Annotated in this window: 102 protein-coding genes (2 of these 102 cut by a window edge); 31 read left to right on the top strand and 71 right to left on the bottom strand. The window is 37.2% G+C overall.

Annotation, left to right across the window (positions count from 1 at the left end):
- A protein-coding gene (locus AC23ME_RS14120) for a cation:proton antiporter (RefSeq protein ID WP_487728420.1) crosses the window boundary here: on the bottom strand, positions 1 to 340 show its 5' end (the start). The gene continues 908 nt to the left of window position 1, outside the view; the window shows 340 of its 1,248 coding nt (coding positions 1-340); it begins with the start codon at positions 338 to 340; its stop codon lies beyond the left edge, outside the window.
- A 329-nt stretch (positions 341 to 669) separates the two neighbouring features.
- Between AC23ME_RS14120 and AC23ME_RS14125 the strand changes: the two genes are divergently transcribed.
- From AC23ME_RS14125 to AC23ME_RS14150, 6 genes are all read left to right on the top strand, one after another.
- Positions 670 to 918, top strand: a complete 249-nt coding sequence (locus AC23ME_RS14125) for a type B 50S ribosomal protein L31 (RefSeq protein WP_097127424.1) — start codon at positions 670 to 672, stop codon at positions 916 to 918.
- A gap of 71 nt (positions 919 to 989) precedes the next feature.
- Positions 990 to 2,156 (top strand): GlmU family protein, encoded by a 1,167-nt coding sequence (locus AC23ME_RS14130; RefSeq protein ID WP_487728421.1) that lies wholly within the window; start codon positions 990 to 992, stop codon positions 2,154 to 2,156.
- Between the two features lie 76 nt (positions 2,157 to 2,232).
- Positions 2,233 to 2,994 (top strand): triose-phosphate isomerase, encoded by a 762-nt coding sequence (tpiA, locus tag AC23ME_RS14135; protein WP_487728422.1) that lies wholly within the window; start codon positions 2,233 to 2,235, stop codon positions 2,992 to 2,994.
- A 74-nt stretch (positions 2,995 to 3,068) separates the two neighbouring features.
- Complete coding sequence (prmA, locus tag AC23ME_RS14140) at positions 3,069 to 3,902, top strand: 50S ribosomal protein L11 methyltransferase (protein ID WP_487728423.1); 834 nt, start codon at positions 3,069 to 3,071, stop codon at positions 3,900 to 3,902.
- Between the two features lie 83 nt (positions 3,903 to 3,985).
- A complete protein-coding gene (locus AC23ME_RS14145; protein WP_487728424.1) occupies positions 3,986 to 5,341 on the top strand; it encodes a UDP-N-acetylmuramate--L-alanine ligase in 1,356 nt (451 codons plus the stop codon).
- Positions 5,342 to 5,347: 6 nt separating this feature from the next.
- The gene (locus AC23ME_RS14150; RefSeq protein WP_487728425.1) at positions 5,348 to 5,695 is read left to right on the top strand and encodes a helix-turn-helix domain-containing protein; all 348 of its coding nucleotides are present in this window, start codon (positions 5,348 to 5,350) and stop codon (positions 5,693 to 5,695) included.
- Positions 5,696 to 5,795: 100 nt separating this feature from the next.
- Here AC23ME_RS14150 and AC23ME_RS14155 read toward each other — a convergent pair whose 3' ends face one another.
- The 8 genes from AC23ME_RS14155 to AC23ME_RS14190 form a co-directional block, all read right to left on the bottom strand.
- Entirely contained in the window at positions 5,796 to 6,914 is a 1,119-nt protein-coding gene (locus AC23ME_RS14155) for a GNAT family N-acetyltransferase (RefSeq protein WP_487728426.1), read from the bottom strand.
- Positions 6,915 to 6,995: 81 nt separating this feature from the next.
- Positions 6,996 to 7,190: a hypothetical protein gene (locus AC23ME_RS14160; RefSeq protein WP_487728427.1), complete on the bottom strand. Its 195-nt coding sequence runs from the start codon at positions 7,188 to 7,190 to the stop codon at positions 6,996 to 6,998.
- A gap of 424 nt (positions 7,191 to 7,614) precedes the next feature.
- Positions 7,615 to 10,545 carry a sensor histidine kinase gene (locus tag AC23ME_RS14165; protein WP_487728428.1) on the bottom strand — a complete coding sequence of 977 codons (2,931 nt, stop codon included), beginning with the start codon at positions 10,543 to 10,545 and terminating at the stop codon, positions 7,615 to 7,617.
- On the bottom strand, positions 10,535 to 11,317 hold the full coding sequence (locus AC23ME_RS14170) for a LytR/AlgR family response regulator transcription factor (RefSeq protein ID WP_487728429.1): 783 nt from the start codon (positions 11,315 to 11,317) through the stop codon (positions 10,535 to 10,537). The genes AC23ME_RS14165 and AC23ME_RS14170 overlap by 11 nt, the downstream gene beginning before the upstream one ends.
- Positions 11,318 to 11,365: 48 nt before the next feature.
- Complete coding sequence (locus AC23ME_RS14175) at positions 11,366 to 14,182, bottom strand: carboxypeptidase regulatory-like domain-containing protein (RefSeq protein WP_487728430.1); 2,817 nt, start codon at positions 14,180 to 14,182, stop codon at positions 11,366 to 11,368.
- Between the two features lie 3 nt (positions 14,183 to 14,185).
- Positions 14,186 to 15,442, bottom strand: a complete 1,257-nt coding sequence (locus AC23ME_RS14180; RefSeq protein WP_487728431.1) for a DUF4934 domain-containing protein — start codon at positions 15,440 to 15,442, stop codon at positions 14,186 to 14,188.
- A gap of 119 nt (positions 15,443 to 15,561) precedes the next feature.
- Positions 15,562 to 16,065, bottom strand: a complete 504-nt coding sequence (locus tag AC23ME_RS14185; RefSeq protein ID WP_487728432.1) for a hypothetical protein — start codon at positions 16,063 to 16,065, stop codon at positions 15,562 to 15,564.
- Positions 16,066 to 16,104: 39 nt separating this feature from the next.
- Positions 16,105 to 17,229 (bottom strand): CofH family radical SAM protein, encoded by a 1,125-nt coding sequence (locus AC23ME_RS14190; RefSeq protein ID WP_487728433.1) that lies wholly within the window; start codon positions 17,227 to 17,229, stop codon positions 16,105 to 16,107.
- Positions 17,230 to 17,898: 669 nt separating this feature from the next.
- On the opposite strand from AC23ME_RS14190, the gene AC23ME_RS14195 reads away from it, so the two are divergent.
- Positions 17,899 to 19,137 (top strand): M16 family metallopeptidase, encoded by a 1,239-nt coding sequence (locus tag AC23ME_RS14195; RefSeq protein ID WP_487728434.1) that lies wholly within the window; start codon positions 17,899 to 17,901, stop codon positions 19,135 to 19,137.
- Positions 19,130 to 20,404 carry a M16 family metallopeptidase gene (locus AC23ME_RS14200; protein WP_487728435.1) on the top strand — a complete coding sequence of 425 codons (1,275 nt, stop codon included), beginning with the start codon at positions 19,130 to 19,132 and terminating at the stop codon, positions 20,402 to 20,404. Before AC23ME_RS14195 ends, AC23ME_RS14200 begins: the two co-directional genes overlap by 8 nt.
- A gap of 40 nt (positions 20,405 to 20,444) precedes the next feature.
- On the opposite strand, the gene AC23ME_RS14205 is transcribed toward AC23ME_RS14200, so the two are convergent.
- The 4 genes from AC23ME_RS14205 to AC23ME_RS14220 form a co-directional block, all read right to left on the bottom strand.
- Positions 20,445 to 22,340, bottom strand: coding sequence for a DUF3857 domain-containing protein (locus tag AC23ME_RS14205; protein WP_487728436.1), 1,896 nt, complete (start codon positions 22,338 to 22,340; stop codon positions 20,445 to 20,447).
- A 1-nt stretch (position 22,341) separates the two neighbouring features.
- The gene (locus AC23ME_RS14210; RefSeq protein ID WP_487728437.1) at positions 22,342 to 24,330 is read right to left on the bottom strand and encodes a DUF3858 domain-containing protein; all 1,989 of its coding nucleotides are present in this window, start codon (positions 24,328 to 24,330) and stop codon (positions 22,342 to 22,344) included.
- Positions 24,331 to 24,415: 85 nt separating this feature from the next.
- On the bottom strand, positions 24,416 to 26,239 hold the full coding sequence (locus AC23ME_RS14215; protein ID WP_487728438.1) for an outer membrane protein assembly factor BamB family protein: 1,824 nt from the start codon (positions 26,237 to 26,239) through the stop codon (positions 24,416 to 24,418).
- A 119-nt stretch (positions 26,240 to 26,358) separates the two neighbouring features.
- Positions 26,359 to 26,769 carry a hypothetical protein gene (locus tag AC23ME_RS14220; RefSeq protein WP_487728439.1) on the bottom strand — a complete coding sequence of 137 codons (411 nt, stop codon included), beginning with the start codon at positions 26,767 to 26,769 and terminating at the stop codon, positions 26,359 to 26,361.
- A 349-nt stretch (positions 26,770 to 27,118) separates the two neighbouring features.
- On the opposite strand from AC23ME_RS14220, the gene guaB reads away from it, so the two are divergent.
- The gene (gene guaB, locus AC23ME_RS14225; RefSeq protein WP_487728440.1) at positions 27,119 to 28,591 is read left to right on the top strand and encodes an IMP dehydrogenase; all 1,473 of its coding nucleotides are present in this window, start codon (positions 27,119 to 27,121) and stop codon (positions 28,589 to 28,591) included.
- A gap of 127 nt (positions 28,592 to 28,718) precedes the next feature.
- Here the strand turns inward: guaB and AC23ME_RS14230 are convergent, their stop codons facing one another.
- The 4 genes from AC23ME_RS14230 to AC23ME_RS14245 form a co-directional block, all read right to left on the bottom strand.
- Entirely contained in the window at positions 28,719 to 30,335 is a 1,617-nt protein-coding gene (locus AC23ME_RS14230; protein WP_487728441.1) for a RagB/SusD family nutrient uptake outer membrane protein, read from the bottom strand.
- 10 nt (positions 30,336 to 30,345) lie between these two features.
- Positions 30,346 to 33,822 (bottom strand): SusC/RagA family TonB-linked outer membrane protein, encoded by a 3,477-nt coding sequence (locus AC23ME_RS14235; protein ID WP_487728442.1) that lies wholly within the window; start codon positions 33,820 to 33,822, stop codon positions 30,346 to 30,348.
- 124 nt (positions 33,823 to 33,946) lie between these two features.
- On the bottom strand, positions 33,947 to 35,161 hold the full coding sequence (locus AC23ME_RS14240; RefSeq protein ID WP_487728443.1) for a FecR family protein: 1,215 nt from the start codon (positions 35,159 to 35,161) through the stop codon (positions 33,947 to 33,949).
- Between the two features lie 78 nt (positions 35,162 to 35,239).
- A complete protein-coding gene (locus AC23ME_RS14245) occupies positions 35,240 to 35,821 on the bottom strand; it encodes an RNA polymerase sigma factor (RefSeq protein WP_487728444.1) in 582 nt (193 codons plus the stop codon).
- 251 nt (positions 35,822 to 36,072) lie between these two features.
- Here AC23ME_RS14245 and AC23ME_RS14250 point away from each other — a divergent pair, with 251 nt between their 5' ends.
- The 3 genes from AC23ME_RS14250 (at position 36,073) to AC23ME_RS14260 (ending at position 39,302) form a co-directional block, all read left to right on the top strand.
- A complete protein-coding gene (locus AC23ME_RS14250) occupies positions 36,073 to 37,623 on the top strand; it encodes a phosphodiester glycosidase family protein (protein ID WP_487728445.1) in 1,551 nt (516 codons plus the stop codon).
- 4 nt (positions 37,624 to 37,627) lie between these two features.
- Entirely contained in the window at positions 37,628 to 38,398 is a 771-nt protein-coding gene (locus AC23ME_RS14255) for a hypothetical protein (RefSeq protein WP_487728446.1), read from the top strand.
- A 136-nt stretch (positions 38,399 to 38,534) separates the two neighbouring features.
- Positions 38,535 to 39,302: a hypothetical protein gene (locus AC23ME_RS14260; RefSeq protein WP_487728447.1), complete on the top strand. Its 768-nt coding sequence runs from the start codon at positions 38,535 to 38,537 to the stop codon at positions 39,300 to 39,302.
- Here AC23ME_RS14260 and AC23ME_RS14265 read toward each other — a convergent pair.
- The 5 genes from AC23ME_RS14265 to AC23ME_RS14285 form a co-directional block, all read right to left on the bottom strand.
- Positions 39,284 to 39,823, bottom strand: coding sequence for a YfiT family bacillithiol transferase (locus tag AC23ME_RS14265; RefSeq protein ID WP_487728448.1), 540 nt, complete (start codon positions 39,821 to 39,823; stop codon positions 39,284 to 39,286). The genes AC23ME_RS14260 and AC23ME_RS14265 overlap by 19 nt on opposite strands.
- A gap of 5 nt (positions 39,824 to 39,828) precedes the next feature.
- A complete protein-coding gene (locus tag AC23ME_RS14270; protein ID WP_487728449.1) occupies positions 39,829 to 41,085 on the bottom strand; it encodes a type IX secretion system plug protein in 1,257 nt (418 codons plus the stop codon).
- A gap of 139 nt (positions 41,086 to 41,224) precedes the next feature.
- Positions 41,225 to 42,205 (bottom strand): Gfo/Idh/MocA family protein, encoded by a 981-nt coding sequence (locus tag AC23ME_RS14275; protein ID WP_487728450.1) that lies wholly within the window; start codon positions 42,203 to 42,205, stop codon positions 41,225 to 41,227.
- A 148-nt stretch (positions 42,206 to 42,353) separates the two neighbouring features.
- A complete protein-coding gene (locus tag AC23ME_RS14280; RefSeq protein ID WP_487728451.1) occupies positions 42,354 to 44,261 on the bottom strand; it encodes an ABC-F family ATP-binding cassette domain-containing protein in 1,908 nt (635 codons plus the stop codon).
- A gap of 458 nt (positions 44,262 to 44,719) precedes the next feature.
- The gene (locus tag AC23ME_RS14285) at positions 44,720 to 47,812 is read right to left on the bottom strand and encodes an AsmA family protein (protein WP_487728452.1); all 3,093 of its coding nucleotides are present in this window, start codon (positions 47,810 to 47,812) and stop codon (positions 44,720 to 44,722) included.
- Between the two features lie 269 nt (positions 47,813 to 48,081).
- Between AC23ME_RS14285 and AC23ME_RS14290 the strand changes: the two genes are divergently transcribed.
- The 4 genes from AC23ME_RS14290 to AC23ME_RS14305 are packed head-to-tail and all read left to right on the top strand — an operon-like array spanning position 48,082 to position 53,149.
- Positions 48,082 to 48,756, top strand: coding sequence for a TetR/AcrR family transcriptional regulator (locus AC23ME_RS14290; RefSeq protein ID WP_487728453.1), 675 nt, complete (start codon positions 48,082 to 48,084; stop codon positions 48,754 to 48,756).
- 1 nt (position 48,757) lies between these two features.
- On the top strand, positions 48,758 to 50,425 hold the full coding sequence (locus AC23ME_RS14295; RefSeq protein WP_487728454.1) for a peptidase domain-containing ABC transporter: 1,668 nt from the start codon (positions 48,758 to 48,760) through the stop codon (positions 50,423 to 50,425).
- A gap of 17 nt (positions 50,426 to 50,442) precedes the next feature.
- Positions 50,443 to 51,741 carry an HlyD family secretion protein gene (locus tag AC23ME_RS14300; protein WP_487728455.1) on the top strand — a complete coding sequence of 433 codons (1,299 nt, stop codon included), beginning with the start codon at positions 50,443 to 50,445 and terminating at the stop codon, positions 51,739 to 51,741.
- A 7-nt stretch (positions 51,742 to 51,748) separates the two neighbouring features.
- Entirely contained in the window at positions 51,749 to 53,149 is a 1,401-nt protein-coding gene (locus AC23ME_RS14305; protein ID WP_487728456.1) for a TolC family protein, read from the top strand.
- Positions 53,150 to 53,177: 28 nt separating this feature from the next.
- Here AC23ME_RS14305 and AC23ME_RS14310 read toward each other — a convergent pair whose 3' ends face one another.
- The 14 genes from AC23ME_RS14310 to AC23ME_RS14375 form a co-directional block, all read right to left on the bottom strand.
- A complete protein-coding gene (locus AC23ME_RS14310) occupies positions 53,178 to 53,789 on the bottom strand; it encodes a YdeI/OmpD-associated family protein (protein WP_487728457.1) in 612 nt (203 codons plus the stop codon).
- Between the two features lie 206 nt (positions 53,790 to 53,995).
- Positions 53,996 to 54,640, bottom strand: coding sequence for an NAD-dependent epimerase/dehydratase family protein (locus AC23ME_RS14315; protein WP_487728458.1), 645 nt, complete (start codon positions 54,638 to 54,640; stop codon positions 53,996 to 53,998).
- 135 nt (positions 54,641 to 54,775) lie between these two features.
- On the bottom strand, positions 54,776 to 55,417 hold the full coding sequence (locus AC23ME_RS14320; RefSeq protein WP_487728459.1) for a DNA alkylation repair protein: 642 nt from the start codon (positions 55,415 to 55,417) through the stop codon (positions 54,776 to 54,778).
- Positions 55,418 to 55,427: 10 nt separating this feature from the next.
- On the bottom strand, positions 55,428 to 56,501 hold the full coding sequence (locus tag AC23ME_RS14325; protein WP_487728460.1) for a fatty acid desaturase family protein: 1,074 nt from the start codon (positions 56,499 to 56,501) through the stop codon (positions 55,428 to 55,430).
- A 252-nt stretch (positions 56,502 to 56,753) separates the two neighbouring features.
- Positions 56,754 to 57,251: a DinB family protein gene (locus AC23ME_RS14330; RefSeq protein WP_487728461.1), complete on the bottom strand. Its 498-nt coding sequence runs from the start codon at positions 57,249 to 57,251 to the stop codon at positions 56,754 to 56,756.
- A 64-nt stretch (positions 57,252 to 57,315) separates the two neighbouring features.
- The gene (locus AC23ME_RS14335; protein ID WP_487728462.1) at positions 57,316 to 57,744 is read right to left on the bottom strand and encodes a VOC family protein; all 429 of its coding nucleotides are present in this window, start codon (positions 57,742 to 57,744) and stop codon (positions 57,316 to 57,318) included.
- A gap of 337 nt (positions 57,745 to 58,081) precedes the next feature.
- The gene (locus tag AC23ME_RS14340) at positions 58,082 to 58,657 is read right to left on the bottom strand and encodes a hypothetical protein (RefSeq protein ID WP_487728463.1); all 576 of its coding nucleotides are present in this window, start codon (positions 58,655 to 58,657) and stop codon (positions 58,082 to 58,084) included.
- Between the two features lie 94 nt (positions 58,658 to 58,751).
- Positions 58,752 to 59,192: a DinB family protein gene (locus AC23ME_RS14345; RefSeq protein ID WP_487728464.1), complete on the bottom strand. Its 441-nt coding sequence runs from the start codon at positions 59,190 to 59,192 to the stop codon at positions 58,752 to 58,754.
- A gap of 128 nt (positions 59,193 to 59,320) precedes the next feature.
- Positions 59,321 to 59,758, bottom strand: coding sequence for an SRPBCC family protein (locus AC23ME_RS14350; protein ID WP_487728465.1), 438 nt, complete (start codon positions 59,756 to 59,758; stop codon positions 59,321 to 59,323).
- A 125-nt stretch (positions 59,759 to 59,883) separates the two neighbouring features.
- Positions 59,884 to 60,564 (bottom strand): HEAT repeat domain-containing protein, encoded by a 681-nt coding sequence (locus tag AC23ME_RS14355; RefSeq protein WP_487728466.1) that lies wholly within the window; start codon positions 60,562 to 60,564, stop codon positions 59,884 to 59,886.
- Positions 60,565 to 60,721: 157 nt separating this feature from the next.
- Positions 60,722 to 61,186, bottom strand: a complete 465-nt coding sequence (locus AC23ME_RS14360) for a DUF6843 domain-containing protein (protein WP_487728467.1) — start codon at positions 61,184 to 61,186, stop codon at positions 60,722 to 60,724.
- Positions 61,187 to 61,910: 724 nt separating this feature from the next.
- Complete coding sequence (murA, locus tag AC23ME_RS14365) at positions 61,911 to 63,236, bottom strand: UDP-N-acetylglucosamine 1-carboxyvinyltransferase (RefSeq protein WP_487728468.1); 1,326 nt, start codon at positions 63,234 to 63,236, stop codon at positions 61,911 to 61,913.
- 27 nt (positions 63,237 to 63,263) lie between these two features.
- Positions 63,264 to 63,932: a DUF4290 domain-containing protein gene (locus AC23ME_RS14370; protein WP_487728469.1), complete on the bottom strand. Its 669-nt coding sequence runs from the start codon at positions 63,930 to 63,932 to the stop codon at positions 63,264 to 63,266.
- A 459-nt stretch (positions 63,933 to 64,391) separates the two neighbouring features.
- Positions 64,392 to 66,680, bottom strand: coding sequence for an ATP-dependent helicase (locus AC23ME_RS14375; RefSeq protein ID WP_487728470.1), 2,289 nt, complete (start codon positions 66,678 to 66,680; stop codon positions 64,392 to 64,394).
- A 209-nt stretch (positions 66,681 to 66,889) separates the two neighbouring features.
- Here AC23ME_RS14375 and AC23ME_RS14380 point away from each other — a divergent pair, with 209 nt between their 5' ends.
- Positions 66,890 to 67,216, top strand: a complete 327-nt coding sequence (locus tag AC23ME_RS14380) for a DUF493 domain-containing protein (protein WP_487728471.1) — start codon at positions 66,890 to 66,892, stop codon at positions 67,214 to 67,216.
- 154 nt (positions 67,217 to 67,370) lie between these two features.
- Here AC23ME_RS14380 and AC23ME_RS14385 read toward each other — a convergent pair whose 3' ends face one another.
- The 4 genes from AC23ME_RS14385 to AC23ME_RS14400 form a co-directional block, all read right to left on the bottom strand.
- Positions 67,371 to 68,009 (bottom strand): alpha/beta fold hydrolase, encoded by a 639-nt coding sequence (locus tag AC23ME_RS14385; protein ID WP_487728472.1) that lies wholly within the window; start codon positions 68,007 to 68,009, stop codon positions 67,371 to 67,373.
- A 110-nt stretch (positions 68,010 to 68,119) separates the two neighbouring features.
- Positions 68,120 to 68,533 (bottom strand): SRPBCC family protein, encoded by a 414-nt coding sequence (locus AC23ME_RS14390; RefSeq protein ID WP_487728473.1) that lies wholly within the window; start codon positions 68,531 to 68,533, stop codon positions 68,120 to 68,122.
- A 73-nt stretch (positions 68,534 to 68,606) separates the two neighbouring features.
- Complete coding sequence (locus tag AC23ME_RS14395; protein ID WP_487728474.1) at positions 68,607 to 70,124, bottom strand: PH domain-containing protein; 1,518 nt, start codon at positions 70,122 to 70,124, stop codon at positions 68,607 to 68,609.
- Complete coding sequence (locus AC23ME_RS14400) at positions 70,124 to 70,654, bottom strand: PH domain-containing protein (RefSeq protein ID WP_487728475.1); 531 nt, start codon at positions 70,652 to 70,654, stop codon at positions 70,124 to 70,126. Before AC23ME_RS14400 ends, AC23ME_RS14395 begins: the two co-directional genes overlap by 1 nt.
- Positions 70,655 to 70,737: 83 nt before the next feature.
- Between AC23ME_RS14400 and AC23ME_RS14405 the strand changes: the two genes are divergently transcribed.
- A complete protein-coding gene (locus AC23ME_RS14405; RefSeq protein WP_487728476.1) occupies positions 70,738 to 71,184 on the top strand; it encodes a DUF2059 domain-containing protein in 447 nt (148 codons plus the stop codon).
- 33 nt (positions 71,185 to 71,217) lie between these two features.
- Here AC23ME_RS14405 and hscA read toward each other — a convergent pair whose 3' ends face one another.
- The 4 genes from hscA to AC23ME_RS14425 all read right to left on the bottom strand — a co-directional run bounded on the left by hscA (position 71,218) and on the right by AC23ME_RS14425 (position 75,505).
- The gene (gene hscA / locus AC23ME_RS14410) at positions 71,218 to 73,077 is read right to left on the bottom strand and encodes a Fe-S protein assembly chaperone HscA (protein WP_487728477.1); all 1,860 of its coding nucleotides are present in this window, start codon (positions 73,075 to 73,077) and stop codon (positions 71,218 to 71,220) included.
- Positions 73,078 to 73,145: 68 nt separating this feature from the next.
- Positions 73,146 to 73,991, bottom strand: a complete 846-nt coding sequence (locus tag AC23ME_RS14415) for a hypothetical protein (RefSeq protein WP_487728478.1) — start codon at positions 73,989 to 73,991, stop codon at positions 73,146 to 73,148.
- A gap of 33 nt (positions 73,992 to 74,024) precedes the next feature.
- On the bottom strand, positions 74,025 to 74,273 hold the full coding sequence (locus AC23ME_RS14420; protein ID WP_487728479.1) for a hypothetical protein: 249 nt from the start codon (positions 74,271 to 74,273) through the stop codon (positions 74,025 to 74,027).
- A 14-nt stretch (positions 74,274 to 74,287) separates the two neighbouring features.
- Positions 74,288 to 75,505 carry a glycosyltransferase gene (locus AC23ME_RS14425; protein ID WP_487728480.1) on the bottom strand — a complete coding sequence of 406 codons (1,218 nt, stop codon included), beginning with the start codon at positions 75,503 to 75,505 and terminating at the stop codon, positions 74,288 to 74,290.
- A gap of 166 nt (positions 75,506 to 75,671) precedes the next feature.
- Between AC23ME_RS14425 and AC23ME_RS14430 the strand changes: the two genes are divergently transcribed.
- A complete protein-coding gene (locus tag AC23ME_RS14430) occupies positions 75,672 to 76,253 on the top strand; it encodes a MiaE family protein (RefSeq protein WP_487728481.1) in 582 nt (193 codons plus the stop codon).
- Positions 76,254 to 76,307: 54 nt separating this feature from the next.
- On the opposite strand, the gene AC23ME_RS14435 is transcribed toward AC23ME_RS14430, so the two are convergent.
- On the bottom strand, positions 76,308 to 77,384 hold the full coding sequence (locus AC23ME_RS14435; protein ID WP_487728482.1) for a DUF3810 domain-containing protein: 1,077 nt from the start codon (positions 77,382 to 77,384) through the stop codon (positions 76,308 to 76,310).
- Positions 77,384 to 78,718 carry a dihydroorotase gene (locus AC23ME_RS14440; protein ID WP_487728483.1) on the bottom strand — a complete coding sequence of 445 codons (1,335 nt, stop codon included), beginning with the start codon at positions 78,716 to 78,718 and terminating at the stop codon, positions 77,384 to 77,386. The genes AC23ME_RS14435 and AC23ME_RS14440 overlap by 1 nt, the downstream gene beginning before the upstream one ends.
- 296 nt (positions 78,719 to 79,014) lie before the next feature.
- Here AC23ME_RS14440 and AC23ME_RS14445 point away from each other — a divergent pair, with 296 nt between their 5' ends.
- The 5 genes from AC23ME_RS14445 to AC23ME_RS14465 are packed head-to-tail and all read left to right on the top strand — an operon-like array spanning position 79,015 to position 83,267.
- Positions 79,015 to 80,328, top strand: coding sequence for a DEAD/DEAH box helicase (locus AC23ME_RS14445; protein WP_487728484.1), 1,314 nt, complete (start codon positions 79,015 to 79,017; stop codon positions 80,326 to 80,328).
- Positions 80,329 to 80,610, top strand: a complete 282-nt coding sequence (locus AC23ME_RS14450) for a hypothetical protein (protein ID WP_487728485.1) — start codon at positions 80,329 to 80,331, stop codon at positions 80,608 to 80,610. It abuts the gene before it with no gap.
- 34 nt (positions 80,611 to 80,644) lie between these two features.
- A complete protein-coding gene (gene gldC / locus AC23ME_RS14455; protein WP_308848134.1) occupies positions 80,645 to 80,980 on the top strand; it encodes a gliding motility protein GldC in 336 nt (111 codons plus the stop codon).
- Between the two features lie 32 nt (positions 80,981 to 81,012).
- Positions 81,013 to 82,845, top strand: coding sequence for an ATP-binding protein (locus AC23ME_RS14460; protein WP_487728486.1), 1,833 nt, complete (start codon positions 81,013 to 81,015; stop codon positions 82,843 to 82,845).
- Positions 82,846 to 82,862: 17 nt separating this feature from the next.
- On the top strand, positions 82,863 to 83,267 hold the full coding sequence (locus tag AC23ME_RS14465) for a hypothetical protein (protein ID WP_487728487.1): 405 nt from the start codon (positions 82,863 to 82,865) through the stop codon (positions 83,265 to 83,267).
- 201 nt (positions 83,268 to 83,468) lie between these two features.
- Here AC23ME_RS14465 and AC23ME_RS14470 read toward each other — a convergent pair whose 3' ends face one another.
- The 15 genes from AC23ME_RS14470 to AC23ME_RS14540 all read right to left on the bottom strand — a co-directional run bounded on the left by AC23ME_RS14470 (position 83,469) and on the right by AC23ME_RS14540 (position 95,363).
- Entirely contained in the window at positions 83,469 to 84,035 is a 567-nt protein-coding gene (locus AC23ME_RS14470) for a Maf family nucleotide pyrophosphatase (protein ID WP_487728488.1), read from the bottom strand.
- 71 nt (positions 84,036 to 84,106) lie between these two features.
- Positions 84,107 to 84,517, bottom strand: a complete 411-nt coding sequence (locus AC23ME_RS14475) for a DUF4890 domain-containing protein (protein ID WP_487728489.1) — start codon at positions 84,515 to 84,517, stop codon at positions 84,107 to 84,109.
- Positions 84,518 to 84,748: 231 nt separating this feature from the next.
- Positions 84,749 to 85,273, bottom strand: a complete 525-nt coding sequence (locus tag AC23ME_RS14480; protein ID WP_487728490.1) for a KdsC family phosphatase — start codon at positions 85,271 to 85,273, stop codon at positions 84,749 to 84,751.
- Positions 85,274 to 85,446: 173 nt separating this feature from the next.
- Positions 85,447 to 85,689, bottom strand: coding sequence for a Fe-S cluster assembly protein IscX (gene iscX, locus AC23ME_RS14485; protein WP_138724117.1), 243 nt, complete (start codon positions 85,687 to 85,689; stop codon positions 85,447 to 85,449).
- A gap of 100 nt (positions 85,690 to 85,789) precedes the next feature.
- Complete coding sequence (locus AC23ME_RS14490; RefSeq protein ID WP_487728491.1) at positions 85,790 to 86,122, bottom strand: 2Fe-2S iron-sulfur cluster-binding protein; 333 nt, start codon at positions 86,120 to 86,122, stop codon at positions 85,790 to 85,792.
- Between the two features lie 35 nt (positions 86,123 to 86,157).
- Positions 86,158 to 86,922, bottom strand: a complete 765-nt coding sequence (locus AC23ME_RS14495) for a Rossmann-like and DUF2520 domain-containing protein (protein WP_487728492.1) — start codon at positions 86,920 to 86,922, stop codon at positions 86,158 to 86,160.
- Positions 86,922 to 89,390 (bottom strand): heme lyase CcmF/NrfE family subunit, encoded by a 2,469-nt coding sequence (locus AC23ME_RS14500; protein ID WP_487728493.1) that lies wholly within the window; start codon positions 89,388 to 89,390, stop codon positions 86,922 to 86,924. The genes AC23ME_RS14495 and AC23ME_RS14500 overlap by 1 nt, the downstream gene beginning before the upstream one ends.
- On the bottom strand, positions 89,390 to 89,824 hold the full coding sequence (locus AC23ME_RS14505) for a cytochrome c maturation protein CcmE domain-containing protein (protein ID WP_487728494.1): 435 nt from the start codon (positions 89,822 to 89,824) through the stop codon (positions 89,390 to 89,392). The genes AC23ME_RS14500 and AC23ME_RS14505 overlap by 1 nt, the downstream gene beginning before the upstream one ends.
- A 154-nt stretch (positions 89,825 to 89,978) precedes the next feature.
- Positions 89,979 to 91,400: a Glu/Leu/Phe/Val family dehydrogenase gene (locus AC23ME_RS14510; RefSeq protein ID WP_487728495.1), complete on the bottom strand. Its 1,422-nt coding sequence runs from the start codon at positions 91,398 to 91,400 to the stop codon at positions 89,979 to 89,981.
- Between the two features lie 139 nt (positions 91,401 to 91,539).
- Positions 91,540 to 91,758 (bottom strand): CcmD family protein, encoded by a 219-nt coding sequence (locus AC23ME_RS14515; protein WP_487728496.1) that lies wholly within the window; start codon positions 91,756 to 91,758, stop codon positions 91,540 to 91,542.
- Complete coding sequence (gene ccsA / locus AC23ME_RS14520) at positions 91,758 to 92,420, bottom strand: cytochrome c biogenesis protein CcsA (protein ID WP_487728497.1); 663 nt, start codon at positions 92,418 to 92,420, stop codon at positions 91,758 to 91,760. Before ccsA ends, AC23ME_RS14515 begins: the two co-directional genes overlap by 1 nt.
- 89 nt (positions 92,421 to 92,509) lie before the next feature.
- Positions 92,510 to 93,172 carry a heme exporter protein CcmB gene (locus tag AC23ME_RS14525; protein ID WP_487728498.1) on the bottom strand — a complete coding sequence of 221 codons (663 nt, stop codon included), beginning with the start codon at positions 93,170 to 93,172 and terminating at the stop codon, positions 92,510 to 92,512.
- Between the two features lie 117 nt (positions 93,173 to 93,289).
- Positions 93,290 to 94,018 carry a ZIP family metal transporter gene (locus tag AC23ME_RS14530; protein WP_487728499.1) on the bottom strand — a complete coding sequence of 243 codons (729 nt, stop codon included), beginning with the start codon at positions 94,016 to 94,018 and terminating at the stop codon, positions 93,290 to 93,292.
- Between the two features lie 11 nt (positions 94,019 to 94,029).
- The gene (locus tag AC23ME_RS14535) at positions 94,030 to 94,635 is read right to left on the bottom strand and encodes a phosphatase PAP2 family protein (RefSeq protein ID WP_487728500.1); all 606 of its coding nucleotides are present in this window, start codon (positions 94,633 to 94,635) and stop codon (positions 94,030 to 94,032) included.
- Positions 94,632 to 95,363, bottom strand: a complete 732-nt coding sequence (locus AC23ME_RS14540; protein ID WP_487728501.1) for a class I SAM-dependent methyltransferase — start codon at positions 95,361 to 95,363, stop codon at positions 94,632 to 94,634. Before AC23ME_RS14540 ends, AC23ME_RS14535 begins: the two co-directional genes overlap by 4 nt.
- A gap of 231 nt (positions 95,364 to 95,594) precedes the next feature.
- Between AC23ME_RS14540 and glmM the strand changes: the two genes are divergently transcribed.
- The 4 genes from glmM (at position 95,595) to AC23ME_RS14560 (ending at position 101,009) form a co-directional block, all read left to right on the top strand.
- Entirely contained in the window at positions 95,595 to 96,980 is a 1,386-nt protein-coding gene (gene glmM, locus AC23ME_RS14545; protein WP_487728502.1) for a phosphoglucosamine mutase, read from the top strand.
- 80 nt (positions 96,981 to 97,060) lie between these two features.
- A complete protein-coding gene (locus AC23ME_RS14550) occupies positions 97,061 to 98,209 on the top strand; it encodes a cysteine desulfurase family protein (protein ID WP_487728503.1) in 1,149 nt (382 codons plus the stop codon).
- A 530-nt stretch (positions 98,210 to 98,739) separates the two neighbouring features.
- Positions 98,740 to 99,093, top strand: coding sequence for a DUF485 domain-containing protein (locus AC23ME_RS14555; protein ID WP_487728504.1), 354 nt, complete (start codon positions 98,740 to 98,742; stop codon positions 99,091 to 99,093).
- Positions 99,090 to 101,009 (top strand): solute symporter family protein, encoded by a 1,920-nt coding sequence (locus tag AC23ME_RS14560; protein WP_487728505.1) that lies wholly within the window; start codon positions 99,090 to 99,092, stop codon positions 101,007 to 101,009. Before AC23ME_RS14555 ends, AC23ME_RS14560 begins: the two co-directional genes overlap by 4 nt.
- Before the next feature lie 115 nt (positions 101,010 to 101,124).
- On the opposite strand, the gene AC23ME_RS14565 is transcribed toward AC23ME_RS14560, so the two are convergent.
- Positions 101,125 to 101,673 carry a DNA-3-methyladenine glycosylase I gene (locus AC23ME_RS14565; protein ID WP_487728506.1) on the bottom strand — a complete coding sequence of 183 codons (549 nt, stop codon included), beginning with the start codon at positions 101,671 to 101,673 and terminating at the stop codon, positions 101,125 to 101,127.
- A 65-nt stretch (positions 101,674 to 101,738) separates the two neighbouring features.
- Positions 101,739 to 102,395 (bottom strand): NAD(P)H-binding protein, encoded by a 657-nt coding sequence (locus AC23ME_RS14570; protein ID WP_487728507.1) that lies wholly within the window; start codon positions 102,393 to 102,395, stop codon positions 101,739 to 101,741.
- A 137-nt stretch (positions 102,396 to 102,532) separates the two neighbouring features.
- Between AC23ME_RS14570 and AC23ME_RS14575 the strand changes: the two genes are divergently transcribed.
- A complete protein-coding gene (locus AC23ME_RS14575) occupies positions 102,533 to 102,754 on the top strand; it encodes a hypothetical protein (RefSeq protein ID WP_487728508.1) in 222 nt (73 codons plus the stop codon).
- 140 nt (positions 102,755 to 102,894) lie between these two features.
- On the opposite strand, the gene AC23ME_RS14580 is transcribed toward AC23ME_RS14575, so the two are convergent.
- The 8 genes from AC23ME_RS14580 to tgt all read right to left on the bottom strand — a co-directional run bounded on the left by AC23ME_RS14580 (position 102,895) and on the right by tgt (position 113,024).
- Complete coding sequence (locus AC23ME_RS14580; RefSeq protein WP_487728509.1) at positions 102,895 to 104,442, bottom strand: M20/M25/M40 family metallo-hydrolase; 1,548 nt, start codon at positions 104,440 to 104,442, stop codon at positions 102,895 to 102,897.
- Positions 104,443 to 104,524: 82 nt separating this feature from the next.
- Positions 104,525 to 104,980, bottom strand: a complete 456-nt coding sequence (locus AC23ME_RS14585) for a YciI family protein (protein ID WP_487728510.1) — start codon at positions 104,978 to 104,980, stop codon at positions 104,525 to 104,527.
- A 203-nt stretch (positions 104,981 to 105,183) separates the two neighbouring features.
- On the bottom strand, positions 105,184 to 105,465 hold the full coding sequence (locus AC23ME_RS14590) for a LapA family protein (protein ID WP_487728511.1): 282 nt from the start codon (positions 105,463 to 105,465) through the stop codon (positions 105,184 to 105,186).
- 4 nt (positions 105,466 to 105,469) lie between these two features.
- Positions 105,470 to 108,247 carry a TolB family protein gene (locus AC23ME_RS14595; RefSeq protein WP_487728512.1) on the bottom strand — a complete coding sequence of 926 codons (2,778 nt, stop codon included), beginning with the start codon at positions 108,245 to 108,247 and terminating at the stop codon, positions 105,470 to 105,472.
- 838 nt (positions 108,248 to 109,085) lie between these two features.
- On the bottom strand, positions 109,086 to 109,592 hold the full coding sequence (locus tag AC23ME_RS14600; protein WP_487728513.1) for an SRPBCC family protein: 507 nt from the start codon (positions 109,590 to 109,592) through the stop codon (positions 109,086 to 109,088).
- Positions 109,593 to 109,624: 32 nt separating this feature from the next.
- A complete protein-coding gene (locus AC23ME_RS14605; protein ID WP_487728514.1) occupies positions 109,625 to 110,614 on the bottom strand; it encodes an acyltransferase family protein in 990 nt (329 codons plus the stop codon).
- A gap of 175 nt (positions 110,615 to 110,789) precedes the next feature.
- Positions 110,790 to 111,893, bottom strand: coding sequence for an LptF/LptG family permease (locus AC23ME_RS14610; protein WP_487728515.1), 1,104 nt, complete (start codon positions 111,891 to 111,893; stop codon positions 110,790 to 110,792).
- Positions 111,894 to 113,024, bottom strand: a complete 1,131-nt coding sequence (gene tgt / locus AC23ME_RS14615) for a tRNA guanosine(34) transglycosylase Tgt (RefSeq protein WP_487728516.1) — start codon at positions 113,022 to 113,024, stop codon at positions 111,894 to 111,896. It lies immediately after the preceding gene.
- Between the two features lie 468 nt (positions 113,025 to 113,492).
- Here tgt and AC23ME_RS14620 point away from each other — a divergent pair, with 468 nt between their 5' ends.
- The gene (locus tag AC23ME_RS14620) at positions 113,493 to 114,614 is read left to right on the top strand and encodes a glycosyltransferase (RefSeq protein ID WP_487728517.1); all 1,122 of its coding nucleotides are present in this window, start codon (positions 113,493 to 113,495) and stop codon (positions 114,612 to 114,614) included.
- 114 nt (positions 114,615 to 114,728) lie between these two features.
- A protein-coding gene (gene rsmG / locus AC23ME_RS14625) for a 16S rRNA (guanine(527)-N(7))-methyltransferase RsmG (protein ID WP_487728518.1) crosses the window boundary here: on the top strand, positions 114,729 to 115,343 show its 5' portion. It continues 15 nt past the right edge of the window; the window shows 615 of its 630 coding nt (coding positions 1-615); it begins with the start codon at positions 114,729 to 114,731; the stop codon falls past the right edge of the window.

Raw genomic sequence — 115,343 nt, forward strand, 5'->3', positions numbered from 1 at the left:
CTACAAACGTAGATATAACTACACTTACTGTAGAAAATATCACAATAGGACCTCGCTGCTCCTTTAAATCTTTTAGGTTAATATGTATAGCTCCTGCAAAAAGTAGGAAGTTTAACATTGCTCCCATCAAGACTTCCGTAAAATCTACGTCTCGTAAAAGATTGGAGAAATGAGTAAAAGTATCTGGAAACAAATGTCCCGTAATTACCAAAATGATAGAAGATATCATGGCAATAATCATAATGCCGATGGTAGAAGGTAATTTTAAATATCTAAGATTGATGTACGAAAAAAAAGAGGCGAGAACGATGAGAACGGAAAAAGAATAGTATAACTCCATGAATAAAATTTAAGGATTTTTGAAATAGGTAAGTTCGCAAGGTATTGAAAAAAGCCCTTTTTTGCAAGCTTTGAAGGGATAAAGGCTTTTGTATAGCTCTAGAAAATGGGGAGTCAACTTCAAAACTTCTGAAAATGTAAAAGATATTTGAATGTTTGTTAGCGAATATTTGAAAATATCTTTTTTGTGTTATTGTAGATGTCAAAAATTATCATGATATTTGCACCTCTAAAATTAGAAATAAAAAGATAAGAGATACTCATCAGCATCGTTTGCCAGCAAATTGCAAAGCTTGCGCTGAGGTTTCAAAATAAATTAAATAAATAAAGATGAAAAAAGATTTGCATCCATCAAGCTACAGATTCGTTGTTTTTAAAGATATGTCTAACGAATATTCTTTCTTAACTAAATCTTGTGTTGAAACTAAAGAAACAATTAAATGGGAAGATGGTAACGAGTATCCTCTTTACAAATTAGAGATTTCTCACACTTCACACCCGTTCTATACTGGTAAAATGAAGTTGGTAGATACAGCTGGTCGTATCGATAAATTCAAAAACCGTTACGCTAAGAAATAATTTTAGCTTAAATGATATTTTTTTGAAAGTCCCAAGCGTAAGCTTCGGGACTTTTTTTATTTTTGTTGCTTATGGCAATCAACCTTTTTGATGACAAATCTTGGCTTTCGCTAAGACCTCTAACTTTTACACGCCCTGTAGCAGATTTACGGATAGGCATTTTGACAATCGCCGAAAAATGGGCAAAATATCTTGAAACAGATTTTGGCTATCTTACACAAGATTACCTTAATGTGAAGTACGCTCTGGCTAATACTAACCTTTTTATAAATGGCTCTATTTGTCCGGATGAAGAATTGGTAGAGGCGGTAAGTAATTTGAAAGAGGGTGAAGTTCTGCATGCTGCCGATGTAATTATTGCTTATTATGCTAGTTCATTTAATTACCAGGATGCTTTAAATAGCCTAGAACGGGTTGCATACCTTTCGAGTTTTGTTAAAATAGATTATCCAGAACAAATTTTCGGCTTTAATGATATCGAACTACAAAAGGATTTTGCCTTGCTTACCAAAGGGAGAACTTCTGGAAGGTTAAGTGGCACAAATACCATTTTAGGCGATAATATTTTTGTTGAAGATGGTGCGGTAGCCGAATGTTCTACTTTTAATACTTTGCAGGGACCGATTTACTTAGGTAAAAATAGTCAGGTTTGGGAAGGCTGCCATATAAGAGGCTCGTTTGCTTTGTGCCATAATTCGCAGGTTAAAATGGGTGCTAAAATCTATGGGAAAACAACCATTGGACCTTTTAGTAGAGTAGGTGGCGAAATTAACAATGCTGTAATTTGGGGTTATTCGTCAAAAGGGCATGAGGGGTATTTAGGTAACTCTGTAATGGGACAGTGGTGCAACATCGGCGCAGATAGCAATAACTCAAACTTAAAAAATAACTACGGAGAAGTGCGTTTGTGGGATTATGAAAAAGAGAACTTCAGAAAAACTGGTTTGCAGTTCTGCGGTTTAATTATGGCAGACCACGCTAAATGTGCCATTAATACCATGTTTAATACAGGTACGGTAGCTGGTGTGAGTGCTAACATTTTCGGTAGCGGTTTCCCTCGCAACTTTATTCCAGATTTTGCTTGGGGTGGCGCACATGGATTTGATATTTATGCGTTAGATAAGATGTTGGAGACGGCTGCATTGGTTTATGATCGAAGAGATTTAACTTTGGACGAAACTGAAAAGAACATTATATCTCACATTTTTGAGATGACAAAAGAATATAGACACTTTTAACGGAGGTTGAAAAGTTTGAAAGTTCTACTACAACCTTCAAACTTTATAGCATTCCAACATAAAAACCAAAATAGAAATGAGAAAACAAATTGTTGCAGGAAACTGGAAAATGAATAATGATTACAATGAAGGTGTTTCATTGTTCTCTGAAATTGTAAACATGGTTAGAGACGAGAAAAAAGGCGATCAAATTGCTGTAATCTGTTCTCCAGCTATTCATTTAAACAGCTTAGCGCAGTTGTCATCTGGTATTGTTAAAATTGGTGCACAAAACTGCCACCAAAATGAAAACGGTGCTTACACTGGCGAAACTTCTGCAAAAATGATTAAATCTACAGGTGCAGAATATGTGATTATCGGTCACTCAGAGCGTAGACAATATTTCGCTGAAAGCAATCAATTATTAGCTGAAAAAACAGTTACTGCTTTGGCAAACGGCCTAATTCCAATTTTCTGTATTGGCGAAACTTTAGATGAGAGAAACAATGGAAGTTATTTTCAAGTGATTGAGAAACAACTGGAAGAAGGTGTTTTTGGACTAAGTCAAGCAGATTTTGAGAAAGTGGTATTGGCTTACGAGCCTGTTTGGGCTATCGGTACAGGTTTAACTGCAACTCCAGAGCAAGCACAAGATATCCACGCTTTCATTAGATCTAAAGTAGATGCTAAATACGGAATGAATGTAGCTGATGATACTACAATTTTATACGGTGGAAGTTGTAACGCTAAAAATGCTCCTGATTTGTTCTCACAGCCAGATATTGACGGTGGTTTAATTGGCGGTGCTTCTTTGAAATCTCGTGATTTTACAGATATTGTTAAAGCATTAAATTCTTAATATAAAATTTCGACCATATAAGGCGTATAGGCAAATCTTATATGTGCTTATATGCCTTAAATGGTTTTTAAAATATGGACTACCTAAAAGTAAGTTTTGCCTTTGGTGAAATTGAAGAATATCAGAAAGACTTGCTAATTGCAGATTTAGCTGACATCGATTTTGAAACTTTTGAAGATACAACTAATGGCTTTGATGCTTTTGTGCAAAAAAGTTTATTTGAGGATGTTAAACTTCAAGCTGTTTTGGCTGAGCATCAATCGATAAATGCAAATTATGAAGTAGAGGAAGTTGTTTCTGAGAATTGGAATAAAGAGTGGGAGAGTAATTTCAGTCCGTTAATTATTAGCGACGAATGTTACGTTAGGGCTACTTTTCACGAAGCGCAGCCTCAATATCAATATGAAATTGTAATTGACCCAAAAATGTCTTTTGGTACTGGTCATCATCAAACTACAACCATGATGATGCAATATATTTTAGAAACTGATTTTGCTGGAACTTCGGTTTTAGACATGGGTGCTGGTACAGCAATCTTAGGGATTTTGGCAGCAAAAAGAGGAGCAAAAGATGTAATAGCGATTGATTATGACGAAGTTTGCTACGAGAGTGCTATCGAAAACGCAAAACTAAATCATATCGATAACTTGGTTTCATTGCATGGAAGTAAAGAAGCTATTCCACAACAAACTTTTGATATCATTTTAGCTAACATCAATAGAAACATCCTTTTAGACCAAATTGAAACTTATGTTTCTGTGTTAGAAGAAGGCGGTTTAATTTTCTTCAGTGGTTTTTACGAAACGCCAGATTTGGATATCATAAAATCACATTGTGAGCAGTTTGGTTTAACTTATCAAAACCATAAAAAAATAGATAACTGGGTTTCGGCCAAGTTTATAAAATAATTGAATGATAGGATGAGTGGATTTTGAATAAACATAATGTAAATTCAATCATTCAAAATTCAGTCATTCAATAATTGATAGGTATGAAAATTCATTTAATAGCCATCGGTGGTGCGGCAATGCACAATTTAGCCATCGCTTTACACAAAAAAGGTTTTGAAGTTACGGGTTCTGATGATGTAGTTTACGAACCTTCTAAAAGCCGACTGGATAAATATGGTTTATTGCCAGCTGAAATGGGTTGGGATGAAAGTCGTATTACTCGAGATATTGATGCTATTATTTTGGGGATGCACGCTCGTGTAGATAATCCTGAGTTGTTGAAGGCGCAGGAATTAGGCTTGAAAATCTATTCTTACCCTGCCTACATCTACGAGCAATCTAAAGAAAAAATTAGAGTAGTTATTGGAGGAAGTCATGGTAAAACGACTATCACTTCGATGATTTTACATGTGTTGAATTATCACCAAAAAGAGTTCGATTATTTAGTTGGTGCTCAATTGGCTGGTTTTGACACGATGGTAAAAATAACTGATACCGCACCTATTATGGTAATAGAAGGAGATGAATATTTAGCGTCACCGATTGATAGAAGACCTAAATTCCATTTATATCATGCTAATATTGCTGTAATTAGCGGCATTGCTTGGGACCATATCAACGTGTTTCCAACTTTTGCAGATTACGTAGAACAGTTTGCAAAGTTTATCGATACTATTACGGCAAAAGGAAAGCTAATTTATTGTGAGTTGGATGAGGAATTAAAGAACACCGTAGCGCAGTCAGCTGCTGATGTGATTAAAATACCTTACGGAATTCCTGCGCATGAAGTTAAAGATGGTGTGAGCTATTTATTGCCGCAACAAACGCCTTTGAATGTATTTGGCGATCATAACTTGATGAACCTAAATGCGGCTAAACAAGTATGTGCGCAATTGGGAATTGATGAGGAAGGTTTCAATGCTGCGATTAGCTCTTTTGCTGGTGCTGCAAAACGTTTAGAGTTAATTAGTGCTGTAAATCAAACCAATGTTTATAAAGATTTTGCGCATTCGCCATCGAAGTTAAAAGCGACTATTCATGCGGTAAAATCTCAGTTTACCAATAGAAAATTGGTGGCTTTTATGGAACTGCATACGTTCAGTAGCTTAAACAAAGAGTTCTTGAAGGAATATAAAGGCGCTATGAGCGATGCTGATTTGGCCATTGTTTATATCGATGCCAAAACCTTTGAACAAAAGAAAATGCAGCCCTTAACTGAGCAAGATATTAAGTTAGCTTTCGAGGATGATAATTTGCTATATTTCGACGATGCTGCTAAGTTAGAAGCTTACCTAAAAAGCTTAAATTATCAAAATACTAACTTGTTGATGATGAGTTCTGGTACTTATGCGGGCTTAGATTTACCAAAATTTGCAACTGAATTAAAAACAAAGTAATTCGTTTTGGCTAATCAGAAGTTGATATCGGAAATAGCGGCAAACATCAAGCAGCTTCGATTAGCAAAAGCTAAAGGTCAAACCGAAGTGGCTACTGCATTGAAAATTTCGGTTGCGGCTTTGTCTAAAATAGAAAATGGACAAACTGATATCAATGTTTCTAGGTTGGCGCAAATTGCCAAATATTTCGGAGTTTCTGTGGGTTCAATTATTTCAAAGGAAGTAAAGACGTCAATTTCTCAAGATGTCGTAGAGGAAATTGCTGAACTAAAAAAGCAACTTTTAGAGAAGGAAGCTGAAGTAGTAAAGTTGCAGAAAAAAGTAATTGATTTGTACGATAAGTTGGGACTTTGATATTTCGTCATTGCGAGGTACGAAGCAATCTTACAACGTCAAACTATGGCTTTAAGATTGCTTCGTACCTCGCAATGACGACCCGGATAAAAAAAATATCTTAAAACGTCTTCCTCAAGGTCAAATGTTTCTTGCCGAATTTAGCACCAGTAGCTTCATGTAATGACAACATCTTGTCATTAAAATCGCCAACCCAAGAAAGCTCCAATTCAGTATACTGATTTTTAGGCAATACATGTTCTCCTAATTTGATGAACAATGCAGACTCTAAACCGTGTTTTTGGAATTTCTGTTTAGTACCCATCACAACGGCCCTCATTCTACTTACACCAACCCAACGTCTGTAAGCAAATTTCAGTTTCTCCCACAACCCTAACTTTCCATTTAGGTCTTTAATCATTTGGTTAGCGTCTGGAATCAGCACAGTGAATGATGCTGGTTCTCCATCTACGTAAGAAAACCAAATCAATTTTTCGTCCATTATTACTTCCATTTGCTTAAAACTTTCTTGCAAAGTTTCTTTTTTGATGGGAACAAAATTCTCAAAATCTTGCCATCCATCATTGTAAATTTCCATCAAATCGTTAATGTACTTTTCGGCATTTTTCTTTCTAAAATATTCAAAAGAATAACCAGGTTTAGCTGCTACCCAATTTGCAATTTTTGTAAAACGGGCAGGAAAGGGGATGGTTAAATCTATGATGTTTGTGATTTGTTCATAAGCAGTAGTAAAGCCGTAGTTGCTAAATAACTGAAGATAATAGGGCAAATGATAATTCATACCATAGGAAGCCGACGTAAAGCCTTCTACCAATAACCCCCAAAAGCTATCATTCTCGCCAAAGTTGATAGGACCTTCCATCGCTTTCATTCCTTTTTCTTCCAACCAGCTTTTTGCGGTGTCAAATAGAAAATTAGCTGCGGCTTGGTCATCAATACATTCAAAAAAGCCAATTCCGCCAGTTGGCACTTCGTAGCCGTAAGCTTTTTTCTCATTCACAAAAGCGGCAATTCTACCAATTATTTTATTCTGGTCGTCAATAAAAATCCATCTAACGCACTGTCCGTGTTTGAAGAATGGATTTTGTTCAGTATCGAATACTTTCTCTACGTCTTGATCTAAAGGTCTGATATAGGCTTTATCATTACTGTAAAGCTTTTCAACTATATTAAGAAAATGTTGCTGGATTTTACTATTGCTAACTATTACTGCTTTCATACACTCACTGTGAGGGGCTAAAATAACAAAAGCCTCGGAATTTCGGGGCTTTTGTTGAGGTAATCTTTATAGAATTACTATCTAGTAGTCGTCATCATCGTCGTCGTCAAAACTATCGAACGTATCAATGTCATCAAGAGGCATGTCTAAAACATCTTCATCCTCATCTACATTTCTTTCATCTTGGATGTCATCTAATTCTTCATCCGTTTCTTCTTTCTTAGAATTTGGCTTGCCACTTGGCTTGTTTTGGATAGGTTTTTTTGGCGATTTCATTACACAAAAAATGTTTAATAGTTCGAAAGTTAAATGCGCTACTTAAAGTTACAAAAATCTTTTTTAAAATAGAAGATAGCTCTGTTTGTTTATTTTAATGGTGCCAAAAATAGAATAAAAACCACTTTTGAAGAACTTTTTTTCAAAATTTTATCAGCCTTGTTTTCAGTGTTATAAAATGGTTTGAAAACAAAAAAGCGTCCTAATTATGAAAATCGGGACGCTTTTAACACACAAATGAAACCTGAATTGAGATATACTTTTAGGTTAGGTTAAAATAATATCTTTTGTCAATCCTATATGAACGTTCTCAGAACAAACAATTAATGTTTGCTTAATTTCTTATAACAAGTTTAATACAAAAAATACGAATGCAGACACCTATTTAGTGAATGGTATAAATATTTGAGTAAACGGTAAATTGTTACGTAAACGGTACTGTTATCGATACAATTGTGCCTGATTTACCGTTCTGTTTTATGTCCAGATGTATAGCTTTTGCTTCAATTTTATTCAATAGGTTGATACGTTCTTTTGTTAACATCATTCCTTTGCTTTGATGACCATCCTTTTTACTTGCTAAAGAATTGTCTATGCCTATGCCATCATCTATAATGGTAATCAACAAGTTTTCGTCTTCCTTACCAATTTTTATCGCAACCTTGCCACCTTCTTCTTTGGGCATAATGCCATGCCAAATCGCATTTTCTATAAATGGTTGCAACAACATTGAGGGTATGCGTGTTTCATCGCTGTCTATTGTCCGATCCATATTAATCTCATACTGGAACTTCTCTCCAAATCGGTTTTTTTCGAGGCTTAAATATAGATTAAGGTAATTGATTTCTTCTTCCAGAGAAATATAGCTCTGTGTACATATCTCCAAATTTTTCCTGATTAGCCTAGCAAACCCCGTGAGCACTTTATTTGCCGAATTTGTATTTTTAGTATTGATAAAATGCTGTATAGAATTCATCACATTAAATACAAAATGCGGATTCATCATAGCTTGCAGCGCTTGCTGTTCCAACATCAATATCCTATTTTTTAGCAGTAATTGCTCTTGTTCTTTATTTTTTTGCCTTTTGGTGATGCTTACACCAATTAAATAGATGAGATAACCACCAATACCCAAAGCAATTGCAATAAACCACCAGGTTTGATAAAAGCGTTTTTGTAAATTGAGTTTCACTTTGGCAGGCTCGCTCCAATCACTGTTCTGACTTTTTGCACTAATCTCGAACACGTATTCTCCAGGTTCCAGAGAGGATAATTCTAATTTTCGGTTTTTAGTTTCTATCCAATTTCCGGTACTTTTTAAACGATATTTATAAGTGATATTTCTATTTTTAAAGTCGATGGCACTGTAAGTAATCGTTAAATTTTGTTCATGTGGCGCTAAGTTGAAGCTACGTTTATTGAGATCTAACGTGGTTTTATTTTTTAAAATAGAATTGATGTAGATTTTAGGTGGGTTGCTGTGCTGTAAAGATTGGTTGTAGGCGAAGTAAACCAATCCATTATTAGTTGCAAAGTATGCGGTATCCTTATCTATGTAAAGATCGTTCAAATCATCAGAAAGCATCCCGCTTACGTCATCGAAACTGCTGATGTTCACTTTTCCATTTTTTATAGCAATTCTGTTAATACCGGTGTTGCTAATAGCCCATAGATAATCGCCGCGTACAAATAGTTTATTGATAATGTTATTGTTCAACCCTTTTTGGTGATTAAGAATGTGCTTAATTTTTCCATCCCTTAAAATTACGATCCCATAACCGTCGGTTGCCATGGCCATACTACCATCCGCCAGTTGGCGTATATCGTTTATCCTTTTAGTTAATATTGGATATTTCTGATAATGCTTGTTGAGTTTATTGTGGTTAAATTCTGATAGTCCGCTGACGTTAGAGAACCAAAGATTTTGCTCTTTGTCGTAAAACACACGGTAGGAACGATCTTTGAAAAAGTCTTCTAGTTCCTTATACTTTAGGGAAGAAAATGCCAATTCATTTCTGTCGTTAATAATTACTACGCCCGACGACAAAGAGAGCGTGAGTTTAGAGGTACTATCTATCGCGAAGTTTTTTACCACAAACATGTGGTTGTTAACTTCTCGAAGAAATTTAAAATCAGTTGTGCTCGGATAATTGCTGCTCACCGAACCCAAGCCATAATCTGAAGCAAAGAATATGCGTTTATCCTTTTTATCTACAACTAACTGCTTAATAGTATTGTATTTATTTGGATCTGGGAGTGTAATTTTTTTGGTTGCTTTTGTTTTTAAATCTAAGATGTTGATGATACCATTATTGCTGCCCAGCCATAAGCGATTGTTTTTATCTTTTGCAATACTTTTAATTACAGCGTCGGACAGACCGTTTTCTTTGCTAATGGTATAGAGTTGATCTTTTATTTTAGGCAATTTGTAAACCCCACTTTTAGTGGTAAACCATAAATTACCTTCGTTGTCTCTTATGGTTTGGTTCACACTTACACCACGTAGAAATTCTTTTTCTCCAGTGCCATCAAGGTTTATTCCTTTAACGCCATTATTGTTCGTAAACCACAATTTCTTTTCACCAAGCAAAATATAGCCAATATCAGACTGAAGTAATTCGGGACTTATTTTTAATACCTGTTTTGTAGTTTTCTTGCTAAAGATATTTAGCCCCTGCTGGTTTAAGAAATAAATTTCGCCATTTGCGTAGTTAATTGCTTTATAAGATATAGGGTTGATACTAACTTTTGTTGGAACAAAATAGCCATTAGAAAAGATGAAGTTAGCCGTGTTGTTTACCGCTCGGATGTTTTGTTGTTCATCTTCATAAAGAAATGCATTTTGATATCTGGAAGCGATGCTGTTTGAAATTATTTTCGTGGTTTTTTGTCCATCCCAAATGCCTATGACATTGTTGTTCGTGCCAAACCACAATTTGCCCTTGCTGTCTTCTAAAAATGAAACTACTACGCCATTAAAATTCAGTTCTTTTAACGCAGTATTGTTTTTCTCATTATGGATTTTTCCATCCAAAAAATAACTTAACTGACCGTTAAGCGCCATAAACCAAATTCTACCTTTACTATCTTGTCTCATCTGTAAAATTTGATTGTCGGGCAAACCGTCATCTACTGAGAAATTTTCAAATACAGAGCCGTCAAATCTACTAACTCCGGCATCGGTTGCAATCCAAATGAAACCTTTTTGGTCTTGTAAAGTGTAGTAGCAGTTGTTGCTAGGCAAGCCATCTTTTGTAGTATAGTGCGGCAGGTAAACGCTTTGAGCATAGCTTGTCTCCTGGCAAAATATCACCAAAAAACAAAAACTCACTATGGTTAATAAGCTATTTTTCACTTTGTAGTTGACCGTAGTGTTTCATCTTCTCAAAAAAATCGCTAGCTCTACGCCTTGAAACTATGATATTTTCTCCATTCGAAAGCGATAATACCAGTCCGTTTTTATTATTGTATTCTTTTACATATTTTAGGTTAACAATACTCGATTTGTGTATCCTCATAAAACGTTCTTCGGGCAAAATTTCCTCGTAATCCTTAAGCACTTTAGAAACTGTGATTTTTTCGGTGTTCTTTAAATGGAAGATAGAGTAGTTACTGTCTGCTTCTATGTGAATAATGTCGTCTACATCAACTAACCGATAACCCTGTCCGTTGGGTAAGGTTATCCTGTTAACACCTTTTTGCTCTTTTAAATCATCCTCCAAGTTTTTAAGGCTCGAATTTCTGGCAAAAGCATTGTTTAATTGCTGATGCTTCACAGCTTTTTCTACGGCGGCAATTAATTCATCGATATCTATAGGTTTCAGTAAGTAATCTAAAGCATTTGCTTTAATTGCTTTTAAGGCGTATTGATCGTAAGCTGTGGTAAAAACAACGGTTGCGTTAGCTTCCTGTGCCTGTGGAATTAGAGAAAAGCCATTCTCTCCCGGCATGGCAATATCCAAGAAAATCAAATCAATTTCATGGCTTTGTAGTAAGGTTCTGGCTTCGTTAACAGACTTGGCTATACCGCAAATGTTTACATCAGGACAGTTTTCCTGTAGTAAAAAATATAATGAAGAACGTGCAAATTCCTCATCATCAACAATAATGGTATTTAGTGCTGCCATGTTTTAGTTTGGCTCAATTTATTAAAAATAACACTAAAAGGGAAATGCTTACTTCTTCGCTTTGTCGTTAAAGCCAAATTTACGTGGGTAATAGGAAAGGGTAGCCATAAAATATTGCTGCAATACATTTCTGGTAGAGGTAGAGAAGCCATTTGTTTGGGCAAAATTCATTACGCTCTGGTTTTGACGTAAAATATCTAAAGCCGAAAGTTTGATTTCTGCATTGTTACCTTTTGTAAAACGATAGGTTACATTGGCGTTCCAGATGGTAAAATTAATGGTTTCTCCCACCGATGGATTATTGTTGTTATAGCTAATATTTGAATTTACAGAGAATTTTTTAGTGAAATTATAATTGGTACTTAAGCTAGAAGTAAGCGTTACGTTACTAAATTGGCTGTTGAGGCTACGCTGTTTAGATGAACTGTTTTGTATGCTCTGCTTGGCTTCTAAACCCAATTTGTCTTTATAACTGAAGAAGGTTGAAATTGAATTGTCAATGTTCAGATTATCTGAAAAGTTGAAAATATTATTGGTGTAGGTAGGTCTTTTGCTAATATTGCCCGAAGTAAAGTAGGCCAGTTGCAATTCGCTACTTTTAAATTTGATCGATTTACGGATGTTTCCATTGAAGCGGGCATATTTGCTGCCATCTGCGTTGGTTAAAAACACATCTCTACGATTTTGTTGATTAATTAAAATACTGTCTACAATTGCATCGCTAATTTGACCAATGGCACCAGACAAATAGAAATTTAAGGTGTTTTTGTTCTTCATGTCGTTATGACTAAAGGACAAATTCAAAGTACGATCAACCTCTTCTTTTAAGTTAACATTGCCTCTTTGTATATAATATTGATTGTTATTGTCTATTAAAGGAGCAAGCTGTTGCAACGTTGGTATGCGAATGTTTGTGCCAAAACTTAGGTTGATACTTTGAAAGTAGTTTCCTGTTTGCTGATTGTAAGCATTGACCGCGAAACCTGGCAAAAAGTTGCTGTAATTCCTTTTAATATTTTGAAATGCTTTGTCGGAATTATTGTTTTGGTTGATGAACTGTTGTGCAGCAAATAGTTTTAAAGTTAAATTCTTGTAGTATCTATTGCTCAGGTTTTTGGTAAACTGCTTGCTAAGTATCATACCTGGCATAAAATCTACCTGGTTGGTTTGTGTTTGATTGGTTAGGTCACTGTTTTGCTGATAGGCATTGTTGTTAAAATCTTCTACTACGTTATTGTCTGTATTGTTACTCAAATTTAGTCTTCCGTTTATTTCTAGGTCGAAGTTGGAAAGTTTTGCATCCTTAAATAACAAAGATCTAAGATTGGGTAAACCAAAACTGAACTCTTGTCTGAGCCTTTTTGATTGCGTTTGGTAGCGCCTGTTAATATCTAAGTTGTTCGCATTGTTTAGCAAGTCCCGGTACTGGGTAATTTCAGTTCTATCGTTAGCATTATCTGCTGCAGAAAGATTATAGCCCGCATTGAGGCTTTTGAAACGGCTTTTCCAGTTGTTATAATTGTTGTAGCTATAGTCGGCGTTAAATGAGAAGCTTTTGTTGTCGAAATTGCCGCTGGTAGTGGCATTGTTGGTACTAGTCAACTGACCTGCGTTGTTTCTGGCGTTTCGCAAATTTACACTTTCGTTTTCTCCATTGTCTAAATTCATGGTTTGCTTAATATCTAAACGATGGTTTTTCCTGTAATAGTTGTAGCCAGAATTAAAACGGTGGCTATTGTTAGTGTTGTCACTATTACTGGTACTGTTAGAGAAGAGCTGATTATTGGCAGCTAATACTGTTGTGGTTTGTGTTTCTCGCTCGTTAATACTGTTTAAATTTTTGAAATAGTAGCTGGCATTTACGACATTTTTATTGTTCCACTCTTTGCTGTCGGGTTTAAAGTTATAGGTCATTTGGGTACCAATAACATTGCCTTTATTTAGCCCTTCTTGCCTAAAATCCGATTGATATTCTACGCTTGTGCCTACGCCTTTGTAAGTGCTATTTCGTATCAGCGTGTTTATGTCATTTGGAATTTTATTGACATCGTTACTGGCACCAATAATGGCTAATTGCAGTTTTGGCGTGTTTAAATTAATATTTCCATCAAATTGGTAATGATTATCAGTTCCGTAACCTATACCAATTTTACCAAAATAGTTTCTGTCTTTACCTTTCTTCAGTTTTAAATTGGCCACCAAATTACTGTCAAGCGGTTTGTCCCTATCTGCAGTATTAAAAATCTGTATTTTTTCTAAAGCATTTTTAGGGATGTTTTGCAGAGCGATTTTGTTATCTCCACCAAAAAAGTCTTTTCCATTTACCAACAAACGTTTAATTTCTTTACCATTTACGGTGATTAATCCATCGCCCCAAACAGTAATATTGGGCACTTTTTTAAGCAAATCTTCTACTGTGGCATTAGTGTCTAATTTAAAAGCAATGGCATTAATTTCTAAAGTGTCGTTATTGTAGGTAATTGGCGGTACAGAAATAGTTACCTCCTTTAAAGTTACATCTTGCGGATTTAAAATAAGTGTCTTTAAGTCAAGTAAAGTTTGTCCTTTAGGTATGGTAATGTTTTTTCTCAAAGTTTGATAACCTACATTGCTAATATCTATGCGTAGTTGTTGGTCAATAGGTACATTCACAAATTTAAACTCGCCGTAATTGTTGCTCAGCTGATAATTTATGATAGTATTGTCAGGCTTGTAGATTGATACTGTAGCCGATTTTAACACATAATTATGAACGGTATCTCTAACAACTCCTTTAATTACACCTTGGTGAGGCGTAGTGGTTTGGGCATTAAGAGATAATGTTAAGCAGAAAAGGCTAAACAGAGAGAGCAAGCGTTTAAACATAAATTAGTGTTTCTTAGGTTTAAGAATGATAAGAACTGGGTTAGCCTTTCTGTCCGCTGTCTTAAAATAATTTTCTAACAGAGGTGGATATTTGCTTGCTTTGCCGGCGCTACGGTTTTTAAACTCGAACATGGTTAATGATGAGTAGCTAGTGTAAAAGCGCTCGTTCTCGTAGGCTAAAAATCCTCTATTTTCAAAATCATAACTAAAGCCAGAGTCAGTAATAGGTAAAAAATGCGAAAGGCTGTCTGGTTCTATATCTTGAAAGGAGGTAAGCTCGCTAGTGTTGAGGTTATATATCAGGTTACTTTTGCGGTCTTTATCCCAATAAAAACTATGTGTTCTTAAAAATAAATTATTTCCGAAGAGATAAGGCATGCCTAAACCATAAATCACTTTTTTGTTGTCTTCAAAATAGGTGCGTCTCTTTTTAATATAAATAGGATTGGTTAAAAAATCTGCAGGTAAAGAATTTTGGGCAGGGAATATCAGTTTGTAAGCTAATGCAACTGCTTTTGGTGTAATTCGGTAAATGTTGTAGTTGTAGTGGTTGATAAAGAAGGCCTCATTTGCGGCATATTTGCTTACACCAGCGTTGCCATACCATTCATCTTTTTCGTATTTCTTAATGTCATCTTTGAAAAACGCAATGCTATCTAATGGTTTTTGGTGCTTTAGACCCAGTTGAAAATAGGTGCTGTCTTTTCCATTCTTTACAAAGTGACCTTGTTTAATACTCGTGTTTCCGTCATCAAACTTAGTATCGTTATTAAATTTAAATTTTTCGTTTGATGTTTTCTTTACAAACTTCCCCTTTAAGTCATATAATTGAACATTTTTGGGTGTATAAATTGCAATCAGTTGCTGGTTATTGTCCTTTATAGTTGTAAAACCATAAAACTGCATTTTCTCATTGTTGTCTTTATTGCTCTCTAGCTTTGTTGCATCAATTTTGGTAATGTATTTTCCAGTCAAGTCAAAAATAAGTACCGCTTTGGTGTCGTAATCAAAAATAAGATAAAGGTTATCTATAGTTTTAAATTGAGAGATATTTCCGAACAGGCTTTCTTTGGTTGTTTCTAACGGTACAAATTTTACCTCTTCAAAAATCTGTGAAACTGCTGCTCCTCTTGCACTTTGAGGGTCTAATCGTAGCGTTACGATACTGCTACTGTCAATTTTTCCAATTTGCGCATAAAGAGTTGCGCAAGCCAGTTGGCAAACCAATGCCAAAAATAGTTTGAACCTAAAAAGTTTCATTAAAGCGTTAATTAGAGTTATTTGTTGATCAGGTGGTTTATAATATCAAACTTAATGAATATTGCGATATAAAAACCTGAGCACTAAAAACTTTAACACTTTTTAAGAAATGGTATTTGCTACTTTGTAAGCTGAAAGCTACTCAGAAAAATATCTTTGTTCTGCAGATTCTGCCCATCTGGAAGTACGCAAGATAAGCTATAGTAAATGCCATCTACGAAAATGATATTCAAGAAAATGGATTTATGTTCTTCTTCGTTTTTGCCTTCTGTAGTATAGCTTACGTAGTTTTTATGCTGCTTTATTTTTATCTCCTGCAAATTATAACCAGCGAGGGTTGTTTGTAAGCCACTTAAAAATTCGCTAGCAAACTCGTTAGTGGTTACCAATTTGCTAAATGCTCTTTGGTCAATTTTTAAATTTTGGGCAATGAAACTGTAAGTCGCGGTATAAACAACGCCAGCAGTATCTTTAAGTGCGAATGTAGTACCAGCCGTTTTGCTAGCAGCAGCAGGAAAAGCTACTGTTAATCTATTAGTCAATTTTTGTTTTACCCAATTCTTTTGAGCAAAGGCAAAAATTGAAGTTAATAACAAGAAACAGATTAAGGTCGCTCTTTTCATCGGCTATTAAAAGTCGTCCCCTTTAGAGGATTTAGGGGTTTAGTAAGAAATCACTTGCTCTTCCAATTCGGCAGGCAACTCTCTGTAATTATATTTTTGTCCACGTAATTGAGGCTCAAAACCAGCTTCTTTAATAGCCGTTTGAATGCCATTTGCTGTAAAACGATGCGGCGCTCCAGCAGCAGAAACCACGTTTTCTTCAATCATGATAGAACCGAAATCATTAGCGCCAGCATGTAAGCACAGTTGTGCCACAGCTTTACCCACCGTTAACCAACTTGCTTGAATATTTTTCACGTTAGGCAGCATGATACGGCTTAACGCAATCATACGCACATATTCATCGCCAGTTACATTGTTGCTAATTCCACGTAAACGTTTCAATAAAGTACCATCATCTTGGAAAGGCCAAGGAATAAATGCTAAGAAACCGTTGGCATCCGCAGGTTTTTCACTTTGCACCTCACGTATCCAAACCAAATGCTCAAAACGCTCTTCAATAGTTTCTACATGGCCAAACATCATCGTTGCAGAGGTTGTAATATCTAATTGGTGACAAGCACGCATCACGTCCAACCATTCTTGTCCACCACATTTACCTTTAGAAATTAATCTTCTTACACGGTCGTTCAGTATTTCTGCACCAGCACCAGGAAGTGAGTCCATGCCAGCCTCTTTCATAGCTTTTAAAACTTCAGTATGAGATAAACCTTCCAATTTTGCTACGTGAGCAATTTCTGGCGGGCCTAAAGCATGTAATTTTAAATCTGGATAAAGCTCTTTCAGTTGCTTAAAAAGGTTGGTGTAAAACTCCAAACCTAAATCTGGATGGTGTCCACCTTGCAACAACAATTGGTCGCCACCTAAACGAAAAGTCTCTTCAATTTTAACTTTATAAGTTTCAATATCGGTAATGTAACTTTCATCGTGCCCTGGGCGGCGGAAGAAATTACAGAATTTACAATTGGCAATACAAACGTTCGTAGTGTTCACGTTACGGTCAATTTGCCAAGTCACTTTACCACTCGGAACCTGTATTTTTCTCAACTCATTTGCCGTGTAAGCCAACTCGGCAGTACTCGCATTGTGATATAAAAAAATACCTTCTTCTTTGGTTAAAAAGTCAAAGTTTAAAGCTCTTTGCAGTAATTCTCCTGTATTCATGGCGTAAAGGTAAGTATTTAAAGGATTACACCGATTAAGCGATTGTACAGATTAACTAATTTTAACTTCTAAATTATATTGTGACTTATTTGAAAAACATTTATTCGGTTTCATCGTTGCGATAGTCCCGCTGTACGCTGCTATCTTTTTGTCATGTTGTTCCGTCATTTCGAACGTAGAGAGAAATCTAAAAGTTCAATGCTGTTAGGTAACAGATTTCTCCTCGTTCCTCGTCGAAATGACGCAACAAAAAGTATATCCGCTGCCATCGGGTTTAATTAACAAAAAACAGTGCTAATGAAATTCATTTTGCTTCCTCCCCCTTAATCCCCCTCCAAAGGGGGACACATGGCGCTTAGGCATTTCGCATGTCCCCCTCTTTGAGGGGGTAGGGGGAGGAAATTAACTCCTTTTCTAAGCGCCACTTATTGGTTATGCGCTTTGTCGGTATTTTGTTGCACAAGCTGAAGTTAAATAAACCCAATAGCAGCGACAGCTCCCGAAGTGCAACGAGGGACTACAGCGGATAGTGGGGCTTGAGAAGCTATGAAAAACGGGCGAACATTTTTTGAAAAAAATAATCAACCACACGCAAAGGTTTTTCAACTTTACACTCACTCAACAATAAAAGAATTTAACAATAAAGCAATTAATCTATCTTTGCAGCCTATGGTAAATTTTAATCGTTTTACACTAGCCAATGGTTTAAAAGTTTTGGTTCACGAAGACCCAACAACGCCAATGGCAGTTTTAAATATATTGTACGATGTGGGCGCTAGAGATGAAGAGGAGGGACGTACGGGTTTTGCGCATCTATTTGAGCATCTGATGTTTGGTGGTTCTATCAACATCCCAAGTTATGATGAGCCTTTGCAACGCGTAGGCGGCGAAAACAACGCTTTTACAAGTAACGACATCACGAATTATTACATCACTTTGCCAGCAGCGAATATAGAAACTGCTTTTTGGTTAGAGAGTGACAGAATGTTGAGTTTAGCATTTTCTGAAAAGAGTTTGGAAACACAACGTAACGTGGTTTGCGAAGAGTTTAAACAACGTTATTTGAACCAACCTTATGGTGATGTTTGGTTAAAGTTGCGTCCATTGGCTTACGAAAAACACCCGTACCGTTGGGCAACTATTGGGCAAGATTTAGCACAAATAGAAAATGCTAAAATGGAAGATGTGAAAGCGTTTTTCAAGAAGCATTACAATCCGCAGAATGCCATTTTGGTAGTTGGTGGAAACGTAAATACGGAGGAAGTTAAGAAGCTTGCCGAAAAATGGTTTGAACCAATTCCGGCAGGCGAGAAATATTTAAGGAACTTGCCTTCGGAGCCTGAGCAAACAGCAGCGAGAAGCTTAACCGTAAATGCTGATGTGCCTTTAAATGCGATTTATATGTCGTTTAAAATGCCTGCAAGATTAGATGCTAACTATCAAGTTTTCGATTTATTGTCGGATATTTTATCGCAAGGACAATCGTCTCGTTTGTTTAACAGCTTGTTGAAAGAGCAAAAACTGTTTAGCGATATCAACGCTTACATTACCAGTAGTTTAGACGAAGGTTTGTTTATTGTTGAGGGTAAATTGGTAGAAGGTGTAACCATGGAGCAAGCTGAAACTGCAATTTGGCAAGAGCTAGATAAAATCGCATCTGAATTGGTTACTGAAAACGAGTTGACAAAAGTGAAAAATAAATCGGAATCGATTATGGTATTTGCTGAAATGAGCTTGTTGGACAAAGCAATGAACTTGGCTTATTACGAACTTTTGGGTGATGCTGCTTTATTGAATGTAGAAATCAACAAGTATTTGAGCATTACAGCCGAGCAAATCCAACAAGTGGCACAAGAAACGTTTAAGAAAGAAAAATCATCAACCTTATATTATTTAGCCAATGCTTAACAGAACAGTTGCTCCTGCCTTTAAGCAGGTAAATGATATCAATTTTATTAAACCAACGGCAAAGCAGTTGAAAAACGGTTTGCCTGTTTATATTGTAAACGCTGGCGAACAAGAGTTGGTGCGTATCGAATTTATTTTCGAGAATGTAAACTGGGATGCACAAAAACCTTTACAAGCAATAGCTGTGAACGGTTTAATTAATAACGGAACGAAAAACTTAACTGCTAAAGAAATTGCAGAAAAAGTGGATTACTATGGTGCATTTTTGCAAACCGAATACGGCGCAGATTTAACTACCATTACGCTTTATTCGCTAACTAAGCACTTGCCATCGGTATTGCCAATTTTGTGGTCGGTACTAAATGAGAGTATTTTCCCACAGCACGAGCTGGATATTTACAAGCAAAACCAAAAGCAGAAATTGCAGGTAAGCTTGCAAAAGAACGATTTCTTAGCTCGTAAGACCTTTGCCCATGCAATTTTTGGTCAAACACCTTACGGGTCAGATATCAGTTTAACTGATTATGACCAATTGCAACAAAGCGATTTGCTTGATTATTTTAAAGCTGCTTTTCAAGCTAAGAATTGTACCATCGTTATTGCTGGTAAGTTTATAGATAAAGATTTTGAGGTATTGGATGGCGTTTTCGGTGGTAACTGGGAAAACACAGGAACTGCAATTAAAAATAGTTTCGAGTTTGTAGCGCAACAGGATAAAGATTTGTACATCGAAAAGCCAGAAGCACTACAATCTGCAATTAGAATGGGGAATTTGAGTATTAGTCGTACTCACGAAGATTTTCCATCATTGCAAATTCTAAACTGTGTTTTTGGTGGATATTTTGGTTCGCGTTTAATGGCGAATATTCGTGAAGACAAAGGCTATACTTACGGCATTGGTTCAGGAGTTGCTTCGTTAAAGCATGCGGGTTATTTCTTTTTAGCTACAGAAGTTGGCGCCGATGTTTGCGCAAGTGCGTTAACAGAAATTGAAAAGGAAATCAATATTTTAAGAAGTGAATTAATTACTGATGAAGAGCTTGATTTGGTTCGTAATTTTATGCTGGGTTCACTTTTGGGAAGCTTAGAAAATGCTTTCTCTCACGCAGATAAATTCAAGAACATTCATTTCGCTGGCTTAGATTATGGCTATTATGATAACTACATCCACACAGTTAAAAATATTACTGCCGAACGCTTGAAAGTTATTGCTAATCAATATTTAGATTGGAATGCGATGACTAGGGTAGTAGTTGGGAAGAAATAAATAAAAAAGCCTCGACATTTCGTCGAGGCTTTTTTATGTTCTATATTTTCGTTAGCACAGCTTTCAACTTATCGGCTTGATAAATTTTCTTGTAAAAATCTACATAAGCATTGTATTTCTCTGCAGGGAAAACTTTAGATGTCATTATTTGAGTGCGTTTATAAGTGATTGTACTACCAGATACCGAGAACGAAGCGCTATACTCTCCAAATTCAGAACTTAGTTTAACGTCTTTTGGAAGAAATTCTACATTAAATCCTTTTGGTAAAGTGTATATAATTTCATCTTCGTCTGAATAATCAAAGGGTATAGCAAAATTTGTTTTTCTATTAGTAATTTTCTCAGGGACACTTTCTTTTCTATTAATTTGATTTACAGTTAGAAATAGCTTGTCAGCACCTTTGCTCAATAATTGTCTAGTCTGGTAAGCTATTTCTTCGTTAATAATAGGTAACTTTTTATCTGCCTGCTCAAATTTAATTTGTTTAAGTTCTGCATCAGCAAAACCTAAGCTTTGCACTGCTTTCTTTCTAACTTCACTAGGTTCAGATAATAAATTAGAGATATTATCTTCATATTGAGCACTACCGTAGTTAGATTTTATCACAATTGTGGCCAATCCATCTTCGGCTAATTGAATATTTGTTTTTCTAACTTGGTAATTATCGATACTGCGATATTTCGGAGTTCTTACCAATTGGCCACCATTTTCTGTCACCATTAATACATTTCTATCTGCATTATCATAACCAATATATCCCATCGGATAATTTTGGCTAGTGCATTCTAAAAAAGTAGTATCTTTTGCCGAAGGAACTGCTAAAATCATATGGTTAGCTTGCCCAATGCTCGAAAAAGATCTATTTAGCTCTGGGATACCACTACCAATTACAATAAGGTTAGATTTTATTCCGGCCTCCTTGAGTAAGGCCTTCATGTAGTTAGATAAAGCCTTACAATCTCCATAATTTACCTGAGCAACTTTTTCTGCCAAGATAGGCTTAAAACCGCCAATGCCCAATTGCACACTTACATAGCGAGTGTTCTGTTGCAAATGATGATAAAGAATTTGCATTTTTTCTTTATCTGTTTTAGCATCTCTAATTAATTCTTGTACCAAGGATTTTTTAACTGGAGGTAACATGTCTCCATTTTCGTTCAACTTCGAAATCCATGCACCAAGGCTGTTCCATGTACTCAAATCTCCTTTAGAACTGTCAAATTCAAATTGATTCGGGGCAATTTTAACCCAAGTAGACAGTTGATCGAACCCAGTGCTTAATGGCTCCTTAATTACTGCAGGCACATTGTTCGCAGACCAAGAATATGTCGTTTTTCCATTATTGGAAACAGAATCCGTTTTTAAATCTTTACTGCTCAAAAAACGAACGTTTAAGCCCGCATTTTTTTGAAAAGAATAGCTTGATTTTTCAGTAGAAATATGATATCCTTTTAATGATCTCCAAGATGGTAACATTAAAATTCCATTGAAGTCTTGAGCGTAACTATATTCTATTGTATATGGATAAGTAGTACTTGAAAATTCCAATGTTTTAATCCTATCGTCTTGAAAAATAGTGTAGCTAGAAATTAGACTTTGATCCTTAAAATCTGAAGATTTGTAATCTCTAATCTTTTTGCCATTAGCGTCATATACTGCTGCTTTAATTGCATAAAGATTGGAGAATTTGTCGTACGTTTCGGCAAACTCTGCATAACCGTCTCCAGCCTTGCTTAAAATAGTGATGGCCGTTTTATATTTAATGGTGCCCGAGCCAGCATTTTTATATTCGTAAAACTGTTCTTCATTTCTAACTACAGCTACTGCATCTTGCTTAAGCTCATCGGGTATTTTACTTGCATCATAATTGTTTTGCGCCCATGTAAATGAATAAATTGAGGCAAGCAAGAATGTTAAAAAGATGTTTTTTTTCATGTTAAGACTTTTTCTTGAATACAATTTGCTCAGCTTGTTTTTCTACAATGAGTTTGAAAAGTTCTTTAATATCGAAATACTCTTCAGGTGAGAAAACACTTTTATTTATTTCGATTACGCTTTTTACCACAACTGTTTTTTCTTGAGACAAAAAGCTAATGCTAAATGTCCCTTTATTATCAGGTAATTTATAGATACCACCTTTAGGAAGTTTATCTATTTCGTAATCAGTAGGGAAGTTTATTGAAGCCCTAATTGTTTCTTTCATTGGGTAGGCAAAATCTACTGGAAAAATCCTGGTTTCGTGTTTAAAGAAGTTTTCCTTAGTGCGTTCGTATAAAAGTGGGTTTAAATACACCAAATTTCCAGCTTCTTCTACATTATCTTCAATAGTTACAGTAAGTTCTTCGTTTAAAATCTCATCAAAGTTGTTTAAATTATGGATTTTGTAGCTCTCTATTTCCAAACCTTGTTTATCTTTTTTTAGATTTTTAATAAACTCTGTTTCAGATGCGTTAGAACGATATTTATTTCTTAAAGAAAGTGCTCCATAGCCTTTATAATACTGGATCATAGTGCCTTTTAACTTGTTTTCCTTATCAAGCGTTAGACTATAATTGTATATTTTTTCATCGCTATAAGTGGGCTCAGTAGCTATCCAAGCTCCGGCAAATGATTTTAAATCGATAGCAAAACCTTGATGATTTAAATTTTCATAAGAAACCATTCCTAGAAAGTGATCTTTACTTGTTGCATCTAAAATGATGTTTTTGCCACCAATGTTTGCTTTAACAAGAATGTTGTTGAACTTGGAAATCATAGGGTTGCCGGGGTGAGCCCCATTGCTGCGGGTACTTACTAATACCGGATTTGCATTTATTTTGGCCTCTTTAAGAAAGATTAAAAGTAAGAGGTTAATATCTGCAGAAGATCCTGTCTTTTTATCAAGAATTATTTTAGGATTTGTTTCGCTAGCATACATACGATAACTATCATTCCATTTCACGTTGCTCTTAATGTAATCGTATATTAAGCTAGTAATTTTTAGGCTATCTTTTTCTGTTTTAATAATGGTAGGGAGTAGGTTTTTTGCCACCGAATTTTTCTTAACAAATAAGCCAAAGTTTTCATCGTCAGCTAAACCTTTTATAATTTTTGGCCACGTACCGGTATAGTCTCTATAAATGTCGTTAGGATAACGAGTTGCCATCAATTCAAAATCAATAGACGTGATATAATCATCCATTGTGGTAACAAAAGGCTCTTTTTTTAGGGCGGGAATATTTTCTAGGACGTATTGCGTATGTCTGGCATTTGAAGTAAGACCTGGAACATAATTTGCATGAATGTCAGTGTTTTTTGTTTGATTAATTCTATAGAAACCATTAAAAGATGGCTTATAAACTAAATATTCTGGTATCTGTACATTGTATTCAGAATATATGGTCGGTACCTCGGATTGAAATGACCATCCTTTTAGATTAAAGGTAAAAGGAGATTTTATAGAATATTTATACTCTATAACTGAACCTTCTTTAATGTTTCCTAAGGTGTATTTTTTGATCTGGTAATTCTTGTTGAATTCTTCAGTAAATTTAGAATCCCTGTTCAGCTTGGTAATTACCATTTTGCCAGCTTCCATGTTGTAGGTAGCGGCTTCCATTTTTGACAAGTCTTCTCTAGAGTTGTTATTGCTGCCCTTGTAAAGAGGAATTTGAAAATCAGCTAAGTCGTAACCATTTTTATTGATGATTTTGTAACGTACATGTCTTTCAAAAACAAAGACGAAGCCATTAGTTTCGTTATATTGGAAATAGCAGTCGCCAATATCGAATAATTTTACCGCTGCAGCGGCAGAATCTTGCCCAAATGGCTTTGCTGCGAAATCTTCAGTCGTTACTTTTCCGAACTTAAATTCTTTTTTTTGCGCATAGGCAGTTATAGATAGGCATATCATGCCCATGAGGGAGAGTAGGCGTTTAATTTTCATGGCTTTTCTTTATAACACAATGATAATAAAGAAAAACCGCAGAAAAAATAAAAAAAAATCAAAAAGTTTTGATTGTGGAAAAAGCCTAGTTTTCTTTCAGTAAAGTCACTTTCCCATCCATGGTACTTACTAATAAAGTCTTTTCGTCAATTACTTTAAAAGTGTTTACCATAGAATGATCTATCTTGTGTGCCCATAATGTTTGCTTTGCTTTGGGATCGATACAATAAACCGTTCCATTTTTAGTGCCAAAGAATAGCTTGCCATTTTTCTCAATCAAATCTGATGGCGTGTGCTCGTAGCCGTAACCTGCATTGTATTTCCAAGCCAAACCTTCATCAGTTCGGGTGGTTTTGTAAGCCACTATTTCATCTTGCATCGTTTTGCCATAAACTAGCGTACTATCGGCAGAGATACCAATAGATTCACGAACTTTTGCTTCACTGTTGCGCCATAAAGTTTGACCAGTAGTTACATCAATTGCAGTTAAAACTCTGTCGGGTGCGGCAATGTAAATGGTGTTGTTTGTAGCAACTGGTGTAACCATGGCAGGTGAAAACATCCTGTTAGCATGTCCATTGTTCCATTTCCAAATTAACGAACCCATGTTTATGTCTAGTGCGTATAAATGCCTTCCCCAGGAACCGAAAATAATTTTACCTTGATAAATTAGAGGTTTGCCAACAATGGTCCCCTCTACTTCGCTGAACTGCCATTTTAACTTCCCTGTTTTCACATCAAGTGCTTTGAAAGTATTATCGCTTGCACCAATAAATACTGTATTGCCATCTACAATTGGCACTCCGAGAACTGATTTGTTTGCAGCTACTTTCCAAGCCAATTTGCCTTTTAAAGTAAGCGCATAAATATTTCCATCGCCAGAACCCAAAATAACCAAGCCATTGCTAATTACGGGCGAAGAATAGATAGCTCCTTGAGTATGATATGTCCAAACGGGTTTGCCAGTTTTTATGCTTAAGGCTTCAACTGAACCTAAGCTGTTGCCGAATATAGCCACTTCGTTAGTGTAAGCTGGCGTGTTTACTACGTTTGCGTTAGAATGGTAAGTCCAAACTGCTTTTACGTTATTGTATTTATTATTGATAGAAAAATCTGGTCTTTCGTAAGTTTTATTATCGTTAACGAAAGTTTTTAGAGCAATTTTTCTCCAAGTTGGCAGCATTTCTCCGTTTGGTTTTCTAGTAGTGAAGAAAACAGAATCCTTGGTCATGTTAACAATATTGTAACCACCAATGCTGTCTTTAGCTCTTAAGTTAGAACGACCCATAGTTGCTTCCACACCTTCGAAATTGTAAGCTTTGTTTTGGTGGCCGTGACCGCAAATAGCGTATTGAATATTTTTGGTTTTAATGCGATCGGTAACTTCGTACCAGTTGTCTAAGCTATTGTCGATAGGGTAGTGGTTAACAAAAACCACAGGCATGGCTTTTGGTGTTTTCTTTAATAAACTGTCTAACCAAACAGTGGCATCACGGGGAATATGTCCATCGCTCATACGCACATAAGGGCCAGAAGCGCAAGCTATAAAACGGAAACCATTATGGTCGAAAGTGAATTTATCATAACCAAACTCTTTGATGAAAGAAACACCGCCAGACTCCGACCAACCTGTATCGTGGTTACCTGGAATAACGTAGAATTTTTTGTTTAAGCCCGATAGAATTTCTTTGGCGAGTTTTAGCTCTTCGTTGGTGCCCATTTCGGTGATGTCGCCAGTAACTATGACGAAATCTAAATCTGTTTGTTTGTTGATGTCGGCAACAGTTCTTCGTAAATCTTCTTCTCCGGTGGCAGTGCCAATGTGCGTGTCGGTTACAAAAGCGTACTTGAAATTCTGTGCATAGCTAAAATTGGCAATCAACAAAAAGACTGCAAACAAATTTTTCATCTAAATATTCCTAATAGTTCTACTAGTTGAAATTAGGATAAATATCTGTTGTAAAAGAATTCAATTGAAATTTTAACGTATATGATTAGGTTTTCCATTTTGACTGTTAGCTAAAATTTTTAATTATAAGTTGCATAAACTAAGACAGGTTTGCCATTCTCGCACTTGGTAGAAGAAGGAGCAATTCTAATCTCACATGTTGATACGACTTCCCATTTTTTGTTATAAGCTGCTTGAAGAACCGTATATTTTTTTACTAGGTCTTCAAATTCTTTTACGTTAATGCTTGAACTATAAGCGATGTAACCAGTAGGACCGCCACAAGCTTGCGAGCCTATTTCCGTAAATTTGAGCTCATAATTTGTCGTTCCCCCACAAGTACTGCTTTCGGCTAAGCTTTTGATCTTAGTGTAGAGCTGTTCGAGCTGTTGCTCGTCCCTATTTTTGCTTTTTTCTTTGTCACAACTGCTAATTGAAAAAGTAATGAAGAGGAGGATTAGGGAGTATAAGAATGTATTCGGTCTGTTCATTGATTTAGGTTTTGTAGCCCATACGCGGTGATTTTGATAAACGCTACAAATTGGCGTAAAATAGTAGTAGTATTTTTTGTTAAATAAACCTGATGGTAATGGATATACTTTTTGTTGCGTCATTTCGAACGCAGAGAGAAATCTGTTACATAGAAGCATTTTACTTTGAGATTTCTCTCTGCGTTCGAAATGACGATGGAAGGAATGCAAAAAGATAGTAATGTACAGCAGGACTTCCAATACCTATGAAAAACAACAATAGCTTTACTTAAATATAACAATCTGTATTTCATTTTACGGCAAAATATTGTATCTTTGCCCCGCAAATAAGAAAACTAATTTATTTGCTATGCAACTCGATCCCCAAAAATTTATTGCTTTAGGTTTAACATACGATGACGTTTTGTTAGTGCCTGCATACTCAGAAATTTTACCTCGTGATGTTAACACCAGCACCTTTTTAACCAAGAAAATTCAACTGAATGTACCTTTGGTTTCGGCGGCTATGGATACTGTTACCGAGGCAGAATTAGCTATTGCCATTGCGCAAAACGGCGGTATTGGTATGTTGCATAAAAACATGAGCATCGATAGGCAAGCTGAAGAAGTTCGTAAGGTAAAGCGTTCGGAAAGTGGCATGATCCAAGATCCAGTGACTTTATTAGAGACTTCGGTAGTTGCAGATGCTTTTAAAATCATGAAAGAGCATAGAATTGGCGGTATTCCGGTGGTAACTGCTGATAATAAGTTGGTAGGTATTATTACTAACCGCGATTTGCGTTTCCAAAAGGATATGAGCAAGCCAATTGCACAAGTAATGACCAAGGAAAACTTGATTACCGCCCCTGAAGGCACTACGTTAAAACAAGCAGAAGAAATTTTACAAGACCATAAAATTGAGAAACTACCTGTAGTTAATGCAGAGGGTTTCTTAAGTGGCTTAATTACTTTTAAGGATATCCAAAAAGTGAAGCATTACCCATACGCTTGTAAAGATGAGCGTGGCCGTTTACGCGTGGGTGCTGCGGTTGGCGTAACGCCAGATACTTTACAGCGTGTAGATGCTTTGGTAAAAGCTGGTGTTGATGTCATTACTATTGATACAGCTCACGGTCACTCAAAAGGTGTAGTAGATAAGTTGAAAGAAGTAAAAGCCAAATATCCAGAATTACAGGTTATTGTGGGTAACATTGCTACGGGTGCAGCGGCTAAATTTTTAGCAGAAGCAGGTGCCGATGCAGTTAAAGTTGGTATTGGTCCAGGTTCTATTTGTACTACCAGAATTATTGCTGGTGTAGGTGTACCGCAGTTATATGCAGTTTTCGAATGTGCTAAAGCATTAAGAGGTACTGGCGTTCCGGTTATTGCCGATGGTGGTATTAAACACACTGGCGATATTGCAAAAGCAATTGCAGCTGGTGCAAGTACGGTAATGGCGGGTTCGTTGTTTGCAGGTGTGGAGGAAAGCCCAGGCGAAACTATCATTTACGAAGGACGTAAGTTCAAATCTTATCGTGGCATGGGTTCTATCGAAGCGATGGAGCAAGGTTCTAAAGACCGTTATTTCCAAGATGTAGAAGACGATATTAAGAAATTAGTGCCAGAAGGAATTGTTGGCCGTGTGCCATACAAAGGAACTTTGGCAGAGGTAATGTACCAATACATTGGCGGTTTACGTGCAAGTATGGGCTATTGTGGCGCTGCTAGCATCGAGAAATTGCAGGAAGCGCAGTTTGTACAAATTACTGCTGCCGGTATGCGTGAAAGTCATCCACATGATATCACAATTACTAAAGAAGCGCCAAATTATACGAGTAAGTAGATTAATAAAACTGAAATCCGAAGGAGAAAGTCTATTTAAAAAGAATTTCTCATAGAGGATTTGCTAGCATCATAAAAAAGCCGTTGTCGAAATTCTCGACAACGGCTTTTTTTACGGACACTATATTTTATAGGTCATTTTGCTTAACAAGTGGGTTACGTTGTATTTCCAAATCTGGGATTACAAATTGCCACTCTTTGGCGCCCGCAGGAAAAAATCTACTGGCTTCACCTACAGCTTTTTCTTCGTACATGTTGAAATTAGAAGCCAAAGGGTCCAAATTAGTAGGGTTTGCATTGTGTTTCCAATTGTTGGCCGAACCGCCTTGATTGTAACCTGCTCTAGGAGCTGGTCCTCTATCTAAGTTCATATTTAAGCGTTTTAAATCTAAGAAACGGAAACCTTCGCCCCATAATTCAACACGTCTTTGAAACATTACTTCTTCTGCCAAATCATTTCCTGTTTTTGTACTTAATACGTAAGCTGGGTCACGATCTTTTGCTAAAGTGAATAGAGCCTCACGTGCCTTTACATCTTCTTGGCCACTTCTTGCATAACCTTCTGCCATAATCAAATACATTTCTGGCAAACGTATCAAGGCTAAATCAGCAGTGATAATAGCGCCGTTGTAAGACGATGATTTGCTATCGGGAAAATCTACAATGAACTTTTGGCTCATCCACTTGAAAGCGTTTCCAGCCGGAGGAATTACCAACCCAGGGTGGTTAACAACATTACTCACCCAAAGTTGCTTCCTGATATCTGTACTAGGGATTTTCTCGTATAGTAAGTTATAGATAGCTCTTGGCGTATTCTTATTATAAGAAATGTTAGTATTTGAAATGTAGCTGTAAAAATTAAAAAGGGTAGCGGTTTCTAAAGCTGGCTGTGCTATTTTTGCCCAAATCCACTCGTTGTTTCTAGCGTCGGCACAACGACCTTGTTTGTAATCGTAACAACTTTTGTCCATTCTTGCGCCCGAATTATCTACTACTAGTTTTGCCATTTCTGCAGCTTCTAACCATTTACCTTGTGTAAGTAAAACACGAGCTTTAATTGCTCTAGCTACATGAACATTGATGTGCATTTTGGTTGAACGTTGAAAAGTAACGTTAGAGAGTAAACGGATAGCTTCATCTAAATCATTGTTAATAGAAGTATAGGCTTCTTCTACTGTAGATCTAGCTTTAGCGTCAGTAGATGATTCTGTTCTTAGTACAATGCCTAACTGAGTGTTGTTTCCTGCACGGTCGTAACGTTTGCCATAAAGTTGTACAGCACAGAAATGTGAAAATGCCCTATAAAATGTAGCCTGCCCTTTAATGTAGTCTCTTTCTTGTTGAGGCCCTTCTGCTCCGTCTATATTCTCTATAACCATATTGGCGTTGGCAATAATTCTATAGATGTATTCGTATATATGACGAGGATATTGATTGGTTGGCTGTCTGTGGCGGGTCCAATCTGTTTCTGTACGGAATTGAGCATTAGATTTAGTGTAAACCAGATCTTCACCCAGAAAATCCATATACAACATATAATACTGATAACCCATTTTAGGCGCAAAATCACCTTTTTCGTACATTAATCGATGGATACCGTTGATAGCCATTAAAGCTGTTTTGGTATCCTTAAACATTATTGACTGGTCTACTGCGCTGGTGGATTTTGTCTCAAATAATTCATCTTTGCATGATAGCGCTGTCACCGCAATAAATCCACATATTAATAATAAAATCTTCTTCATGGTTAATAGATTAAAAAGTTAAGGATAAACCAAAAGATGCGATAGTAGAAGGAGGGTATACATCATCGTTACCAATGTATCCTGATTGGAAGTTCCTTCTAGGGTATACTCCTTTTCTAGCAGTAGTTAACCAAGCATTATTTGCTGAAAAGTAAATAAGAGCATTTGATATGTTTTTGCTTTTCAAAAAGCTTTTAGGTACGTTGTAAGATAAATTTACATTTGTTAACTCTAACATATTAGATGAGACTAACCATCTGGTAGAGTTTGCTGCTTCTATATTAACAACATTGGTACCTGACGTTACAATAGCTATATCAGTAATATCTCCAGGTTGGCGCCATCTTTTAAGCAAATCTTTGTGTTGGCTGCCATAGGTTAATGAACCTGTCATGAAAGATCTGTAACCTCCGTCGTAGAATTTACTGCCTAATTGATAGTAGAAATTAACTCTCAAATTAAAGTTTTTCCATGTAACATCGGCTCCAAATCCTCCAGTTAACTTAGGCATTGCAGTACCAGTATAGCCATACAAGCTTTTTTCCACGTTTTCTGTGTACTGCACGCCGTCTATTTCTTTCAGTTCGTTAGGAGCAAAGGTAAATCGATCAAGATCTGCTCGAAAAAGGTTAAAGCCAGTTTCAGGATTTACACCGTACCATTCTCTCAACCAAAAATCATATCTAGAATGCCCAGCTTCAATTTTATAGATAGAACTAGTGTATGGATCTACTGGTAAAGAAGTGATTTTATTTTTGATGTAAGTAGAATTTACATTAAAGCCTATAGTCCAATCATTTGTTTTAAAAACCTGCGTATTCAAATTTACTTCTACACCTCTATTGTACATCGATCCTGCATTTTGATCAATTGTTCCTATTCCGGTAGATATTGCCTGAGGAACGCTGAATAACAAATTGCTCGATACACGGTTGAAATATTCCAAAGATCCATTTAAACGGTTGCCGAATAAAGCAAATTCTGCACCAACATCAAAGCTTTTCGAAACTTCCCAAGTTAACTCTCGATTTCCTAAACTAGATTGTACATATCCTGGTTCTCCATTATTACTAGGTGCATAAAGTGCTCTCCATGGATAGTAGTCACTCAAATCATCATTACCCACTACGCCATACGAAGTTCTTAATTTTAACTGGTTCACAAATTTTACGTTGTTCATAAAATTTTCTTTGTGAATGGCCCAGCCTGCGCCTACCGACCAAAAATTACCCCAACGAACATCTTGATAAAAACGAGAAGAACGATCTCTTCTAAAAGATGCCGATGCGAAGTATTTCTCATCATAATCATAATTCAGTCTAGATAGATAGCCCTCTACACGATAATTATGAGTATATGAGTTAGGATTTGCATTGATTTCTGTAAAATTTGCATACTCAAAATTGTCGCCTAAAATAGTCTGAGTTTTCATAGAAGTAGACATATACCAATATTGAAATTGATAACTTTCGTGACCTGCAAGAACATCAAAATGGTGTTTGCCGAAGTTCTTACTATAGTTTAAGAGTTGCTGGAATGTCCAGGTTGTGGTATTGGAAGTGTTTTGTGCCGATGAACCTGCCGTACCCAATTGAGGGTATGCAAATCCTCCGTTCCAGCTACGAAACATGTTAGAGCCTAATGTGCCATTCGCCGTGAATTTTAAACCTTCTAAAAGGGTTACATCTGCATATCCTGTAAGGTTTATCGTTTGGCGTAAAAGCCCCCTATAATTATCATGAACCTGAAACGGGTGGTTACTACCTGAATAAGCATCTCTCTTAGGGATAACAATAGAACCATCTGCGGAAGTCCATCCGCCTCCGAAATCAGGTATCTTGTTGCCTTCAGCATCCAGGATATACTGACCAGTGGCTGGGTTATGCAAATGGATTGGAAAAATATTGCCTAAATATCTGGTAGCTCTGAACGGATTAGAAATTGCGCCGCTAGTTTCAGATTGCTCACCAAAAGATTTTGAATGGCCAACATTAAGATTACTTCCCATTTTAAGCCATTTGGTTATTTGAGAATTAACATTTGCTTTTGCAGATATTCTGCTAAAACCAGAGCCAATGATAAAACCTTCTTCATTCATATAGCCTAAAGAGGTATAATAGTCCGTTTTTTCTGTGCCTCCGCTTATAGCGATAGTGCCATCGTGCCTTTTTCCCGTCTGCGTTATACCTCCATACCAATCGGTATCATCTGCCCAGTGATTAACGGCATTCGGATTTAGCTTTCCATTGCTGTCGAACAATTCTGAGGCACTCATTAAGTAAGGATTGTAACTAAGACCAGCCAATAAATTTGGACCAGCCTGAGCATTAGCATTTTGTAACGTACTACCATTTAATAACAAAGAGTTTCGATGAGATTCCCAGTAAAGTTCCATGTAATCTTGATCGTTTAAACGCTCGTAATCTGTGCTTTGTCTCGATGTTAAACCAAAGTTGTATTTTGCCACGATTACAGGTTTCCCAGATTTTCCTTTCTTGGTGTTGATTAATAAAACGCCGTTTGCTCCTCTGGCACCATATAGTGCTGAAGAGGCAGCATCTTTTAGAACTGTAATACTCTCAATATCATTTGGGTTAATACTGCTAATGGCATTGTCATAATAAATACCATCTAAAATAATTAATGGGTTATTACTAGCATTCAAAGATCCAAGACCTCTAATGCGGATTGTGGGTTCAGACCCTGGTTGTCCGTTGGATGTTCCTATTTGTAAGCCAGGGGTTGTACCTGCTAACGCTTGCGTGACTTCCGTGCTTGGTCTGTTTTTAAAAACATCTTCGTTAATAACTGCTGCAGAACCTGTAAAGGTACTTTTCTTGGCGGTACCGTAAGCTACTACCATTACTTGGTTCAGGGTTTCTAGCTGTGGCGACAGTCGGATGTCTATCTTGTTACGCCCATTTACAGCAATTTCTAAATTTTGGTAACCTACCGATGAAATCAATAATACGTCAGTAGCTTTCACGCCATCTAAGCGGTAATTGCCTTCGCTATCTGTTGATGTACCTTTTGTAGTGCCCTTAACCGAAACGTTAGCGAAGGGAATAGGATTTCCATCTTCGGCAGAAAGGATCTTTCCAGTAAGTTGTTGCTGTACTTGTTTGGTATCAGTATTTTCCAGTTTCGAAATTGGCTTTACAGCATTTGTTTGCTTTTTATACAGTACAATTGTTTTGTCTTCTACCGATGCCTGTAGTGGTTGATCTACTAGAATTTTATCTAAAAAGTCTAAAAGGGGCATGTTGCTAGCTGCAATAGATACTGGTTTAGTTTCTTTTAAATGAAGTACATTGGCGTAAACAGCGTAGCCAGTTTGTTTGCGAATGTTGTCTAATACTTTTGCGAAAGGCAGTTTGTTTGCCTTTAAAGTTATGGTTTGGGAATAACCGGCGGCACTTACATGAATGAAACCCGCCATGAGAAAGATAATAATCAATCTCAATACTCTAAATAGGTAATGGTTCATTAAATTGTTTGAGGTTAGGATAATAAAATGTTTGGTTTTACTTTTTGAGGAAAATGTTGATGGATTTTCCTTTTTTTAGAGACGCAAGTTGACGTCTATTTAATTACTTTGTTTATACGCGTTTTCACCTCCCGTTTGCTATATTATTAATAATGACTTTGTAATTATTGTTATGGTCCGTTTTAATGTGATATTTAATAGCACTGCTTTCTAAAAAGCGTAATACGGTTGCAAGTTTATCAGTCTTAAATGCATTTCCCGTAAATCTATCGGTGGGGATGCCTCCTTCGTATTCGATCTTGATGTTATACCAACGTGCCATTTCTCTCATAATTTGATCAAACGATTTGTCATCAAAAGAGAATTGACCAAATTTCCATGAGATAACTTTATCAACATCAACTTTATTTATTTTGGTATCCGATCCGTTTAATATTGCCTGTTGACCTGGCGCAATTTTATCAGTGTTTTTAGAAGATAGATTAATAATTTCTACGCTTCCGTTTACCAACGTAGTTTTAAAGTTTGGCTCATCGGCATAAGCTGAAACATTGAACTCGGTACCTAATACATTTATAGTTTGTCCGTTACTGGATACTTTAAAAGGAATACTCTTTCCAGAGACAAGCTGATGTTTTACTTCGAAGTAAGCCTCGCCTTCTAGTTGGACAACTCGTTCATTTGTCGCAAATTTAGACGGATACGTTAGTTTACTATCAGCATTTAGCCACACTTGACTTCCATCTGGCAACACCACCTTGTAATTGCCGCCCATCGGAGTTTTTAGTACCAGTGTTTCTGAAGCAGCATCGTTGTCATTTACAATAGACGATCCGTCCAAATAAGTGATGTCATCCCCAACAATAATACCCGATTGCTTGGAATTTAAATCAATGGTTTTTCCGTTTGCAAGTGTAAGTGTAGCCTTATTTCCTCCTGGTAGAATATCATTAGCTTTGCTTGTAATTTCGGTTGTCCTATTTTTTGTTTGGCTATTAATGTAAAGAATAGCGGTAGTTGCAAATATTAACAATGCGGCGGCATACGGTATCCATTTACGTATGATATTATACGTAGGAGCAATTTGGGTTTGCTTTGTATTCTCTGCAACTTTATCTAAAATTCTCTGTTCCCGATCAGAGGCCTCACGATTGTTCCATAGCTCCGAGTAAAGGCGGATATCTTCAATTAGTAAATCGGTTTGAGCGAGCCGATCTATCAACTGCTGGTTTTCAGGCTTGACATTTGCCCACTGCTGAAGTTCCTCTAACTGTTGTTCGTTAAGGCTGTCGTTTAGATATTTGCCTAGTAACTCTATTATACGGTCTGTTTCGTACACTTTGTTTCGTTTTAAGATAGAAACGAAATCAAGAAACAGATCTGTCCAAAAAAATGAAAAAAATAGTCTAGTTAATTTCTAATCACCAAGTAGTGCTGTTAAGATCAAATACGCAAATGGATCTTTGCCAGCAAACACTTTACGAATAGTTGCTAAAGCTTTTTTCTTGGCAACGAATACGGCATTTGGTGTTACATCCAAGCGCTTGCAAATTTCTTCTGTTGTGAGCCCTTCTAGATAAAGCATCTTAAAAACGTCCTGCTGCCTTTGAGGAAGATTATTAATTTCTTGAAATACCAATTTAATAACCTCTGAGTGAATTAGATGAGTTAATGGGTCTTTATCTCTTAAAATTAAATCATCATCTAGCTCAACAGTACGATTTTTAGCTTGTTGCATTGCCGATTTTAGATAATCAAAACAGGCATTACGGGTGCTGATGTACAAGAAAGATTTAATATTGGTTTCGTTCTGGAAGTTCTCTTTGCGTTGCCATAATTTCGAAAAGGTATCAGCCACGATTTCTTCAGCGGTTTCCTTATTGTGGCAGATTTTATAAGCATGAAAGGTAAGTGCGTGTAGATGTTGTTTCATTACATGTTGGAAAGCAATCTCGTTTCCAGCACGAAAGTTATACATTAAATCATCTGGCTTTTTCATGGATAAGCTAATATAGTTATTCAAAAACAAATTTTGACACTGGTAAGAAATTGAAGCAGATTATCGTCAGGAAGTTGAAAGTAGGAGTATATGTAAGCTAATACTTGACTTTCAAAACTGGCGCTTGATGTTTAATAAAATTAATAAATGCTTCCTATTTAAGAATAAAAATTAAAATTATTTTTTAGTTAATAATTTATTTTAATAAGTTTAACATGAATTTAAATTTTATTCTCTAACCAAAAAACTGTATGAAGAAATTTTTACTTACTATTTGCTTCGCTGTTGGCTTTTGTAGCTATAGCAAAGCGCAAGACATTTTAGTGAACCGTTATTTTAATAGTGGCTCGGGCGATGGTGTGGATGATGCTGTTGAACTCGTAGTAGTTAAGGATCACCTTGACATTAGGAAATACATTATTAAAGATTATGCCAATGGTGGTACCAATTTAGTTGACGGTGGGTCAAAATTTCGGTTTAACGACATTAATCCTTGGAAAGACCTTAGGTCGGGCACTACAATAGTTCTCAGGAGAATGTCGGCAACGCAATTGGCATCCTATACGCCAGATCTTGATGCTTCAGATTTCAAAATAAGTATTGCCGTAAATGATACTAGGTACATGGAAGATCTTGCTGTTGGTAAAGCTTGGAATTTTACTGTAAACGAGGTGGTTTTAGTTAGTGCTGACACCGAAACTACCACTGGAGATGGTGCTAATAAAGCAATTCATGCGCTAGGCGTTGGTATTGGCAATTATTATGGAAGAGCAGAATGGAATGCTATCATGTCTCCCAAAGCTTTATTAGACGGTTACACTGGAGGAAATAATGTAAAAGGTGTAGTTGCTTTAACTATGCCAAATGCGGCTACTTATACTACACCTTTTGATCTAAATGCTAATCTAGTTAACCTGCCTTTATACTGGCAAAAAGAAACGGCTTTAATGGCTGGTTTTCCTGCTGGAATTCAAGTTTTCCGTACTACAACTCCTTATATGGGCAGACAGATTAATGCGTATGCGGTAGTTTTTGATCCAAGGTTAGTAGAATTTAAACCTACCCATTCTGCTACATTTAAAACTCCAGAAAGCTTTGTAAACGATGAGCCAGGAACTGTTTTAGCGTGTTTAAATGGAGGGTTCTTCTATACTGCCGCACTAAGTCATGTTCAGTACAATGGAACAACTGCTGCTTATAATGTAACATCACTGAATCGCAATGTTTATAACAGCACACAAAGTACATATTACCCAACTAGAGGTACTTTCGGTCTTTCTCCAGCTTTAAAACCAGATATCACTTGGACTTACAAATTTGTAAATAACAATGTTACTACTGTGTATTCTTATCCAGTTCCTGCACCAAATGATGTCAATGCAGCACCCCAGCCAGTACCTACCCCAGCAGGCGGAACACTTTGGAATGTAGTAAGTGCAATAGGAGGTTCTCCTGTGTTGGTTAAAAATGGCGTTGTGAATGTTACTTCAGCAGAAGAATTAGCTGATCTTGATAACACTGCTCAAAGAGGTAGATCTGCGATTGGATATACTGCAGATGGGAAGGTTGTTTTGCTAGCTATTGAAGGTGGTAACACTACCGTTAGTCCAAACGTAATGGGGTTAACTTTAAATGAGTTGGCTAATTTGATGATGGATATGGGGTGTGTGTCAGCGCTAAACCTAGATGGTGGCGGTTCTACAACACTACGTATCAATAATCAGTTAACGGTGCGTCCATCTAATACTAATGGTGCAGAACGTACCATGCCAGGTGTAATCTTAATCAAATCTAAAAACTAAGCTCATGAAGAAAATCATCATATTATCAGCAATTATATTTTCGGCGGTTTTTGTAAAAGCGCAAGCCGTAGACTTAACTAAGCTTTTACAAGATATCAATGGTGGAGACGTAGCTTTCTCCACGACTAACGAACAAGGTGCTACCATTAACACTTATGCAGATGTGAGCTGGGGCGATGGCTTCGGTGTAAATAACAGAGCTTTTATCCAAGCGTTAAGAAATTTAGTTTTGCCTATTACTTTAAGTAAATTCAATGCTAAAAAAGATGCCGATGCTGTAAGCTTGACTTGGGCAACTACGATGGAAAGAAATGCACAACACTTCGAAATTCTACGTTCTACAGATGGCAAGAAATTTGAGCGAATTACAACTGTAGGTGCCAAAGGAAACTCTAACGAATTGGTAAATTATTCTTTCAGAGATACGAAACCAGCTAATGGAACAAATTACTACCAGTTAAAAAGTGTAGATAGAGATGGTACTTTTACTACATCTATTATTGTGGCAGTACAGTTTGATCTTAATAAAACCGATGTAGTAGTCATTGCGAATTCAGCAAATCAGAATATCAAGGTTAATGTTTATTCGCCGACTGCAAAAGTTGCTAATTTTTCAATTTCAGATATTAGTGGTAAAGTATTATTCAATGCAAAAAATATTTCCCTGCAAAAAGGAAACAATGTATTGGAATATACTTTAAACGCACCGCCACAATTGTTAATTGCATTGTTGGCTTCTGCTAGCGAAAAAAATGCATATAAATTTTATTATTAGTGTTTGATTAAAATCTCCAAGTCTAGTGAGCATTCGTAACCTAATTTTAGTGCTATGTTGTCTGTTTTTTTCTTGTGCAAAGAAAAAAGGTGAGCCTGCATCTCCAGTTTTACCAAGCAACCCAAACTCATTTTTTATGGGCGAGGTTAAGCCAGCGGCTTCAAAAAATTGCTTTGCAGGTGCATATTACCGTAAATTGGTTTCGAGTGTAGATACTTGGGGAGGCATTGGTGGGCGAGTGGTTTTGCCCACCATTACTTTTGATCCTTCTAGAATTAATCCTGCTAAGCCTGCCCAATTTTTGGATAATCCCTCGGTTTATATGGGTGGTAACATGGGCGGACAAGAAACTGATATTGGTTTAACTTGGGAAGTTATTCGTGATGAAAGCGGTGCAGTTACCGCAGATAGACGTGCATTTAGGCCATTTTTACGTAGAACTGCGCATGGTGGGAGCGGACAAGCTGCATTATATGAAAATGCACCTGCCGAGGCTCTCTACTATTGGTATCAGGGCGAAGAAGTTTCGATGTCGGTTAAAATTGTTGCTAACGGAATTTTGAGACTGATCGTTGAAGGTGCTGGAAAGAAATTTGAAAAAGATTTCGAGGCTGGCGGATATACATTTGCAGGCAAGGGCGAGTTTAAACGTGTAAACGCTATCGATCAAGTGGCTAACGAAGGAAAACCAGTACAGGCTACTAGAACCAAGGTAACTGGTGCAGAATGGAAAGCTACTTATTTGCACCGCATTGTAAATGGAAACTTGGTAGAAACTCCTTTTCATGATGGCCGTTACACGGATATGAGGTGTCCGAGTGCAAACAACTTCTCCATCTATTCTACTACCGAAGATCGTTCTAAAGGTGGTGAAAAAATAGAAATTTACGGAGCTGGGAATTGATTGTTTTTTGCAATTAAAATATGCGCTAAATGATGGTTGCAATGCCAAGCATAAATCCCAATATTCTGTTTTAAGGAAATTAGTTCATTGTTTTCAGGATGGATAAACTGTTTTTCCAGATCACTTTCAGTCATGTTTTCCAGAAGCTTAACCCATCTTTCGTGAATTCCTTCCAATACTTTTAGGGAGCTTTCTATAGGTTCTTGATAATCCGATAGTTCTGCCCACAAATTTTCAGCGTAAGGTTTAATTGTTGGTGTTTCTTCCGTTAATGCAAGTTTAAATCTTGTTAAGCTATTCATGTGGCTATCTGCACAATGATGTACTACTTGTCGTATTGTCCAGCCATCAGGTCTGTACCGATTTTCAAGTTCGCTCTCCGTTAGATCTCCAACTGCAATTTTTAGGCGGGTAGGGAAATTGGCAATAACTTCAATCCAATTTTTGATATGGTCTGTGGTGATTTTTTGTGGCGCATTGAATTTTCCTATTGGAAATCTCAGGTTTTCAATCTCGCTCATCACTTTTATCGTTTTACACTGTTGATATTCGTAAATCCTACCAAATCATCATATCTGGCACCTGGTCTGCGGTAGTAAGCAAATACCTGATAGCTGTTTTCGGCCTCAAAGAAAGAACCTTCAAAAACCGTGTCGTTAAACTTTCCATTTTCATCAACCCAAACATATTTAAAGTCATACAAACCTTGTTTTAGTTTGAGATTACCGTAAAATCTACGTCTTGAAGATTCGAAGGTAAGTTTATTTTCATCAGTTAATGCGTAGTTGTTAAACCTGCCGAAAACATAGACGTTCCCTTTTGGCGTAGGAGGTTGAGCTGCCAAAGTAAATAGCATATAGGCATAGTCACTATCTGTCGTGTTGTCCCTTCCATCAGTATTTCTGATGAAGAAATTGCCGTTTTCATCAAATTGGTTGCTGTACCTGCTACTCGCATTGGGTAAATCGATAGATAAAATTACGTTTTGAGTGCTATCGCGATAAATGTCGGCTACGTGCTCTGCTTTGTATCTAAAGCTGCGGGTATCGAACTTTCTAAACTCATTTCCACCAAAAAAATGATTGGTATTGATATCGTTGTAGACTAATGTTCCGGGTTTTACAAATGAAGGTTTGGTGTTAGTAATGGCTGTTTGAGGGATGTAATTCTGCATCACCACCGCTTTAACTTCCAAAAATGGATTATTAATTGGTGTTTGATGAAACAAGCTGAAGTTGATCTTCTGTTTCGAGTTTCGATCTGTAACTTCCGTTGCTGGAATAACCTCTGCACCAATATTAATCGTGTTATTTACCACATGGAAACGTTGAGTAATCACGATTTTGTTAGGGTCATTATCTTCAAATATTTTGAGGATGTAATTCCCGCCAATTTTAACCTTCATTTGGTCGTTAGGGAAATTCATTTGGTAATGTGTGAATTTTACCAATGTATTAAACGAGTAACGGTAATTGAAAAGAATGTCTTGTTGTACACCTTCTAGGTAATCCAAAATATTAATTCCTGACGATTTCCAATCCCAAGTACAATGTTCTACAGTGTAGCTGTAATTTTTCTGACCGCCACGTAAATCATCAAAACCAAATGTGATAGTTTCGGCAGTTTTTAGGTTAATTAATGGAATTGACTGCTCTTTGCTGGTGTTGTAGCACTCAACAGTTTTGATGTAATCTTTGTAGATTTTATTTTGATATTCGCCCTGAGCCTTAGCCGTAGATAGATACAAGAAAGATAGTAGGCAAATGAGTAATCTGTATTTCATGTTATAAATATATCAAATTAACGAAAATACGAGAAGATTAGTGTTCTGATTTTTGCCGCAGATGTACAGATACATTGCATAATTAATGGGAGCTAGTCATGTATGCATTTATCCTGAAAACGAGATATTAAGAGAAATTCTAATCAGCTTTCGTAAAAGCATCCATAATTTTCATGGTTTTTAAAGCTTCTTCCGCAGAACACGGATTTTCGCCCTCGCCTCTAAAATAAGCTACCACTTGCTCAATCATGGGTTGTTCAACATGCTGTAATGGCTCGAAGTTTAGCGTTTCCTCTTTGCCTTCAACGTTAACTTTAATGTATTGGCCAAAAACAGAGAAAGTGATTTTACCTTTTGAACCTATAATTTCACAGCTATCTGCTTGTTCGCTTTTTGGAGCAGAAAAGCACCATAAGCCATTAAAAACTACATTGTTTTCGAATTCGATGTGGCCAGTTACTAAATCTACCACTGGTGAGGCTGCGTCTTTTTTGTTCGCTAAGCCATGAAAGTTCTTAGCTTCACCAAAATAGTACAGCATTAAATCTAACTGATGTGGCGCTAAATCATGGAATAAACCACCACCAGAAATTGCTGGGTTAATTCTCCAGTTTTCTTCCGAATTGGCAATGATGTCGCTTGCGGCAGGTTGAAGCATTTTCAAGTCAACAAACCTTACATCGCCAATGGCTTTTTCCGCTAATAAAGATTTGATTTTTAAAAATAGTGGTTGAGCTCGACGATAATGAGCTACCACTAATTTTACACCATACTTTTCAGAAGCATCTGCCATTCGTTGTGCTGCGGTACTATTTAATGCCATCGGTTTTTCTACGTACACAGGTTTGCCAGTAGCTAGTGCCGCAATGGTATATTCTTCATGCTGTAGGGGCGGAGTAGCAATGTAAATCGCATTCACCTCAGGGTCGTTAATTAAATCGGAAGCATCGCGGTACCATTTCGGTACGCCGTGTCTTTTGGCATAGTCTGCTGCTTTGGCAGCATCTCTGCGCATTACAGCTACTAATTGTGAGTTCGCTATTTTGTTAAACGCAGGTCCGCTTTTAACTTCAGTAACATCGCCGCAGCCAATAATTCCCCATTTAATTTCGTTCATCATTTTTTGCTTTTTCGTAAATAGTTCGTCATTGCGAGCTTCGCGAAGCAATCTTTATGGTTTTGTCATTCCGACGTTAGGAGGAATCTATTAATCAATTAGATTCTTCGCTATGCTCAGAATGACAAGGTGTCTAGGTTACGAAAAACGCTTACCCCTCCAATTCCATAATCTCGGCAGCCAATTCTTCCCAAGCATTTTGAGCAGCATCTAACAAAGCTTTTTCAGATAAGTACTTCTTATTTGCCTCATCCAGCTTTTGCTGATTGCTAAAAACCTCTTCTTTTGCCAATTCTGCTTCGCAATTCTTCACGCTTTGCTCAAACACAGCAATCTCATCTTCTGTACGCTTTAACTTTTCGTTCAGCTTTTTCAATTGCTGCTGAGTACTCGCAGTTACTGGCTCTTTAACCACAGGTTTTTTCTCTTCTGGTTTCACCGGAATTGCCTTTGGAACAGGTTTAATTCTCTTTGAATCCCATTCCTCAAACTCAGCATAAGTTCCAGGATACTCTTTAATTTTATCTTCTTCGATGAACCAAATTTTGTTCGCCACGTTATCTAGGAAATACCTATCGTGGGAAACAGAAATAAAAGTTCCTTCGTATTGTTGCAAAGCCTGTATCAATATATTCACCGACTGGATATCCAAGTGGTTGGTAGGCTCATCTAGAATTAAGAAATTACTGTCTGTAGTTAACGATTTTGCCAGTGCAACCCTCGATTTTTCACCTCCCGATAATACCTTGATTTTCTTGAAAACATCATCGCCAGTGAACAAGAAACAGCCCAGAATACCACGTAATTCGGTATCTGTATGTTTAGGTGCAAAAGCTTGCAGTTCCTCTAAAATAGCATTGTCTAAGTGCAGCGACTCTAATTGGTGCTGCGCAAAGAACGTAGTAGTTACGTTATGACCGATCTCACACTTGCCCTCAAACTTTTCAGTTCCGGCAATGATACGCAACAAAGTTGATTTACCTTTACCATTGGCGCCAATCAACGCAATTTTATCACCTTTTTCGATAACCGCTTCGGCATTTTTTAAAATCTCGATGTTAGGGTAGCTTTTTGAAACATTCTCCAAACGCACTACATGTCGGCCCGATGGTTTCGAGAACTTAAAGGCAAAATTTACCGTCGGATTGTCATCATCAACATCATCCACACGCTCCATTCTATCTAAAGCCTTCATACGAGATTGCGCCATTTTTGCCTTACTCGCCTTAGCCTTGAAACGCTCAATTAAACGCTCTTCCTGCTTAATTTTTGCCTGCTGATTTTTAAACTCACCACGTTGTATCTCAGACCTCAATTCTTTTTCTTCCAGATAGAAAGTATAATTTCCAGCGTAAGAAGTTAGTTTTCCCTTACGACTTTCAACCGTTCTGTTAATGATTTTATCTAAGAAATACCTATCGTGAGAAACAATCACAATGGCACCTTCAAAACTAGCTAAATACGTTTCTAGCCACTTAATCGATGGTAAATCCATGTGGTTGGTAGGCTCATCCAGTAGTAAAATATCAGGGTCTTGCAAAAGAATTTTTGCCAACATTACCCTCATTCGCCAACCTCCAGAAAAGGTGTTCAACGGCCGTTTTTGGTCTTCAGAACTAAAACCTAAACCCGCTAAAATTTCGTTAGCACGATATTCTATGTTATAGCCATCCAAAGCTTCAAATTGCTCTTGCTTTTGAGCTAACTTGTTTAAAACATCTTCACTATAATCAGTTTCTATAACCTTTAAAAGCTCCTCAATTTCTTCGTGTAGCTTGTTTTGGCGGTCAAAAGCCTCCATAGCTACCTGTAAAATTGGGTTATGGCTATCGTACGAAAGCAAATCTTGGTTCAAGTAACCAATACGTAAATCTTTGGCCATCGAAATACTACCCGATGAAGGAGCATATTCGCCAACAATTATTTTCAGCAAGGTCGACTTTCCAGTTCCGTTCGCACCAATCAATCCCGCTCTATCGCCCGGCTTAATATGCCAATCGGCTTCGTCGTATAAGGCCCTAGAGCCAATCAAAAAACTAAGGTTATTAATAGAAATCATTGTGGCGCAAAGGTACGGAAATTTACGGCTTTAGGTTTACGATTAAATGAATAGATTAATATTTAGAAAAGCAGTGACAGAATTGCCATTAACCGATAGTCCCGCTTTTCGTTTCAATCTTTTTGTATGCTGTCTTCGTCATTTCGAACGCAGAGAGAAATCTCAAAAAAATACTTCTATGTAACAGATTTCTCCTCGTTCCTCGTCGAAATGACGCAGCAAAAAGTATTTCCACTTCAATCGAGTTTAGGGAACATTAACCTTTGCTAGGAAACTTTGTCAATCTTACTAACATATTGCAAATTAAGATTTACAAAGTTGAGGAATGCCTTTGCGTTTTTAGCGTATTAGGTTCTTAGCATTAAAATAAACCGCAAAGGTTTTGGAAATTTTCGCGAAGTATTGCAAAGATATTTTCAACCTTAATTCCTCTTAACTCCTTAATGGTTCAATATAAACTACTTGCTATCCGCATCTTCAGTTTCTTCCAGCTTACCGTCTTTATTGCGTTTCAGCTTAATAATAGGTTTTTCTTGCGTGCCAGTCACACTTAACGGAATACCAAACAAACCAAACGGAGGTAAACCCAATCTGCCTCTCAAGTTCAAGCGACCATCTAAGCTTACTTCGCCTTCAAATCGTGGTCTAAAACCAGCAATTTTCATTTTGGTACGCTCAATAGTCATAATGTTATTTTTGATAGAAGTTTTAACTACGACATCCTTCAAATTCGGGTTGGTTAAACTATCTCTTTTGGTTTCTCTACTAACCGCATTCATCATTTTGAAACCAGCCAATTTCACATCTTTTAGAGTTAAAGTGCCGCCACCTTTTACCGATGGCAATACAGGAAACATTTCATCATTCAGTCTGCCTGTTAGTTGATAATCTAAACCAACAATACCCTTTACTTTCGATGCAGAAGTAGCCATTTCTCTAAATAGTTTGATTTCTTTGTAGGCTTTGGCAATATCAAATTCCTTAGCATTTAGTTTAAAATCAAAGTTTGCAGCGGTTGGACTAGTACTCTGATAACTTGCATCCATCAACACTTTTGCGCCAACCAAATCAAATCCTGTTTGCAATAAAGTCAGTTTTCCATTATTGATGGTCATTTTACCTTTAGCATTTTTGAGGTTCAGTCCGTTATACCCAACATTGTTAGCATTAGCTGCAAAAGTCACATTTAAATTAGCCGGAATAATAATGACACCTTTAGCGGCCGTGCTGTTAGTCGCTGCGGTAGTATCGCCAGCATAAGCCATAAATTCATCGGCTATAATTTTGTTGCTGTGCAGCACAAAACTTCCGCTCAATTTCTCTCTTTCATCAAAAACAAAGTTCACGTAGTTGTTCAGGTTTCCATTCAATTTAAAGTCTGAACCACCGTATGAAGCATTAAACTCATCAAATTTTAAAGCAGAAGAAGTGAAAGAAAACTTGCCGTTTTTGATGATAAAGGCATTTGGGAACATATCAGTGAGGATGTTCAAATCCTTGATGCTCATAAAACCTTTGTTCTGTAAACGACCATATCTGCCCGCCATGGCATCGCTTTGCAAACCTTTAAAGTTTACGTTGGTATAAATTAAACCTTTAACTTGATAACCTGGAACGGCGAATAATTTGTACAGTTTTCCAATATCTAAAGTTCCTCTCGATGCAATATCGTAAGACACATTTTCTAAATTGCTCACATTGGCCTTCAGCAAAAACGGCTGACCAGACATTTCAAACGAAATAGGTTTGATATTCAGTAAAGTACCTTTTAAACTGCCGTTCTTGTTGGTAATTGCTGCATCAATATCAATCTTTTCTAAAGCCTCGCTAAAATGTGCGGTTTTAATGTATCCTCTATCTAATTTAATTAAAGCATTGGTAACGGGGAATAGCTTTTTCACTTTGTCGTAAGAACCTTTGCTTGTTACATCGACAGCTAATTTGCCGTTTAAAACCAAACCCTTAACAGGGTAGAAGTTCTTGATTTCGGCAAAGTTGATAGCAGTTTTTAAACCTAAATCTACCGTAATGTTATTGATGGTTTGTAGTTTTAAATAACCTTTAATGTAGTTCGACATGGCATTGATATCGATACTACTGATTTCTAATTTGGTGTTCTTGTAATCGCCATTAACGTTATTACCCACAAAGTCGAAGTTGATTTTATCTATTGGAGATGGGAGTGAAGCGTATTTGAAATAACCATCACTCAGTTTGATTTTAGCATCGAATGTAGGAACGGTGGCAATAACGGTGTCTACCTTTCTAACCCCGTTTTTGACAACTTTTGTGCTGTATTTTCCATCAGCGTTTACGCTCATTACCAATCTGCCCTTGATATTCAGGCTATCCATATTTACCACTTTTGCCCATTTCTCTAAATCGATGTTAGAACGGGTTTTGGTGTAGATTTGCGGCTCTTTTAAACCTTTAATTTTAGTAACAGAAGCCAGATAATCATCGCCGATATTAAAATACAAGCTATCCATATTTAAATCCAAACTATCGGGATTTAAACTTGGAATTTTAGTTTGTAGGTTTAGAAAAAGGTTTTTAATAGCATCAGGAGCGTTTGGATTTTTAATTTCACCGTTACGAACTTTCATGTTAAAAGTTAAGCTTGGCATGGTATGGCTTTCTGCAATGTATTTTCCAATTAAGGATGCATCAATTTCGGCATAACCCTTAACCTTGGTTTTCTCTAGTTTATCAGCAATTTCGGTAGGTAAAGCAGTAAAGATGTTTTGCAAATCCGTTTCCTTGGCTTGCGTTTTAAAATTCATGTCGTAACCATCTTTCAAGAAAGAAAAACGACCTACAAAGCGGATAGGCAAGGAGTTGATTTTGATGTCATTTTCATCGAACAATAAATCTAAAGAGCTGGTATTAATTTTTGTAATCAGCTTTGCGTTAAGTTCTTTATGAAGTAGATATGGTGTGCCAGCGTAATAAATATCAGCATCCTTAATAGAAAGTTTACTCTTTAAATCGAATATCGCTTTGCTTAAATCTCCATTACCACTGTAATTTACTTGTCTAGCATCAATCATCATCGGTATCGATTTGTCGTTATAAACCAAATCGCTGTTTTTGATATAAATACCTTCTATTTTGATGGCTGTACTGCCAGTATCTGTGCTTTTTTTGCCATCGTCTTTGCTTTCGTAAACGTTGTAGTTAGCATGACCTTGTTCATCAGAAAGGATGTTGATTTTAGCATTGTCTAAATAAAATTCATCTACTTTGATTTGGTCGCTAAACAAAGAAAATAAATTGATACCCAAAGCCATCTGTTTGGCATAAATCAACGTATCATTTTTAAAAGGCTCGGAACCTTTCAGTAAAAATTCATCTAGGTTTAACGTTAAAGATGGAAAATGTGTAAAGAACGAAAGTCTAGTGCCTTTAAAGCTGACTTCGCCTTTGATATTCTGGTTAATCGTTTTGGTAATTTGCTGATTAATCGTTTTGGGGATAAGCAACGGGATGATAAACAAAAGCGCTATCAAAGAGGCAAGACTGATGCCCAGTATTTTAAAAAACTTCTTCAAGATAGTAAGATTTAAATGGCGTTAGTGCAAAGATACATTGTAGAACTGTAATGAAGCTACATCTAACACATTTTAACAAAAGTATTATGCTAGGCACTGCAAATAATTAATGCCTTTTTTAAATTCTAATCAGGCTTTAATTTAAGCGTTTTCTCATTGTCATAAGTTAACAAAACCACAACCCAAAGTTGTTGTTATATACATCGTGGTGATAGTATTACTTACATTTGTGAGTGTTCAACTGTTAGATGAATTGGTTTTAAGTTGTTATGGAATTTTTGCTGAAATTTAAGCTGAGCGACCATCTGTATCTACGAGATCCGGAAAGTAGCGAACTGGGAAAGGCAATTGTTAGCAAAGCCATTGACTTAATTGATGACGTGGGTTTTGAGCGCTTCACCTTCAAAAAATTAGCACAAAAGATAGATTCTACAGAAACAACCATTTACCGTTACTTTTCTTCTAAACACAAGCTGCTAACTTACATCCTTAACTGCTATTGGAACTTTTTAGAATTTGTAGCAAAAATGCGTTTGCAGCAAATAACAGATAGTACTACAAAACTAAAGTTGATTTTAGAGATTATTACACATAATGATGGCTACAGTTCAGAAATAAAGGAGTATGATTTACAAAAGTTGCATCGTATCGTGATATCAGAAAGTAGTAAATCTTATTTGGTAAAAGAAGTGGACGAAATTAATAAGGAGTTTGTGTTTAATCCACTTAAAAGCTTATGCCAATTTATCGGAGACATCATTTTGCAGATCAACCCGAAATTTGCTTATCCCAAATCGTTGGCTAGCACGCTGATGGAAACGGCACACGCTCAGCAGTTTTTTAGCGAACATTTACCCAAACTAACAGATAATAAAAGTAGAACGCAGCATAAAAACTATGTGTTGGCCTATCTAAATGTATTGGCTTTCTCAGTAATTAAATAATATGGCACAAAATCAAGATTATACAAAAAGCAGTAAGGCATTATTCAAATACATCACTAAAGAAAAGAAAGATGTAACTGCTATTTATATTTATGCCATTTTAAGTGGCTTAGTGCAATTAAGTATTCCTTTAGGTATACAGGCAATTGTAAGCTTCGTGATGGGTGCTACCATGGTTACATCGCTCTATCTGTTGATTGGTTTTGTGGTATTGGGTACTTTTTTAGCTGGCTTTTTCAGAATTAAAGTGATGCAGATTATTGAGAAAATTCAGCAGAAAATCTTTGTAGAATACGCCATTGCATTTGCAGAGAAACTACCAAATATCAATTTGTCGAACACAAAAAAATACTACTTGCCAGAATTGGTAAACCGCTTTTTTGAAGCACCAAATTTACAAAAAGGGATCTCGAAGATATTGCTCGAAATTCCAACTGCGCTTATTCAGATTGTTTTCGGAATACTCTTACTGTCGTTTTACCACCCTTGGTTTTTAGTTTTTGGAGGAATAGTAATCATCATTGTAGTAATTATTTTTCGATACACGATGGATTCGGGTATTCAATCTAGTGTGGAAGAAAGTGACAAGAAATATGAAGTTGCTTCTTGGCTGGAGGATATTGCAGGGGCAATTAAAACTTTCAAAATTAATTCGAAAACCAAGCTTCACCTTGCCGGTACGGATGAGCGAGTAGTGAAATATCTAAACCACCGTACTTCTCATTTTAAAGTTTTAGAATTTCAGTACAAGGCAATAATTGGCTTTAAGGTAATTATGACGTTGGTGATGTTGGCTATAGGAACCTACCTGCTGGTTACACAGCAACTAAACATTGGTGCTTTTATCGCTACCGAAATTGTGGTACTTACTATGATGACCGCTGTTGAAAAGCTGATTAAAAGTTTGGAGAGTTATTATGATGTAATCGCATCGTTAGTGAAACTGGAAAAGGTAACAGAACTTACGGACGAGCATAATGCAGACATTGTGCTGGAGCAGAAAAATGGTGGAATGGAAGTAGGTTTTAAAGATGTGAGTTTTTCATTTAACGATAATAAAGACATACTGTCTGGCTTAAATTTCAATATACAGCCTAATACACTAACGGTGATATCTGGCAAATTAGGTGCTGGCAAATCATTGCTTTTAAATATGATGGCTGGATTTTACGATCCTACTTCTGGCGCAATTCTTTTCGACAAGGTACCGCTTAAAAACCTAGATAAAATTTCGTTAAGGAATTTGATAGGTCTTTACATGGAAGACATGAAAATCATTAAAGGTACATTGCAAGACAATATTTTATTAGGCAGGCAGGATGTGAATACTGAGGATATCTTGGAATTATCTGAATTGATTGGAATAGAACATTTATCAAGCCAATTCACCAACGGGTTTTATACAGAGCTGAGCGAGACCGACACCGAAATATCTTTCAGTTCAAAAAAGAAAATATTGCTGTTAAGAGCGCTTTTGGGTAATCATCGTTTGTTGCTTTTAGAAGATCCTTTAGATGGTATGAATGCCGAATTTAAATTGAAGATGATCGAATATCTACAAGAAATTAGGAAGAAAGCGACGGTAATTATTGTGTCTGATGCTCAGGAAATTATCAATATAGCAGATCAAGAATTACATCTTCAAAATGGTAGTGTAACAAGCAATTAAGCTAAGCAGATTAAGAAATGAAGTTAAAATCTATCGATAACATTTATCATATTAATAGAGACTCACGGGTAAAAAGGTGGTTTTTTATCTTTTTAGGTTTTTGTATGGTGGTGCTTTTTTTACCTTGGACCCAAAATATTAAGGTAAGGGGTAATGTGAGTACGCTTTACCAAGACCAACGTCCACAACAACTTAATTCGCCCATTCCGGGTAAAATTATAAAGTGGTACGTAAAAAATGGCGATTACGTTAATAAAGGCGATACCATTTTGCAATTGACAGAGGTGAAGGACGATTACCTAGATCCACTTTTGTTAGAGCGCACCCAAGAACAAGTGAAAGCTAAAAGGGGAGTAAGAAGTTATTACGAAGCTAAGGTTGGGGCAACAGACAGTCAGCTGAGTGCGCTAAACGCTGCTAGAGATTTAAAATTGAGCCAGCTTAAAGTTAAAATCAGTCAGTTAAACAATAAACTGGCGGCCGAAGAGGCAGAACTTTTGGCCGCAGACAATGAACTGAAATTAAGCGAAGATCAGTACAATCGTCAGAAAAAGATGTACGACGATGGTTTGGTTTCACTTACACAATTTCAACAACGTAATGTGAGTTATCAAAATGCAGTAGCTAAAAAAACTGCGGCACAAAATAAGCTGGCGCAAACCAGACAAGAAATTGTAGCAACCAACATAGAGCAAAATGCTACCATACAAGATTATACCGAGAAATTAAGCAAAACCCACGGCGAACGTTACCAAAGCATGGGACAAATTGAAGGCAGCACTGGAGACATTGCCAAGCTCGAAAATCAGGCGGCAAATTACCAAGCTAGGAGGGGTTTGTATTATGTGGTGGCATCACAAGATGGGCAAGTAGTGCAGCTCAATAAAGCTGGTATTGGCGAAATTTTGAAGGAAACAGAAAGCATTGGAACCATTGTGCCCAAAAAGGTTGATTACGCAGTAGAGATTTATGTGAAACCTGTGGATTTGCCATTGCTTAAAGAGGGACAAAGAGTGATGTGTATTTTCGATGGTTTCCCCGCAATTGTGTTCTCTGGTTGGCCAAACACCAGTTACGGAACTTTTACTGGAAAAGTTGTAGCCATAGAGAGTAACATCAGTGTGAATGGCTTGTTTAAAGCGCTTGTAGTGGAGGATAAAACGCAAAAACCTTGGCCGCCACAAATAAAAATGGGTGCTGGTGTACAAGGTATCGCTATTTTAAACGATGTGCCTATTTGGTACGAGCTATGGCGAAACATTAATGGTTTCCCACCTGATTATTACATTGCCAAAACCGAAACGACTACCAAATAGAATGAAAATGCGATATAGATTTGTCTTAGTTTTCTTACTGATTTGTGTTGTTCAACCGCTTTTTGGACAAGGTACCCTGCGACTTTCGCATCAGGAGTTTTTAGCTGCGGTTAAAAGTTACCATCCATTAGCGTTCAGGTATCGCTTACAAAATGAAATAGCGAGGGCAGAGATCCAAAGAGCCAGAGGTAATTTTGATCCAGTAGTTGAAGGTAAAAACGGTGCCAAAACTATTGATGGTATCGATTACTACAAAGAAACGAATATTGGTTTGGTTATTCCCACTTGGTATGGCATTGAGTTAAACGGAAGCTATAACTACATTGACGGACAAAAACTGAATAACAGCGATACCCGTGGAGGTTTGTACCAATTTGGATTAACTGTTCCTTTGGCTAAAAATCTGGTTTACGATAGACGAAGAGCACTGCTAGACCAAGCTAGAATTGGTTTGGAAATGACCGAGGCCGAACAACTCGTGCTCACCAACGATTTACTTTTGGCAGCCGATAACGCCTACTGGAATTGGGTAAAAGAGTACGAGATATTTTTGCTGCAAAGCAGAGCGGTAACCATCAACCAAGACCGTTTAGCACTAACCAGAAAAACCTATCAGTATGGCGAACGTGCCGCTATCGATACCACAGAGGCATTATCGCAATTACAGAGTTTCGAGCTAGAACAGAAAGATGCTTACCTGCAATTTGTAAAAGCAACACAAGAACTATCTCTGTTTTTATGGAAGGAAAATCAGCAGCCCTATGATATTTTGGAAGGCATCATCCCTAACGACAGGTTAATGAACAACCTTGCCTATCAAGATTATGGACAGTTATTGGCACAGTTAAATAATCAACCTTTGGCTAATCATGCTTCGGTAATGTACTATCTGCGAAAGCAAGATTTTTTAGAAAGCGAACGTCGGCTTAAATTTCAAAGTTTTTTACCTAAGCTAGATTTTACCTACAATTTCTTCAATAAAGAAAATTACAGATCTGAGTTTTTTCCTTTGTTCCAAAACAATTATCAATATGGCATCAAGCTAGAAATACCTATTTTCTTAAGGCAGGCCAGAGGCGATTATCGCATTGCGAAGAGCAAGGTGCAGCAAAACCTTTTAGATATTGATTACAAACGCCAGGAAATTAATACGAAACTAAATACCTATAAAAACGAGGTGCTTAACTATCGCAACCAGATAGATATAGCCACACAAAACATTGATAACTATGAACGCTTGGTCAAAGCAGAAGAAGCGAAGTACAGCAACGGCGAAAGTTCTTTGTTTCTCATCAATAGCCGAGAAAACAAACTGATAGATGCGCAGGAAAAAATTTTAGAGCTGCGCTTAAAGTTCATTAAAGGTTACAATCAGCTCAAATGGTTAAACGAAAATTTTGTGCAGTAGCATTTATCGCCATTTGAAGCTAAAAATGCTACTTTGCATATTTCCAGAAGCGGCTTTTCCCTTCCGATATCCATTGAATGGCTTCGGCAATTCGCTTATCTCTTGTTGCTTCCGTTTTGGCATCTACAATCCAAGTAATATAATCTTTCCTAAACGATGGAGATTTACGCTCGAATATCTCCTTGGCAAGGGGCTCCATCGCTAAACATTCGGCAAAATATGCTGGCATTTCTACTACTGCTGGTTTCTCCGATTTTTGCGTAGGAACTTTCATGCCTTTCTCGTTCAAAATCATTGCTTCTTTAATCAATGCAATAAATTCTTCATCGGGTGGTAAATCTGCCAAGCTTGTAATTCTGCCCAAAAATCTATCCGCAGGCTTAAGACTTTTGCTATTTTTTAGTCGCTCGTCGCTCATCAGCTCTGCTTTAATAAAGGTAAAAGCACAATGCTTTTTGTAAGCAGCCAGAACAAACATAAAATCGCCCTTGTAATCTAAATGCGGATAACCCCATTTGATTGCCTCTACAATTTGCGGACAATGTTCGTGCGCCAATTTGCGCCAATGCGCCAATATTGGTTGTGCAAAGTCTTCCGCATTTGTAATGTAGGTGTCTACTTTAAGGTCGAAGTTGTTCATATAGCACGGTAGTACGGTTAGTTATATCATTTTTTACCGCTCAAAACTACGGTATAATTTTAAATGCTTTTCTGTAATGTTATTTAAAAGCAAATTAAGCAACGAATGCAAAAAAATCAAATGTGCCTTTTAATTTGTAAGAGTAATTAATAGACGATGCAAAGGTTAATAATAAGCAATAGTTAAACGACGTAAAAAGATCAAATTTATTTTGCTAATTGTTCAATATCATACACTTCTAGAATTTGGGTATGATAACCTTTTGATACTGCGTTAATCATTGCTTTTCCAACTTGTTTTAACGACAATGTTTGGGCAGGAAAAAATGGAGCAATAAGTGGTCCTAAGATTTTATATATCGTTTTCACATTTTTTTGCCCTTTGGTGGCTTTCATAATTGCAGGTCTAAAATTGTATTGACCTTTAAAAGGCAATTTCATTAGTGCATTTTCTGTTCTACCTTTTACTCTTGCCCACATTACTTTACCTTTTTCTGTGCTATCTGTACGGTTTCCAGATACGTAAATAAAAATAATTTGAGGATTAATTTGCGACAAGGTTGTGGCAAATGGTACAACGAAGTCATAGGTTTTTTTAGTAAAGCTATCTTCATTTTCGCCAACTGAACTTACACCAGCACAAAAGAAACAGCCATCATAGCTTTTCAATAAATCTGAATGGTTGCCGATTTCCGAAAAATCTTTTAAAACCAATTCTTTTAATTTAGCATGGCTTAGGTCATAATGTTTTCTGCCTATAACCAATACTTCTGTTACAGCACTGTTTGCCAGGCATTCTAATAAAACGCCTTCGCCTACCATTCCTGTAACTCCGGTAATAATTACTTTCATATCTTGATGTTTTGATAAACAAAGTTCGTTAATTTAAGAAAGTGTTGGTTTGTTGTAAAGTTCAGTTTTACAAAAAAAACTATAGACTGAGGCTATGAAATTGTATATTAGATTTAAGCTTATTTGCACAAAAAGTTAAATGTTTCTTTTGTTGCTTTCTATTGCGATAAATTCTGGTAAGTAACTCGGCGTACAACCTTTTGATACCATTTCGCCTTTGTAAAGGCCAGTTTTTTCGCCAATGGCAATACAACGTGCTCTGTATTTTTTTTCGTAAACGCCAACCCAGCCAGCAACGAAATTCATTGCCCATTGTACCTCCAGTTCTTCCTTCGCTATTTTTGCCTCGATGGTACTGATTAAATGCGCTGTATTGTCGGGAGGCGTTTGTCCAACCCATCTTAACCTAGCCTGATGATACCAAAAAACTCGTCTTTGTAATGCAGAAGGACTATTTTCCCAAGAATTGATGAGTGCGGTTGTTTTTTTGTCTTTAGTAAGTTGATTAGCCATTAACCAATCCATCAACTGATTACGTTCGTCTAAAGGGTGAGCTTGCATATCCTTATCTAATTGATTGATAAGTTCTTCAGAAAGTAACTTGCTATCCATAATTAAGATGGCCAACTGTCTGGGTAGCAATTCTTCAGACGACCAAAGTTCCATTGCCAGTTCATGATCCTTTTTTATTTCCTTCGCCATTTTCCGTAAATCGCCCAGTTTGGTTTTGCTATGAAACTGGCTTAAGATATTTGCTGCTTGCGTACTTGGTTTCATGTCTTTTTAATTATTGGATGTTAGCTCCCATTCTTCTCAAATGTCTAAAATGCGACTTCATCATCGCTATTAACGACATTTTATGGTAAGGATATTCAAATTCTTTAGTAACTCTTTCAATGATGTCGTTGATTTTATCGTAGTTGGTATGGCAAATATTGGGGAATAGGTGATGTGCAGCATGACAGTTTGCGCCACCGCTTAAAATACGTGCAAATTTACTGTCGGGATTCCAATCGCAACTTGTTTTTAGTTGATGTACTGCCCACGAAGATTCGATAAAATCGCCCTGTGGTTCGTCATATTTGGCTTCTTCGAAAAAATGTGTGCCAACCAACATTACCACAAATATTAATGAGGTAAACGCCGAGGTAGAAACGTAGGTAAAGAAAATAAAGCCAAACGAAAAGTTGGTGTATAGTGTTGGAATGACCAAAACCAACGTGAAATAAAGTAGCTTGAAGATAAAAAAACGAAGGAGTAGTTCGTACTTGGGAACACCTTTTCTCATCCAATCATAGTCTTTGGAAAAAAGGTATATCCAATCGCCCATAAAAACGGAGTGCAACAACGCTAGCATATATACAAAAGGCGCATAAATATGCTGGTATCTGTGTTTTTTAGACCAAGGGTGTGAGGGGGCTAATCTTAAAAATGGATTTTTATCAATATCGATATCACTGCCTTCTACATTCGCGTAAAGGTGGTGCGAACGAATATGCCTTAAGCCCCACAACAGCGGATCTATACCAACCGTGAGAAAGCTGAAGAAATGAAGAATTTGATTAGCACTTTTATTTTTGAAAGCAGTATTGTGAGAAGCATCGTGCCCTAAGCAAAAACCCATTAACAAGCCAGCTAGTTGGAAAACCAGGAATAAAGACCAAAAACTAAGTGTCGAGTTAACTAGGAAAAGTAGGTAGTAAGCGCCGTAGCTAACCAAAAGCCAGAAAACGCCTTTAGCCCAAAAATTGAAATCGCCATTTTTTGTAAGTTCATTGCCAAGCTTATCTACAACTTCATTTTTCAGTTGCCTAAAGAATTCTCTTTCTTTCTCAGAATTTTTAAACTTACGGGCTTTCATCTCATTGGTAGTTGATGTTTTACTTATAGACTGTTTAATGCATAAACCAAGTTAGCAAGTTGATGATGACGCTCACTCGAACACTTTCTATTGGTGGCATCCTCTCCAAAAAGAATGGAAATCTATTTTAAACATTGCTTGTACTTTTACATGGCTTTCTCAAAAATACGTAAAAATAAACAATGCGATAAAACTAGCAGGTTATCAAACTTTATCTAATTTGAATCTTAGACCACAACATGTTGGTAATATTTAATCCATTTGTTTTGCTTGGGCTACCCAATTTGGCGCATTGTTAATTGTTTGTCTAAGTAGTAAGTTTAATTGTGCCGAGTGATGTTGAATGTGCCTCATGTTGTACAATAGGATTTCGAGCAGGGAATAATTTTTGTACTCGTTAACCCAACGCTCATTCATTTTTTCTGGTGTAAGTGTTGTTATGAGTTGGCTTGCCTTTTTTCGGCAATGTTGCAAATAGTCAAGTACTTCGTTTTTTTGGTAAGTTTTGCCTATTGGTTTAATTGCTTGTTCAAACTCTGAAAAATCAAAAGGTTTTGGTGGCTCAAATTGATTTGGCTGAGTAGTTAGAAAGTAGTCTGTCCAAAAAACACAATGGTAAGAGGCGTAGCCAAAATTTATCGGAGTATCCCAATGTTCGTTTGGACACATGTTAATGGCATTTTCGAGCATGTCTAAACTTGCGCCAAATTGCGTCCAAATAGCGTCGTTAATTGATGTAGAGTTGTTCATGTACTTGCTAATGGTTAACTTTTGTCAGTTTTACCTGCCTGGTAGCTTTTTATTAGATGGTATGTTAATGAGCTGCTTCAAAATTCACCATCCACTCAATACCGTATTTATCTCTAAACATACCGAAATACGAAGACCCAGGATTATCGGTCATCGGTATTTCTATGGTTCCACCTGCTGAAAGTCCATTGAATAAATGATCAGCTTCTTCTTTGCTTTCTGCAGTGATGGAAATTTTACTTCTATGCTCATTTTCGTTAACCGTTCCCATAAATTTGGGTACATCATTAGCCATTAGCACGTTAGTTTTACCGATAGGCAAAGCAATGTGCATGATTTTATTTGCTTCATTTTCTGGTACCGGAAATTCTTCGCTTGCTATATCTTTAAAGCGGGTTAATTTTGAAAACTCACCTCCAAATATCGATTTATAAAATATAAATGCTTCTTCGGCATTGCCGTTAAAGTTAATATGCGGGTTAATAATAGCCATGGTTTTACGTTTTGATTGTTATCCAAATATAATGCAATAACAACAAGATTGAATAGGGTAGAAGGAGATAAATAAGGGGATGATTTACGACAAAATGATGTTGTTTATTCTTTAGATTTAATTGGCTTTATTTGTGCGTTGTACATAAACTCCCATTACACTAGTATCAGCTATTGCAATTTCTTTAAGTGCTTCGTTACTGATCTATATTCAAAATCATCCCATGATAGAAAAGGAATTTGCGCTAGTATAGGTGGTTTACAGCTGTTATTGTCATCATATTTTAAGTTCAGCATTCAATGGGATTGGCAACCCCTTATCATGTCCCGTTTCTTCGTCAATTTGCTGAAAGGTCGGCAATGCATTGCTCTCTAATTTTCCAAAGTTCATCTATAGTTAAATTTAAAGCTTTTTGTTCAGCAAGCCAATTGATTAAATACTGCTTGTGATAATTTACTTTAAAGTCTGCAATTTGGTCTGTACGAATTTCTGTTTCTTCTATCAGTTCGTTTTCAAAATCGCCAGGTTTTGATGTCTTGTTGGTAAAGTCTAAAATTTGGTTGCCATATTTCAGATAGTTGTGAGCTTCGGGAATGTAGTCAAGTTTATGCTTCTTTAATGTTGCTGAAATTTTTTGGGTATTGCTCGAATTCATTCGAAAAAGCCCAGTGATAAGTTTTAAGTTCTCGAAATTATTCTCGTCTGCAAGCTGTTTTAATAACGCATGTTTGGTGCTACAAGTTCCGCAGTTGTCGGTAAAAACGGTTGCCAAGTCGGCTTTGTTTTGGTTTCTACCATAGGCAAGTTGTCTTACAAATGCTGTCGCTTCGATAAAAGTTGAAATGTCGTAATCCAAGAACTTTCTTGAAATTATCCCGTTCGGTTTTATATCAAAATCTATATTATTTTTCATTTATGGTGTTTATTTAGATGGTATATAACGTCGAAGGCTAAAAATTTTAGTCCTAAATCTGACATTTTGCAAAAGTGCTGCTGTGCGTTGTTTTTCAGTATTCCGTTACCTGCTTTAAATGATGTTCCAAATGTTCAACATAGTCAACAATTAAAAATTCTATGGTTAATAAGTTACTACTAACTTTAATTTGTCTTTTCAAACTTTCTGTCGGAATTCGTTTTATAATTTCTATGAGTTGTTTGTTATAGATAGTCCAAAATGAAATTATTTGTTTGCTATCAATTTGTTGATAAAAACCATATTCATTCCACTTATTTTGGTCGTAACTAATTTCTGGAATAGTTTCAAACTGTCCACGAACAAATCTTTGATGGTTATTTATTGCACTATCAATTAGATGGCCAATAATCTCTTTTTTGCTCCACTTATTTGGAAACGGTTTTATAGATATTTCTGCTTCATCGATTTCTGTTAATTTGCTCGGAATTTTTTCAATTAAGTAGCTTAATCGACTTATTGCTTTTTCAATCATACCTCTGTTTAAATTTTAATGGTTCGGTTAAAATAATGCATAACGTTGCTATGCTTGCCGAAAGCAAGGATTTTTAGGACTAACTGTCCCGACAAATCAGTGAAACTAAACCTTTGTTGGAAAGGCTGTTATTGTTTTTCTGCCAACTCTTTCAATTTACTATTCATTGCTTCGTATCCGCGTCTGGTGTTATTGTCTAGTATCTTCTTGAAAAATGGTACCAGAATTCCGATGAAATTTTCACTTTGTACAAAAGTTGTCGTTCCATTTTGGTTGTCTATCAACTCAAATTTGTGTTCTCCATCAAAAACTCCTCTAAATAGTACAACTCCCAACCAACTAAATATTTTATTGGTCTCTAATGCAGTAACCGTAGGTTTAAAGCTGTTTGCATTAGTTCCGGGAGGCTCTATTCGCACTGCAATTTTATTGCCCACTTTAACATCTCTTGTTAATGAAGTTACAAAAGGATTCCAGTTAGGGTAGTTTTTAAAGTCGGTAAGCACAGCCCAAACCTTATCGGGCGTAGTGTTGATAGTGATTTCTGTTTTTAGTAAAAAAGCCATAGTTGAGATGTTTGGTTATTAATTTTTCTATTAAGATAGAATTTCTTCCGGCAATTCTGTCGAATAATTTTGAGATGAATTTTAAGTCTGTTCTGGTAAGCAGGGAGGTCGAAATGTGGTATTACTTAACTAGCGTTTATCTTTTTTAATGCGATTTCGATGGCTAATTGTCCGTTATGCATTGCTGTGCTTTTGAGTTCCAATAACTTCTCTTTGGCTGGTTTGTAGCGGTGGAAACCTAATGTTTGAATGGCTCTTTCCTGCACATACATATCTTCATCATCAAGTAACGGATAAATGTTATCTTCAATTTCTTCGGACGATGTTAATGCCATAATTGAATAGGCGGTTTGCATTCTTACTTCCTCATCATTTTCTGAGTGAAAATTGGCTTTAAGTTTTTCGATTATTTCTTTTCGTTCGATAAATTCTGGTTGGTTTTTAGTGCTAGGGAAATCGAAAGAAGTTTCAGCTAAATCATGAAAGTCGTAAGCTTCTGAGTTTGCATTAATCGCACTGATAAAGTTTGAAATGTTTTTAAATTTCGGTTCTAGATTTGCTTCGTCGTGGCTTAAATAACAAACCATTCCTTTCATTGGTCCGTTAACAAACAAACACCAATAATTAGAATTTTCATCTGTTAACAGCGCCACCAAATTTTCATAAATAGGGAACTGATTAAGATAGTCTTGCATTTCATCAAAGGCTGTTTCGTCAAGTAGTACAAAACCATCTCTTGATTGATATTGGGTTAGCACTTCCATTTCGGCTGCTTGCAAATTGTATTGTTTTAATTTTTCTAACATAGGTTTTGTTATTGGTACGGTTGTGCTAAAATAGCTGCTTATATTTTGGTATTTGCAAAAGGCAGGAGTTTAGTATTACTTGTCCGAACACTTCGGGAAATGCTTAATCGAAGAACTTCAGCCCCGCTTTTGGCAGAGCCTTGTTAGTGATAGTTTTTTATTTTTTCTGTCTGCATTTGAATAATAAACTGTCAATCAAATTATCGGAAACAACTTTGTTTCGTTGAAGCCGTAAACCGTCCCAGGAATTAACTGCCATTATATGAAAACTGTAATTTTTATTTTTTAATGTGCTTCCTTCGCCTGTACCAAGCAGAAACAAGCCTACTTTATTTCTTGGTTGCTCATTCTTGTTTTTTTCAAGTGGATAGTCCTCGTTGAAGTCCTGTTGAATGAGTTTAGGAATTTTTCCAATTTTATTCGCATTGTCGTCAACGAAATAGTATTCTTGGTCAATTATTCCTGTTTCAAATTCGTTCTTTAAAATCATAACACCGTTATCTGGAATTTTGTAAATAAGTCTGCCGTCCACTTTTGGGATTGCCTGTCCGCAAGGTTCGTTATAAATCAAAGTAATTTGACCTCGAAAGTTTTCAGGTATTAGAAACGTTTCAGGTGTCATATATTTAGAGCCTGAAAATATGAATGCGAGAAACCCAGGGTATCAAAGAATTAGAGGTAGAATTGTAGTGAGTAATTTTGTTTTCAATTTTGTTTTTGAGAACCAAACAAATAAAAGTCCAACTATAAAAATTGGTCCTGCAAATATTATCCAATAGGGATTTTAAGCAAGCAAGCCAACTTAGAATTGTCAGAATAAGTCCCATTTTATATTTTCTCATTCGGTCTGTGTAGTTTCTGTAAAATTACCGCTAACTCTCAAATATACGCAACTCCATTTACTTTAGAAATAAACAATTATTTCACTCCATTTGTATTTTAAAGGCGTTTTGTTGTAAGCTTAGCGTAACGTTTTTTGAGTGCAAAAAGTTAAAATACTACTCAAAAAGCGCAGGTTTTTTACCATTTTACTTTGTCTATTAGGCTTATTTCTCCCTTTAAATCTTTCTTGCCTACATGTGCATATATTAGTGTAGTTCTGATATTGTTATTACCTAATAATCTCTGGATATAACATTTAGGAAGAATTTTGTAAAATAAACTCGATAGGAGTGGGCATCCCGATTTTTCATCGGGATAAAACGGATAGCGGGACTAGCACAAATAGCAGCAATAACCCTGCTTTTCAAAAAGATCTGAAAACCTTGTAAACGCAAAAAGCAGGGCTACGTTATATAACCCTGCTTTCAAAATAAAATCATTCCCTTATGGGATGTAAGTAAGTTCTAGTGGCTTGGTGCAGCTGCATCTACACGTCTAATTTGCGCACCTAGGGCACGTAAACGGGTGTCGATATCTTGGTAGCCACGCTCAATTTGCTCAATGTTGTAAATGGTAGATTTGCCTTCTGCAGATAAGGCTGCAATTAACAACGATACGCCGGCTCTAATATCTGGCGATGTCATGCTGATGCCACGTAGGGCATATTTCTTGTCGATACCGTTAACAGTGGCACGGTGCGGATCGCAAAGGATGATCTGTGCGCCCATGTCTATCAATTTATCTACAAAGAACAAACGGCTTTCGAACATTTTTTGGTGTATCAAAACGTTGCCTTTGGCCTGCGTAGCAACTACAAGCACAATGCTCAGCAAATCTGGTGTAAAACCTGGCCAAGGTGCATCTGCAATGGTTAAAATAGAGCCATCAATAAAAGTATCTATTTGGTAGTGCTTTTGCGAAGGCACATAAATATCATCGCCACGACGCTCTAGTTTAATGCCTAGTTTTTTGAAAACCTCTGGAATTACACCCAGCTCATCGTACTGTACATTTTTAATCGTAATTTCCGACTCGGTCATTGCCGCTAAACCAATGAAAGAACCAATTTCGATCATGTCTGGCAACATACGGTGCTCGGTGCCACCTAATTTTGTAACACCTTCAATAGTTAACAAGTTAGAACCAATACCGCTAATTTTTGCGCCCATGCGGTTCAACATCTTACATAATTGTTGTAGGTAAGGCTCGCAAGCTGCGTTATAGATAGTGGTAGTACCTTTAGCCAAAACTGCCGCCATTACAATGTTTGCAGTTCCGGTTACCGAGGCTTCGTCTAACAAAATATAGGTGCCTTGTAAGTTGGTTGCATCTACGTTAAAAAATTCCTTCTTTTGGTCGTAAACAAACTTTGCACCTAGTTTTTCGAAACCTAAAAAGTGTGTGTCTAAACGGCGGCGACCAATTTTATCACCTCCAGGTTTAGGGATAGCTGCTTTTCCAAAACGGGCCAATAAGGGGCCTACAATCATAATAGAGCCTCTTAAACCACCACCTTTTGCTTTAAAAACGTCAGAAGAGAAGAACTCTAAGTTAATGTTTTTGGCTTCGAAAGTGTAAGTGTCTTTGTTTACACGTTCTACGGTTACGCCTAAATCGCCCAAAAGCTCAATCAGTTTGTTTACGTCCTTAATGTCGGGGATATTGCTGATGGTAATTTTTTCTTCCGTTAATAAAACGGCCGATAGTATCTGTAAAGCTTCGTTTTTAGCGCCTTGAGGGGTAATTTCGCCCTTTAATTTTTTGCCGCCTATAATTTCAAATGCATTCATGCTATATTGGTTTTGCCTTTTTTAAGGTTAATGTCTTTGTTTGTTGTTGTTCTGACGACCGCGATTGTTATTGTTCTGACGGTTCTTGTTGTTGTTATTGTTCTGGCGACCGCGGTTATTGTTGTTCTGACGGTTGTTCTGGTTCCTAAACTCTACCTTTTGCAGGTTAATGTTTTCCTCCAGCACCAATGCACCGCCCGAAAGCTCGCTCAGGTTTTTAAGGATCACCTCATCGGCCACGTTATCTTTGTTCCACTGCACATAAGCCATTTTCATAAAGTTAGCGATGCCTTGTACCATAGCTTGTTTACGCTCAGGATTTTGCTCTTCAATAGCATTGGCAATCATTTTCTCTACCGTTTTGCCATAGTGCTTGTATTTAATGCGCTGCTGCGGATAGCCGATATGTGCCGGTTTAAATTCCTTAGTTTCTGGCGTAGGTTTAGGGTAGGGACTATCTACATCAATTTGATAGTTAGAAATAATGTGCAAATGATCCCAAAGTTTATGCTTAAAATCGGCCACATCACGCAAATGCGGATTTAAAAAGCCCATTAAATCAATAACGGCTTGTGCATATTTATTGCGTTCTTCTTTGGTTGGCAAAGTAATAATATACTTCACCATATTTTGGACATTACGCCCGTATTCTGCCAGAATTAACTCGCTTCTGGTGGTATTATAATCGAAATTCATTCTTTTTTAAATGCTATGTTGTAATTAAACATTAAGAATTTAAGGTTCATTAAGATTTAGTTTTCTTAATATTCTTCATTCCTTAATGGTTAAAATACGAATTGTAAATTAATAAGGTAATGTTAAACCACTATGAAATAATTGAAATAGAAGTTATAGACTAAGGGAAAACCCTAAACTTCCAAAGATGTTTTCAATTATGAAATTCACCGGAATGGTTTGTTGTTGCAAATATAGAAAAGTTTTGGATAATAGGTCTTAGGTAATAAGTTTTAAGTTTTTGCAATGTCTATAAGTCGGTCGTCATTTCGAGCGTAGCCGAGAAATCTTTATTCAGACTAGACAAGTTCAAAGATTTTACTTCGTAGAGCTTCGGTTCTCCACTCGCTTCGCTGCGGTCGAAATGACGATAGCAATTCACCGAGTAAAACGTATTACTTATAATCTAAAACTTACAACTTATTTCACAATCCTCAGTTTCGCAAACTTTAACAGCAACTGCTTATTGCCCAAACCTTGGAAAAACACAGTTGCTTTTACATCAGGTAATCTTCCTTCTAACTGCACAATTTTACCAAAACCAAATTTTTCGTGTTCTACATCCATACCCATTTGAAACTCGTTTGCCGCACTTGGTGTAAAACCAGGGGTTGGTACGTGAGCTTTCGGTAAAATAGAAGTAGTAGGTTTTGGTTTAAAAGCAGTTTGCATGCTGGTCGGTTTCTGCGATGCTTCCCTTTGTTGGCTCCAGCTTTTACGTTCAGTGTCAAAGCTACCATTGCTAAAAGTAGGTTTAGCTTGTTTAATGGCATCTAACTCTAAATACTTAGGGCTAATCTCGTTAATAAAACGACTAGGTTCACAAGAAGTTAAGGTGCCCCAACGGTAACGTGACGTAGCATAAGTTAAAGTCAGTTTTTTCTCCGCTCTGGTAATAGCTACGTAGAACAAACGGCGCTCTTCTTCCAAATCAGTTCTAGAAGTTAACGACATTTGCGATGGGAATAAGTTCTCTTCCAAACCAACCACAAACACATTTTTGAACTCCAAACCTTTAGCCGAGTGAATGGTCATTAACGAAACTGTATCCGCATCTTTGTCCTTGTCTTTATCATCGTTAGTTAACAAAGCAACGTCTTGCATGAAAATCGCCAAACTGCGGTCTTCGATATCTTCACGTTCAGAAAATTCTTTAATACCCGCCAATAACTCTTGAATATTCTCGTAACGAGCTCTGCCTTCAACGCTATCATCGCTGTGCAAATCTTTTAAAATACCCGAATGTTGCGCAATGTATAGAGCCGTTTCATAAGCATCTAACTTTGTAGACTCTGCCGCAAATGCCCTAATCATCATTGAAAAATCATTCAGTTGGTTAGGTATACGACCGCCTAAATAGTGGTGTGGTGTACAGATAACCTGCCACATCGTAATGCCGTGTTCGTTTGCAGCTACCGAAACTTTATCTAACGTAGTATCGCCCAAGCCACGACGAGGATAATTGATGACACGTTTCAGTGCTTCCTCATCTGCTGGGTTAAAAGTTAAGCGGAAATAAGCAATTAAGTCCTTAATCTCCTTACGTTGATAGAAGGATAGGCCGCCGTAGATTTTATAAGGCACATTGAGTTTACGTAAAGCCTCCTCCATTGCCCTACTTTGAGCATTGGTACGATACAAAATAGCAAAATCAGTATAGTTTAGTCCATTGCCAGTACGTTCTTGCACAATGGCTTCGGCTACCAATTTACCTTCTTCGTTATCGGTAAAAGCTCTTGATATTTTAATTCTATCGCCTTGCTCATTAGCCGAGAATACATTTTTCTCTAACTGATTTTTGTTATTGGCAATGATACTATTTGCAACCTCTACAATGTTCTGTGTAGAACGATAGTTTTGCTCCAATTTGTAAACTTTCAAATCTGGATAATCACGTTCTACATTTAAGATATTCTGAATATTGGCGCCACGGAAAGCGTAGATACTTTGCGCATCATCACCAACTACACACAAGTTTTCATGTGCTGCAGCCAATTTTTTTACAATGGTATACTGCGAATGGTTAGTATCCTGATACTCATCTACCATGATGTACTTAAACTTGTGTTGGTATTTGTTCAGTACCTCTGGATGTTTTCTTAGCAACACATTGGTTTTGAACAACAAATCATCAAAATCCATTGCGCCAGCTTTATAGCAGCGTTTAGCGTAGGTTTCATAGATTTTCCCTAATTCTGGTCTTTTATTGCCAATATCTTCTGCCAGTAAAGTAGGGTTATTGATATATTCGGCAACGGAGATAAGGTTGTTCTTAGCTTGTGAAATACGATTGTAAACGATATTGGCTGCATAAAGCTTATCATCTAACTGCATTTCTTTAAGTATGGTACGGATTAAACTTTTGCAATCGTCGGTATCGTAAATGGTAAAGTTGCTTGGATAGCCGATTTTTTCTGCTTCAACACGTAAGATTTTAGCAAAAACCGAGTGGAAAGTTCCCATCCAAATGCTTTTAGCTTCGGCACCCACCACTTTTTCGATACGCTCACGCATCTCCTTACTGGCTTTATTGGTAAAGGTTAACACCAAAATATTGAACGGGTCAATACCTTTTTGTATTAAGTGCGCCACACGGTAGGTAATTACCCTCGTTTTTCCAGAACCTGCACCAGCCACAATCATTACTGGTCCTTCGGTATTCTCTACTGCTGCTCTTTGTTGTGGGTTTAATCCTGCTAAATAATCCAAATCTTTATCCTCGTTTTTAAAGGTTCAAAAATAGCAAATTGTAAGGGGAATTGGTGAATTTGTTGAAAGGTTTGGTTAACTGTTTAAATTGGTTAATCGGTTAATTGTTGAAATCGGTTAACTGAAAATTGCAAATTGAAAACTGTGAACTGCGTACTGCCAAATTAGCATTGTCGTTAATTGGGAATAGAATTTGATAACTACTAATTATGGAAGAAAATAATTTGAACCACAATTTAGATTTTAACGATATCCCAGAGGGAAATAACAACACCGACATCTATGCTAATTTTAAAGAGAAGCTAGAAAGCGTACAGACTTTTCCAGGGTTATATGCTTATAAATTTATTTTAACAGGCGGTGCCGATAAAATGAAAGAGTTAAGAGCAATTTTGCCTGAAGAGGAATTTATTGAAACACCATCTAAAACTGGTAAATACATTTCTGTTACTGTTAAAAAATGGATGCAGGATGCGGATGCTGTAATTGATATCTATAAAAAAGTAGGGGAGATTAAAGGGATAATGATGCTTTAGGGGGTTGAGAGTTGAAGGTAGAAAGTTCAAAGTAGCATTGGCATCAATAATTCGTCATTGCGAGGCACGAAGCAATCTTAAAGCAATTTGTAGCTAACGTAGTAAGATTGCTTCGTCATTCTTCCTCGCAATGACGACAAGGAATAGAAAGGTTTTAAATAATTTGGTGTAAAGCCTCGCTCACCTGTTTCGCTTTATCTAGAACCATTAGGTGACCACCATTTTGAATAACTATTACCTCACTAGATTTATGAATTGGTAGAAGTTTGTCGGCAGTGCCATGGATATGAAATAAGTTAGCATGTAGCTCAGTGTTATTCCACTTTACAATACAATTGATTGCCCATTTTAGGAAATCTACATCCGTATCTGCTAGAACTCTCTTAAATAGTTCTCTATCATTTTTCTTGATTGCGCCAAATAACCATCTATTTAGAAAATGGTCTTTTTTAAGGATGGAATACGGAATAAGCCAATGTAAATTTGCTTTACCAGCCAAGCGATAAATCAATGGAATTTCAGCTTTTGTTTTTAACGAGGAAATCAAGATAAGTTTCTCAATAGGAATGATTTTAGCCAGTTCGGTAGCTACAATTCCTCCGAAAGATAAACCGATAAGTGTTGGATTTTCATCCTTAATTTGCTCTCTTATCCTACTTACATAATTAACTAAAGGCTCATTCACCTTTGGTTTTATCCACTGCACAAAAGTGACATCCAAATCTTTAAAATCTAAGTATTTGAATACCCTCTCGTCTGCACCGAGACCGCTGAAAATGTAAACTTTTTTCAAATTTAGAATAGTTTATGAAACTCGTCATTGCGAGGTACGAAGCAATCTTAAAGCAATTTGTAGCTAACGTAGTAAGATTGCTTCGTACCTCGCAATGACGGTGATAGTGCTTAGCTTCCGCTCTCTACCAAGTTCTTGAAATTATCCAAAATAGCTTGCCAGCCACCTTTTTGCATTTCAATCGGATTTTGATTTTCTGCTTCGAAAGTTTCTGTAACTTCTACGTTTTCTCCGTCAGCTTCAAAAATCACTTCAACTTTTCTGCCATCGGCGATGGTATATTCAATGTATTTATTTTCCTGAATATCATCATAAGTGCCTTCAAAATCGAAACTAAAGCTACCATCTTTTGCAGCCATAGTGTAAGAAAACTTTCCACCAACGGTTAAATCGTTAGAAGCGGCAGGTGTATGCCAATCTGGAGATGCATTGTTCCATTGTTTAATAAATTCTGGCTCGGTAAAGTATTTCCAAACCTTTTCGATAGGAGCGCTGATAGTTGTTTTAATTGTGATGTTTTCCATGTTATTTTTTTGGTTGTTTTGTTATTTAGATGATTTGCTTTTTGGTTATTCGGATATTGGATATTCTCCAGCTCTACATCCAGTCTTTCTGTCCGCTCTCTACCTGATAAAGCCACCAATTTACCAAGGTTTTTATCTCAGTATAATTCCCGTAGCTAAACGCAATATTGCCAGCCGCCGTATGTAAAGTCACATGGCCAATATCTAGGGATTTATGCCAAGGAAATTGCGAAGTGCTGATAGATTGAATTTTATGAGGTTCGATAATTTCTTGCGAAATATCCCAAATTCCACTTTGTTTAATGATAAAATCTTCTGAAACTGTAATGCGATGTTTGGTATAAGAAATGTAAATCATCAGTGAAGCAGCTAAAAAATAGATAATAGCTAGCGGATAAAATTCCCTAACTTCTGGTACCCATCGATAGATGAAACCATAACACGCTAGAGGTAATATCAACGTAAAAACTATTGGCAAATTCATAAAACGGAAGTTGGGTTTGTAGCGAGTACCATCTTGCGGAAGCTTGCTCAAAATCATCCTCAAAACTTCATCTTTTTCTACTGGGCTACATCCAGGAACCTCCATATTATTGCTCCTAACTTCCTTTTCAGATTGTTGCTGACCAGAGTGTGCTTGCTTTAGCGCCATGTTAAACAAACCGATTTTCTTCTGAAAATAGTTCTGACTGTATTCCGTAACCTGAACTTTATTAGGATGAAGCAAGGTATTTTTCTTCGCTAAAAGACCAGATGAAATTAGCAACGATTTTTGATGTTTGCTGATTTGGAAATCGAAGTATTTCACAAAGGTTCTTATCACGTTAGTGGCAAGTAAAACGATGATAATCCCTACGAAAAGTATAGCTAAAGAGATAATTGTAAAACCACTGGTAAAGAAATTTTCTATCTGTCCGTGGTCGTTATCAAAAGCCTTCAAAAATTCTTTTAAGTTATGAAAAACGGCATAGCCGAAACCAAGTAACAACACAATGCTTTGTCCGTAATTGCTGGTTAGTCCAATTTTCAATAATGTGCTGGCATTAATTTTAATGAAGGGAGTCTCTTTGGTAGCTATTGGCGTCTCAAAGTTTTCTGAAATGCTTTCTGGATTAATTGTAGTTTGTTCGCTACCATTTAACAGATGTTCTTTCAGTGCATAAGCTGTAGCTCCACTAATGGCACTAATATTCACTTCTTTGCTATCAGAACCAGCAGTGTCAATTTGCAAGCTGTAAACGCCAATCAGTTTCTGTAGAAAACCTTGGTTAATGTTTACTTGCTGTATTTTTTCTATGGGAATGGTTAGGTTTTTTCTGCCAAAAACCCCTTTGTCAATCACAAATTCGCGTTTTAGCGTATTTAGGTAGAACGTGAATTTACGATAGTAAAAGTAACCGTATACAATGGAAATGATTAATACCGCAATTAAACCTAATGCCATGTAAAGTAAAGCAACTTTGTTCGATTTAAAAATAAACAAAGCCAAGGGGATAAACATGGCACGTACAAATCGTTGGAGGATGTAAGCCCCGTTAATCAAAATTCCGGCGGCAGATTGCCTTTGTGGTTCGCTAAAATCTAGAGCCATTATTCGCTTTCTTTTTCTGAATTAACCACTAAACGTTGTACTAGAGCTTCTTTCATTGCTTTTGCTTGCTCAATAGGTACTCCCGCAATGCGGATTTCGCCACTTGAACCTCCGGCAGTATAAATTTGCAGAGTGCCCAGCTGAAACATTCTTGATAGAAAGCCTTCGTTTAAAGCTACATGTTGAATGCGGGTTAATGGTACAATGACAGTAGTTTCGGCAATGACACCACTTTTGTAAAGCACATCTTTTTCTCGTAGGGCGAAACCTCTACGTTTAAAGCTTGCTCTAAATAGTAAAAATAAGAAGGCTGCAAAAGCCACGAAAATTCCGGCAAAAACAAACCAGTTAGAATGAAATTCTTCGTTGAAGAAAACAAAAGCAGTCAATGCAGCGCCAATAATGAATAGAAAAATAACAAGGTTGATGATGATAATTTGCCAGTATTTGGGTGCTGGAGCTGTTAATGGGGTTGCTTCGTATCTAGGAAGTGCGTCTAAGTTTATCGTTTCGTTAGTGAAATGCTGCATGTTTATTTTAATTATTCTGCAGCTCTAAATTATGAATAATCCTATTAATAAATATTCTATCTTGTGACGATTTAAATAACGTTATGAAGAAATTATTATTTGCAATATTAATTGCACTCCCAAGTTTTGCTTTTGCACAAACTCCACAACATTTAAAAGCAAGCGAAGCATTTGTTGAAGTATCTGGTTTAAAATCTAGCTTTGATGGCGTAGTGGATGCGATGTTGAAGACACAGCTTGGCGCAGTTCCGGAACAATACAGAGAGAAGTTTACTGCTGTAATGAAAGAATTTATGAGTAAACATTTTAATTATCAGACGTTAAAACCTCGTTTGACTAAAATGTATGCCGATGAATTTACCGAAAAGGAATTGAAGGAACTTGCCACTTTTTATTCATCACCAACAGGAAAGAAATTTGCCGACAAAGCAAGTTATTTGATGCAAAAAGGAATGGAAATGGGAAAGAGCGTAGTGGAAGAAAACAAGCCTGAACTTGAAAAAATGATAAAAGAAGCTTTTGCTCAATAGACAAAAAAGCCCAGTTCAAACTGGGCTTTTTTGTTATTCGTCTATCTTTTTGCCTTTCATCGCCTGACCAATTGCCGTGTCCATCACTCTCTCCGCAAATGGGCGAGTAAATTCATTCAATTCATCCGTTTTCTTAAGGATGATATCCTTATCGCCGCTACCCAAAGCTTCTTTCAAGCTATCGATGTGTTTTTGTGTATCAGAAACTTCAGTTTCTGTCAATAAATCTTGGTGCTTTGCTATAAATCGCTCTGCGGTATAAACCAATTGCTCGCCTTCGCTACGTGCTTCAATCAACATACGTTGCTCCACATCGCTTCTAGCATTGGTAATACTATCGATTAACATTTTTTCCACAGTATCGTCACTTAACCCGTAACTAGGCTTAACTTCGATTTCCTGTTTCACTCCAGAACGTAATTCAATCGCTTGAACCGTTAAAATACCATCAGCATTAAGTAGGAAATTGATATCCACCTTTGGCAAACCTGCAGGCATTGCCGGAATTCCTTTCAAATCAAATTCTGCTAGCTTACGGTTTTCTTTTACCAAATCACGTTCACCTTGATAAACCGAAATTTTCATGTTTACCTGTCCATCTACCGATGTCGTATATTGGCGACCGGCTTTGGTTGGGACTTTGCTGTTACGAGCAATAATCACATCCATTAAACCACCCATGGTTTCTATACCAAGCGACAACGGCGTTACATCCAATAGTAAAATATCAGAACGGTTACCAGATAGAATATCCGCCTGTACGGCAGCACCTAAAGCAACCACTTCATCAGGGTTGATGTTATCTTGCGGAGTTTTCCCGAAGAAATCACTCACAGCTTTTTTAACATAAGGTGTACGAGTAGAACCACCCACTAAAACCACTTCGTCAATATCGGAAACGCTTAACTCAGCATCTTTCAAGGCCGATTTACAAGCTTCGATGGTTTCTTGTACTTTAGCTGCAATTAAGCTTTCGAAAGTTTGTTTATCTAGCGTACACCAAATATCTCCCAGCTGTTCGTTGTATAAATTTTGGTTAGTTAATGCTTTTTTAGCAGCCTCGGCTTGTAAGCGTAGGCTTTGCGTTAATACGTTATCTTTAGCTACTGTTGCAACATCTAGCTGATTTTTTTCAATCCAATAGTTGAAGATAGCACGGTCAAAATCATCGCCACCTAAGAAAGTATTTCCGTTGGTACTTAACACTTCGAAAATGCCATTTTGGATTTGTAGGATAGAAACATCGAAAGTACCACCGCCTAAATCGTAAACGGCAATGGTTTTTTGTTGCGATGAGTCTAACCCCAAACCATATGCTAAACTTGCTGCGGTAGGTTCGTTCACGATACGTAAAACGTCTAACCCTGCTAGTTTACCTGCATCGCGAGTTGCTTGTCGCTGACTGTCATTGAAATAAGCAGGAACCGTGATTACTGCTCTATTAACTGGAGTTTTCAAAGCATGTTCAGCACGAGCTTTTAGTTCTTTTAAAATCTCAGCAGAAAGCTCAATTGGCGTGTAAAATCTATCGCCAGCTTTAATTTTCACTAAGGCATCGCTATCATCGTCAATTATTTTATAACTGAAAATATCGCTGTGTTCGGCAACATCTTTGTACGAACGACCCAATAATCGTTTTACGGAGAAAATAGTATTGGTTGGGTCGGTAGTTAGGTAAGCTTTGGCTTCGTTACCTACTTCTGCATCGCCTTGTTCATTAAAGTGCACTACCGATGGTACCAGAACGCCTTTTCCAGCGTCGTTAATAACTTGTGGTTGTTGCTCAGGGTTGATAAAAGCCACCAAACTATTGGTCGTACCTAAATCAATTCCTACTATAATTTCTTCTTTTTGTAATGAACCTGTCGCCAGATTGATGGATATTTTTGCCATGGGGCAAAGTTACAAGAATGTTGTAAGGTTTTTGGGGTAGAATGTTTGAATGTTGTAAAAAAGGTGTGTTAGTGAAACATGTATTCTATCGTGATAACGTCTTCGAAACTACTTACTTTTTTATATTGCGTATAGGCTGGAAGCTCTTCGCTAGTTTCTATAATAATGGTCGAATTGTCTTTCCACCACGCTTTAACTATTGGGTGGATGCCGGTTGTACCATAAACTGGGCCGTTAACGCTTGGGAAATCCACAGATACATAAGTTCCAGAATTATGTTTATCAGCCCACTGCGTTGTGCGTACCTTACGCTTGCCATCTGGAGAAATTTCTATATATTCTTCGAAATGTTTTGGTTTGGTGCTAGTCGTCTCGAAAATAGTGACTTCTTCTGTTTCGTGATCTATTCTTCTAACAACTTTATTTATCACTCTTGATTTCGTTTTAGAAATTGATTGAGCCCCAACATATCTTGCTAGGAGGACGTTAAACCTTTCTATATCATTCTCCTTATTTGAACTCTGTTGGTACAATTCAAGAGCTATAGAAACATCATTAAGGTTTTGTTGATTGAGAATTCTATTTTGCGTAAAAATGATATCAATACGTTTTCGCAAATCTTCGAAAATATCAATATCGTATCCAGTTTTCTCCTTGATGTAAGAGGAAAAGTTTAAGTCGATAGCATTTTGCAGGCTTTTAGTTAGGCTTATATATCTTTGTTGAAGCCTATCTAGTTTACGTTGCTTGAAATTTTTTTCCGTTTGTATTTTTTGTTGTTGATAATACTCGGCGATAGGGTTGATATCATCATAAATCATGCTTTGGCCGAAACGTTGCTCTAGATAAGCTAAGGTTGCTAAAACAATAGCATAGTATTTTTCTAAATTTTTTTGCTTCTGTTCGTTAATCATAATTAGAGTAGAATTGAGAACTTAAAACGATTGTTATTTTATATCTCTAGATTTTAGTTCCTCTTTTACCGCTTTCACTTTTTTCCCGTTATTGAACAAAAGATATACGAAGAACAATGGGAAGAACGTGAAAAATCCGATACCATTTTTTACAGCGCTGTAGACCGCAACGCCTATTAAGGCTCCAATCAAAAATGCAGTGGTAATTTTGCTAGATTTTAGTTTCTTTTGTTCATGAAGTAGTTGTTCGTCGGTTAACCCTTTAAGCTCGTTTTGTTCCATAAGGCTAATATCGATTATTTTTTATTCTTCTCCTCAATCCAAAGCGACATGTATTTTGTACTTTGTAGGATATGGTGTTTCAATATTTCACCCAAAAAGTTTTGTTGACGATGCAAGTTTAGATTTTCTTCAATCTCAGCAATTCTTTCTAAAAACTCTCCTTCAAACTTACCTTTAGCATATAACTCGTTAATGATTTTAATTCCATTTTGCTGTGCTTGCTTCCAGAGGTTTGCATTCTTGTAAAGTTCAACAGTTTCGTCAACAAAAGTTTCTAAATCATCGCTGATAATTCCAGCCCAATCTAAGTCGTTAGCCATTCCTTCGGCACCAACGGTACTGCTAGCGATTGGAGTTCCAGTTTGCATGGCGTCTATAAACTTGCCTTTTGCGCCCGCACCAAATAGGAGAGGAGCCAATAAAATGCGATGTTGCGAAATGGTTGCTCTGGCACTTTCGGCCCTGCCATGAATAAGGAATTTTTCTCTGACATTCTGCAACTGCGTTACTTTCTCACTAGTGTAAGCACCGTAGATATGTAGTGATGCTTCTGGTAGTTTCTTTCTTAGTAAAGGCCAAACGTTGGTTTTTAAGTGTTGTAAGGTTTGCCAATTCGGTTCGTGCAAATAGTTGCCAATGAAAACGAAATCCTTTCTTTCTTCGAAGGTTTTCCAGTTTTCGGTTGATGTAATTTCTTCCTCTAAAAATGGCAAGTAGTAAAGTATATCAGGGTTGATATTGAAATTCTTCAACAAATCCATTTCGGCTTGTGAGATAATGAGCGACAAATCGCAGCGTAAAATCGCAGCTAATTCTCGTTTAGTAATATCGTTATATAAGTCAACTTCAGCTTTGCTTTTGACAGCGGTTTGTCTGGCGTGGCGTAAGAAATGTAAATCTTCAGTGTCTAAAATTCTCAAAGCATCGGGGCATTCCTGCTGTACCCGCCAACCGTATTGTTCCTCAATCATGAACCTATCAAAGACTACAATATTTGGATTTAAAACTTTAAGCCAATCATCAAAAGAACTGTCGTTAAGTTTTATTTCGTGTTCAATAACACCAAGGCTTATCAAGTCGAAGCTAAAATCGCTTTTAGATGCTGCAGATGCGAAATGGACTTCATCGCCATTGGCTAAGAAAAGCTGCACCAATTGTATGATGCGGGTACCAGCTGCCGATGATGTAGGCTCTGGCCAAACTAATCCAATAAATAAAACTTTTCTTGCCATCCTACAAAGTTGCGGTTTATTAGCTGAATTGAAAAAGGTTTAACCACAAAGCGCACGAAGAACACAAAGATTTCCTTAAAGTATGGTTTAAAAAATAGCCACTTCATTTCTTTGTGTTCTTTGTGGTTTAATATAATCTCAGGCTATTTTCTTAATTTTGCAGCTTATGCTAGGACTAAAACTACTTACCGACCCACGTTGGGCCAATATTGCTGAAGGAAATTTAGAAGAAATACTTACCGACCATGCTTGGTGCGAGCAAAAGGCGGCAAGTAATGCCATCACTTTAATTACGCAAAACTCCGAGCATCAGGATTTGGTAGATGAATTGACAGCGATTGCTTTAGAAGAGTTGGAGCACTTTCAAATGGTCATCAATATCATCAAGGAACGTGGTTACACTTTAGGTCGCGAGCGTAAGGACGATTATGTAGGTAGGTTAGTGAAGTTCAGTAAAAAGGATGGAAGTAGAAACCAGGCTTTTATAGATAGATTGTTGTTTGCTGCTATGATTGAAGCTCGTAGTTGTGAACGTTTCAGAGTGTTGTCACAAAATATTCAGGATAAGGAACTAGCGAAATTTTACCATGATTTAATGGTTTCTGAAGCTACACATTACACTACTTTTCTAAACTTCGCCCGTAAATATACCATTGATGTTGATGTAGATAAGCGTTGGAAAGAATGGTTGGAGTTTGAAGGGAACTTAATTCAGAGTTACGGAAATAAAGAAGCGATACACGGGTAACCAGTTCTCAGTTTACAATTATCAGTTTGCACTGGCCATGTTGACTGTCCACTGCTAATTGGAAACTGTTAACTCCTTGGCATGATAATTCACTAACCAAAGCACAATATCTTGATAGCTTTTAATCCCCTTGTGCTGGTTATTTAACTTCAAGATTTTATCGAAGGTTTTGCCCATGTAAACCGACATGGCTCCGTTATATTTTGCCCAAAATTCTCTTTCAATTTTAAAATTGTCTAATATACTTTGAGGGATTTTTTCAATAATCTTATTGTAGTCCTCTGGATATTTCATTCTGATTTCGAACAATACATATCTGAACATATTATAATAAGCCGAATATTGAAATTGAGCGCTGCTGCTGTGGATTGCCGTTAAATAGCCTACAAGATTAGCTTCGTCTTCTTTAGCTACGCCAATTTGGTGAGCAATTTCGTGGCAGGTAACAAAAGGCAACACAAAATTAGGTAAACGCTGATTTATATTTGCTTCTCCAGAAAGTGGGTTATAATAACCCTCGATACCGGTTTTACTCACTAACCAAGAACTTATAACTGGTTTAACGGATGTGTATTTGTATCGGAAGAAAGGCTGGTTTTCTGCCAATTGATTGTAAGCAGTAGACGCTATCTCTTTTAATTCTCCTGTTGTGAGGTTAAATTCGGTCTTGTCTGTAGTTTTGCCTAACGTATCTAATTTTCGTAGGAAGAAAGTATTCAGCTTTAAAAGTTGCTCCTTGCTGTAAGGTTTATCGCTAATTTGCAGTTGTTCATTAATTCTAGGTCTCGAATAATTTAAGCCCCAAAGTAGTTTAAATGAAATGTAGATAATAAGAGCAAAGTTGATAGATTTAAGCCCGAAAGGCGCATAATCCTTTTTTGTTTTTTGTTTTCTCCTGATGAATATGATAAGACTTCTAATTGTAAAGATTATCAGTAATGTATAGAGAAAATCGCCTATGGCAAAGGGGAAAATAGAGGAAACAAAGCGTTGAATTTTAGAGACAATAGGGTAAAAGAAATTGCTGTAATAAGTTTCAACTGCTTCTGGAAAGAACCCTAAAATGAAGATTATTACAGCAACGCTGATATATATAAAGGTGGCGTTTAGCTTGTAGCCTTCTCCCCGCATTATCTATCAAACGTTAAGCGCTTGCCAGTCTCATTCGTCATGAACTTGCCTTTTTGATAAGCCAAATTACCCGATACAAAAGTGTGCGTAATGCTTGCTTGGAAAGTTTCCCCATCAAATGGCGACCAGCCACATTTGTAAAGTGTATTTAAGGAAGTTACTTTGCAAGGGTCGTTCAAATCTACTAATACCAAATCTGCCCAATAACCTTCTCTTACAAAACCACGTTTGCTCAAATTAAAACAAGTTGCTACGTTGTGCGATGCTTTTTCTACAATCTTTTCTAAAGAGATTTTGCCTTGCAAATGCATTTCCAATAATGCAGGTAAAGCATGTTGTACCAAAGGTCCGCCAGAAGGTGCTTGCGCATAAGGCTGATTTTTCTCATCGAGCGTATGTGGCGCATGGTCTGTAGCAATCACATCAATATGGTTGTCTAACAAACCTTGTAAAATTCCAGCTTGGTCTGCCGCAGTTTTTACAGCAGGGTTCCATTTAATAAAGTTGCCTTTTGTAGCATAATCTGCGTCGTTAAACCAAAGGTGATGTACGCAAGCCTCAGCAGTAATTCTTTTATCGGCCAAAGCCAAAGTATTATCAAATAAAGCAACTTCTTTTGCCGTAGAAATATGCAGGATGTGCAAACGGGTATTGTAACGCTTTGCCAATTCTACCGCTAACGATGATGATTTGTAGCAAGCCTCAGCACTTCTAATCAGCGGGTGCATTTCGATGGTCAAATCTTCGCCGTATTTCTCTTTATACGTAGCTAAGTTGTGGCGAATGGTAGCTTCGTCTTCGCAATGTGTGGCTACCAACATTGGTGCTTTGCTGAAAATGTTCTCTAGGGTTTTTTCGTTATCTACCAACATATTTCCGGTAGACGAACCCATGAAAACCTTTATACCGCACACGTTTTTAGCGTCTGTTTTTAAAACTTCTTCGATGTTATCATTGCTGGCACCCATATAAAATGAGTAGTTAGCTAATGATGTTTGTTGTGCAATGGCATACTTATCTGCTAGTAATTCTTGAGTTAAAGTATTTGGAACGGTGTTCGGCATCTCCATAAAAGAAGTGATACCACCAGCTACGGCTGCCATGCTTTCCGAAAAAATATCTGCTTTGTGTGTTAAGCCAGGTTCGCGGAAATGCACTTGGTCGTCAATCATTCCGGGTAGAAGATGCAAGCCCTCTGCGTTAATTTCTAAATCTGCAGGCGCATTAATTGTTGGTGCAATTTTTTCAATTCTTCCGTTTTTAATTAATAAATCTGAAGTGAAAATTTGCCCTTCGTTTACGATGCTGGCTGCTTTAATCAAGATAGTACTCATGCTGGTAAAGTTAGGATTATTGTTTGATTGTTGCATTGTTGTGGGTTGTTTTTTAACGACGAAGTAGAGCATTTTGTTAATTAAACCTGACTTAGCGGTAATACTTTTTTGTTTCAGTACTTCGATGACTTTGTGCATTACCAATCACAAAAAGATTATAGCGAGGGCAGGGCTAAAATTGCCGAGAAGCTATGACATACGTTTTCTAAAAATAATGCTGGTTTGTGGTTTGTCATCTTACGGATTTCGGGTCGCAAACTTCGGACTTACAACTAATAAATTGTAAATTCGCAGCTATGCCAAAAAAATTCGATGAGTTTAAGCTCAACAGACAGATACTGAATGCGGTAGAAGAGGCGGGTTTCACAGAAGCTACGCCAATTCAAGAGAAGGCGATTGGTCCGGTATTGTCGGGACAAGATTTGTTCGGGATTGCGCAAACGGGTACTGGTAAAACTGCTGCCTATGTGTTGCCCATGCTTATGAAACTGAAATTTGCGCAAGGCGACAACCCTAGGGCGTTAATTTTAGTGCCAACTAGAGAATTGGCAATGCAGATAGAAGAACAGGTGAAATTGTTTTCTACCTATACCGATTTAAGAACGGTCGTGATTTTTGGCGGCTTAGGTCCTAAAACCCAAAAAGAAGCAATTGCAAAAGGGGTAGATATTTTGGTGGCCACACCTGGTCGTTTCTTAGATTTATATTTAACTGGCGATATCAACACAAGAAGTTTACAATTTTTAGTGCTAGATGAAGCCGATAAAATGATGGATATGGGCTTTATTGGTTCTATTCATCGTATTTTAGAAGTGGTTCCTCGTAAGCGTCAAAACTTGCTTTTTTCTGCTACCATGAGTGATTTGGTGCACAAAATTGCTGGAGATTTCTTGAAAAACCCGTTGACGGTTGAGGTGGCTGCGCAAGCAACGCCTGCACAAACGGTAACGCAGTTGATGTATGCTGTGCCTAACTTCAAAACCAAAATTAATTTGTTGCAGCATTTGTTAAAAAATGATGAAGAGTTTAAGCGACTAATTATCTTTTGCAAAACAAAAACGGTTGCAGATAATATCAACAACTTTATTGTGAGACGGTTTGGTGAAGATGCAGTTAGGGTAATTCATGCGAATAAAGGACAGAATACACGTATCAATTCTATCAACAGTTTCAAAGAAGGAAATATCAGGGTTTTAGTAGCGACGGATGTAGCTTCGAGAGGGATTGATGTAAGTGAGGTTAGCCATGTAATTAACTTTGATGTGCCTATAATTATTGAAGATTATGTGCACAGAATTGGCAGAACTGGTAGGGCTTTTAACGAAGGAACGGCTATTACTTTCTACAATGAAGCAGAACGTTATTTTATTGATAAGATTGAGAAACTCATTAGACAGCAAATTCCTGAGCTTCAAATTCCTGCCGAAGTTTTTGTAGAGGAAACTCCATATGAGGAAAAACAGCTCATAGCAAGGGAAATTGATGCCCAAAAGCGGAAAGAAAATCCCGATTTTAAAGGAGCGTTCCACGAGAAGAAAAAACAATATCCAGCTACAGGAAAAAAAATCGATAAGAAAAATCAAAAATTTAAACCTAAACAACGTAGATAATTGAAAGTAAGATTAACTCCATTAAATATCGTTTCTGCCTTGAGTATCATGGTAGTTATAGGTTTGATTGTCAATAAAAACTGGCTCTTGGCTCCGGCAAATACCGAGTTTAAAGGCCTTTTTATTGCACTTGGCCTTTTGGTGTTTTTTGCGTCGTTTCTTTGCGATCAAATATTTAGAAAATTTATCCCCACTTTGGCAAGACTTTGGCTAATACAACTGATGGTTGTAATTCTGACCGCTGTTTTTGTCTTCGTGTTAAAGGTAAGTGTGTTTGGATAAGGTTCTATCCATAATTATTAAGAAAAATACATAGATGAAAAAAGCGGAAATAAAAATTACAGTAGAATTAGACGAAAAGAACGTACCGGAAAACATCCTTTGGGAATCATCAGATTCTGAAAACAAAGATCAAATGGCAGCTAAATCTATGATGTTAGCGCTTTGGGACCATAACTACAAAAACTCTATGCGAATAGATTTGTGGACTAAAGATATGCCAGTTGATGAGATGAAGAGGTTTTTTTACGAGACGCTACAAACCATGGGAGATAGCTTTTTACGAGCTACTGGAGAAAAAAACATAGTTGAAGATCTTAGAGATTATTGTGCGCATTTTGCAGATAAGATGGGGATTAACACTAAAGGATAAAAATGAAAGCACCATAAAGATTGATAAATTAAATGAGCACTTCTGCGTCAAAACAACTGTTTGTCAACTTTATGGTGAAACTATTGCTCATCTTAGCAATAGTGGTGGGTGGTGTTGCTTTGCTACTCTACAATAAGGAAAACACATCTTATTTTAAACAAAAACAGCAGCGTGTAGCCGATTTAATCGAGCTAAACGATGTATTGCAACAGGTTAACTACGCTTATCTGAACATTAATATAGATGCTACGCAAGCTGATAGTTTAGGTGTTCATTTAAAGCAGTTGGCTAGTCGTAAAAAAGTTTTGCAACAGTTTAGGCAAGACAATGAAAGCTATAAAGCAGAAGCTAATTCGGTTGAACAGCAGGTAGACGATGAAGAGCGTTTCTACGTTGCGCAGTTAAATTTATTCTCACAAACTAGTGTTTCCGAAGTAGGATCAGGCAAAATTGGCTTAGCGCAGTCGTCGTTAAATAATTTGATTAAGCTCGAAAGGGAAGAGCTGGTTTACAAGATTATCCAAAACGATAGCTTCTACGAAATGTTGGGTTATTTGGTAATTGGAACCGCTTTACTGGTGTTGTTAATGAACATTGTGCTTTACAATAGATCTCAAAGAGCGTTTAGAAAACAATTGGCGCACGAAAAAGAGATTTACAATGCAAAGTTAAATGCCCAATCTGCAAATAATGCAAAATCTGAGTATTTGGCAATGATTAGCCACGAAATCAGAACTCCTATGAATGGAGTTTTGGGAATGTCGAACCTTTTACTTCAAAGTTCATTAAATGACGAGCAGCGGGAATATGCCAAAACTATCCATAATAGCGCAGAGTCACTTTTACGTATCGTAAATGATGTGCTAGACTTTTCAAAAATTGAAGCAGGTAAAGTTCAACTCGACAAGACTTCTGTAAATATTAGGGAGCTGCTGTCCGAAACCTTTTCTATTTTGCCAAGGTTGAATAATAATGTGAAGGTAAGTTATGTAGTTGACGATGCTGTATCTCAATTTATTTATTGCGATGCAGTCCGTTTGAAGCAGATTTTACTTAACCTACTGGGCAATGCCGTAAAGTTTACAGATAAGGGGCAGGTTTTGCTAGAGTGTAAGCTGATAGATAAGGACGAAAACGGCTATGCTCGTTTAGGCTTTATTGTAAAAGATACAGGTATTGGTATAGCAGAAGATCGCATAAAATTACTTTTCAAACCATTTGTTCAGGTAGATCATACCACAGTGAGAAAATATGGAGGTACTGGTTTAGGGCTAAATATTGCCTATAACCTTATTTCTATGATGGATGGAAAAATTAAAGTGAGCAGCGAGGTAGGAAAGGGATCAACTTTTACATTCTTTATAGTTACCAAAGAGATGGCTCAAAACAATAAAGTTAAGCCAGCCATAGAGAAGGAACAAATACATTTAGATAGTGAATTGTCTCAGCAGTATCCCTTAAGAATATTAGTGGTAGATGACAACGATATCAATTTAATGTTGATCACTAAAACACTGAGTAAGCTTGGCTATACCTGCAAAAAGGCATCTAATGGTCAGTTGGCTTTAGATTTGGTAATGCAGGAAGAGTTTGACATGATTTTTATGGACATGCAAATGCCAATTATGGATGGCACAGTGGCAACTACCGAAATTAGGAAGCATTATCGCGTTTATGAATATCCGGTAGTGGTTGCGCTTACCGCAAATACACTTGGCGATGGTAAAGATAAATGTTTAGAAGCAGGTATGCAGGATTTCATCGCAAAGCCATTCAAGCCAGCAGAAATTGAAGGTGTTATCAAAAAATGGGCGCCAAAAATCGTCAATTATCAAGATAAAACTCAATCTATTTCCTTAAGTTAGCGTTTTAAACGTTAAATATGCTGATTGTAAATAAACCCCTGGCCATTATCGGTCTAATCTTGGTGTTCGTAGCTGGCTTCTGCCCAATATTACAGGTTAAAATTATCTTCGAATGGGTAAATTGGGGACTTTACAAAACCGATATCCGTCTCTTTTTAATCACGTATTCTTTTATTGGACTGCTGTCGCTTTGTTTTTTTATCAGGCAACTTAAGGCCTTTAGATTACTAACGAGGGTAATGTTTATTTGGGTTTTATTAATGGCGGCTGCGGTTTATTTTAAATCTACCCATTACTTCGGCATGAAAATAGCCGATAACTTATTGGGCAAAGCCATTCACTTTCAATGGGGCTGGATTATCTTGGGAATAGGCGCAATTTTGCTATTGTTTAGTGTTAAAAAAGAGAGATTAAGCGTTTAAGGCTGTTAGTAATGTAGCATTTATCTCTTTTGAGAAGAGCAATGGCAGTGGCTTCGATCTACCGAAAGTCCTGCTTTCACTCCAAGTCCTCGGTTTCGTTCCTCAACCTGTGGGCTTTTCATTCAATCAGGTCTAATTAGCAAATAATAAAGTACTATTAACCTTTCATTGCTATAGTTTCATTCCATTGTACCCGTTGATTTAAATTTTAAGCAAATACTGATACAATTTTTCGGTAGGTAAGCCCATCACATTGGTATAAGATCCATTTAACCGCTCTACAACAGTTAAACCGAACCAATCTTGTACGCCGTAACTTCCCGCTTTATCAAAAGGCTGGTAGTTATCGATGTAATAATTAATTTCTTCAGCATTTAATATTCTGCAGAAAACTTCAGTCTTATCATAAAAAGATGTGGTTTTACCTTTGTGATTAATGCTTACCCCAGTATAAACTTCATGCTTATTACCCGAAAGCTTTCCTAGCATTTCTTGCGCCTCTTGATGATCTCTCGGTTTACCTAAAATCTCTCCATTTATCGCAACAATGGTATCGGCAGTAATAATAATCTCATCAGGATTCGCATTAAAGGCTTTTGCCTTCTTTTCTGCAATGTATACGGCAATTTCAGGTGCGCTTAATGTATCTGGATAACTTTCGTCCACATCTTTTAGTTCAACTGAAAAATCTAATCCCATCAGGGTTAGCAGTTCTTGTCGTCTAGGAGACTTAGAAGCGAGTATAATTGGTAGCTTAAGCTTTAACATATTTAAATTTTTCCAAAAATAACAAAAGCGGCTTTGTTGCCGCTTTGTTTTTGTCTTTTTAATGAATTTAGCTAATTGCGTTCTTGACGCTCTTTAGCTCTTTTCTCCATTTCAGCCTTTTGTTCGTCAAGCATCACTTTGTAAGTTTTCTTTTGATCTTCTGTTAAAACGCCACTTACTTTTGTTTCCAGCTCCGCTCTCATTTTCTGCATCTTTTCCATCATGGCTTGTCTGTCACCACCTCCTTGCATTTCTTCACGCATTTTCTTTTGCGCATCAGCCTGTTCAGTAAAAATTGTGGTTAGCTTTGCTTTTTGATCGTCAGATAACTTTAGTTTCTCATCTAATTGCTTTATTCTAGCTTCCGGGTTCATACCCATTCTACCACCAGGACCACCACCTTGTCTACCTTGACCTGGCTGCGCTTGAGCAAAAGCTACCATACCAAATAATAGCCCGCAAATCATCATTAATTTTTTCATCTGTCCAATTTTGTTTTAAGTTTTGTGTTGGAGTACAAAAAACACTAGAAGTTTAAATCGATGAAAAAGATTTATTTTTTGAAAGTGTTAACTGAAGAATAACAATAAACCAATTACCAAAAATCAATAGACAAAAAGTAAAAGCTAGTGATAGTGTAATAGTGATTTACGTTGAGATTGCGAATTCCCTATAACTTCTGGAAACAAGTGAACCAATGAGCTAATGAACTTTTATTTACTCGCTTCAGCGGCAGAAGGTATATTGCCATACCAATTATGCTGTACTTTTAGCACTTTTTCTATCACATCTCTGGCAGCAGCTCTACCACCATCTTTAGGAGAAATATAATGTGAAATTGCTTTGATTTCCTCTACAGCATCGGCAGGGCAGGTGGCAATACCTACCAATTTCATCACCTCTGCATCTGGAATGTCATCCCCCATGTACAAAACCTGCTCTGGGGTAATTCCTTTTTGGTTGATGTAATTATTGAAAATATCAATTTTCTCTTCTACACCTAAAAAAACATCGGCAACGCCAAGACTTTCGAAACGCTTACTGATTGCCGAGCCCTTACCGCCAGAAATAATGCAGATATTGTAACCTTTTTTTGCTGCTAGCTGCAATGCGTAACCATCTTTGGTGTTGAAAGAACGCAAAAGCTCACCACTCTCCGAAGCTAAAACAGAGCCATCGGTAAGTACGCCATCAATGTCAAAAATGAAGGTGGTGATGTTTTTAAGGTTCTGGAGCATAGGAGTGGAATTGTTTGTTTTTGGAGACCTTTATGCGTGCTGTCATTCCGACGTTAGGAGGAATCTAATAAAAATATAAAAGATCCTTCGCTGCGCTCTGGATGACAGACCGTATAAAATATGCCTCCGATTAAGTTACCAAATCAGACTTGAATTTCGCTAATTAAGAACCTTTACTGATTATCTCTCCACTCGTAAACCCAAGCAGATTGAATTTGCTCCAAATGGCCTTCAGTACACTGTTCTCTTGTCCCTGCAAAATTTGGAAGTTCTAATACCCATTCAATTAGATCAGTAAACCTAATTCTGTAGATTTTTTGCTCATTGAAATCATCACCAAATTTTTCATAAAGCTCTAAAGCAATATCTTCAATGTCGTTCCACTGAATTGGTAAGGCAAATTTATCGTTGTTCATCTATGGTAATTGCTAAATTGTTCTATAGTTAAAATGTTGGTTAACTGTGTAATTGGTTAATCGGTTAGCTGTAAACTGCTAACTGAAAACTGCCTACTGTCTAGTGTCCTAAAAATCCAGATTGGTCTGGAATAGTGATTTCGATATCACCATCTAAAACCACACATTGACAAGCTAACCTCGACGTGATTTTTGGTCTTACTGCACGGTCTACAAAATCCTCTTCCTTTTCAGAGATTTCTTGGATATTATCCATCCCTTTGGTTACGTAAATATGGCAAGTACTGCACCCGCAAACACCTCCACAATTATGTTGTAACTTGATGTTGTTGTCTAAAACTACATCCAATACATCTTCACCAGCAGCAATAGGTAACTCTACAGGTTCTTTTCCTTGTTCTTCGAAATTTATCTTTAGTTTGAAAATACTCATAATTCAATGCAAAAGTAAGCAGCCAAAATCAAAAATCAGTATGATCTGCTGTTTTTAATCTGATCGCTTAATAGTTGGTATATATTTAACCACGCTGGATGCTCTTGAAGCATAGCCTCGTGTTTTTTTAAGGTCTGCTCGTCATTTCTGATTGCCGGACCAGTTTGTACTTCGTTTGGAAGCGCATCTTGTATTTTATTGGCAGTTTCAGCTATTAGTGGCTTGATAATATCAAAATCCAACTGATGCTGTGCTAATAGTTGCTGTGCTATTCCATAAAGGTAATTAGGGAAATTGCAAGCAAAAACAGCAGCCAAATGTAAAGTCTTTCTCTGTTCGCTACTTAATGCGTAAACATTACTACTAATTAGCATAGCTAGCTGTTTTAACAAATTTAGGTTAGCCACATTGTTAGCTTCTAAACAAAGCGGAACGTTGCTAAAATCCAGGTCTTTTTGTTTAGAAAATGTTTGTAATGGATAGAAAACGCCATAATTTTCATTGTTGGCCAAAGCATTTAAAGCTACAGCTCCCGAAGTGTGTGCAATTAAGCCTTTAAAATCTTTCAATTGCACTGCAACTTCATCAATTGCATCATCCTTCACCGAAATTAGCACGATATCTGTTTCATCAGAGATTTGAGAAAGTTCTGCGATAGCTCTAGCATCAACTTTGTTGGCTAATAACTGCGCATTTTCTAAGCTGTACGACCAAATATCGAGCAACGTTACTTTGGCATTGCGCAGTGCTTTGGCTATGTGTGTAGCTACATTTCCCGAACCTATAATGGATACTCGCATTAATCTGTTTTCAGTTCTTTTTTCCTTCTGAAGATAGAAATCAAGAAACCAATTACCATTACGATGGTACCAATCCAATATAAGTTGATGTATGGAAATTCGATAGATTTGAACACCAACCAATCTTTAGCTTGTTGAGGTTTCTCGAAAATTTGAAGTTCAAACCTGTCTTCTTCAGGAATAATCTTCGTAAATCTAAATCTTAAACCTAACTCGTCAATTTTGCGGGCAAAATCGAAAGTGTTATTACCTTTTATTAAGAAAAGAGGTTCTACATTGTAGATTTTGCCACTCACGTTAATTTCCAAAGGCAAGCCAACCGCTAAATCATCTTTCTCAATCTTTAAATCTCTAACCACAGGTTGCTTGTTGATGGCTTTGATGGTTAACACACCGCTGCTTGTATGAACAGTATCGCCAACTTTTAAAGCTACAATACGAGGTGCTTTGTAATTTTCTTCCTCCGTGTGTCCTTCGTGATCTTCGTGCTCCTCTTGTTTCTGAGCTGCGCTTGTAATATGTGTATAGATATCTTTAAACAAGTAATGTTTGGTGTCTGGAGAAGCAATTAAACCCATTCTTCCGTTTTCTTGGATACTAGGATTAACCGTAAAATCTTCTTTAACCTTGCCTGTTTCTTCGTCTACTATCCTAAAGTTAAGCTTGTAAAAAGTATTTGGCTGTATGGTGGTATCACTCACATAAGTAACGGTGTATTTGCCCATCTTTTTAGGCTCGTTCTTATATAACATGATATTTTCACCAGGTTTTGCAGCCTTTTCGAAATCCTTAACAGGGATGAAATTTGTTTCGTTGATAGAGATAGGATTACTTGTAGCTGCAGCTACCAAAGCCCCCACCAATAATATGGCAAAGCCGATGTGAGCAATTGCAGATCCTGCTAATTTGCTACCGCGTTTAGTGAAAATGCCTGTCAGCAACCTTGCATTAGCCAATACAGAGAATATACAGCTAAATGTAAGGATGATGTACATTAAGTTGGTATAGATACCACTTATCCAAGCAAAACCAGCCGTAATAACCATTGCAAATACGATAGATGAGATTAAACTGCTATAGAATTTACGAGGATCTGTACGCTTGTATTTCAAGAACTGTGAGAAACCAGAAATTAATGCAATTAATACTGCAAAAGGCGCCTGCCATTGGTTGTAAAACCTAATTGCATCTTTAATAGGTGCATAGTTGGTGCCAAATACAGCGTTAAATACTGGTACCGAAGTAGCAAAAATAATGTGGATACAAGATACGGTTACTACAAGAGCACCAATGAACATCCAAAACTCACGTGAATAAGTTTCTTCGTCTTTGTGCGTAATTGGCAATTCTTTCCAACGTAACACAACGGCTAAGATGGCAATGCCCAAGAACGTAGCAATGTAAAAGATCAATTGGCCAGACATTCCCAAATCGGTGAATGAGTGTACCGAAGTTTCGCCCAAAATACCGCTTCTGGTTAAAAAAGAAGCATATAATACCAAGATGAAACTCACTAAAATAAGTGCCATTGCTGTAAAATAAGCATGGCCAGTATTTTTAAAAGCAATAATTACGTGTAATCCACCAATTAAGGTTAACCAAGGAATGATGGATGCATTTTCTACAGGATCCCAGGCCCAGAAACCACCAAAGTTAAGTGCTTCGTAGGCCCAAAAAGAACCCATAATGATACCCGTTCCTAAAATCATTACTGCGAAAGAAACCCAAGGTAAAACAGGTTTAACCCAATCTTTATAACGCTTTTGCCATAAAGCAGTAATGCCGTAAGCAAAGGGAACAATCATACTGGCAAATCCTAAAAATAGGGTTGGAGGGTGAATAACCATCCAGTAATTTTGTAACAAAGGATTTAAACCCTTACCGTCTGTAATGAAACTTAGGTAGTTTTTGTAGTTCTCAGGGTCGGCAAAAATAGGTGCCATTTCCTTCAAATTCACGGCATCTCTTAATAAGATAAATGGAGAAGATCCAATATGAATTCCGAAAATTTGAACCCCTAAAAGCATTGAGGTTAAAAAAGTTTGTGAAAGCGCTACAACGGTCATCACACCATTTTCCCACGATTTAGCTTTAGCAATTAACACCAAACCTAAAAGTGCTTGCCAAAATGCCCATAGCCAGAAACTACCTTCTTGTCCTTGCCAAAATGCAGAAATGATGTAATAAACAGGTAATTCCTTCGATGAGTGAGAATAAACGTAGTTGTATTCGTTATAGTGATTTAAAATAAGGTAGAATAAGGTAGCACCGATACCTAAAATGCCGATAAGATTTGCCCAAAAACCAATTCTTCCAATTTTGGTCCAAGAGCGGTCTTCTAGGTTTTTATTTTTAGTGGCGAAAAAATAGGCGATAGTTGATAGTAGCGACGCCCCAAACGAAAGTACGATGAAAAATTGGCCTAACTTGCCAGGAAGGAGGTTCTCTCCAATAAACTGTATATCCATTAAGATTTAGATTCTTTTGCGTATTTACTAGGCTCTTTTACTGTCCCATCTTGATTTACTTCCACCATATTGTCGTTGTATTTAGAAGGACATTTCATTAAAATTTTAGAAGCATAGAAGGTGTTGTTTTCCATCTTGCCAATCAATACCAATTTTTCTGAACGTTCGAAATCTTGAGGTTTAGAGCCATTAAGTACTACTTTGTTAACCATTCCATCCTCATCTTTCATGTAAAATGCAAAGTGGTTAGGATCTTTGGCAGCATCATAATACATTCCTTTGGTTTTTTCCCAATAGCCCATCACATGTTCTTCTCTTTGTGATTTTGTAGCTTCTTTGAAGTTAGAGTAAGAGTCGGTGTCAGCATTCAAGCTAACTAAAAATCCAATGCAGATAGCAATTGTAATTAATCCGATAATAGCACTTTTTCTCATTTGGTGTGATTTAAAATACAGTCCACAAATATAGAAAAACAAAAGAAGGTCAAGCGTTTCTGCTCGTTTATGCGGTATATCTTGACAATTGTTTGATAAACAAAAAAGCCCCGTAACATATAAATTACGGGGCTTCCTGTTATTTAGAACCAGTCTATGGCCAAACGCCTAAATTCATGTAAGAAACGGCAATTTTATCAATCGAATTTACGAAAGCTGCAGTTCTTAAAGTCTTTACTTCTGGCTTATTGATCAATGTCTCTCTAATTTCGCGGTAAGAGTGGATCATCGTGTCTTCTAAACCTGAGTTTACCAATTCTAACTCAGATGCACCTTTAACAATCATTAAACGGTTCTCAGCAGGGATCGTTTTCCCTGTTAAGGTTTCTAGTGTGTTAATTAAGTTTGCATTTGAATTTTCAGCATAGCGATTTTCCATACGGCCAAAAGCTACGTGAGAAAGGTTTTTTAACCACTCGAAATAAGATACAGTTACACCACCAGCGTTGCAATACATATCTGGAATAATGATCCCGCCCATTTCTGTGAAAATTTCTTCCGCTTCTGGAGTACAAGGTCCGTTCGCACCTTCAGCAATAATTTTTGCTTTAATGTTGCGTACATTTTCTGCAGTAATTTGATTTTCTAATGCAGCAGGCACTAAAATATCACATTCTTGCTCTAAACCTTCTTTAGAGTTTTTGAAATCAGTAGCGCCAGGGAAGCCCAATAAAGAACCTGTGTTTTTGCGGTGAGCAAACACTTCGTCAACATTTAAGCCGTTAGCATTGTAAATTGCACCCTCGAATTCGCAGATACCTACAATGATACCACCAAACTCTGTAATAAATTTAGCTGAGTGATAACCCACGTTACCTAAACCTTGAACAATTACTTTCTTGTTTTCTAAACCAGCAGTAAGGCCTAATTTCTTCATATCATCAGCGTGGCTTACACACTCACGAACTGCATAGGCAACACCACGACCAGTAGCCTCTTTACGACCACGGATACCATGTAGTGCAATTGGCTTACCAGTAACACAACCTAATGCATCTAAAGAACCTGGGTTCATGGTCATATAGGTGTCGGCAATCCAGCTCATTTCGCGTTCGCCTGATCCATAATCTGGAGCAGGAACGTCGATACCAGGACCTATAAAGTTTTTCTTGATTAATTCAGTTGTATAACGACGAGTGATAGTTTCTAACTCGGCAACAGTGTAGTTTTTTGGATTGATACAGATACCACCTTTAGCACCACCGAATGGTACATTTACAATGGCACATTTGTAGGTCATTAACGCAGCTAAGGCCATTACCTCATCTTCATTAACCATTTCGCTGTAACGAATACCACCCTTTGTAGGGCTCATGTGGTGCGAGTGCTCTACACGCCACGCATCAATTACTTCGAAGCCGTTTCCTCTACGAATTGGGAATTGGAAACGGTATACACTGTTACATGCTTTAATTTGCGCTAATAAACCCTCAGGGTGAGAAGTGAATTTAGCGGCAGCGTCAAAGTTCTTACACACATCGGTGAAAAAACTTGTTTCATTTGCTGTACTAGCCATTTTTTGTATTTTTTGGTTTTATGCTTTTACGGGTGCAAAATTGCAGTAAAATAAACCATTCTTGCAAGAATATTTTTCTTAGTGTACGGTACACACTATAACATTTCGGTTCAAAAAAATGTTTCTACGGTGTTTAAAATTAGTTTTTGGTGTCAGATTTTTTTTCTAACAATTTCAAACGTCTGTCTAAGGCAAAAAGATAAATGAGCAAACCAACCAAAATAATCACGATACAGATCACTACAATGTAAATTTTTCCGTCGGTACGCAGCTGATCTGCCATCTCAATATCGTTGTTTTGAGCTAGCAAATTAAGTGTTGAAAAAAGTAAAGTAATTAGGGCTAATATTTTTTTCATTATAGCGTGTTTTGTTTGTTTTCTAAAGTTTTAGTTCTGAAACGGAGCGTGTAGACCCAGTAGCCAATTAATATCCATCCCAAACAAGCAGGGTAAAATACCAAACGCATTCTGCTATCTAAATCGTAGCTATTAAAACCTGGGTTGCCACCGTTGCCCGGGTGTAAAGAATCTTGTAAACGTGGAAGTACAAAAAGTAGTACTATCATCATCGGGAAAGCAAAAATATTGTAGATAGCGGCTATTTTGGCTCGTTTTTGTTCTTCATCTATCGCATTGCGTAATACAAAATAAGCAAAGTATAGCAGCAAGGAGATGGCTGCAAAATTTTGTTTAGGATCGAAACTCCAGAACTGCCCCCAAGTAAATTTTGCCCAAACAGCACCCGTTACAATTCCTAAAATGCCGAATATAATACCTGCATTTGCACTTTCTACCGCTCTAACATCGTCAGCTTCGCTTTGTGTACTTAAAGACCTTACGCTGTACCAAACCGAAATGGTGAAAAGAACCACCATGGCAAACCACATCGGTACGTGGAAATATAAATTTCTGATTGTTTCATTGAGGATAGCTAGCCTAGGTACTTCCAACAATAGTCCGGTAATTGCGGTGTAAACTACTAAAACAGCGGCTAAAATTTTCCACCAGGATTTTTGCATAAGTTTGTTAAATTGTTGCAAGGTTGGAATGTTGAAAGGTTAGAGTTGTTAATTCACTCATTTATTCATTCAAAATTCTATCATTTATTCTAATCTCGCCAAAGGTAAGGAAATAACAATAAAGCTACTGTCATTACTATTACATTTATCACTGCTAATAAGCCTATTTCGTCTAAACTTACCGATCTGTCCAATCCATCTATTGCATTTTTAGCAAGCTTGATTAATACGATAAGCACAGGAATGATAATTGGAAAGCTCAAAATTGCCATTAACATACCACCATTTCCAGTTTTTGAAGCAATAGCTGATACCATAGTAAAAATGGTGGCAAAGCTCAAACTGCCTAAAACAGCAGCGAGCAAGTACATTAAGATATCGATGTCTTTACTTGGTTCGAAAACAAGACTGTAAAAAGCAAGTGCAATTACAGTAAGCAACATCATTAACAAGCTATTGTAAATGGTTTTTGCAATAATAAGTGCCGCTGGGCTAACCAAGGTGTAGATGTATAATTGTCTGCCTCTGCTTTCCTGTAAGAAACTTTTAGCAATAGCGTTGATAGAGGCAAACAGCATGATGATCCAAAATAGCGCATTCCATGTAATTTTCTCCACTACTTGAAATGACATAAAGCATACAAAAACTGTAGAAACTACATAAAGTAAAACACCATTTAACGCATATTTAGAACGCCATTCTAAAATGATTTCCTTTTTAATGAGATGTTTTACCTGTTGTGCTAGTTGCATTGGCGCAAAGATACAATGATTTACGGTTTTAGATTTACGATTTTAGATTTTGACAGGAATGTTGGAAATCTAAATTATTGCATTGAATGATTGCTGTTATTAGAAAAAGCAAAACGGCTAATGGCTATGCGTAGTGCCTGCATAGAAACCGATTAATGCAATTCCAATACCTAATAAAACGGCTGCCATTTTCCGTTTATTAATCTTATGGTCGGCACTTGATTCGAAAAGAATTGTTGTTGAGATATGTAAGAAAATACCAATTACAATGCCCATAATCTTATTGAAATAAGCTTCTACGCCACCTATGGTGCCATTACTTAAACCTAAACTTACCCAATACCCTAATGGCGCCATAATTGCAAATAAGGCAATATGGAAAATAATAGCTGATTTTTTAATATGGTTTTGAATCAAAATGCTGCCTAAGGCAAATGCAGCAGGAATGTGGTGCAAGGAAATTCCAAAAATCAGTTCGTTATGTTGGTCTTTTGCTAAAGGCATACCTTCTAAAAAAGCATGTAAACAAAGACTAATCATAATTCCGTAGGGAAAAGCTGAGGCATGATGATGTTTATGGATATGACCATGTTCAATTCCTTCGGAAAACTGTTCTAAAAAAATCTGCAATAAAAAACCAATAAGAATATAGATGCCAATTTCGTGGCTATCCGAGCCGTGGTAGGCATCTGGAATGAGATGTAAAACGGTTACTGCGAATAAATAGGCACCACTAAAGGATAAGATCAGTTTTAGGAGCTGAGATTTGTCGTTCTTCACTAAAAAAATACCCAAACCTCCCAAAAAGGCAGAAAAGAATAAGATTAAAAACTTCCAGAGTTCCATTTGAGTACAAATTATAATTTATCAGCTGAGGTGGTGTCTACGATGGTCTTTTTTAAAACCCTTCGCTCTACAGTTCTATAAACCAGTAGTGCAATTAAGCCTAAGGTTATTCCTAAGATCATTCCCGCCGAAACATCTATTGGATAATGTACACCGACATAAACCTGCGCAAAACTAATTGATGCAGCCCATAATATCCCAATAGGTAAAATCGCTTTCCACTTTCTATAAAACACACCTATTAAAAATACAGCAATGCCAAAATGATTGGTAGCGTGAGACGAAGGGAAGCTTTTTCCACCAGGGCAGGGTACCCGATGGATAATTTGATCCGATAGTTGAACTTCGTTGCAGGGTCTTATTCTTGCAACCATAGGTTTAATGAGTTTTGATGAAGTCATGTCGCCCAGTGCAAAAGCTAATAATATGCCTCCAATAATAATTAAACCATTTTTTTTATACTGGCGGATGCAAAAGATAACGATAAATAGATACAGTGGTGCCCAAAAATAACGGTTGCGTAACAACGGCATAATCCAATCGAAAAAGCCATTGCTTAAACCCCGATGTATTTTGAGGAACAATTCAGTATCAAATTGTAAGAGCTCTTGCATCATACTTTTTTACACACTAAAATTAAACGGTCAGATTTCAACTCGTCAAATTCTTCTAAATGATAATTGCCAAACTTCTCTATGATTTGAAGACCGCTTTTTTCGAGCATAGTTTCAAAATCGTCAAGTAAGAATGCCTGTACACGCTCTTCGAATGCATAATCTTTTAATCTATGTTCAAAGTTGATGTGCTTAATGATTTTTCCTTCAGACACAAATTTATTGATGTGAAACTCTATGCCATCAATGGTTTTAATTTCTTGATGAGTAAGGTTTTTAAGGATTTTCTGTGTGTTGAAATAGTCAATTACAAAAGTTCCATCATCATTCATGCTTTTTCTGAAAGCTTTCAAAGCATTTACGTGGTCTTTTTCGGTTTCAAAGTAACCAAAACTCGTAAATAGGTTTAAGGAAATATCAAAATAGTTGATGTACGACAGCTTGCGCATATCGTGCACATAAAAATGCAGGTTCTTTTGCTCAAATTGCTGTGCGTATTTGATATTTTGCTCAGAAAGGTCAATTCCCGTAACATCATAGCCTTTTTTGTTCAAGTAGATAGAATGCCTACCTCTGCCGCAAGCAATATCAATAATTTTGCTTTCTGCTTTTGGTTTCAAATGCGCCAATAGGTTATCAATCAATAACTCAGCTTCTTCGTCATTTCTGTTGCCATAAAGAATGTGATAGTATGGCGAATTGAACCAATATTGAAACCACTTGCGTTGCATTTTTACTTGATTTTAGGTCGACAAATATAGTGTTTATGCAATAATGTTGCATATAAAACTTTGTTGCATCAGCTGCGCTGTATCTATAAAATTAACAACATTCATGTCAAATTCGCAATAAATCAACTACCTAACTTATAGATTTACTTGAAGTTTAAATTTCAAAATGATGATAATTAGCCTAAAGTTAAAGCATTTATTTTTCTTAATTTTGGACAAAAAATAAACGACTTGACTTTAATTAAATCTATCTCTGGTATAAGGGGTACTATTGGCGGCAAGGCTGGCGATGGTTTAACTCCAATTGATGTTGTAAAATTCACTGCGGCTTTTGGCTCGTGGGTAATCAGCAAAGCTGATAACAAAAGAATTGTAATAGGCCGCGACGCTCGTATTTCGGGAGAGATGGTAAATAATTTGGTAATAGGTACGTTGCAAGGTTTGGGCATCGAAGTGATAGACCTTGGTTTGTCAACTACACCAACTGTAGAAATTGCAGTACCTATGGAGAAGGCTGCTGGTGGAATTATCCTTACAGCTAGTCACAACCCAAAGCAATGGAACGCTTTAAAACTTTTAAATGCTAAAGGTGAGTTTATTAGCGATGCCGATGGTAAGGAAGTTTTAGATATCGCCGAAAATTCAGATTTCAGCTTTGCAGAAGTAGATGAGATTGGTGAAGTGAGAAAAGACGATACTTATATTCAAAAACATATTGATGCCATTTTAGCATTGCCTTTGGTAGATGTTGAAGCTATCAAAAAAGCAAATTTCAAAGTAGCTATCGACTGTGTAAATTCAACTGGCGGTATTTTTCTTCCACCTTTGTTGAAAGCCTTAGGTGTAGAAACCGTTTACGAACTTTATTGCGAACCAAACGGTCAGTTCCCTCACAATCCAGAGCCACTTCCAGAAAATTTAACTGAAATTGCAAAAGTAGTGCAACAAAAAAATGCCGATTTAGGTATTGTAGTAGACCCAGATGTAGATAGGTTAGCTTTAGTAAACGAAGATGGAACTATGTTTGGCGAAGAATATACTTTGGTAGCTGTAGCTGATTATGTATTGCAAAATACCCCAGGTAATACGGTATCGAACCTTTCTTCTACAAGAGCATTGAGAGATGTAACCGAAAAAGCTGGGCAACAATACAACGCAGCGGCAGTAGGAGAGGTAAACGTAGTAAACCAAATGAAAGCAACCAATGCAATTATTGGTGGCGAAGGCAACGGCGGTATCATCTATCCAGAGTCGCATTATGGTAGAGATGCGCTAGTTGGTGTAGCTTTATTTTTATCGCACTTGGCGAAGTTCGGCAAACCAATTTCAGTGTTGCGAGCAAGCTATCCATCGTATCATATCTCAAAAAATAAAATTACCCTAACTCCTGACATGGACATAGACGTCTTGTTAAAGAAGGTAGAAGAGAAATATCAAAAGCAGCCATACAGTACTATAGATGGACTAAAAATTGAGTTCGATAAATCTTGGGTACATTTACGCAGGTCTAACACCGAACCTATTATTCGTATTTACAGCGAAGCAGAAAATGAAACTACCGCCGAAAACTTGGCGCAAAAAATCATCTCTGATATTAGGGAAGTGCTACAAGCTTAGCGAATAGAGTTTGGCGTAAGCAGATTTAGCAAAATGCCAATCGCCAAACACTTAACGATACTAACTAACAACACATAAAAATGAAACGAGTTTATTTAGATAATGCCGCCACCACGCCACTAGACCCGACTGTAGTTGCAGAAATGACCAACGTAATGACTAATTACTTTGGAAATCCATCTGCAATACACGCTTTGGGACGAGAGGTGAGAACCTTGGTAGAGAAAGCACGTAAAACGGTAGCTACGCTGTTAAATGCGTCACCTTCCGAAATTTTCTTTACTTCTGGTGGTACAGAGGCAGATAATACTGCTATCCGTTGTGGAATTGCTGCCTATGGTATTAAGCATGCTATTACGTCTAAAATTGAGCACCACGCGGTAGAGCATACGTTAAATATGTTGCTTAAAGATGGCGTTATCGATAAACTAAGTTTTGTTAATATTGATGAAAAAGGAAACGTTGACTATGCACATTTAGAAGAATTGTTGCAGAAAAACGACCGCACTTTCGTTTCATTAATGCATGCTAACAACGAGTTGGGTACTTTAACTGATATGGAAAAGGTAGGCGATTTGTGCGAAAAGTACAACGCAATTTACCACGCAGATACCGTACAAACCATGGGGCACTACACACACGATGTACGCAAGTTAAAGGCACATTTCATTGTTTGTGCAGCGCATAAGCTTCACGGGCCAAAAGGTGTTGGTTTCTTATATGTGAACAACAGCATTAAAATTCCACCAATGATTTACGGAGGAGCGCAAGAGCGTAATATGCGTGGCGGTACCGAAAATGTGTATGGAATTGTAGGCTTGGCAAAAGCTTTAGAAATTGCTTATACGGAAATGGAAGCGCACCAAAAACACGTACAAGAGCTGAAAGATTACATGAAGGCACAGCTGATTGCCGAAGTTCCGGGTATTGCTTTTAATGGTGAAACCGATGCGGACAAAAGCTTGTACACCGTTTTAAACGTTTCTTTCCCAGAGATGGATATGGCGGACATGTTGTTGTTCAACCTAGATATCAATGGTATTTGTGCATCAGGTGGCAGTGCTTGTTCATCTGGCTCTAACATTGGTTCGCACGTGTTAAACGGCATCAAAGCCGACCCAAATCGCCCTGCGGTACGTTTCTCGTTTAGCAAATACACCACTAAAGAAGAAATAGATTACACTTTAGAAAAAGTGAAGATGGTGGTTAAGCAAAACGCATTAGCTTAATACACACCAAATCGTCATTGCGAGGCACGGTTTATCCCTACTATTCGGGAAAGCAATCTTAAAGCATTTTCAAGTGTTTTAAGATTGCTTTTTTTTTAGACTTTTAGAAGAGCAGGTTCCTGTACTTTTATTTTATGCCAGTCCTGCTTTTCGCTACAATCTTTTTGTGTCCGTTTTGTAGTCATTTCGAACGTATGTTAGAAATCTACAAGCTAAACGCTTTTGACTAACAGATTTCTCCTCGTTCCTCGTCGAAATGACGCAACAAAAAGTATTTTCGCTGCAATCAGGTCTAATTTACCACCGCCTGTGCTTCTAAAAATTAACCAGCTCGAGCAGTTGCCAGTACTCCACATCATCTCTTCGAAAATAGATATCTAAATCTTTGTGTGTTCTGTGTCTTCGTGGTTAACAATCTTAAATTATTTACACCAATAAATTTGCTAATAGCCCAATTAGACAATAAACTGGTGAACCAATTAACTATTTATCGCCAAAACATTAACTAAACTTCCGTTTTTTTATTAGTATTGTATACAGAACCATTGTTGATTATCAATATCAAAAACAATCAAACCTTTTATAAACCTTTCGAACCTTTATTTATGCATGTAAACAGCACAACCGAGGAAAAGGAAATCGTTACCAAGCAAAAGTCGAAACTTGGGGTACGGTTATTTTTCATTTACCTAATCTGCTATGCAGGTTTCGTAGCGCTCGGTGTATTTAATTACGAGTTACTATCTACCACCGTATTTTCTGGACTAAACCTTGCCGTAGTTTATGGTATTGGCTTAATTGTATTTGCCGTTATTATGGGCATTATTTACAACTATTATTGCACCAAATACGAAGACGAAGCTGAGAAAGGGGATGCCAAATGATTTATGATATTTCGGTTACCGCATTAATCTTCTTCTGCATTTTCGTTGGATTGGTGCTTGGTTTATCTTTCTATTTCGGACGCAAGAAAAGCGACTCTTCGTCATATTATGCTGCTGGTGGGCAAATTCACTGGGCTGTTAACGGTATTGCCTTCGCCGGCGATTACCTTTCTGCAGCATCTTTTCTCGGCATCTGCGGTATGATTGCCATTGCAGGTTTCGACGGCTTTTTATACGCCATCGGGTTTTTAGCAGGCTGGATTGTGGCTTTATTTCTCATTGCCGAACCATTTAAAAGATTAGGTAAATACACTTTCACAGATGCCTTAAATGCTAAGTTCAATTCTAGGGCAATTACCTTATCGGCATCAATTAGTACATTAATTATTTCTGTATTCTACCTCATTCCGCAAATGGTAGGGGCAGGAGATTTAGTGATGCCATTGCTAGGTTTGCCTCACTGGGTAGGCGTAATTTTGGTTGGCGCAATCGTAATTGCTATTGTGGCGAGCGCAGGTATGGCTTCAACCACTTATGTACAGTTCTTAAAAGGAGGCTTGCTCATCGTGCTATCGTTAATATTAACGACCTACATCCTTAAAAATGGCTTATCATTATCTCCAGGAACAAAAGATAATCCTTACCATACTTTTATAGAATTAGAACCACAAATAGAAAGTGCTGGAATTGCTGCGGTAGATGGCTGGGAGGTGCTAAGTCAGCAAGAAGTAAGTGATAAAACCTTTGTGAAACTAAGGCAGAACGGTGTTGAAAGATGGTTTTATTTGACCGAGAAGGATGGTAAACCAACCTTGAAAGAAACTTTAACCATTGTGCAAAAAGCTAACGGAGAGAAATTATATAACGGCGAAACTAAAGACAAAAGGAAATTTTACCAAGTTGGTCACCTAAGTAAAATCATCGTTAATGGTAAGGAAGTAGAAAAAACTGGCGCTGTTGGTCCATTTGAATTTCTTTCTACCATTAAAGAAAGTGATGTGGTGCGCTTCCTGCAAACAAAACTAACCGATGGCACAGACCAAGTTGCCATTTATTACCCAGAAGTTACTGCTGGTTCAAAGTTTATGTTGCCAGGCTTAAAGTATAAAATAGGTACTGATGCTAGCTTATGGAGTAAGTTGGATTTTGTGTCACTAATGTTGGCGTTGTTTTTAGGGACAGCAGCATTGCCACACATTCTTATTCGTTACTACACGGTAAAAACTCCTCGTGATGCTCGTAAATCGACTATTTTAGCAATTGCTGCTATTGGAGGTTTTTATATCCTTACTTTGTTTATCGGTTTGGGTGCAGGTGTTAACGGCGTAATGGATGTAGAGTCTAGCAATATGGCTGCTCCGTTGTTAGCAAAGGCTTTTGGTGCGGTATTATTCTCGGTTATTTCTGCAGTTGCTTTTGCTACGGTGCTAGGAACTGTAGCTGGGTTAATTGTGGCTTCTTCGGGAGCGATTGCCCATGATTTCATCGATATTTATCTGAAGAAAAACTTGAATGACGATAATAAAGTAAAAGTAGGTAAGATTGCAGCAGTGGTAGTTGGTATTTTTGCCATTTTACTAGGAATGGCATTCAAGGGCATTAATGTTTCTTTCTTGGTGGGTTGGGCTTTTGCTATTGCAGCTTCTGCTAATTTACCAGCAATCTTGTTTTTGCTTTTCTGGAAAAGAACTTCGTCTACAGGAATTTCAGCTTCAATTGTAGTAGGTATTGTAGCTTCTTTAGCTATTATCCTTACTTCGCCAACAATGTGGGACAAATATGGTTTGGGAGCGGAAAATGCAATGCATCAATTAGAAAATCCAGCTTTGATATCATTCCCGCTAGCTGTGTTAACGGTGTATGTGTTTTCGATTTTGTACCCTAAAAAGGAAGTTAGTACGATAGCAAGTAATTAAGTAGTATCGTCATTTCGACGAAGTATGAGGAGAAATCTAGCGAATAGAATTTTACAATTTGTTAGATTTCTCTCTGCGCTCGAAATGACGACTAATTTTATACCTTCTCAGACTACTATTTAACCCACTTCGGATTACTCTTTAAAACCTTCGCATGGATAGCGCAAGAAGCGTCGTGTGCGCCTTGCAAATAGCCTATGCTCATTAAAAACTCACCAACTATCTCTCCGCCAGTAAACTTAAATGTTTTTTTAAAGAGCTTAATCCACTCTGCTTTGGTTTTGGGGTGATGATGTTCTAGCCACTTCTCAAAGCTGCCAAACTCTTGTTGCAGTTGCAGAATGGTTTTGGCATTTTCTATGGCAGCATTAACTTTTAATTTATTTCGGATGATGCCTGCGTCTTGCAGCAAGCGTTCTCTATCGGCTTCTGTGAAGTTTGCAACCTTCTCTATGTTAAAATTCGCGTAAGCTTTTCTAAAGCCTTCTTCTTTTTTCAAAATTGTTTCCCAGCTTAAACCAGCTTGGTTAATCTCTAAAATTAGCCTGCCAAACAGTTCGTTGTCATCGTGAATAGGAAAACCATAATGGTTATCGTGGTAGTTTTGATGTAAAGCCTTACGTTCTTCGGGCTGCATATTGGGTATTGCGCTACAGTAGCTCATAGATATGGGAATTAGTTGTTGGCAAAAATAGTCATCTCACTGACAACCTTATGGCAGTCGGAAATTTATTTTGATAAGTCTTTCATCTCTTCCCAATGGAAAACTTTTATTTTTTCGTTTGTATGCTGCGCTGCCTTAATCATTGCCTTTGCAATATTTTTAGCAGTAATGCCTTTGTATTTACTTAAGCCTCCAATTAGCAATAAATTCACTACAGAAAATATCTTGATGAAGACTTTTTCTAGTGGTCTGCTTTCTTCTCTACTTCCCATAATCATTGATGGACGAAAAATCTGTGTATGCTCAAAGTCCACTGCAATTACATCTCTTTCTGCCTCACCTTTGGTTTTAACATAAAAAATGGAAGATTTTGCATTTGCCCCAACAGCACTGACCAAAGACACATTTTTTGCGCCATTCTCCTTCGTGAGCTGTGCTGCTAACACCGGATAATCGTGGTCAATCTGATAATATTCTTTTTCTTCGGGAGTTTTCTTTTTGGTCGTTCCCAAGGCAATAAAAACATCGTCAGCAACTAAATATTCCTTATTTTGAGCTAAGCTATGATAATCTGCCAAAACCATCTTCAATTTTGGATGCTGAACGTTTAATGGTTTTCTTAGAACAATGGTAACTTCCTCATAAATATCGCTTTGCAATAAATCGTTTAACAAATAACTGCCTACAAATCCGCTGGCGCCAAAAAGAATTGCTTTCTTCATTTTTTCCATTTTCATGTATGATGTTACAAACAAACTTAAACGCTTGATGTTAGATAATTGTACGAAAATTTAAATTATTATAGAGCCATCTCGATTATTGAGATAGCACTTTTATCTTTAAACTAAAACATAAAGCGATGGAAAATAGAGAAAGTAAAGAGAACTTGGAAAACAAGGAAAAAGAGGTTAAGGTAGATCTAATTGATATCGATGATACTAAGCCTACGAGATCTGAGGAGAACATTGAGCTCACTTCAAAATCAACAATCAGTAGCAAATTTAGTAAAAGTCCTCCTCGTAAACATGAACCAATGGGAGGTAGCCACGAGCCAGGGACTACACCAGGTACTAATTTTTAAAAAGAAATACTTAAAAAAAGCCACGACATTTAATCGTGGCTTTTTGGTGTAATATGAAATTCAAAATTATCTAAATAGATTTAGTTAGTTAATTTTCAGTGATATGTTTTTACTTCACTTAAATAACAACATATCAGTGTTTAATCTACGCCACCTTTACGAATTGCCTTTTTCTGTTCTGGCCAAGTTACTTTCTGTCCAGTTCTAGGATTAATCGGCAATTCTCCTTTTTCTGTAGTAAATCTCTCAGGATCTTCGCAAGCCATATAAACTAAAATTGCCGCTAAAATTGCGTTGTTTCTAATTTCCTCGAATATCATTTTATCGTAGCTGTCACGGTTGGTATGCCAAGTGTAGGTGCCGTAATCCCAGCTAGTTGAACTTAGTGAGAAACCTGGCGCACCAACGGCAACAAATGCTGCAAAATCAGAACCACCAGCTCCCGGAATACCAGGGAAAGAAGTTTTGATTTGATTTTTAATCGTGTCAGGAACTTTTGTCAACCAACGGTTAATGAATTTTTCTGATTGGGCAAAGCCTTGTCCACCTAAGTTAACCACTCTACCTGTTCCGTTATCTTGGTTAAATAATGCTTGTAGATTTTTTACGATTTCTGGATGATCTTCTACGAAAGCTCTTGAACCATTTAAACCTTGCTCTTCGCTACCCCAATGACCAACCAAAATAGTGCGTTTAGGATTTGGATAAAATTTCTTCAAGATACGCATGGTTTCCATCATCATCACAGTTCCAGAACCATTGTCTGTAGCACCGCTAGCGGCATCCCAAGAATCTAAGTGGGCAGAAAGCATCACATATTCGTTAGGTTTTTGCTTGCTCTTCATTTCTGCCACGGTATTAAAAGTTGGCACTAAACCCAGTTCTTTAGACTCCGAAGTTACATTTAAAACAGGTTTAGAACCGTATTTAGCCAAACGGTAAACCAAACCATAATCTTCAACCGATAAATTGATGGTAGGGATTTTCTTAGTGTTTGCACCAAAGACTTTATCTACACCAAAGCCCTGCGACCAGTTATTGATCACCACTGCCGCCGCATCTGCATTTTCTAATGCTAAAGCTAGTTCTTTAGCCTTTAATCCAGTTTTGTTGATGTTTTGAGAGAACTTCTTCAATGCCTCTGCTTTTTCTGCTTTGTACTTTTCAAACAGATCTTTGGTAGCAAATTCTTCCCAGTTTTTATCTGGGCGACCAGAAAGTTGATTGTGAGAAATTAGCACCAACTTGTCTTTTACAGCAGGTAGCCATTTTTGGAAGGAAACTGAATCAACGATGTTTTCTGGTAAGATAATCGCTTCGGCTTTAATTGGTTTGCCGTTGGTAGAGGGGCTCCAAGCTAATTGTGTTGCTTCTAAAGTTCTTAAACGTGGACTAACTAAATCTACGTGAGTTACACCGCGTTCCCAACCACGCCATTGGCCCCATTGTTCGTTTTTGGCGCTAATGCCCCAGTCAGCGTATTTTTTTACCACCCAATCATTAGCCTGTTTCATTTGTGGTGTACCCACCAAACGAGGGCCTACAACATCTAACAGTTCGTGTGCTAATTTTTCTAATTGAGAATTTTCATTGGCTTCTTTGATGATATTGTCTATCACTTTGTCTTGTGCAATTGCAAAAGAAGAGGTGAATAACAAAAATCCAGATAAAAGTAATTTTCCGTTCATTTTAGGTTTATTTTCTTTAATAGACTTCTAAATTAGGTAATAAGTCCGTTGATAAACCTTTTTTAATAGAAATGTTGCAGTGCTAAAATTGGCTTTTCTGAATTTTATCGTGGTAGGGAAGATATTCTGGCAATGCGGCGGAGCCGTACCAATTGAATACATCTGCATCTAAAAGTTTTGCCTTAACTGCTGGATCGGTTTGTAGCAAAGCTTTGGCCTCTTCAATTGATTTGGTGTTGAGGATAAAGATGCCGCGGTATTGTTTATCGTTTTTAGCCAATGGGCCAGCAACAATGAGCTTATTCTCTTTGGCAAGTTTTTCGATGTTGGCCATGTGACCTTTAAACAGGCTGTCGGTTTCTTTTTTGCTGGCGGTGGTGTTACTTCCGGTTTTTAGCATTACCAATACGTACATTTTCATGCCGTAGCTGTCGCCGCCTAATTTTTTAGCTAAAGTTTCGTCGTATTTGGGTTTTTCTTGGGCCTGCGAAAATATAGCAATGGCGGCGAAAATAATGGTGGTAAAGAATTTCTTCATTGTGATGTTTGTAAGGTGTTGTTTGTTGTATAAACCTGATTGAAGTGAAATACTTTTTGTTTTTTAATACAGATTCTATTGATTTCGCAATTGAGAAGTAAATTTTTGATGCCTTAGGTTTACAGGATGGCTAGAACAAAAAGATTGAACAGAAAGCAGGACTTTCGTAACCGAAGAATTACTGAGATTGCTTTTCAAATAAATTAACTAATGTAATCTCTGTCTTCGTCGCTTAAAGTACTTTTTTGCTCCATAGCCTGATTTCTTTCTACTTCGTCATTGTAGCTGCTAAACGTTTTACGCGGTCGGCCAGCGATAAAGCCTAAAATAAAGCCAATTAAAATGCAAATGCCAATAACGATGAGTTTAGACACTTCGACAGGTTGGCCGATGATGAAATTGAATTCTACAGCATCGTTATTGACCATTAAAAATACGGTTAATAAGATGGTAAGTATGATGATGGATATGGTTTTGCCCGACATAGTTTTAAAAATAATAATTAAACAACAGTTCGAAGATAGGGTTTTGGTTGTAAATTTTATCGACGAAAATTAAACGGGCACCTACATCGGCAACGGGTTGGTAACGTAAAAGGTTCATATCGCTGCGGAGTTCTAATCCGAAAGTTTTAGGTTGCGTAAAATTGGTTTGTTGGCCAATATTTTCGTAGTGGCTGAAAACAGTAGCACGCACATTTCTGACGTAAGCGAAGGGGCCGATCTCGAGATCTGGAAACAGAAAAGGGAAGCGGTAATTTAAGAGCAAACTGTTTTTAAGTAGGTTTCTGGCAGCAATTTGATTGTAGCCGTAAACCACGGGAATATCGTTAACGGTTCGGAAACTTCCGCTGTTTTCTTGATAGTTGAAGCTAGCCAAAAAAGTATGGTTTTTGGCAAATCCGGGGAAGTAAAAATAGCTTTCGAAAGCGAAAAGCTGTCCGTTCAAATTTCGGTCGAATGGTGCACTTTGGTACTTAAACTCCAAGATTTGCGCCCATTTTGGTGCAATATCACGTTCGGCCCTGCGTATTTGATGGTTCAAGCCAATTCGGTAGGTAATTGGAAAGTCGATGGCGTTGATTAAGCGATTGGCGTCTGCAGCATTGAAGTGCCTTTTGGCATAGTAGGTTCCGGTTTCGCCAACAAAGCTAAAGTTGTGGTTGAACGAGTTGAAACTCAATGGCAGCGATGCGGTGAGGCTGGTGTAATCTTCCCTAAAATTTGCCTGACGTATAGCGCCCTGGTAGCGGTAATTCACTAAACGAGGACGATTTCTGTAATTGATGTTGAGGATGGGATAAAGTGCCTTGTACCTAAAGCCTGCGCTATATTCTACACGGCGCAACGAGCTTTCGTAGGTGAGACCTGCGTAAAAACTTGTGGTGTTCAATAAATCGTCTGATTTTAACTGCAAGCCCACACGTTCTACAGCATCATCTGAAGTAGGGCTAATGCTATGGAAGTTGAATAGATGTTTTAACGTGCTGTAGCTTTTAGAAACAAAAGTGGTATCGGCAGGTGTTTCTGCAAATACGTAATCTGCTTGCGTAGTTTCTTGCCCGTAATAGATGAAGCTGTTTTCTTGAACAGGAGTAGGTGTAACCTCAGTTTTTGCAACTTCGTAGCCATTCACTTGAAAGTTATTGAAGATGAGGGTTTTGCCATTTGGTGATAAGCTAGCGTTAAAAGCGCCGTATTTTGAAGCTGTTAGCGCACTTATTTCTTTCGTCGCGGGGATTATGTTGTAAATGTTGTCGATGCCGCTGTAATGGGCGTTAAAAACGATTTTATCACCAAAAAATATTGGTCTGTTAAGTTGCTGTCTGGTGTTGCTAATTAAAGCTTCCGTTTTTTGCTTGTCTTTTAACCAAAGAGATTTACCTTTTTCGTTAACGCTGATCCAAGTGATTTTACTGCCATCATAGTTTAACGAAGGAGTTTGCAGTTGTTCGTTTTTTGGGTTCGCTAAACTGTCTATGATTTTTCCCGTTACTAAGTTTAACGTTACCAAAGAGTGTTGATTGCTCAAATCAATGTTCACGGCGATTAATTTTTTGCCGTCTCCAGAAATGCTAGGTGCAAATAATCTTGTTCGGTGCGTCAGTTGGTGTTTTCTGCCTGTTTCTAGGTTGTAAATACAGATAACATTGTAGCTGCGCTGTTTATAGCGTGGGTCTTCGCGTCTTTCGTCCCAAACAATGGTGTTGTTGCCGTAACTGTACCAAGGTTGTTCTTGATAGCCGATTTTAAGTAAAGTTTTTTCTTTTTTATCTGGCGATATGCTTACAAACCCTGGAGTTTCGCTTTTACTTTGTTTGATCACCAAGATGTTTTCGTTCGGCAATAAAGTTGGCAAGTGATAGCTGGTAGCGTAAGTAGTCACTTTGTTCAGGCTGGCGTAATCGATAGATTTATTTTTTGCAGCTTGATTTGCCCAATCTTGCTTTAACTTTTCTAAAGTTTGTAGGTAGTAGTTTTTAGTGTTTTTTCCGGTGAATTTTTTCAAGCTCTGAGAAAATGGATAAAGTCTCAACGGTCTTTTGTTGATATCCGAAAGTAGCTTGTCTCCAATATCTGTTCCGAACTCTTTTTGCAGCTGCGAATTCATTAAATAGCCGAGTTGGTAGTAACCCGGAGTGACGTCTTTCTCTGAACCAAAATATGCTTTAGAATATGGGATCTTTTTGCCTTCTAAAAGTGATGTTCTGAAAGGCATGATCCAGTTGGGTTGTCGGCCTCTTCCCGAGAAGGTCAGGGCAGTCTCAGTACTCACGGCATCGCCTTCTAAAAACCAGATTGGCATGCTTGCTCCAATGTAGCCAAAGTAGACTTCTTCTGGAAAGGGGAAGCCCGACTTTCCGGTAATCTTGTTGAACTGGGCTACGTGCCTTAGTTCGTGTACGGCTAGGTTGTTTAGCCAGTCCTGACTGTCGAAGTATTGAGGTGAGATAGTGTATAATTGTGATTTTTTTGGAGCAAGCTGAACGAAGCCATTTGAGGTGGTTCCTTGGTTCTGTAGCACAATTGGAATGGTAGTTTTGTTCTCATTCAAACTTTTGCCAACGGTAGGGTAGATACGACCTAAGGTTAGTGCCATTCTTTGTGCGTCTTTTTCGAGTAGGGAAGGGTAGATGATTTTAAACCCGTGATGATCAATTTGCCTCCATTTTACACTAAGTGGCGTTTGGCTTTCATCAAAAAATTGAGAAAAACACTCTGAAAAAGTAAAACTTAAAATAATAGCTGCTAAGTATCTGATTTTCAATTTTATTTATCTTTAATGTTGTGTTGATTAAAATGTTTGCTAAAATTTTTAGTTTTTAGCTTTGCTGATGATCTTGCTTTATTTTAATTTTAAATTTATGTGATTTATTTATTTTATTGATTTTCATGTGTTTAAAAATTATATATAAGAAGTAATCAATTTCATTTTTATTATTATTAATACGTTGTTGAGTCGCTAATTTTCCCGAAAATCAATATTCTAAGATAGCATTATTTTTGAATAATAGTTGTACACTATTTTGCTTGTTTTTTCTGGACAAAAATCTTTCATTTTTAAAAAGTGTATGAAAAATATTCGGAAATAAGCTTCTCTTTTTTTAGAGATTGTTAGCTCAGTAGTCGAAAAAATCTGAGGAATTTGCTAAAAAATCGTTTGGATGTTTAGCAGTAATCTCATTGGTTTTAGCTGTGAGAGATCTAGAGCTTATCAATTTTAAATATTTTACTTAGTGTATTTTATTTAAATTTTATGATAGGTTTTTTTATGGTGTTTTTACAAGATAGTGTTTGTGGCTTGGGATTTTTAGCATCTAATTTCTGCTTAGATTGCCACGTTGTTTCAGGTAATTTGTATGGTGGTTTGGTTTGTTTTTTGAACCTGCTTTGACAATTTTAGGTGTTGAAAATTGGTCTTTTTACATGTGCCAACATCGCCTTTTGGCGGTGTCAATTTGCTATAAGTAGAGGGGGATGTTGTCTTTTTTTTGAAACATTAAGGATAGCAAAGGCTTAATGAAACTTAACTTATTTATGTTTTCAAAAATTGATAAATAAATAAAATTACCTTCCAATTTATATCACCTGAAGAATGCAGATTGCTAACGAGATTTTGAGGTAATTTGGTGCTGTTTTTCATCTAAAACTGATTTCCATTTGTCGGTTTCAGCGTAGCTTTTAATAATCTCATTTCTGTGGAGTAACAGTTTTTTGAGATATTTGGTCAAGACAAGAACGTTGAAAATTCTGCCCAAAATGCCATAAGGAGCGCTAAATTCAAATATGTCTAACATCAATACTTTACCGTCAACTTCCTCAAATTTGTGCTGATGGTAAATAGTTTTAAATGCTCCTTTGATTTGTTCGTCTACAAAATAATAAGGTCTGTTAAAGGCAGTTATTTTTGAGTTAAGCTGTTGTTTAACACCAAAATGAACGGCTTCCCAAGTTACATATTCGTTTAAACCTATTAAGCCTCTGGTTACGCCTGAAATGGCTTTTTCGGAGGTGTTAGCCGTTGAAATTTGATGTAGGTCGATACTCCTCGCTAAGTCGAAGCAAATCTCAATAGGTGCATTAATTATCGTTTCAAGCTCAATTTTAGGCATTGTCTTTAGCGTAAATCGCTACTAAAGTACTGTTAAAGTTTGCTATACAAGTACTTTTTTAATAATTGATGATAACCAATGGATAGTACGTAGCTTAAAATTAGAGCAAGCAAGCCGGTAATAGCTAGTGGAACTGCCTGTTGGGCGAAATAGAACACCGTAATAAAAACTAAGGTGTGTACCAAATACCATTCGTATGAAAATTTGTTGGTGTACAGGAAAAAGTTATTGATGAAAGTGATTTTAGTGCCAATGGTATACACCAAAAGCGCTAGACTTAGGTAGCCTACCAAGGATGGAATGTCGTTGTATAATTTGAAAATTCCGCCTTTAACACCGCTAATTCCAACTAGTGCAATGCCTATAATAGCTAACACGATAAGATATTTTACGGCAGGAATTTTAATAAATGAAGGATTTTCCTTGAATTTAATAGCAAGCATCATCCCTAAAACAAACTCCCAAAGGTATTGGATGAAGAAACTATTCCAAATGCGTAGTTCTGATTTGCCCAGATACCAAACTACCGTAGCCCAAAGTAAGCTGATAACCAAAGAGATGATTACACTTTTCCATCTATGTTTTGTTACCCACTTAAACAGCAGTAGAAATACAGCATAAAATTGAATAATCATCGATAAAAACCACAATTGATAGCCTAAAGACCCAATCCATCGCTCGTTGAACATTTTGAACAAGAAAATGTGGCTTAGGGTAGCCATTATCCTATCGCTATAATCGTACATTAACGGTACGGCAGCCGAGATCAGAACGATAATAATATACGGGAAATAGATCTTGGAAAAGCGTTTTTTCAAAAATTGAGGGTAGCTTAAAGGCTTTCCGAGCTGCGAAAGGCACAAGCCAAAACCAGAACATAATATGAATACGTGAACACCTGAACCACCGAAATTAATTGCTTTTGCAGCCATTCCCTGTAACGGAAATAATTGAAATAAGTGGAAAACCACGATTGTAAAAATGGAATAACCTCTTAAAAAATCAATTACTGGTAAGCGCATAATGGCGTGTATCTAAGTTTTCTAATGAAATATTTAGTTCAGGTGAAGAATATGGACATCTTTAACCTATAATTTAACTCCAATTTGGAATAAAACTACTGCTTTTTCGGATAGTTACCTAGTGCAGATCGGTAAATAAATATTAAAGAAATTGAATAAGGAATTTTCTTGGGTATTACTTAGGGGCTCGACGCAGCAAATAAAGTCCAAGGCAGCCAAATATCAGCACTGGTAATAAATTGGCCAATAAAGGCGGTAGGCCACCTTTAGTAGAGAACATTTTGGCAAATTGGTTCAATACGATGAACAAGAAACTTAAGACAATGCCTATTCCTAATGGTAAACCGACACCTCCACGTACTTTTCTAGATGACAGCGCAACGCCTATTAACGTAAGTACAAATGCAGATAATGGTTGTATATAGCGCTTGTACTGCTCAAAAAGTAAATCGTTCATTACGCCAGAGCCTCTAATCTTTTCCTTCTGAATTTTTTCAGAAAGCTCTTTACTTGTCATACTCTCTACCACATTATCGTATACCGAAAAATCGTCAGGTTTCATATCCAAAACCGTGTCTTTTGTTTTGGTATTAGCATAAACCATACTTTCCTTCAGGTCTTTGATGCTACGGCTTGTGTAATTGGTCAGTTTCCAAACATGCTTTACCGAATCGTAACTGATCTGCTCTGCAATCAGTTTTTTTTCCAATACATCGCCTTTAAAACGGTCTAGGGCAAAACGGTAGCCAATATTGCTGCGGTTATCGAAATTGTCAATATAGATGTAGGTATTCTCATCTATTTTCATGTGAATATTCGACTTTGTATAAGGGTCGTTCTTTTTAATTACCTGATTTTCAAAAGCATTTTTAATCTTGTTGGTATAAGGCAACATGAAAAGGTTAGATGCTAAATTGATAGAGAAAATGATAAAAGCCGAGATGAAGTATGGTCTTAAAAAACGGTTGAAACTGACACCGCCACTTAAAATAGGCACAATCTCAGTCTGGTCGGCCATTTTTGCTGTAAAGAAAATTACCGCAATGAAATTCATTAACGGCGACAGCATGTTTACATAAAATGGGATGGAACCAGCGTAATATTCAGTCGCTATTTCCCAAGCCGTCATGTCATTTCCTAAGAAATCGTCAAGCTTTTCCGAAAGGTCAAAAATTACGATAACAACAACGAAAACCGCCAAGGTGTACACGAAAGTACCCAAGTACTTGCCGATAATATAGGCATCAATAATTTTCGAACGTCGTTTTAAGAACCCCATTTACAGTTTTGTCCCTAAGATAGTAACCATTTTGTTTTTCCAATCGTAAAACTCGCCAGCAATAATTTTTTCACGAGCTTCGTTTACCAACCATAAATAAAAATGAAGGTTGTGCAACGTAGCAATTTGAGCGCCTAAAATCTCTTTACTGTGCATTAAATGGCGCAGATAAGCCTTCGAATACACTTGGTCGGCCAGTAAATCGCTGTCCGCATCTATAGGAGAGAAATCGTTTGCCCACTTTTTATTGGTAATGTTAATCATCCCATTTCTGGTGAAAAGCATTCCATTTCTGGCATTACGAGTAGGCATCACACAATCAAACATATCTACACCTAACGCAATATTCTCCAAAATATTGACTGGCGTACCAACACCCATCAAATAACGAGGTTTTTCGTAAGGTAAAATGTCGCAAACTACCTCCGTCATCGCGTACATTTCTTCAGCAGGTTCGCCAACAGAAAGTCCACCAATGGCATTTCCTTCACGACCCATCGAAGCAATAAATTCTGCAGATTTCATTCTCAAATCTTTGTAAACAGAACCCTGTACAATGGGGAAAAGTGTTTGGTCGTAGCCGTATTTTGGCTCTGTGGTATCAAAACGTTCGCAGCAGCGCTTTAGCCAGCGGTGCGTCATGTTAATAGAGTTCGCAGCGTATTTGTAGTCACATGGGTAGGGCGTACACTCGTCAAACGCCATAATGATATCCGCACCAATGGTACGTTGAATATCCATAGCGTATTCTGGTGTAAACAAGTGTTTAGAGCCATCAATGTGAGAACGGAATGTTACACCTTCTTCCTTAATTTTACGCACTTTACTTAAAGAATATACCTGATAACCACCACTGTCGGTCAAAATAGGTTTATCCCAGCCAATAAATTTGTGTAAACCGCCGGCTGGTTCTAAAATATCTAATCCCGGGCGAAGGTATAAATGGTAGGTATTGCCCAAGATAATTTGGGCTTTAATATCTTCCTTTAATTCTTTTTGATGCACTGCTTTTACTGTTCCAGCAGTGCCTACAGGCATAAAAATTGGTGTTTGTATGTCGCCATGAGCCGTGCTGATTACGCCTGCTCTAGCTTTAGAATTTGGGTCTTTTGCCTGTAAATCGAATTTCATGTGTGTTCTTCCGCTTCAAAAATCCGTCAAAAGTACGATTTATTGTTGTAAGGTTGAAAAGTTTCAAGCTTGTGAAATTTTTTGAAAAGCAAATGTGGAAATGCTATTTGCGTTAGTCCCGCTATCCGCTTCTCCCGATGAAAAATCGGGATCCGCTGCTATCGGGTTTAATTGGCAAAACTTGTACAGTTTTTTAAGCTTCTTAGGTCTTCTCGGTCATTGTGGAGGTGAATTTTGCGTTACTGTAGTTATCTACTATAGGTGTAAAAGCGTGCTAGCAGCACAGTTTTTTTTAACTAAACCCGATTAAAGCGGCAGCCCCGAGAGAGCGTTAGAGAACGAGGGCTACAGCGGAAAGCGGGACTGACGGAACCGAAAAGCGGCTGCAAATGTTTTTCAAAATCAAAATCTAAAAAACTAAGCGGCAACAGGTCAAATTAACTACCTTTGCTGGCTTTAAAATACATCGTGGAATTTAACATACTCGAAATCTGTCTGCTTGCGGCGCTCGGCCTTTGCTTTTTGATACATCTATATTATGTGCTTGGAGTGCATTTGAAATTGGCGAGCTATCATGTAAATGAGCTGCCTGTAGCTAGCGTTGCGCCAATTACGGTAATTATCTGTGCCCGTAACGAACGAGAAAATCTTGAAAAATACCTTCCAAGCGTTTTTGAACAAGACTACCCAAATTTTGAAGTGGTTGTGGTAAACGACAGGTCATGGGATGGTACCGCAGATTTGTTGGAGGAGCTGGAAAAGCAATATGTCAACTTGAAAGTGGTGCATGTAAGAGAGGGTGAGAAGTTTATTGCTGGCAAGAAATTCGCAGTAACCATGGGCATTAAGGCGGCAAGCCACGATTGGTTGGTTTTTACAGATGCCGACTGCCAGCCTGCGTCTAAAAATTGGTTGCAGGGGATGCAAAAACCTAGCGATGATAATGTGGAGATTTTGCTTGGCTATTCGCCGTATTTTAAGAAACGCAGTTTGTTGAATGCTTTAATTCGTTTCGAGACATTTTTTACCGCAGTTAATTATTTGTCGTTTGCGCTAAAAGGGATGCCTTACATGGGGGTGGGCAGAAATATGGCTTATCAAAAATCGCTGTTTTTTAAGAGCAAAGGCTTTGCGGCACACATGCATATTCCATCTGGAGACGATGATTTATTTGTGAATGCTAATGCTACAACTCAAAATACTGTAATCCAAATTCATAAAGACACACACGTTTGGAGCGAACCTAAAACATCTTTTTTAACGTATTTGCGCCAAAAGAAGAGACATGTTGGAGCTGGTAATTTCTACAAAGCGAAGCATAAATTTATTCTTTCGGCCCAGATAGCAATACAATTTGCATTTTACGCTTTGGCAATTACGCTGGCTTGTTTCCCAAGTACGCACTTTATTGCAGTCGGGGTTTTCTTACTGAGTTTAATTGTGCGGTGTTTCGTATATCCTAAATTGTTAAAGCGGTTAAATTACGGTGAACTGAGATGGTGGTTCCCAATTTTGGATATCATTTTGATGGTTTTCTTAGTGTTTAACGCTATTCTGTCTATCTTTGTGAAGAAAGTAGCTTGGAAATGATTTAGGCTTGAACGTATAATTATTGTTGTATTGCTGAATTGTTCAATTGTTGATTGAATGAAAACTGAAAATTGAGAACTGAAAACTTCCAACTGCCCACTGAAAACTGTTAATATGGTAAAACCAGATATCATCTTCAAGTATTTTAAAGATTTAAGTGCTACGCAAATTGAGCAATTTGAAAAGCTTTTTGATTTGTACAGCTTATGGAATTCGCAAATTAATGTGATTTCTAGAAAGGATATTGAGGAATTGTACGAACGTCATATTCTACATTCGTTAGGTATTGCCAAGTTTTGCACATTTAAACCTGGAGAAAAGGTTTTAGATGTAGGTTGTGGCGGTGGTTTTCCAGGTATTCCGCTAGCTATTCTCTTCCCAGAAACTGATTTTCATTTGGTAGACTCTATCGGGAAAAAGATAAAAGTTGTTACTGAAGTTGCTGCTGCGTTGGGTTTAAAAAATGTAAAGGCATCGCACAGTAGGGCAGAGCAGATTATTGATAAATATAATTTTGTGATTTCGAGAGCGGTAACTCGCTTGGGCGAGTTTTACCCTTGGGTGCGTGGTAAATTCGCTAAAGAAAATATCAATGCCATTAGAAACGGTATTCTTTATTTGAAAGGTGGCGATTTAGCCGAGGAAATTAAAGAAAGTAAACTGAAAGCAGAATTGTATCCACTTTCAGCTTATTTTGAGGAAGAATTCTTTGACACTAAATACGTGGTT

It is taken from the genome of Pedobacter sp. T50_32 (assembly GCF_057652195.1).

Coding starts and splice junctions, on each gene's coding strand:
- AC23ME_RS14125 (WP_097127424.1), top strand. CDS start 670: ATGAAAAAAGATTTGCATCCATCAAGCTACAGATTCGTTGTTTTTAAA.
- AC23ME_RS14130 (WP_487728421.1), top strand. CDS start 990: ATGGCAATCAACCTTTTTGATGACAAATCTTGGCTTTCGCTAAGACCT.
- tpiA (WP_487728422.1), top strand. CDS start 2,233: ATGAGAAAACAAATTGTTGCAGGAAACTGGAAAATGAATAATGATTAC.
- prmA (WP_487728423.1), top strand. CDS start 3,069: ATGGACTACCTAAAAGTAAGTTTTGCCTTTGGTGAAATTGAAGAATAT.
- AC23ME_RS14145 (WP_487728424.1), top strand. CDS start 3,986: ATGAAAATTCATTTAATAGCCATCGGTGGTGCGGCAATGCACAATTTA.
- AC23ME_RS14155 (WP_487728426.1), bottom strand. CDS start 6,914: ATGAAAGCAGTAATAGTTAGCAATAGTAAAATCCAGCAACATTTTCTT.
- AC23ME_RS14160 (WP_487728427.1), bottom strand. CDS start 7,190: ATGAAATCGCCAAAAAAACCTATCCAAAACAAGCCAAGTGGCAAGCCA.
- AC23ME_RS14170 (WP_487728429.1), bottom strand. CDS start 11,317: ATGGCAGCACTAAATACCATTATTGTTGATGATGAGGAATTTGCACGT.
- AC23ME_RS14175 (WP_487728430.1), bottom strand. CDS start 14,182: ATGTTTAAACGCTTGCTCTCTCTGTTTAGCCTTTTCTGCTTAACATTA.
- AC23ME_RS14180 (WP_487728431.1), bottom strand. CDS start 15,442: ATGAAACTTTTTAGGTTCAAACTATTTTTGGCATTGGTTTGCCAACTG.
- AC23ME_RS14185 (WP_487728432.1), bottom strand. CDS start 16,065: ATGAAAAGAGCGACCTTAATCTGTTTCTTGTTATTAACTTCAATTTTT.
- AC23ME_RS14190 (WP_487728433.1), bottom strand. CDS start 17,229: ATGAATACAGGAGAATTACTGCAAAGAGCTTTAAACTTTGACTTTTTA.
- AC23ME_RS14195 (WP_487728434.1), top strand. CDS start 17,899: ATGGTAAATTTTAATCGTTTTACACTAGCCAATGGTTTAAAAGTTTTG.
- AC23ME_RS14200 (WP_487728435.1), top strand. CDS start 19,130: ATGCTTAACAGAACAGTTGCTCCTGCCTTTAAGCAGGTAAATGATATC.
- AC23ME_RS14205 (WP_487728436.1), bottom strand. CDS start 22,340: ATGAAAAAAAACATCTTTTTAACATTCTTGCTTGCCTCAATTTATTCA.
- AC23ME_RS14210 (WP_487728437.1), bottom strand. CDS start 24,330: ATGAAAATTAAACGCCTACTCTCCCTCATGGGCATGATATGCCTATCT.
- AC23ME_RS14215 (WP_487728438.1), bottom strand. CDS start 26,239: ATGAAAAATTTGTTTGCAGTCTTTTTGTTGATTGCCAATTTTAGCTAT.
- AC23ME_RS14220 (WP_487728439.1), bottom strand. CDS start 26,769: ATGAACAGACCGAATACATTCTTATACTCCCTAATCCTCCTCTTCATT.
- guaB (WP_487728440.1), top strand. CDS start 27,119: ATGCAACTCGATCCCCAAAAATTTATTGCTTTAGGTTTAACATACGAT.
- AC23ME_RS14230 (WP_487728441.1), bottom strand. CDS start 30,335: ATGAAGAAGATTTTATTATTAATATGTGGATTTATTGCGGTGACAGCG.
- AC23ME_RS14235 (WP_487728442.1), bottom strand. CDS start 33,822: ATGAACCATTACCTATTTAGAGTATTGAGATTGATTATTATCTTTCTC.
- AC23ME_RS14245 (WP_487728444.1), bottom strand. CDS start 35,821: ATGAAAAAGCCAGATGATTTAATGTATAACTTTCGTGCTGGAAACGAG.
- AC23ME_RS14250 (WP_487728445.1), top strand. CDS start 36,073: ATGAAGAAATTTTTACTTACTATTTGCTTCGCTGTTGGCTTTTGTAGC.
- AC23ME_RS14255 (WP_487728446.1), top strand. CDS start 37,628: ATGAAGAAAATCATCATATTATCAGCAATTATATTTTCGGCGGTTTTT.
- AC23ME_RS14260 (WP_487728447.1), top strand. CDS start 38,535: ATGGGCGAGGTTAAGCCAGCGGCTTCAAAAAATTGCTTTGCAGGTGCA.
- AC23ME_RS14265 (WP_487728448.1), bottom strand. CDS start 39,823: ATGAGCGAGATTGAAAACCTGAGATTTCCAATAGGAAAATTCAATGCG.
- AC23ME_RS14270 (WP_487728449.1), bottom strand. CDS start 41,085: ATGAAATACAGATTACTCATTTGCCTACTATCTTTCTTGTATCTATCT.
- AC23ME_RS14275 (WP_487728450.1), bottom strand. CDS start 42,205: ATGATGAACGAAATTAAATGGGGAATTATTGGCTGCGGCGATGTTACT.
- AC23ME_RS14280 (WP_487728451.1), bottom strand. CDS start 44,261: ATGATTTCTATTAATAACCTTAGTTTTTTGATTGGCTCTAGGGCCTTA.
- AC23ME_RS14290 (WP_487728453.1), top strand. CDS start 48,082: ATGGAATTTTTGCTGAAATTTAAGCTGAGCGACCATCTGTATCTACGA.
- AC23ME_RS14295 (WP_487728454.1), top strand. CDS start 48,758: ATGGCACAAAATCAAGATTATACAAAAAGCAGTAAGGCATTATTCAAA.
- AC23ME_RS14300 (WP_487728455.1), top strand. CDS start 50,443: ATGAAGTTAAAATCTATCGATAACATTTATCATATTAATAGAGACTCA.
- AC23ME_RS14305 (WP_487728456.1), top strand. CDS start 51,749: ATGCGATATAGATTTGTCTTAGTTTTCTTACTGATTTGTGTTGTTCAA.
- AC23ME_RS14310 (WP_487728457.1), bottom strand. CDS start 53,789: ATGAACAACTTCGACCTTAAAGTAGACACCTACATTACAAATGCGGAA.
- AC23ME_RS14315 (WP_487728458.1), bottom strand. CDS start 54,640: ATGAAAGTAATTATTACCGGAGTTACAGGAATGGTAGGCGAAGGCGTT.
- AC23ME_RS14320 (WP_487728459.1), bottom strand. CDS start 55,417: ATGAAACCAAGTACGCAAGCAGCAAATATCTTAAGCCAGTTTCATAGC.
- AC23ME_RS14325 (WP_487728460.1), bottom strand. CDS start 56,501: ATGAAAGCCCGTAAGTTTAAAAATTCTGAGAAAGAAAGAGAATTCTTT.
- AC23ME_RS14330 (WP_487728461.1), bottom strand. CDS start 57,251: ATGAACAACTCTACATCAATTAACGACGCTATTTGGACGCAATTTGGC.
- AC23ME_RS14335 (WP_487728462.1), bottom strand. CDS start 57,744: ATGGCTATTATTAACCCGCATATTAACTTTAACGGCAATGCCGAAGAA.
- AC23ME_RS14340 (WP_487728463.1), bottom strand. CDS start 58,657: ATGAAAAATAATATAGATTTTGATATAAAACCGAACGGGATAATTTCA.
- AC23ME_RS14345 (WP_487728464.1), bottom strand. CDS start 59,192: ATGATTGAAAAAGCAATAAGTCGATTAAGCTACTTAATTGAAAAAATT.
- AC23ME_RS14350 (WP_487728465.1), bottom strand. CDS start 59,758: ATGGCTTTTTTACTAAAAACAGAAATCACTATCAACACTACGCCCGAT.
- AC23ME_RS14355 (WP_487728466.1), bottom strand. CDS start 60,564: ATGTTAGAAAAATTAAAACAATACAATTTGCAAGCAGCCGAAATGGAA.
- AC23ME_RS14360 (WP_487728467.1), bottom strand. CDS start 61,186: ATGACACCTGAAACGTTTCTAATACCTGAAAACTTTCGAGGTCAAATT.
- murA (WP_487728468.1), bottom strand. CDS start 63,236: ATGAATGCATTTGAAATTATAGGCGGCAAAAAATTAAAGGGCGAAATT.
- AC23ME_RS14370 (WP_487728469.1), bottom strand. CDS start 63,932: ATGAATTTCGATTATAATACCACCAGAAGCGAGTTAATTCTGGCAGAA.
- AC23ME_RS14380 (WP_487728471.1), top strand. CDS start 66,890: ATGGAAGAAAATAATTTGAACCACAATTTAGATTTTAACGATATCCCA.
- AC23ME_RS14390 (WP_487728473.1), bottom strand. CDS start 68,533: ATGGAAAACATCACAATTAAAACAACTATCAGCGCTCCTATCGAAAAG.
- AC23ME_RS14395 (WP_487728474.1), bottom strand. CDS start 70,124: ATGGCTCTAGATTTTAGCGAACCACAAAGGCAATCTGCCGCCGGAATT.
- AC23ME_RS14400 (WP_487728475.1), bottom strand. CDS start 70,654: ATGCAGCATTTCACTAACGAAACGATAAACTTAGACGCACTTCCTAGA.
- AC23ME_RS14405 (WP_487728476.1), top strand. CDS start 70,738: ATGAAGAAATTATTATTTGCAATATTAATTGCACTCCCAAGTTTTGCT.
- hscA (WP_487728477.1), bottom strand. CDS start 73,077: ATGGCAAAAATATCCATCAATCTGGCGACAGGTTCATTACAAAAAGAA.
- AC23ME_RS14415 (WP_487728478.1), bottom strand. CDS start 73,991: ATGATTAACGAACAGAAGCAAAAAAATTTAGAAAAATACTATGCTATT.
- AC23ME_RS14420 (WP_487728479.1), bottom strand. CDS start 74,273: ATGGAACAAAACGAGCTTAAAGGGTTAACCGACGAACAACTACTTCAT.
- AC23ME_RS14425 (WP_487728480.1), bottom strand. CDS start 75,505: ATGGCAAGAAAAGTTTTATTTATTGGATTAGTTTGGCCAGAGCCTACA.
- AC23ME_RS14430 (WP_487728481.1), top strand. CDS start 75,672: ATGCTAGGACTAAAACTACTTACCGACCCACGTTGGGCCAATATTGCT.
- AC23ME_RS14435 (WP_487728482.1), bottom strand. CDS start 77,384: ATGCGGGGAGAAGGCTACAAGCTAAACGCCACCTTTATATATATCAGC.
- AC23ME_RS14440 (WP_487728483.1), bottom strand. CDS start 78,718: ATGAGTACTATCTTGATTAAAGCAGCCAGCATCGTAAACGAAGGGCAA.
- AC23ME_RS14445 (WP_487728484.1), top strand. CDS start 79,015: ATGCCAAAAAAATTCGATGAGTTTAAGCTCAACAGACAGATACTGAAT.
- gldC (WP_308848134.1), top strand. CDS start 80,645: ATGAAAAAAGCGGAAATAAAAATTACAGTAGAATTAGACGAAAAGAAC.
- AC23ME_RS14460 (WP_487728486.1), top strand. CDS start 81,013: ATGAGCACTTCTGCGTCAAAACAACTGTTTGTCAACTTTATGGTGAAA.
- AC23ME_RS14465 (WP_487728487.1), top strand. CDS start 82,863: ATGCTGATTGTAAATAAACCCCTGGCCATTATCGGTCTAATCTTGGTG.
- AC23ME_RS14470 (WP_487728488.1), bottom strand. CDS start 84,035: ATGTTAAAGCTTAAGCTACCAATTATACTCGCTTCTAAGTCTCCTAGA.
- AC23ME_RS14475 (WP_487728489.1), bottom strand. CDS start 84,517: ATGAAAAAATTAATGATGATTTGCGGGCTATTATTTGGTATGGTAGCT.
- AC23ME_RS14480 (WP_487728490.1), bottom strand. CDS start 85,273: ATGCTCCAGAACCTTAAAAACATCACCACCTTCATTTTTGACATTGAT.
- iscX (WP_138724117.1), bottom strand. CDS start 85,689: ATGAACAACGATAAATTTGCCTTACCAATTCAGTGGAACGACATTGAA.
- AC23ME_RS14490 (WP_487728491.1), bottom strand. CDS start 86,122: ATGAGTATTTTCAAACTAAAGATAAATTTCGAAGAACAAGGAAAAGAA.
- AC23ME_RS14495 (WP_487728492.1), bottom strand. CDS start 86,922: ATGCGAGTATCCATTATAGGTTCGGGAAATGTAGCTACACACATAGCC.
- AC23ME_RS14500 (WP_487728493.1), bottom strand. CDS start 89,390: ATGGATATACAGTTTATTGGAGAGAACCTCCTTCCTGGCAAGTTAGGC.
- AC23ME_RS14505 (WP_487728494.1), bottom strand. CDS start 89,824: ATGAGAAAAAGTGCTATTATCGGATTAATTACAATTGCTATCTGCATT.
- AC23ME_RS14510 (WP_487728495.1), bottom strand. CDS start 91,400: ATGGCTAGTACAGCAAATGAAACAAGTTTTTTCACCGATGTGTGTAAG.
- AC23ME_RS14515 (WP_487728496.1), bottom strand. CDS start 91,758: ATGAAAAAAATATTAGCCCTAATTACTTTACTTTTTTCAACACTTAAT.
- ccsA (WP_487728497.1), bottom strand. CDS start 92,420: ATGCAAAAATCCTGGTGGAAAATTTTAGCCGCTGTTTTAGTAGTTTAC.
- AC23ME_RS14525 (WP_487728498.1), bottom strand. CDS start 93,172: ATGCAACTAGCACAACAGGTAAAACATCTCATTAAAAAGGAAATCATT.
- AC23ME_RS14530 (WP_487728499.1), bottom strand. CDS start 94,018: ATGGAACTCTGGAAGTTTTTAATCTTATTCTTTTCTGCCTTTTTGGGA.
- AC23ME_RS14535 (WP_487728500.1), bottom strand. CDS start 94,635: ATGATGCAAGAGCTCTTACAATTTGATACTGAATTGTTCCTCAAAATA.
- AC23ME_RS14540 (WP_487728501.1), bottom strand. CDS start 95,363: ATGCAACGCAAGTGGTTTCAATATTGGTTCAATTCGCCATACTATCAC.
- AC23ME_RS14550 (WP_487728503.1), top strand. CDS start 97,061: ATGAAACGAGTTTATTTAGATAATGCCGCCACCACGCCACTAGACCCG.
- AC23ME_RS14560 (WP_487728505.1), top strand. CDS start 99,090: ATGATTTATGATATTTCGGTTACCGCATTAATCTTCTTCTGCATTTTC.
- AC23ME_RS14565 (WP_487728506.1), bottom strand. CDS start 101,673: ATGAGCTACTGTAGCGCAATACCCAATATGCAGCCCGAAGAACGTAAG.
- AC23ME_RS14570 (WP_487728507.1), bottom strand. CDS start 102,395: ATGAAGAAAGCAATTCTTTTTGGCGCCAGCGGATTTGTAGGCAGTTAT.
- AC23ME_RS14575 (WP_487728508.1), top strand. CDS start 102,533: ATGGAAAATAGAGAAAGTAAAGAGAACTTGGAAAACAAGGAAAAAGAG.
- AC23ME_RS14580 (WP_487728509.1), bottom strand. CDS start 104,442: ATGAACGGAAAATTACTTTTATCTGGATTTTTGTTATTCACCTCTTCT.
- AC23ME_RS14585 (WP_487728510.1), bottom strand. CDS start 104,980: ATGAAGAAATTCTTTACCACCATTATTTTCGCCGCCATTGCTATATTT.
- AC23ME_RS14590 (WP_487728511.1), bottom strand. CDS start 105,465: ATGTCGGGCAAAACCATATCCATCATCATACTTACCATCTTATTAACC.
- AC23ME_RS14600 (WP_487728513.1), bottom strand. CDS start 109,592: ATGCCTAAAATTGAGCTTGAAACGATAATTAATGCACCTATTGAGATT.
- AC23ME_RS14605 (WP_487728514.1), bottom strand. CDS start 110,614: ATGCGCTTACCAGTAATTGATTTTTTAAGAGGTTATTCCATTTTTACA.
- AC23ME_RS14610 (WP_487728515.1), bottom strand. CDS start 111,893: ATGGGGTTCTTAAAACGACGTTCGAAAATTATTGATGCCTATATTATC.
- tgt (WP_487728516.1), bottom strand. CDS start 113,024: ATGAAATTCGATTTACAGGCAAAAGACCCAAATTCTAAAGCTAGAGCA.